The sequence below is a fragment of the Niveispirillum fermenti genome (assembly GCF_048066175.1).
GTDB lineage: Bacteria > Pseudomonadota > Alphaproteobacteria > Azospirillales > Azospirillaceae > Niveispirillum > Niveispirillum fermenti.
Map to the genome: position 1 here is coordinate 1 of NZ_JBLTXA010000011.1, position 114703 is coordinate 114703.

Annotated in this window: 100 protein-coding genes, 1 tRNA gene and 1 other RNA gene (1 of these 102 cut by a window edge); 37 read left to right on the top strand and 65 right to left on the bottom strand. The window is 65.6% G+C overall.

Annotated features, from left to right (window positions below; genetic code table 11):
* Positions 1–58 precede the first annotated feature (58 nt).
* Together lepB and ACM9LZ_RS12990 are read right to left on the bottom strand one after the other, a co-directional pair.
* Positions 59–775, bottom strand: coding sequence for a signal peptidase I (gene lepB / locus ACM9LZ_RS12985; protein ID WP_416620030.1), 717 nt, complete (start codon positions 773–775; stop codon positions 59–61).
* Between the two features lie 102 nt (positions 776–877).
* The gene (locus ACM9LZ_RS12990) at positions 878–2245 is read right to left on the bottom strand and encodes an RsmB/NOP family class I SAM-dependent RNA methyltransferase (RefSeq protein ID WP_416619900.1); all 1368 of its coding nucleotides are present in this window, start codon (positions 2243–2245) and stop codon (positions 878–880) included.
* A gap of 214 nt (positions 2246–2459) precedes the next feature.
* Here ACM9LZ_RS12990 and ACM9LZ_RS12995 point away from each other — a divergent pair, with 214 nt between their 5' ends.
* Positions 2460–3242 carry a rhamnogalacturonan acetylesterase gene (locus tag ACM9LZ_RS12995; RefSeq protein WP_416619901.1) on the top strand — a complete coding sequence of 261 codons (783 nt, stop codon included), beginning with the start codon at positions 2460–2462 and terminating at the stop codon, positions 3240–3242.
* Positions 3243–3285: 43 nt separating this feature from the next.
* Here ACM9LZ_RS12995 and ACM9LZ_RS13000 read toward each other — a convergent pair whose 3' ends face one another.
* Positions 3286–5526 (bottom strand): xanthine dehydrogenase family protein molybdopterin-binding subunit, encoded by a 2241-nt coding sequence (locus ACM9LZ_RS13000; RefSeq protein WP_416619902.1) that lies wholly within the window; start codon positions 5524–5526, stop codon positions 3286–3288.
* Between the two features lie 3 nt (positions 5527–5529).
* A complete protein-coding gene (locus ACM9LZ_RS13005; protein ID WP_416619903.1) occupies positions 5530–5988 on the bottom strand; it encodes a (2Fe-2S)-binding protein in 459 nt (152 codons plus the stop codon).
* Positions 5989–6311: 323 nt separating this feature from the next.
* Between ACM9LZ_RS13005 and ACM9LZ_RS13010 the strand changes: the two genes are divergently transcribed.
* Positions 6312–7841, top strand: coding sequence for a YifB family Mg chelatase-like AAA ATPase (locus ACM9LZ_RS13010; RefSeq protein ID WP_416619904.1), 1530 nt, complete (start codon positions 6312–6314; stop codon positions 7839–7841).
* Positions 7842–7866: 25 nt separating this feature from the next.
* Here the strand turns inward: ACM9LZ_RS13010 and ACM9LZ_RS13015 are convergent, their stop codons facing one another.
* Positions 7867–10359 carry an ATP-binding protein gene (locus ACM9LZ_RS13015; RefSeq protein ID WP_416619905.1) on the bottom strand — a complete coding sequence of 831 codons (2493 nt, stop codon included), beginning with the start codon at positions 10357–10359 and terminating at the stop codon, positions 7867–7869.
* A 210-nt stretch (positions 10360–10569) separates the two neighbouring features.
* Between ACM9LZ_RS13015 and ACM9LZ_RS13020 the strand changes: the two genes are divergently transcribed.
* From ACM9LZ_RS13020 to ACM9LZ_RS13030, 3 genes are read left to right on the top strand one after another with little or no spacing between them, the layout of a single operon-like run.
* Positions 10570–11397, top strand: a complete 828-nt coding sequence (locus ACM9LZ_RS13020) for an alpha/beta fold hydrolase (RefSeq protein WP_416619906.1) — start codon at positions 10570–10572, stop codon at positions 11395–11397.
* Between the two features lie 58 nt (positions 11398–11455).
* Positions 11456–12796, top strand: a complete 1341-nt coding sequence (locus ACM9LZ_RS13025; RefSeq protein ID WP_416619907.1) for a winged helix-turn-helix domain-containing protein — start codon at positions 11456–11458, stop codon at positions 12794–12796.
* Positions 12793–14397: a peptide ABC transporter substrate-binding protein gene (locus ACM9LZ_RS13030; RefSeq protein ID WP_416619908.1), complete on the top strand. Its 1605-nt coding sequence runs from the start codon at positions 12793–12795 to the stop codon at positions 14395–14397. The genes ACM9LZ_RS13025 and ACM9LZ_RS13030 overlap by 4 nt, the downstream gene beginning before the upstream one ends.
* On the opposite strand, the gene ACM9LZ_RS13035 is transcribed toward ACM9LZ_RS13030, so the two are convergent.
* The 7 genes from ACM9LZ_RS13035 to ACM9LZ_RS13065 all read right to left on the bottom strand — a co-directional run bounded on the left by ACM9LZ_RS13035 (position 14360) and on the right by ACM9LZ_RS13065 (position 21635).
* Positions 14360–15604 (bottom strand): alginate export family protein, encoded by a 1245-nt coding sequence (locus tag ACM9LZ_RS13035; RefSeq protein WP_416619909.1) that lies wholly within the window; start codon positions 15602–15604, stop codon positions 14360–14362. The genes ACM9LZ_RS13030 and ACM9LZ_RS13035 overlap by 38 nt on opposite strands.
* A complete protein-coding gene (locus tag ACM9LZ_RS13040) occupies positions 15601–17181 on the bottom strand; it encodes an MFS transporter (RefSeq protein WP_416619910.1) in 1581 nt (526 codons plus the stop codon). Before ACM9LZ_RS13040 ends, ACM9LZ_RS13035 begins: the two co-directional genes overlap by 4 nt.
* Positions 17178–17597 (bottom strand): DoxX family protein, encoded by a 420-nt coding sequence (locus ACM9LZ_RS13045; RefSeq protein ID WP_416619911.1) that lies wholly within the window; start codon positions 17595–17597, stop codon positions 17178–17180. Before ACM9LZ_RS13045 ends, ACM9LZ_RS13040 begins: the two co-directional genes overlap by 4 nt.
* A 4-nt stretch (positions 17598–17601) precedes the next feature.
* Entirely contained in the window at positions 17602–19554 is a 1953-nt protein-coding gene (locus ACM9LZ_RS13050; protein ID WP_416619912.1) for an amidohydrolase, read from the bottom strand.
* Entirely contained in the window at positions 19551–19799 is a 249-nt protein-coding gene (locus ACM9LZ_RS13055) for a DUF1427 family protein (RefSeq protein WP_416619913.1), read from the bottom strand. Before ACM9LZ_RS13055 ends, ACM9LZ_RS13050 begins: the two co-directional genes overlap by 4 nt.
* 88 nt (positions 19800–19887) lie before the next feature.
* Positions 19888–20547, bottom strand: coding sequence for a hydrolase (locus tag ACM9LZ_RS13060; protein WP_416619914.1), 660 nt, complete (start codon positions 20545–20547; stop codon positions 19888–19890).
* A 206-nt stretch (positions 20548–20753) separates the two neighbouring features.
* On the bottom strand, positions 20754–21635 hold the full coding sequence (locus ACM9LZ_RS13065; protein ID WP_416619915.1) for a LysR family transcriptional regulator: 882 nt from the start codon (positions 21633–21635) through the stop codon (positions 20754–20756).
* Positions 21636–21737: 102 nt separating this feature from the next.
* Between ACM9LZ_RS13065 and ACM9LZ_RS13070 the strand changes: the two genes are divergently transcribed.
* Both ACM9LZ_RS13070 and ACM9LZ_RS13075 read left to right on the top strand, forming a co-directional pair.
* On the top strand, positions 21738–22970 hold the full coding sequence (locus tag ACM9LZ_RS13070) for an MFS transporter (protein WP_416619916.1): 1233 nt from the start codon (positions 21738–21740) through the stop codon (positions 22968–22970).
* 147 nt (positions 22971–23117) lie between these two features.
* Positions 23118–24809, top strand: coding sequence for a M61 metallopeptidase family protein (locus tag ACM9LZ_RS13075; RefSeq protein ID WP_416619917.1), 1692 nt, complete (start codon positions 23118–23120; stop codon positions 24807–24809).
* Between the two features lie 73 nt (positions 24810–24882).
* On the opposite strand, the gene ACM9LZ_RS13080 is transcribed toward ACM9LZ_RS13075, so the two are convergent.
* The 4 genes from ACM9LZ_RS13080 to ACM9LZ_RS13095 form a co-directional block, all read right to left on the bottom strand.
* Positions 24883–26676, bottom strand: coding sequence for an acyl-CoA dehydrogenase C-terminal domain-containing protein (locus ACM9LZ_RS13080; protein ID WP_416619918.1), 1794 nt, complete (start codon positions 26674–26676; stop codon positions 24883–24885).
* 391 nt (positions 26677–27067) lie between these two features.
* On the bottom strand, positions 27068–29410 hold the full coding sequence (locus ACM9LZ_RS13085; protein WP_416619919.1) for a 3-hydroxyacyl-CoA dehydrogenase/enoyl-CoA hydratase family protein: 2343 nt from the start codon (positions 29408–29410) through the stop codon (positions 27068–27070).
* A gap of 25 nt (positions 29411–29435) precedes the next feature.
* Positions 29436–30578 (bottom strand): thiolase family protein, encoded by a 1143-nt coding sequence (locus tag ACM9LZ_RS13090; protein ID WP_416619920.1) that lies wholly within the window; start codon positions 30576–30578, stop codon positions 29436–29438.
* Positions 30579–30733: 155 nt separating this feature from the next.
* Positions 30734–31168 (bottom strand): MerR family transcriptional regulator, encoded by a 435-nt coding sequence (locus ACM9LZ_RS13095; protein ID WP_416619921.1) that lies wholly within the window; start codon positions 31166–31168, stop codon positions 30734–30736.
* Between the two features lie 193 nt (positions 31169–31361).
* On the opposite strand from ACM9LZ_RS13095, the gene purU reads away from it, so the two are divergent.
* A complete protein-coding gene (purU, locus tag ACM9LZ_RS13100; protein ID WP_416619922.1) occupies positions 31362–32234 on the top strand; it encodes a formyltetrahydrofolate deformylase in 873 nt (290 codons plus the stop codon).
* A gap of 23 nt (positions 32235–32257) precedes the next feature.
* Here the strand turns inward: purU and ACM9LZ_RS13105 are convergent, their stop codons facing one another.
* The 3 genes from ACM9LZ_RS13105 to ACM9LZ_RS13115 all read right to left on the bottom strand — a co-directional run bounded on the left by ACM9LZ_RS13105 (position 32258) and on the right by ACM9LZ_RS13115 (position 35842).
* Positions 32258–32689, bottom strand: coding sequence for an OsmC family protein (locus tag ACM9LZ_RS13105; RefSeq protein WP_416619923.1), 432 nt, complete (start codon positions 32687–32689; stop codon positions 32258–32260).
* A 172-nt stretch (positions 32690–32861) separates the two neighbouring features.
* Entirely contained in the window at positions 32862–35117 is a 2256-nt protein-coding gene (uvrB, locus tag ACM9LZ_RS13110; RefSeq protein WP_416619924.1) for an excinuclease ABC subunit UvrB, read from the bottom strand.
* 86 nt (positions 35118–35203) lie between these two features.
* Complete coding sequence (locus tag ACM9LZ_RS13115) at positions 35204–35842, bottom strand: hypothetical protein (RefSeq protein ID WP_416619925.1); 639 nt, start codon at positions 35840–35842, stop codon at positions 35204–35206.
* 240 nt (positions 35843–36082) lie between these two features.
* Here ACM9LZ_RS13115 and ACM9LZ_RS13120 point away from each other — a divergent pair, with 240 nt between their 5' ends.
* Positions 36083–37285: a pyridoxal phosphate-dependent aminotransferase gene (locus ACM9LZ_RS13120; protein ID WP_416619926.1), complete on the top strand. Its 1203-nt coding sequence runs from the start codon at positions 36083–36085 to the stop codon at positions 37283–37285.
* 60 nt (positions 37286–37345) lie between these two features.
* Here ACM9LZ_RS13120 and ACM9LZ_RS13125 read toward each other — a convergent pair whose 3' ends face one another.
* Positions 37346–37591 (bottom strand): hypothetical protein, encoded by a 246-nt coding sequence (locus ACM9LZ_RS13125; RefSeq protein WP_416619927.1) that lies wholly within the window; start codon positions 37589–37591, stop codon positions 37346–37348.
* A gap of 39 nt (positions 37592–37630) precedes the next feature.
* On the opposite strand from ACM9LZ_RS13125, the gene ACM9LZ_RS13130 reads away from it, so the two are divergent.
* From ACM9LZ_RS13130 to rlmH, 4 genes are read left to right on the top strand one after another with little or no spacing between them, the layout of a single operon-like run.
* Positions 37631–38965, top strand: coding sequence for a glutamate-5-semialdehyde dehydrogenase (locus ACM9LZ_RS13130; protein WP_416620031.1), 1335 nt, complete (start codon positions 37631–37633; stop codon positions 38963–38965).
* On the top strand, positions 38946–39635 hold the full coding sequence (locus tag ACM9LZ_RS13135) for a nicotinate-nucleotide adenylyltransferase (RefSeq protein WP_416619928.1): 690 nt from the start codon (positions 38946–38948) through the stop codon (positions 39633–39635). Before ACM9LZ_RS13130 ends, ACM9LZ_RS13135 begins: the two co-directional genes overlap by 20 nt.
* Positions 39636–39647: 12 nt before the next feature.
* Positions 39648–40088 carry a ribosome silencing factor gene (gene rsfS, locus ACM9LZ_RS13140; RefSeq protein WP_416619929.1) on the top strand — a complete coding sequence of 147 codons (441 nt, stop codon included), beginning with the start codon at positions 39648–39650 and terminating at the stop codon, positions 40086–40088.
* The gene (gene rlmH / locus ACM9LZ_RS13145; protein ID WP_416619930.1) at positions 40088–40546 is read left to right on the top strand and encodes a 23S rRNA (pseudouridine(1915)-N(3))-methyltransferase RlmH; all 459 of its coding nucleotides are present in this window, start codon (positions 40088–40090) and stop codon (positions 40544–40546) included. Before rsfS ends, rlmH begins: the two co-directional genes overlap by 1 nt.
* Positions 40547–40666: 120 nt before the next feature.
* Here rlmH and ACM9LZ_RS13150 read toward each other — a convergent pair whose 3' ends face one another.
* Positions 40667–41743 carry a PA0069 family radical SAM protein gene (locus ACM9LZ_RS13150; protein WP_416619931.1) on the bottom strand — a complete coding sequence of 359 codons (1077 nt, stop codon included), beginning with the start codon at positions 41741–41743 and terminating at the stop codon, positions 40667–40669.
* 353 nt (positions 41744–42096) lie between these two features.
* Entirely contained in the window at positions 42097–42990 is an 894-nt protein-coding gene (locus tag ACM9LZ_RS13155; RefSeq protein WP_416619932.1) for a LysR family transcriptional regulator, read from the bottom strand.
* 105 nt (positions 42991–43095) lie between these two features.
* Here ACM9LZ_RS13155 and ACM9LZ_RS13160 point away from each other — a divergent pair, with 105 nt between their 5' ends.
* The gene (locus tag ACM9LZ_RS13160) at positions 43096–43932 is read left to right on the top strand and encodes an SDR family oxidoreductase (protein ID WP_416619933.1); all 837 of its coding nucleotides are present in this window, start codon (positions 43096–43098) and stop codon (positions 43930–43932) included.
* A gap of 189 nt (positions 43933–44121) precedes the next feature.
* On the opposite strand, the gene ACM9LZ_RS13165 is transcribed toward ACM9LZ_RS13160, so the two are convergent.
* Positions 44122–44211, bottom strand: a tRNA-Ser gene (locus tag ACM9LZ_RS13165).
* A 211-nt stretch (positions 44212–44422) separates the two neighbouring features.
* Between ACM9LZ_RS13165 and ACM9LZ_RS13170 the strand changes: the two genes are divergently transcribed.
* The 3 genes from ACM9LZ_RS13170 (at position 44423) to ACM9LZ_RS13180 (ending at position 47849) form a co-directional block, all read left to right on the top strand.
* On the top strand, positions 44423–46855 hold the full coding sequence (locus ACM9LZ_RS13170) for a response regulator (protein ID WP_416619934.1): 2433 nt from the start codon (positions 44423–44425) through the stop codon (positions 46853–46855).
* 131 nt (positions 46856–46986) lie between these two features.
* A complete protein-coding gene (locus ACM9LZ_RS13175; protein ID WP_416619935.1) occupies positions 46987–47388 on the top strand; it encodes a response regulator in 402 nt (133 codons plus the stop codon).
* On the top strand, positions 47385–47849 hold the full coding sequence (locus ACM9LZ_RS13180) for a GNAT family N-acetyltransferase (protein ID WP_416619936.1): 465 nt from the start codon (positions 47385–47387) through the stop codon (positions 47847–47849). Before ACM9LZ_RS13175 ends, ACM9LZ_RS13180 begins: the two co-directional genes overlap by 4 nt.
* A 162-nt stretch (positions 47850–48011) precedes the next feature.
* On the opposite strand, the gene ACM9LZ_RS13185 is transcribed toward ACM9LZ_RS13180, so the two are convergent.
* The 3 genes from ACM9LZ_RS13185 to ACM9LZ_RS13195 all read right to left on the bottom strand — a co-directional run bounded on the left by ACM9LZ_RS13185 (position 48012) and on the right by ACM9LZ_RS13195 (position 50244).
* Complete coding sequence (locus tag ACM9LZ_RS13185) at positions 48012–48980, bottom strand: LysM peptidoglycan-binding domain-containing protein (protein WP_416619937.1); 969 nt, start codon at positions 48978–48980, stop codon at positions 48012–48014.
* A gap of 63 nt (positions 48981–49043) precedes the next feature.
* Positions 49044–49697, bottom strand: a complete 654-nt coding sequence (locus ACM9LZ_RS13190; protein ID WP_416619938.1) for a cytochrome b/b6 domain-containing protein — start codon at positions 49695–49697, stop codon at positions 49044–49046.
* Positions 49698–49779: 82 nt separating this feature from the next.
* Complete coding sequence (locus ACM9LZ_RS13195; protein ID WP_416619939.1) at positions 49780–50244, bottom strand: c-type cytochrome; 465 nt, start codon at positions 50242–50244, stop codon at positions 49780–49782.
* Positions 50245–50503: 259 nt separating this feature from the next.
* On the opposite strand from ACM9LZ_RS13195, the gene ACM9LZ_RS13200 reads away from it, so the two are divergent.
* Entirely contained in the window at positions 50504–51103 is a 600-nt protein-coding gene (locus tag ACM9LZ_RS13200; RefSeq protein ID WP_416619940.1) for an LOG family protein, read from the top strand.
* 162 nt (positions 51104–51265) lie between these two features.
* Positions 51266–52483 carry an NADP-dependent isocitrate dehydrogenase gene (locus ACM9LZ_RS13205; RefSeq protein ID WP_416619941.1) on the top strand — a complete coding sequence of 406 codons (1218 nt, stop codon included), beginning with the start codon at positions 51266–51268 and terminating at the stop codon, positions 52481–52483.
* A gap of 269 nt (positions 52484–52752) precedes the next feature.
* On the opposite strand, the gene ACM9LZ_RS13210 is transcribed toward ACM9LZ_RS13205, so the two are convergent.
* Entirely contained in the window at positions 52753–53208 is a 456-nt protein-coding gene (locus ACM9LZ_RS13210) for an RrF2 family transcriptional regulator (protein WP_416619942.1), read from the bottom strand.
* A gap of 175 nt (positions 53209–53383) precedes the next feature.
* Between ACM9LZ_RS13210 and hmpA the strand changes: the two genes are divergently transcribed.
* A complete protein-coding gene (gene hmpA, locus ACM9LZ_RS13215; RefSeq protein ID WP_416619943.1) occupies positions 53384–54595 on the top strand; it encodes an NO-inducible flavohemoprotein in 1212 nt (403 codons plus the stop codon).
* Between the two features lie 76 nt (positions 54596–54671).
* Here hmpA and ACM9LZ_RS13220 read toward each other — a convergent pair whose 3' ends face one another.
* The 3 genes from ACM9LZ_RS13220 to ACM9LZ_RS13230 all read right to left on the bottom strand — a co-directional run bounded on the left by ACM9LZ_RS13220 (position 54672) and on the right by ACM9LZ_RS13230 (position 58953).
* Positions 54672–56540, bottom strand: a complete 1869-nt coding sequence (locus ACM9LZ_RS13220; RefSeq protein ID WP_416619944.1) for a methyl-accepting chemotaxis protein — start codon at positions 56538–56540, stop codon at positions 54672–54674.
* Positions 56541–56860: 320 nt separating this feature from the next.
* Complete coding sequence (locus ACM9LZ_RS13225) at positions 56861–57235, bottom strand: GcrA family cell cycle regulator (RefSeq protein WP_416619945.1); 375 nt, start codon at positions 57233–57235, stop codon at positions 56861–56863.
* A gap of 266 nt (positions 57236–57501) precedes the next feature.
* The gene (locus tag ACM9LZ_RS13230; RefSeq protein WP_416619946.1) at positions 57502–58953 is read right to left on the bottom strand and encodes an NADP-dependent isocitrate dehydrogenase; all 1452 of its coding nucleotides are present in this window, start codon (positions 58951–58953) and stop codon (positions 57502–57504) included.
* 392 nt (positions 58954–59345) lie between these two features.
* Between ACM9LZ_RS13230 and ACM9LZ_RS13235 the strand changes: the two genes are divergently transcribed.
* A complete protein-coding gene (locus ACM9LZ_RS13235; RefSeq protein WP_416619947.1) occupies positions 59346–61016 on the top strand; it encodes a methyl-accepting chemotaxis protein in 1671 nt (556 codons plus the stop codon).
* 59 nt (positions 61017–61075) lie between these two features.
* On the opposite strand, the gene ACM9LZ_RS13240 is transcribed toward ACM9LZ_RS13235, so the two are convergent.
* The 4 genes from ACM9LZ_RS13240 to yajC all read right to left on the bottom strand — a co-directional run bounded on the left by ACM9LZ_RS13240 (position 61076) and on the right by yajC (position 64861).
* The gene (locus ACM9LZ_RS13240) at positions 61076–62266 is read right to left on the bottom strand and encodes a vWA domain-containing protein (RefSeq protein WP_416619948.1); all 1191 of its coding nucleotides are present in this window, start codon (positions 62264–62266) and stop codon (positions 61076–61078) included.
* A gap of 75 nt (positions 62267–62341) precedes the next feature.
* Complete coding sequence (locus tag ACM9LZ_RS13245; RefSeq protein WP_416619949.1) at positions 62342–63718, bottom strand: adenylate/guanylate cyclase domain-containing protein; 1377 nt, start codon at positions 63716–63718, stop codon at positions 62342–62344.
* A 158-nt stretch (positions 63719–63876) separates the two neighbouring features.
* Positions 63877–64251: an Mth938-like domain-containing protein gene (locus tag ACM9LZ_RS13250; protein ID WP_416619950.1), complete on the bottom strand. Its 375-nt coding sequence runs from the start codon at positions 64249–64251 to the stop codon at positions 63877–63879.
* Between the two features lie 262 nt (positions 64252–64513).
* The gene (gene yajC, locus ACM9LZ_RS13255; RefSeq protein WP_416619951.1) at positions 64514–64861 is read right to left on the bottom strand and encodes a preprotein translocase subunit YajC; all 348 of its coding nucleotides are present in this window, start codon (positions 64859–64861) and stop codon (positions 64514–64516) included.
* A 214-nt stretch (positions 64862–65075) separates the two neighbouring features.
* Here yajC and ACM9LZ_RS13260 point away from each other — a divergent pair, with 214 nt between their 5' ends.
* On the top strand, positions 65076–65945 hold the full coding sequence (locus ACM9LZ_RS13260) for an ATP-binding protein (protein WP_416619952.1): 870 nt from the start codon (positions 65076–65078) through the stop codon (positions 65943–65945).
* 111 nt (positions 65946–66056) lie between these two features.
* Here ACM9LZ_RS13260 and ACM9LZ_RS13265 read toward each other — a convergent pair whose 3' ends face one another.
* Both ACM9LZ_RS13265 and cimA read right to left on the bottom strand, forming a co-directional pair.
* Complete coding sequence (locus tag ACM9LZ_RS13265) at positions 66057–66860, bottom strand: RNA methyltransferase (RefSeq protein ID WP_416619953.1); 804 nt, start codon at positions 66858–66860, stop codon at positions 66057–66059.
* A gap of 49 nt (positions 66861–66909) precedes the next feature.
* On the bottom strand, positions 66910–68535 hold the full coding sequence (gene cimA / locus ACM9LZ_RS13270) for a citramalate synthase (protein ID WP_416619954.1): 1626 nt from the start codon (positions 68533–68535) through the stop codon (positions 66910–66912).
* Positions 68536–68707: 172 nt separating this feature from the next.
* Between cimA and lipB the strand changes: the two genes are divergently transcribed.
* The 3 genes from lipB (at position 68708) to ACM9LZ_RS13285 (ending at position 71006) form a co-directional block, all read left to right on the top strand.
* Positions 68708–69388, top strand: coding sequence for a lipoyl(octanoyl) transferase LipB (lipB, locus tag ACM9LZ_RS13275; RefSeq protein ID WP_416619955.1), 681 nt, complete (start codon positions 68708–68710; stop codon positions 69386–69388).
* A gap of 1 nt (position 69389) precedes the next feature.
* Entirely contained in the window at positions 69390–69599 is a 210-nt protein-coding gene (locus ACM9LZ_RS13280) for a hypothetical protein (protein ID WP_416619956.1), read from the top strand.
* Positions 69600–69686: 87 nt separating this feature from the next.
* Positions 69687–71006 carry an NAD(P)/FAD-dependent oxidoreductase gene (locus ACM9LZ_RS13285; RefSeq protein ID WP_416619957.1) on the top strand — a complete coding sequence of 440 codons (1320 nt, stop codon included), beginning with the start codon at positions 69687–69689 and terminating at the stop codon, positions 71004–71006.
* Between the two features lie 54 nt (positions 71007–71060).
* Here ACM9LZ_RS13285 and ACM9LZ_RS13290 read toward each other — a convergent pair whose 3' ends face one another.
* Both ACM9LZ_RS13290 and lipA read right to left on the bottom strand, forming a co-directional pair.
* Complete coding sequence (locus ACM9LZ_RS13290) at positions 71061–71501, bottom strand: type II toxin-antitoxin system RatA family toxin (RefSeq protein ID WP_416619958.1); 441 nt, start codon at positions 71499–71501, stop codon at positions 71061–71063.
* Between the two features lie 18 nt (positions 71502–71519).
* Complete coding sequence (gene lipA / locus ACM9LZ_RS13295; protein WP_416619959.1) at positions 71520–72479, bottom strand: lipoyl synthase; 960 nt, start codon at positions 72477–72479, stop codon at positions 71520–71522.
* Between the two features lie 257 nt (positions 72480–72736).
* Here lipA and ACM9LZ_RS13300 point away from each other — a divergent pair, with 257 nt between their 5' ends.
* Both ACM9LZ_RS13300 and ACM9LZ_RS13305 read left to right on the top strand, forming a co-directional pair.
* Positions 72737–74563 (top strand): alpha-amylase family glycosyl hydrolase, encoded by a 1827-nt coding sequence (locus ACM9LZ_RS13300; RefSeq protein WP_416619960.1) that lies wholly within the window; start codon positions 72737–72739, stop codon positions 74561–74563.
* 74 nt (positions 74564–74637) lie between these two features.
* A complete protein-coding gene (locus tag ACM9LZ_RS13305) occupies positions 74638–74820 on the top strand; it encodes a hypothetical protein (RefSeq protein WP_416619961.1) in 183 nt (60 codons plus the stop codon).
* A gap of 56 nt (positions 74821–74876) precedes the next feature.
* Here the strand turns inward: ACM9LZ_RS13305 and ACM9LZ_RS13310 are convergent, their stop codons facing one another.
* From ACM9LZ_RS13310 to tpiA, 13 genes are all read right to left on the bottom strand, one after another.
* On the bottom strand, positions 74877–75833 hold the full coding sequence (locus tag ACM9LZ_RS13310) for an endonuclease/exonuclease/phosphatase family protein (protein WP_416619962.1): 957 nt from the start codon (positions 75831–75833) through the stop codon (positions 74877–74879).
* 165 nt (positions 75834–75998) lie between these two features.
* A complete protein-coding gene (gene lpdA, locus ACM9LZ_RS13315) occupies positions 75999–77399 on the bottom strand; it encodes a dihydrolipoyl dehydrogenase (protein WP_416619963.1) in 1401 nt (466 codons plus the stop codon).
* A gap of 22 nt (positions 77400–77421) precedes the next feature.
* Positions 77422–77922 carry a GNAT family N-acetyltransferase gene (locus ACM9LZ_RS13320; RefSeq protein WP_416619964.1) on the bottom strand — a complete coding sequence of 167 codons (501 nt, stop codon included), beginning with the start codon at positions 77920–77922 and terminating at the stop codon, positions 77422–77424.
* Positions 77923–77987: 65 nt separating this feature from the next.
* Positions 77988–79355, bottom strand: a complete 1368-nt coding sequence (locus ACM9LZ_RS13325; protein ID WP_416619965.1) for a pyruvate dehydrogenase complex dihydrolipoamide acetyltransferase — start codon at positions 79353–79355, stop codon at positions 77988–77990.
* A gap of 20 nt (positions 79356–79375) precedes the next feature.
* A complete protein-coding gene (locus tag ACM9LZ_RS13330) occupies positions 79376–80767 on the bottom strand; it encodes a pyruvate dehydrogenase complex E1 component subunit beta (protein WP_416619966.1) in 1392 nt (463 codons plus the stop codon).
* A gap of 22 nt (positions 80768–80789) precedes the next feature.
* Complete coding sequence (pdhA, locus tag ACM9LZ_RS13335; protein WP_416619967.1) at positions 80790–81806, bottom strand: pyruvate dehydrogenase (acetyl-transferring) E1 component subunit alpha; 1017 nt, start codon at positions 81804–81806, stop codon at positions 80790–80792.
* Between the two features lie 198 nt (positions 81807–82004).
* The gene (locus ACM9LZ_RS13340; protein ID WP_416619968.1) at positions 82005–82346 is read right to left on the bottom strand and encodes an FtsB family cell division protein; all 342 of its coding nucleotides are present in this window, start codon (positions 82344–82346) and stop codon (positions 82005–82007) included.
* 223 nt (positions 82347–82569) lie between these two features.
* Entirely contained in the window at positions 82570–83850 is a 1281-nt protein-coding gene (gene eno / locus ACM9LZ_RS13345) for a phosphopyruvate hydratase (protein WP_416619969.1), read from the bottom strand.
* 105 nt (positions 83851–83955) lie between these two features.
* The gene (locus tag ACM9LZ_RS13350) at positions 83956–84600 is read right to left on the bottom strand and encodes a lysophospholipid acyltransferase family protein (RefSeq protein ID WP_416619970.1); all 645 of its coding nucleotides are present in this window, start codon (positions 84598–84600) and stop codon (positions 83956–83958) included.
* A 110-nt stretch (positions 84601–84710) separates the two neighbouring features.
* On the bottom strand, positions 84711–85547 hold the full coding sequence (gene kdsA, locus ACM9LZ_RS13355; RefSeq protein WP_416619971.1) for a 3-deoxy-8-phosphooctulonate synthase: 837 nt from the start codon (positions 85545–85547) through the stop codon (positions 84711–84713).
* Between the two features lie 194 nt (positions 85548–85741).
* Positions 85742–87370 carry a CTP synthase gene (locus ACM9LZ_RS13360; protein WP_416619972.1) on the bottom strand — a complete coding sequence of 543 codons (1629 nt, stop codon included), beginning with the start codon at positions 87368–87370 and terminating at the stop codon, positions 85742–85744.
* A gap of 172 nt (positions 87371–87542) precedes the next feature.
* A complete protein-coding gene (gene secG, locus ACM9LZ_RS13365) occupies positions 87543–87869 on the bottom strand; it encodes a preprotein translocase subunit SecG (RefSeq protein WP_416619973.1) in 327 nt (108 codons plus the stop codon).
* Between the two features lie 195 nt (positions 87870–88064).
* The gene (gene tpiA / locus ACM9LZ_RS13370; protein ID WP_416619974.1) at positions 88065–88820 is read right to left on the bottom strand and encodes a triose-phosphate isomerase; all 756 of its coding nucleotides are present in this window, start codon (positions 88818–88820) and stop codon (positions 88065–88067) included.
* 290 nt (positions 88821–89110) lie between these two features.
* Here tpiA and ACM9LZ_RS13375 point away from each other — a divergent pair, with 290 nt between their 5' ends.
* The 3 genes from ACM9LZ_RS13375 to ACM9LZ_RS13385 are packed head-to-tail and all read left to right on the top strand — an operon-like array spanning position 89111 to position 93520.
* Positions 89111–91003 (top strand): peptidylprolyl isomerase, encoded by a 1893-nt coding sequence (locus ACM9LZ_RS13375; RefSeq protein ID WP_416619975.1) that lies wholly within the window; start codon positions 89111–89113, stop codon positions 91001–91003.
* A gap of 5 nt (positions 91004–91008) precedes the next feature.
* Positions 91009–92523, top strand: a complete 1515-nt coding sequence (gene trpE, locus ACM9LZ_RS13380; protein WP_416619976.1) for an anthranilate synthase component I — start codon at positions 91009–91011, stop codon at positions 92521–92523.
* Positions 92524–92527: 4 nt separating this feature from the next.
* Entirely contained in the window at positions 92528–93520 is a 993-nt protein-coding gene (locus ACM9LZ_RS13385; RefSeq protein ID WP_416619977.1) for a formyltransferase family protein, read from the top strand.
* Positions 93521–93589: 69 nt separating this feature from the next.
* Here the strand turns inward: ACM9LZ_RS13385 and ACM9LZ_RS13390 are convergent, their stop codons facing one another.
* From ACM9LZ_RS13390 to ACM9LZ_RS13410, 5 genes are all read right to left on the bottom strand, one after another.
* Entirely contained in the window at positions 93590–94432 is an 843-nt protein-coding gene (locus ACM9LZ_RS13390) for a TIGR00282 family metallophosphoesterase (protein WP_416619978.1), read from the bottom strand.
* Positions 94433–94495: 63 nt separating this feature from the next.
* Positions 94496–95116 carry a 5-formyltetrahydrofolate cyclo-ligase gene (locus tag ACM9LZ_RS13395; RefSeq protein WP_416619979.1) on the bottom strand — a complete coding sequence of 207 codons (621 nt, stop codon included), beginning with the start codon at positions 95114–95116 and terminating at the stop codon, positions 94496–94498.
* Between the two features lie 38 nt (positions 95117–95154).
* A non-coding RNA gene (gene ssrS / locus ACM9LZ_RS13400) (6S RNA) lies at positions 95155–95312 on the bottom strand.
* A 13-nt stretch (positions 95313–95325) separates the two neighbouring features.
* Positions 95326–95664 carry a cell division protein ZapA gene (locus ACM9LZ_RS13405; RefSeq protein WP_416619980.1) on the bottom strand — a complete coding sequence of 113 codons (339 nt, stop codon included), beginning with the start codon at positions 95662–95664 and terminating at the stop codon, positions 95326–95328.
* Positions 95665–95667: 3 nt separating this feature from the next.
* Positions 95668–95922, bottom strand: coding sequence for a DUF4164 family protein (locus ACM9LZ_RS13410; RefSeq protein ID WP_416619981.1), 255 nt, complete (start codon positions 95920–95922; stop codon positions 95668–95670).
* A gap of 345 nt (positions 95923–96267) precedes the next feature.
* Here ACM9LZ_RS13410 and tkt point away from each other — a divergent pair, with 345 nt between their 5' ends.
* Complete coding sequence (gene tkt, locus ACM9LZ_RS13415; RefSeq protein ID WP_416619982.1) at positions 96268–98256, top strand: transketolase; 1989 nt, start codon at positions 96268–96270, stop codon at positions 98254–98256.
* Positions 98257–98696: 440 nt separating this feature from the next.
* Here the strand turns inward: tkt and cysS are convergent, their stop codons facing one another.
* The 6 genes from cysS to ACM9LZ_RS13445 form a co-directional block, all read right to left on the bottom strand.
* Positions 98697–100073, bottom strand: a complete 1377-nt coding sequence (gene cysS / locus ACM9LZ_RS13420; protein WP_416619983.1) for a cysteine--tRNA ligase — start codon at positions 100071–100073, stop codon at positions 98697–98699.
* Between the two features lie 150 nt (positions 100074–100223).
* The gene (locus tag ACM9LZ_RS13425) at positions 100224–101582 is read right to left on the bottom strand and encodes a glutamate--tRNA ligase (protein WP_416619984.1); all 1359 of its coding nucleotides are present in this window, start codon (positions 101580–101582) and stop codon (positions 100224–100226) included.
* Between the two features lie 55 nt (positions 101583–101637).
* Positions 101638–102804: an adenylate/guanylate cyclase domain-containing protein gene (locus ACM9LZ_RS13430; RefSeq protein WP_416619985.1), complete on the bottom strand. Its 1167-nt coding sequence runs from the start codon at positions 102802–102804 to the stop codon at positions 101638–101640.
* 114 nt (positions 102805–102918) lie between these two features.
* Positions 102919–103368: a DNA polymerase III subunit chi gene (locus ACM9LZ_RS13435; RefSeq protein ID WP_416619986.1), complete on the bottom strand. Its 450-nt coding sequence runs from the start codon at positions 103366–103368 to the stop codon at positions 102919–102921.
* A 21-nt stretch (positions 103369–103389) separates the two neighbouring features.
* The gene (locus ACM9LZ_RS13440) at positions 103390–103899 is read right to left on the bottom strand and encodes a hypothetical protein (protein ID WP_416619987.1); all 510 of its coding nucleotides are present in this window, start codon (positions 103897–103899) and stop codon (positions 103390–103392) included.
* A gap of 86 nt (positions 103900–103985) precedes the next feature.
* Positions 103986–105479: a leucyl aminopeptidase gene (locus ACM9LZ_RS13445; protein ID WP_416619988.1), complete on the bottom strand. Its 1494-nt coding sequence runs from the start codon at positions 105477–105479 to the stop codon at positions 103986–103988.
* Positions 105480–105704: 225 nt separating this feature from the next.
* Between ACM9LZ_RS13445 and lptF the strand changes: the two genes are divergently transcribed.
* Genes lptF through rsmA form a run of 5 tightly spaced genes read left to right on the top strand, consistent with a single transcriptional unit; the run spans position 105705 to position 111186 of the window.
* Entirely contained in the window at positions 105705–106835 is a 1131-nt protein-coding gene (lptF, locus tag ACM9LZ_RS13450; RefSeq protein WP_416619989.1) for an LPS export ABC transporter permease LptF, read from the top strand.
* Between the two features lie 4 nt (positions 106836–106839).
* Positions 106840–107934 (top strand): LPS export ABC transporter permease LptG, encoded by a 1095-nt coding sequence (gene lptG / locus ACM9LZ_RS13455; protein ID WP_416619990.1) that lies wholly within the window; start codon positions 106840–106842, stop codon positions 107932–107934.
* Between the two features lie 53 nt (positions 107935–107987).
* Positions 107988–109304, top strand: a complete 1317-nt coding sequence (locus ACM9LZ_RS13460) for a peptidylprolyl isomerase (RefSeq protein WP_416619991.1) — start codon at positions 107988–107990, stop codon at positions 109302–109304.
* A gap of 17 nt (positions 109305–109321) precedes the next feature.
* Positions 109322–110341 carry a 4-hydroxythreonine-4-phosphate dehydrogenase PdxA gene (gene pdxA, locus ACM9LZ_RS13465; protein ID WP_416620032.1) on the top strand — a complete coding sequence of 340 codons (1020 nt, stop codon included), beginning with the start codon at positions 109322–109324 and terminating at the stop codon, positions 110339–110341.
* The gene (gene rsmA, locus ACM9LZ_RS13470; RefSeq protein ID WP_416619992.1) at positions 110338–111186 is read left to right on the top strand and encodes a 16S rRNA (adenine(1518)-N(6)/adenine(1519)-N(6))-dimethyltransferase RsmA; all 849 of its coding nucleotides are present in this window, start codon (positions 110338–110340) and stop codon (positions 111184–111186) included. Before pdxA ends, rsmA begins: the two co-directional genes overlap by 4 nt.
* A gap of 31 nt (positions 111187–111217) precedes the next feature.
* Here the strand turns inward: rsmA and ACM9LZ_RS13475 are convergent, their stop codons facing one another.
* Positions 111218–111445 carry a 2TM domain-containing protein gene (locus ACM9LZ_RS13475; RefSeq protein WP_416619993.1) on the bottom strand — a complete coding sequence of 76 codons (228 nt, stop codon included), beginning with the start codon at positions 111443–111445 and terminating at the stop codon, positions 111218–111220.
* 138 nt (positions 111446–111583) lie between these two features.
* Between ACM9LZ_RS13475 and ACM9LZ_RS13480 the strand changes: the two genes are divergently transcribed.
* Positions 111584–112906 carry a tetratricopeptide repeat protein gene (locus ACM9LZ_RS13480; RefSeq protein WP_416619994.1) on the top strand — a complete coding sequence of 441 codons (1323 nt, stop codon included), beginning with the start codon at positions 111584–111586 and terminating at the stop codon, positions 112904–112906.
* Positions 112907–113271: 365 nt separating this feature from the next.
* Here the strand turns inward: ACM9LZ_RS13480 and ACM9LZ_RS13485 are convergent, their stop codons facing one another.
* Together ACM9LZ_RS13485 and ACM9LZ_RS13490 are read right to left on the bottom strand one after the other, a co-directional pair.
* Positions 113272–113934, bottom strand: coding sequence for a helix-turn-helix domain-containing protein (locus tag ACM9LZ_RS13485; RefSeq protein ID WP_416619995.1), 663 nt, complete (start codon positions 113932–113934; stop codon positions 113272–113274).
* A 553-nt stretch (positions 113935–114487) separates the two neighbouring features.
* Positions 114488–114703, bottom strand: partial view of a hypothetical protein gene (locus ACM9LZ_RS13490; protein WP_416619996.1) — the 3' portion only. Its footprint extends 9 nt past the window's final position; only the last 216 of its 225 coding nucleotides appear in the window; its start codon lies beyond the right edge, outside the window — the gene reads right to left on this strand; the stop codon is at positions 114488–114490.

Here is a 114703-nt window from a genome sequence, read left to right on the forward strand (position 1 = left end):
ACCGGCGCTTGAGGTGCCGAAAACCTTGACCATCGGTCAAGATTTTCGGCCGCTGGTGTCAGTCCACCCAGCGGAACAGGCGATCCCACCAGCTTCCGCCGGGGCAGATCAGGCCCGGTTCCTCCTGGCAGGACTTGCGGGCGAAGGCGACCATGGAGACACGGCCCAGCACCCGCTCGACCGGGATATAGCCGACCTGACGCAGATAGCGGCTGTCCTGCGAATTGTCGCGATTGTCGCCCATCATGAAAAGGTGGCCTTCCGGCACATTGTATTCCGGCGTGTTGTCGGCGAAACCGTCGTCACGCTGTTCCATGATCAGGTGCTGGCGCCCGCCCGGCAGGGTTTCCAGATATTCGGTCACCTGCACCACGGAACCGCCATTGTCGCGATAGGCATAATCACGGGTCTTTTCCCGCTGCACCATCTGGCCGTTGATGTAGAGCCGTCCATCGACCACCTGGATACGATCACCGGGCAGGCCGATCACGCGCTTCACATAATCCTCCTCCGTCGTGGGCAGACGGAAGACCACGATATCGCCCCTCTCAGGCGTGATGTCGGGGAAGCGGCCGCTGCCGAAGGGCAGCGGAACGAAGCTGGTGGAGAAGCGGCTGTAGCCATAGGCGTATTTGGCCGCATAGAACTGGTCCCCCACCTTCAAGGTGGGCAGCATGCTTTCCGATGGTACGTGAAATCCCGCGAACAGCAATGTGTTGATGGTGACATAGAAGGCGGCCACGAAGCCGACCAGGCCCGCCCATTCACGGATCACTGCACGCAAGACGCATACTCCCTGCTCGAACAATCGCCGCCACCATGCCCGGTGGGCAGGCCGGGGTCAATTGCCGCCTGCACACCGCCGGGTGAGGCCATTTCACGCGCCGGCAGCTTCGTCCACCTGTTCCGCTGCATCGGCTTCGGCAACATCGGCTTCCGCAACATCGGCCCGGCGTTCCAGCACGGCGGCGAAGAACCCGTCCGTGTCATGGCGCAGCGGGGTCAGGCGCAGCATGTCGGTCGATACCGGCGGCGACCCCCATGCGGCCGGCCAGGCATCGGCCACGGGCAGCAGGGTGAAGTCGGCGTGGGCGGCCAGGAAGGCTTCAACCTGCCCCTCATTCTCTTCCCGCAGCAGGGAACAGGTGGCATAGACCAAACGCCCACCCGGCCGCACCAGACGCGCGGCGCTGTCCAGGATGCTGGCCTGCAATGGCACCAGATCGCCAAGGCCGGGGCCCATCGGCCGCCAGCGGCTGTCGGGATTACGCCGCCATGTGCCCGTGCCCGAACAGGGCGCGTCGACCACAACGCGGTCGAACTTCCCCTTGTGCCGCTTGACCCAGGGGTCGCGCTCGGTCTTGATGGCGCGGGTTTCAATATTGTGCAGGCCGGCGCGGCGGAACCGTTCCTTGGCCCGGATCAGCCGGCCCTCCAGCACGTCGGTGGCCACGACGCGGCCCTTGTTATCCATCATTGCGGCAATGGCCAGCGTCTTGCCGCCCGCCCCGGCGCAGAAATCCACAACCTGCATGCCGGGTCTGGCATCAGCCATGAAGGCGACCAGTTGCGAGCCCTCGTCCTGGATCTCGATCATGCCGGACTTATAGGCATCCAGCGCCATGATGGGTGCGCGTCCGGCCAGGCGCAGGCCCACGGGCGACAGGCTGGTCGGTGTCGCCTTGATGCCGGCATCGGCCAGGGCCTTCAGCGCTTCGTCGCGCGTGGCCTTCACAGGGTTGACACGCAGGTCCAGCGGCGCCTCGCCCAGCATGGCCGACGCCTCTGCCAGGAAACGGTCGCCAAAGGTGGCGCGCATGGCGGGTTCTGCCCAATCCGGCACTTCCGCCCGCACGACCTCATCCTGTGACGGATGGTCGAGGGTATGGGTGTCCAGCGCCCGGATCAGCTTGCGCTCGCGGTCGGAGAGCGGGGCCGGCGCGAACTTGGCGCCGTTGAACAGGCCCGCCACGGAATCGGCCGTGCGTCCGCCCGACAGGATACAGTCGGCGATCACCAGGGCGCGGGGGTCAGGCATGTGGTTCACCCGCTCCAGCCACCAGTGCAGCCGTGCCCAATGGCGCATGACACCATAGACCAGCGCCGCGATCTCCCCCCGATCCTTGGCCCCGATGAACCGGCGGGCGCGGAAGAAGGCGCTGGTCACGGCATCGGCCGGGCGGGGGGTGTCCATCACCTCGGCAAGCAGGTCGATGGCGGTGGCCAGACGGGCGGCGGGCGTCATTCTGATGTCTTCCGGCAGGGGCACTGATAAAGCGCGGGAATATAGGGCCGGGACCCGCCGGGGGGAAGTGCCGGCCTGCCATGGCTGCCCCCTGCCCCATGGGCGTCCGGTCTTGCGCCAAACGGTCCGCCACGCCATCATCGGCCCGATGACACCGGTTACCGGGCAAGTCCAACGAGAAACAAGTGCAGGGAGAAACAGGATGCGGCGTCCGATGACACTGATCACGTCATGGTTGACGCTGGCCTTCCTGGTGGCCGTGCCGGCCCCGGCACAGGCGCCGCGCATCTTCATCGCCGGTGACAGCACGGCGGCGCAGTATGGTCCCGACCGTTATCCGCAGATGGGCTGGGGCATGGTGCTGGCCTGCAATCTGGAAGGCGGGATAGCGGTGGAGAACCGGGCCGCCGGCGGGCGCAGCACGAAAAGCTTCATCGCCGAGGGACGATTCGATGCCATCGCCCGCGATCTCGCCCCCGGCGACACGCTGCTGATCCAGTTCGGGCATAATGACGAGACCATCGCCAAGCCCGAACGCTATACGCCGGTGCCCGATTTCCGTATCAACCTGTTGCGCTTCATCGCCATGGCCAGGGACAAGGGCGCGCAGCCCGTGCTGCTGACGCCCGTGGCCATCCGACGGTTCGACCAGGGTGTCATGCTGGAAAGCCTGGCCGATTATGCAAATGCCACGCGCGCCGTGGCGCGGGAAACGGCGACGCCGCTGATCGACCTGAATGCCGACAGCCGTGCCTATTTCCAGATGCTGGGAGAGGGCCCGTCGAAAGGGTATTTCCTGCATTACGGCAAGGAATACGGGCACCCGCGCTGGCCGGACGGCATTCAGGACGACGTGCACTTCAACGAGACGGGTGCGCGCGCCGTCGCGTCCCTGGTCGCATGGCGGCTGAAGGGGCTGAACCTGCCCGTTTCCGCCCATGTCCGCCCCCTGCCGCCGGGCAACCCCGCGACGCGGGGAGGGCCCGCCTGCTCTTGAGATTGCAGGCGGGCCCTCCCCTATCCTTTCCGCACGGCCTGGATCACACCACGCCGGCGTTGGAGAAGGGCAGATCGCGCAATTGCTGACCCGTCGCCCTGAACACGGCATTGGCGACAGCCGGAGCCGCCGTCGGCACGCCGGGTTCCCCCACACCCGTGGGGCGCGCCTGGGAAGGCATGATATGCACTTCGATGTCAGGCATGTCGGACAGGCGCATGGGCTCGAACCCGTCGAAATTGTTCTGGTCGACAATCCCGTCGGTCAGGGTGATCTGGTTGCGCAGGGCATGACCGATGCCAAAACCGGTGCCGCCTTCGATCTGTGCCTTGATGACGTTGGGATTGACGGCGATGCCGCAATCCACCGCCACCACGACGCGATCCACCTTTATCTTGCCGCCCGCATCGACCGTCACCTCGGCGACATGGGCGACGAAGCTGCTGAAGCTTTCATGCACGGCCAGACCGCGCGCCCGCTTCGTGCCGGCCGGCCCGGCGGCCAGGGGCTTGTCCCAGCCGGCCTTCTCCGCCGCCAGCTTCAACACGCCCGACAGACGCGGGTGGGCATCACCCAGCAGTTCCAGGCGGAAGGCGAGAGAGTCCTTGCCAGCCGCCGCCGCCAATTCCTCGACGAACGCCTCCTTGGCATAGCCCGTGTGTGTGTGACCGACCGACCGCCACCAGAGCGTGGTGACCGGCGACCGCATCAGGTGGAAATCCACGGCCAGATTCGGCACGTCATAGGCCATGTCGGAAGCGCCCTCCACCGCGGCGGCGTCGACCCCGTCCTTGATCATCATGCCTTCAAACGCCGTGCCGACCATGAAGGACTGGCTGACGATAGCCTGTTCCCAGGCTGTCAGCTTGCCGGACTTGTCCAGCGCGGCCTTCAGCCGGTGAACGACCAGGGGCCGGTACATGCCGCCCTGAATGTCATCCTCCCGCGTCCAGACCAGATGCACGGGTGCCTTCGTGCCCTTGGCCGCCAGTGCCTGGGCCACCATGGCCACTTCCGCCATGTAATCGGCACCGGGCGTGGCGCGGCGGCCAAAGCTGCCGCCGGCCCAAAGGGTATTGATCTTGACCTTTTCCGGGGTGGTGTTCAGCACCTTGGCGACGACCGCCTGCTCGATGCCCTGGAACTGCGCGCCGGCCCAGATTTCCGCCCCGCCGTCGGCGGTCAGTTCCAGCGTGGCGTTCAGCGGCTCCATCGGCGCATGCGCCAGATAGGGGAAGCTGTATTCCGCCTCCACCACCTTGGCCGCACCCTTGAAAGCCGCGGCGACATCGCCCTTGCGGGCGGCCTTGGCGCCGGGCTTGCGCGCCTGTTCCCGGAAATCGGCCAGGATCTGCGCGGTGCCGCGCTTCTCCGCCTTGGCGTCGTCCCACTGGATGGCCAGTGCCTCCCGCCCCTTCATCGCCGACCAGGTATTCCGGGCCACCACAGCCACGCCCACGGGCAGGGTCAGCACCTCCAGCACGCCGGGAACGGCGCGGGCCGCCTTGTCATCGACGGATTTCAAGGTGCCACCGAAACGCGGGCTGCGGGCGATGACCGCCGTGACCTGGCCGGGACGGCGGATATCCATGGAGAAGATGGCCGTGCCGTTGGTCTTGGACTGGTGGTCCAGACGGTGCAGCGTCTCATTCCCGATCAGGGTATAATCGCCCCTGTCCTTCAGGGCCACCTGGGCCGGGACGGGCTGCTTCGATGCGGCTTCGGCCAGTTGCCCGAAGGTGGCCGACCGGCCCGATGCCTTGTGAGCGACCACGCCCTTGGCGACCGTAACCTGCGCGGCCGGCACCTTCCATTGCTGGGCGGCGGCGGCCACCAGCATGGCACGCGCAGCCGCACCGGCCATGCGCAATTCATCCCAGCTATTGGCAACGGCCGTCGATCCGCCCGTGCCCTGGATGCCGAAGAAATGATTGGCGTAGAGCTTGCTGTCGGCCGGTGCATGCTCCCCGCGCATCTGCGCCCAGTCGGCGTCCAGTTCCTCCGCCACGATGGTGGTCAGGCCGGTCATGATGCCCTGGCCCTTGTCCAGGTGCTTGACCAGCACGGTCACCGTATTGTCGGGCGCCACGCGCACGAAGATGTTGGGCCGCGGATCGGCCGGTCCGACCAGCCCGGGGGCCGCGGGTTCCGCCGCAAAGCCCCCCAGCGGCACCACGGCACCGATGACCAGGGCACCGCCGGCACCCTTCAGGAAGGAACGGCGGCTGGGGGCGGGAACGGCCACATTGCCGGCGGCCTGACGCAGCATTTGACGCATCATCATGGTTCAGGTCCTCGCCAGCTTGGCAGCCTGCTTCACAGCCGCCTTGATCCGTACATAGGTGGCGCAGCGGCAGACATTGCCGTCCATCGCCGCTTCGATGTCGGCATCGCTGGGATCGGCGTTCTCCGCGATCAGGGCAGCCGCCGCCATCACCTGGCCCGACTGGCAGTAGCCGCATTGCACCACGTCCAGATCGGCCCAGGCCTTCTGCACCGCGGCCGCAGCCTTGCCGGACAACCCCTCGATGGTTGTGATCTTCATGCCTTCGGCGGCAGAGGCCGGCAATTGGCAGGAACGGGTCGGCTGGCCGTCCACATGCACCGTACAGGCACCGCACTGCGCGATGCCGCAACCGAACTTGGTTCCCGTCATATTCAGTTCGTCACGAAGGACCCAGAGAAGCGGCATGTCCTCCGGCACGTCCACTTCACGGACCTGCCCATTGATATCCAGGCGAATCATCGCTCACCCCAATCATGAAATGAATAGCGCCGGTCCCCGCCAGGGCCGGCATCCGTTGCAGAATGACCCCATCCCGACATGGAAGTCTTCCAGATTTCGATCATTTCACAGGCCGACATTTCGACGCTGCGGCGGCTTGCGACTATTTTGATCCTTTCGCCCGCCAACGTGATATTCTTATAAATATAACGGCTGGATAGTGCCGGCCGGCACCGCTGTGCGGGAAGATGCAAGCTGCAAAGCCCGCACAGCGTTCGACGCCTTTCGCCTGCAAGTCTCATCCCCTATACTCGTTCCAGCGAGCATGGCGGGTGGGGGAATGCGTGGCGGCGCGTGTTGGGACGGTGGCATTTCAAGGTATTGATGTGCTGGATATCGATGTGCAGGTCCAGATGACCGGCGGCCCCCTGGCCTTTACGGTCGTGGGCCTGCCCGACAAGGCCGTGGGGGAAAGCCGGGAGCGGGTGCGCGGCGCGTTGCACGCGCTGGGCATCGCCCTGCCCCCGCAGCGGCTCACGGTCAATCTGGCCCCGGCGGACGTGCTGAAGGAAGGCAGCCATTTCGACCTGCCCATCGCGCTGGCGCTGCTGGTGATGATGGGCATCCTGCCCGGTGATGCCATGGCCGGATACCAGTCGCTGGGCGAACTGGGGCTGGACGGTTCCATCGCCCCCGTGGCCGGCGTGCTGCCGGCGGCCATCAACGCCCTGGCCGGCGGCAAGGGGCTGATCTGCCCGGCCGCCACCGGGGGAGAGGCAGCCTGGGCCGGCGACGGCCTGGATATCCTGGCACCACCGACGCTGCTTTCCCTGATCAACCATTTCAAGGGTATGCAGGTCCTGACCCGCCCGACGCCCCGGCTGGAAAGCCAGGCACTGGCCATCGCACGCGACCTGCGCGACGTGAAGGGCCAGGAAACCGCCAAGCGGGTCCTGGAGGTGGCGGCAAGCGGCGGGCACAACATGCTGATGCTGGGCCCGCCCGGATCGGGAAAATCCATGCTGGCGGCCCGCCTGCCCGGTCTTCTGCCGCCGCTGGACCCGGCCGAGGCGCTGGAAGTGTCCATGGTGCATTCCATCGCGGGCGGGCTGGAAGGCGGGCGGCTGATCCGCACGCGGCCCTTCCGCGAGGTGCATCATTCCGCCACCCTGGCCGCCATGGTCGGCGGCGGCACACGTGCCCGGCCGGGGGAGATCAGCCTGGCCCACCAGGGCGTGCTGTTCCTGGACGAATTGCCGGAATTCTCCCGCGGGACGCTGGAAGCATTGCGCCAGCCGCTGGAGACGGGCCGCGCCACGGTCAGCCGTGCCAACCATCATGTCACCTATCCCGCGCGTTTCCAGCTTGTGGCCGCCATGAACCCCTGTCGCTGCGGCCATCTGGACGATCCGTCGCTGGCCTGCGGCCGGGCGCCCAAATGCGCGGCCGACTATCAAAGCAAGATCAGCGGTCCCTTGTTCGACCGTATTGACCTGCATGTCGATGTGCCCGCCGTCAGCGCCGCGGACCTGTCCCTGCCACCCCCGCGTGAGGGGTCGACGGAAGTGGCGGCGCGCGTGGCCACCGCGCGGCAATGCCAGCGGGAACGCTATGCCACGCCCGCCACCGGCCAGCAGCCCGTGCGCACCAATGCGGAGGCCGATGGGGAAATACTGGAAAGGGTGGCCGGACCCGACGCGCCGGGCCGGCAGTTGCTGACCGACGCGGCAGAGCGGCTTAAACTGTCGGCCCGTGGCTATCATCGCGTCCTGCGCGTGGCCCGCACACTGGCCGACATGGACGGTGCCGACGGGGTGCGCCGCCTGCATGTGGCGGAGGCGCTGTCCTATCGCCGCGTGGCACCGGGGCGATAGGGCGGACGCGCCACCGGCGTCCCCGTCAGTGCCGGACAGCGCCTCTCCCCTCCCCGTCCGGCCAGCCATCATCACCCAGCGCAAAACCATCATAGAAAGCGGCCAGTACGGCCAGCATCTCCTCCGCCCTTGGCAGGTCGGGACCGGAAGAACCGACATCGCCCAGTTCCGTGACCAGAAGGCGGCGGATTTCCCGTTCCGGCCCCTTGCGCGTCACACCGGCGGAACGCAGCAGGCCATCGCCGATCACGGCCAGGGACAGCGCCAGATCGCGCCGCCCCAGCCGCAACGCTGTCAGTGCGCCCCGTTCCAGCGACCAGGGATAGGCAAAGGCGTAGCTGTGCTGCCGTGTCAGGCGCAGCGCCTCGCGCGCATTGGACAGCGCCGCGGGCAGATGCCCGTCAATGAGCAGATAAGAGGAAAGATTGGCATGAAGCGTCTGCCGCAGGGCCGGCGACATCCTTTCCCCCGACGCCAGCGCCTGATGGGTCAGTTCGATGGCGCGGCCGGTATCCCCGCCATTGAACTCCACATCGGCCAGGCGCAGCAGGATCAGGCTGGCGACATAGGCATGCCGTTCAGCCAGGTCCAGCGCGTGCAGCAGATCGCGCCGCGCGCCCGGCATGTCCGCATGATTGGACAGAAGCCAGCCGCGGTGCGACAGCAGGCTGATCTTGTCCAGGACCCGGCCGTGATCATCGGCCAGGGCCAGCGTCTGTGCCCACAAATCCAGGCAGGCCGCGGTGTTGCCCACCACCTCGTAGAGATAGCCGGCAAGATAGAGCCCCTCGATCCTCCAGCGTAACGGCACATCGGGCGAGTGGAAGACCTGTACTGCCGGCCCCAGTTCCTCGCGCACGTAACGGGGCCGGTCGATTTGATAGGACAGGCGGATGGGCAGCCCCTCCCCATGCAACAACAGGCCCAGAAGGGCCCGGATCTCGGGCGGGGTGGTGTCGTCGCACCGTTCCCACGCCCGCGTCAGGCAGGCGACGGAATCCGTGTAAAGGCCGAGCCTGTTCCAGGTGCGGTAGGCATCGATCACCAGCCGCTGCCCCAGCAGGACGTCGCCGTCCGGACCGAACGCCCAATCCAGCACGGCGCGGACATCGGCCATTTCAACCTCGCCCCCATCCGGCACCGCGTCGCGGCGGGCCAGCGTCTCCATGCGCTGGTACATCGCGTCACCCAGCCAGGTGGACAGCCGTGCGCGCAGCCCTTCCCGGTCCACCAGACCGGGATCGCGGGACACGACATATTGCCGGATTGTCTCCAACAGGCGCAGTCCCTGTTCCTGCGTCTGCACGGGCCCCACCACCAGGGAACGCCCGACCAGCCCGGCCACAAGACCGGGTATGGCCGCCGGGTCCAGAGGCGGGGCGCCGCATACGGCCACGGCCGCACCAACCGGCCAGGTGCCGGCAAACAATGTCAGGCGGCCCAGCAGCAACCTTTCCTCCGCCGACAGGGGGTCTATGCTCCAATCCAGCATGCGCGACAGGCTCGCATGGCGGTATCCGGCATCGTCCGGCAGGGGAAGGTCCTGAAGGCGCCCTTCCAGCGACCGGGCCACGGCCGCCACCGTGCAGTCACGCAGGCGGGCGGCCAGCAGGGTCAAGGCCAGGGGCAACCCGTCGAGATGCCGGCACAGGCGAGCCAGTGCCGGCATCTGCGCATCATCCAGCGGTGGCCAGCCAGCCGCTTCATGGTTGCGCAGCACAAGTTGCACGGCAGGCCAGGTCCGGATGGCGGCCGCGTCCATTTCCGTCTGTGGCGGCACGGGCAGCGGGCAGAGATGCAGCAGCCTTTCCCCGCTGATCCCCAGCGGCTCCCGGCTGGTCAGCAGCAGGCGTACACCCGGACAGCCGCCCAGCAGGCTATCGGCAAACTCCGCCACCTCGTCCAGCAGATGTTCGGCATTGTCCAGCAACAGCAGGGCCGGCGCCTCCCCCAGGGCCTCGCGGATGGCGCCCATCACATCCGGCCCCGGCAGCCGGACAGCCAGGGCCGATGCCGCGACGACGGGCACCAGCCCCGCCTGGCGCACCGGCGCCAGTTCAACATGGACGACACGCATCCCCCCGCATCGGGCCGCCGCGACCAGGGCCAGACAGGTCTTGCCCACACCGCCCGGTCCGACGACGCTGACCAGCCGGGACTGTTCCAGCAGACCCAGCAACCGGGCCAGTTCAGCGTCCCGGCCCACCAATGGCGGGCGCCCCGTTACGACCGGCTGCACGGCGGCCTCAGCGGCGATCAGCGGCATGGCAAGCCGATATCCCGCCCCCGGCACGCTTTCAACGGCATCATCACCCAATATCCGGCGCAGGGTACGGACCTGCACACGCAGATTGCCGGCGCTGACCGTGACACCAGGCCAGACCCGGGCCATCAGCGGCCCGGCCGCGACAGGCGCGCCATCGGCGGCGGCCAGGGCCACGAGCAGGTCGAAGGCGCGGTCGCCCAGGGTCAGCGGAATGCCGTTGCGCAGCACCCGGCGGTGTACGCTATCCAGCAACAAACGGTCATCGCGGCCAGAAATCATGGGCTCTACGGGGATCGGGTCGGCGTTTCGAGATGAATAGCCCCGTATGGAACGGCCAGGGCGGGATTTTATGTCTTTTAACATGCCAGATCCCGGCTTCTGCCCGAATAGTTCATGTGCCGATCATGCCGAAGGGCCTTGCGGGTCCTCGGCCACCGGCCGGCGCCAAACCGGAGACATCCCATGGGCACCATCATCACCGATGACGGCACGCAGATTTACTACAAGGACTGGGGCAGCGGGCAACCCGTGGTGTTCAGCCATGGCTGGCCGCTGAACGCCGACAGTTGGGAAAGCCAGATGCTGCACATGGCTGACAACGGCCTGCGCGCCATCGCCCATGACCGCCGTGGCCATGGGCGGTCCAGCCAGCCCTGGCACGGGCACGACATGGACACATATGCCGACGATCTGGCGCAACTGCTGGAGAGCCTGGACCTGCGCGACGTGGTGCTGGTCGGCTTCTCCACCGGCGGGGGCGAAGTCACACGCTACATCGCCCGGCATGGCAAGGCGCGTGTGGCCAAGGTGGCACTGATCGGCGCCGTTCCGCCCCTGATGCTGAAGACACCGGCCAATCCCGGCGGCCTGCCGATGGAGGTGTTCGACGGCATTCGTGCCGCCAGCCTGGCCAACCGTGCCCAGCTCTACAAGGACATCGCGGGCGGTCCCTTCTTCGGGTTCAACCGGCCGGGGGCGACGCCGTCGCAAGGCCTGATCGACACGTTCTGGATGCAGGGCATGATGGCCGGTCACAAGGCCACCTACGACTGCATCAAGGCCTTCTCGGAAACCGACTTCACCCAGGACCTGGCGGCGTTCGAGGGGCTGCCCACGCTGATCGTGCATGGTGACGACGATCAGGTGGTGCCCATCGACGCCGCCGGGCGCGCCACGGCCCGGCTGGTGCCGCATGCCACGCTGAAGGTCTATGAAGGCGGGCCGCATGGGGTGACAGACACGCATAAGGACAGGCTGAACGCCGACCTTCTGGCGTTCGTGAAAGGTTGACGCTAACATCCAGGGGGTCGCCGATCCGGGCGTTCCCCCCCTGACGGGAGGCGTTTGCATGCAGCCCGATGCTGGACATCTCGCACAGGAAACGGCGGCGGAACTGGCGGTCGGCGCCTATCGTTTCCATCGCGACAGCGGTCGCCTGACCTGCCGCAACGGCGCAGCCGTGCCGCTGGGACGGCGCGCCACGGCGATGCTGTCCATCCTGGCCGAACATGCCGGGCGGGACGTGTCGGCCGGCCAGTTGCTGGACCGTGTATGGCCAGGCCAGATCGTCGACCCCGCCAATGTCGCCGTCCAGATATCCGGCCTGCGGGCCGCCATCGGTGACAGCGACGGATCGGTGATCCTGACCGTTCATGGGCGGGGCTATCGTCTGGCGACCCCAACCGTGGCCGCCCCCGTCCGCAGCATCGGCAACATACCCCTGACACTGGCGCCCCTGGCGGGCCGCACCGTGGAACTGGCCAATACCGCCAGGCTGATGCGGCGGGACCGGCTGCTGGTCATCACGGGACTGTCGGGCACCGGCAAGACGCTGCTGGCCTGCGCCGCCGCCCGCGCCCTGGCCGCGGACCATCCGGACGGGCAATGGCTGGTACCGGTCAGCGGTGCCGTCATCGCCGATGCGGAAACCCTGGCCGCCCGTATCCTGATGGTGGTGGACCCGGCCTTCGCGGGCGAGCCGGTGGCTTCCCTTCTGGGTCTGTTGAAGGGGCGGGCCTGCCTGCTGCTGCTGGATGGGGCGGAATTGCTGGGCGACGGGGCCGTCAGCCTGGTGTACAGGCTGCTGGAGCGCTGTCCGCAGGTGGGGCTGCTGCTGACCTCGCATGTGGCGCACCGGCGCCTGTGGCGATATTGCGTGCGCCTGTCCCCCCTGTCGTTGCCCGGCGGCGATGCGCTGGCACCGGCCGCACCCGGCCTGTTCATGCAGGCCGCGGCGGCGGCCGGACTCGATATCGGCATTGATGGCCAGACCGCCGACGCCGTGGCCGGCATCTGCCGCAATCTGGGCGGGGTGCCATTGGGGGTGGAAATCGCGGCGCGGGCCGCCAGCCTGCTGGGCCTGCGGGCCACGGCGGATGCCTGCCGCGACCCGGTGCGCAGTCTTCCCGGCATCCGGCGCGCCGGTCCGGCGCGGCACCGGTCCGTTGCCGCCGCCATGGGCTGGGCACTGGACCTGCTGACCGGCGATGAACGGCAGGCCCTGCTGGCATTATCCCGGCTGCCAGGGGATTTCACCGCCGATGAGGCGGATCGCGCATTGGCCGGCGGCGGGGCTCGTCAATGGCTGGGCGGGCTTTTGGAAAAATCGATGCTGGATCGCCATGGCGACCGGTTCTCCCTGAACCCGCTGGTACGCGCCGGGGCCCGCAACACCGTGGCGGGATCGTGAGAGGGCGGTGCCGGCTGCTGCTGGCCGGACTGCTGCTGGCCGGACTGCTGCCGACCAGACTGCTGCTGGGCGTGACGGTGTCGTCAGCGGCCGAACCGCTGCGCATTGCCATGGGGCCGGAGCCGGAAACGCTGGACCCTCACCGGGGCCAGGGGCTGGGCACGGCCCGGCTGCTTCTGGACCTGTGCGAGGGGCTGTTGACCCGCAACGCCGCCGGCCAGCCCATACCGGGGGTGGCCGACCGCCTGTACCGGTCCCCCGACGGGCTGACCTGGACCTTCCATCTGCGCGGCGACGCCCGCTGGTGGAATGGCGACAGGGTAACGGCACAGGATTTCGTGACGGGCTGGCGCCGTGCCGTGGATCCCGCCACGGGGTCCGGTATCGCCGACCTGCTGGACGGGGTGAAGAATGCTGCGGCGATCCGCACCGGCCAGCTCCCGCCCGAACGGCTCGCCATCCAGTCCCTGGGAGAGACCACGCTAGTCGTGCAACTGGCCCGGCCTGTAGCGGACATGGAGATGCTGCTGTCCCACCGCATCACCCTGCCGGTTCACGGCCCCACCCTGGCCGCGCATGGCGCCGGCTTCGCCACGCCGCGCAGCCTGATGTGCAACGGCGCCTATCGGCTGACCGAACACAGGTTGCAGCAACATTACCGCCTGGAACGCAGCCCGTTCTTTCATGACCGTGCCGGGGTGGCGATCGACCGGATCGACCTGCTGGTCACCGACAGCGCCGAAAGGGAGATGAACCTTTTCCGCGCCGGACAGGTGGATGTCACCAGCACCGTGCCGCTGCCGCTGGTGCCCTGGGCGCGGCGGGAACGGCCTGATGCGCTGCATGTCCACCCCTGGACAAACCTGTCCTATCTGCACGCCCGGCCCGACGCTCCGGCCTGGCGGGACAACCCCGCCTTCCTGGAAGCGCTGGAACTGGCACTTGACCGGGAGCAATTGACCAGCGACCAGCACGGTATGTTCATCCCGGCCCGGCACCTGATCCCACCCGGCCTTTTACCCGAAGCGGAGCCGGCCGAGCCCACCGGACCGGACGATGCCGCGGCGGCGGCCAGCCCCGCCCGGCAGGCGGCCGCACGCGCGGCACTGGCCCGCGCCGGCTTCGGACCGGGCCGGCCGCCGCCGCGTGTGGAGATTCTGCATGCGGCGGTGGACGGTGTGCGCCACCGCGTCGTGTCGATCGCCGCCCAATGGAAGCAGGTGCTGGGGGTGGAAACCGATCTGGTGGGCGTGGAGCCGCGGCTGGTCGTCAGCCGGGCGGCGCTGGGCGCCCATGACGGTTTCGTGTTCAGTACCTGGATATCCTATTCCCCGTTCTATGCCCTGTCGCCGTTCCTGCCGCCTGGCCGGACGCCGGAAACACTGGACGGGCCGGGATATGCGGCCGCGCTGCGCGGGCTGGAACGGATGGTGCTGGACAGCCGGCTGGTCATCCCGCTGATGTTCGGCAGTTCGCGGCACATGGTGGCGCCGGCGGTCCACGGCTGGCAGGACAATGTCCATGACATCCACCCGCTGCGCACCCTGTCGCTGGCACCGCCCGTCACAGCGACCAGCCCAGTTCCAGACCCACCAGGGTGATGGTCCGCGCCGGCCCCGTCCCCCGCACGAATCGGCCCGGCCGGAACAGGGAGAAGGAGGCGGCAGCGGTCAGCCCGCGTCCTTCCCAGCCCAGTACCAGTTCACCCTGCCGGCCGACGAAGCGGCCGGCGTCAGGCTCAGCCGGCCGGAGGACCTGTCCGGACAGGCCATAGAGCCCGTCGGCCCGCCGCTGCCGCCAATAGAACACCCCGGCCGCCGACAGTTGGAACCCCGCCCCCAGATCCAGTTCCAGGCCCGGATGCAGGTTCACCATGTTGCGGGGACCGATGGGGGTCAACTCACCGAAATATTTGGCACGCGGATAAAGCGGGTTGAAGGTTCCCAGCCGCCCATCGGCCGGGCTGGCGTCGCCACTGGCGATGTTGGCGCGCAGCAGCAGGCGGGGTGACAAACCCGGACCGGGCAGGCGATATCCGACCTCGCTGGCCAGGGACCAGGCCCGTATCTCCGTACCGGCAAACCGGCCCCATTGCCACATCCCTTCCCCGTTCCAGGTCCAGTTTCCATCGGACCCGGCCAGGCGAAGACCGGCCGTGCGGCGGCTTTCCCGGCCGGCACCCTGTGCATAACGCGCTGTATCCTGCCCCGTGGCCAGCAGATAGGCGTCCAGTGTCCCCTGCCCTGCATCGATGGTGGCATAGGCACCGCGCAGGAAACGGCCCTGACCGGGTGCGTCATCCAGATCACCGGAACCGGCGATGACGGGTCGCAGGGCCAGCAGGTCCACCTGCCAGCCGCCACCGGCAACCCGCATCCGGGCACCATCGAAGGGCTGTGGCACGTTGGCGCCATAGCGCCGGCCGACCAGCCGTTCCGACCCCAGGCCCAGCAATGCCCTGCCAACCGTCAGCATCAGGTCGATATCGCCGCCCTGTGCCAGATCGATGCCGACAGCGGCTTCCAGCAGGTCCAGTCCCGTGCGGTCGGGCGGGCCGGGCCTGTCGCGCATGCCCTCCACGCCGGCAGCGATACCGCGCAGCCGCACATGCAGCGGCTGCGCCGACACGTCCAGCCATGGCATGGCCCGATGAAGGAGCCGGGCATCGCCGCCATCGGCCCAGTCGCCATGATCCAGGCTTTCCCAACGCAAACGGAGGTCCAGACCCGCCGTCACGGCATCGTCCGCCGCCATGGATGGCACAGCCAGCAACAGCGCGGTCAGCAGGCCGGCGGCACGGCGCCTCATGGCGCGATCAGGTGTCGGACCAGAGGCGGTTCAGGACCGAGATGGAAGGCCCTGACGGTTTCCTGGTCCTCGCGGTCGGCATGGGTCACCCGCTCATGCTGGCGCAGATGTTCCAGCCAGCTTTCCAGCACGAAGCTCTCCACCATGCGGCCGGGGTCGGCTGCATCCTCGTAAAGCCCCCAGTTGATGGCCCCATCGCGATGGCGGATACGGCGAAGGCTGGCCATGGCGGCCGTGAAATCCTTCACCCGGGCGGGATCGACCCGATATTCCACCGTGATCATCACGGGGCCGCGATCGGTGGGACTGTCCACAGCCACGACGGGAGCAGGCCAGTGGGAGGATGGGGAGACATTGCCGGCCATGTCTCCCCCGATCCGCCACCGCAAGGCGAGCCCCAGGGCCAGCACCAGTCCCGCCGCAGACAGCAGCAGGGTAGGCTGGATGCCGATCCGGCCTGCCACCCAGCCCCAGCCGGCACTGCCCGCCGCCATGGAACCCTGGAAGACCAGCAGGTTGATGGCCAGCGCCCGCGCCTTCACCCAGGACGGTGCCGCCATCTGTGCCGCCACGTTGAAGCTGGACAGCATGGCGATCCAGGCCATGCCGGCCAGGGCCATGGCAGCGGCGGCCTGTGCGAAACTCTGCGCGAACGCCAGGCCAACGGCGACAACGGCGAACAGAAGGCTGGCCGCGATGGTCTGGCCATTGGCGGACAGGTGCCGCCGCAGGTGGGGCAGCAGCACCGCTCCGACGATGGCGCCCATCCCCATGCTGCCCAGCATCGCGCCATAGCCGGCCGCGCTCAACCCCAGTTCCCGGCGCGCGATGATGGGGATGAAGGCCCACAGCGCGCTGGCGAACAGGAAGAAGCCCATCGACCGGATCAGCACCGTGCGCAAGGCGGGCGAATGGCGGACATAGCGGGCACCGGCCCGCAGCGCAGCCGTGAAATGCTCGGCCGGCAGGGTGGTCGGCGACACCTGCCGCTTCCAGCGCAAAAGCACCAGCCAGACACCCAGCACGGACAAGGCATTCAGGGCGAAAACGGCGGCGGGGCCGGCGGCGGCAATGATGAACCCGCCCAGCGCCGGCCCGATGGCGCGGGAGATGTTGATCCCCAGGCTGTTCAGCGCCACAGCCTCCGCCAGGCTGGGCCGGGGCACCAGTTCGGGCACGATGGCCTGGAAGGCCGGGGCGGACAGGGCAGCCCCGGTGGCCAGCGCGAAGGTCAGGGCCAGCAGCAGGCCGGGGCCCGTGATGCCCTGGAACGTCGCCATTGCCAGCAGCCCGGCACAGATAAGCGCCCAGAACTGCGCCAGGATCAGCAGGCGGCGCCGGTCAACGATATCGGCCAGCGCCCCGCCGGGCAGCGCGAAAAGAAACATGGGCAGGGTGGTCGCCGCCTGGACCAGCGCCACCATGATGGGCGCGTCCGACAATCCCGTCATCAACCAGCCGGCCCCGGCATCATGCATCCAGGTGCCGACATTGGACACGATGGTGGCGATCCACAGGGCGCGGAACAGGGGCAGGCGCAACGGATGTGGCGGCGGGCCGGCGGCCGTGTCGGTCATGGGTGGCGCCCCCTGCGGTGGGCCAGGATGGCGGCCAGGATCAGCCCGCCCACCAGCCCGACATGTTCAAGGAAGATGTTGCGTTCATGGAACCGGGCCATCGGGTCGGCAATGGTCCAGAACGGATGCGCGATCAGCGTCGCCAGCACCGTGAAGACACCCAGCGCCCCGGCCCCCAACCAGGTAAGGCGGCCGGCGATCACGGCCGCCGACCCACCCAGTTGCACGGCCAGCGTGGCGATGACCGTGGCCCAGGCAGGCTGCAGCCCGAAATGCGCCGCCTCCGCCAGCGCCCCATCCAGGTCCAGCAGCTTGGCGATGCCGCTGGTCCAGAATGGCAGGGTCAGAAGGATGCGCGCCGCCAGATGGACGGCGGGCGTTTCAAGGATCGTGGCGATGGGAGAAGGCGCGGTCATGGGATCATACCGCCCAGCATCCGCACCCGAACGCCCCCCAGAATCCGGCTTCGTCCGCCGCGGGGGCCGGGCTGGCATAGGCCGCGGCATGATCATGCCCATGCACCGCGCAGGACGAGGCACAGCCGCACAGCGCCCCCATTTTCAACAGCTTGCCGTCCTTGTCGCGGGCCGGCTGCCAATAGCCGCCGAAACGGCGCACCGGCGACCAGTCCGGCATGGGCGGAGGCAGGTCGGGCGCCAACCCGGCATAGTCGCCCGACCCATGCACCACCCGGCCGCCCAGCAGCGTCAGCACCGATGTGATATGCGGGATGTCGCTTTCCGCCACGCTGAAATAATCGTCGGACAGCACGATCAGGTCGGCCAGTTGTCCAACCTTCACCTGTCCCTTTTTTCCCTGCTCGTTGGAAAACCAGGTATTGGCCTCCGTCCACAGGCGGAGCGCCGTTTCCCGGTCCAGCCGGTTGGCAGGGGGATAGATCGTGGTGCCGCCGACCGTCCGGCCGGTGACCATCCAGGACAGCGAGACCCAGGGGTTGTAGCTGGCGACGCGCGTGGCATCGGTGCCCGCCCCCACCGGCACGCCCGATGCCAGCATCCGCGCGATGGGCGGCGTGGCCTCCGCCGCCTTGGCACCATAGCGCTCCACGAAATATTCACCCTGATAGGTCATGCGGTGCTGTACGGCGATGCCGCCGCCCAGTGCCGCGATCCGGTCGATATTGCGCTGGTCGATGGTCTCCGCATGGTCGAAGAACCAGTGCAGCCCGTTGAAGGGGGTGTCGCGGTTCACCTTCTCGAACACGTCCAGCGCGCGGGTGATGGTCTCGTTGTAGGTCGCATGCAGGCGCCAGGGCCACCGGTTCTCCACCAGCAGGCGCACGACCGGTTCCAGGTCGGTTTCCATATTGGGGGGCATCTCCGGCCGCTCCACCCGGAAATCCTCGAAATCGGCGGCGGAATAGACCAGCATCTCCCCGGCGCCATTATGGCGATAGGTGTCGTCGCCCTGGCCGGGGGAGACCTGGGCGGCCCAGCCGGCAAAATCGGCCAGTTCCTGCTTCGGCTTCTGCGTGAACAGGTTGTAGGAGATGCGCAGCGTCAGTTCACCGTCGGCGTGCAGCTTCTCGATGATCTGATAATCCTCTGGATAGTTCTGAAAGCCGCCACCGGCATCAATGACCCCCGTGACGCCCAGCCTGTTCATCTCCCGCATGAAATGGCGGGTGGAATTGATCTGGTATTCGGGCGGCAGCTTCGGTCCCCGGCCCAGTGTGGAATAAAGGATGGTGGCATTGGGCCTTGCCAGCAGCAGGCCCGTCGGATCGCCGTTCCCGTCACGCTGGATCTCGCCCCCCGGCGGGTCCGGCGTGTCGCGGGTATAGCCCACGGCGCGCAGGGCGGCCCGGTTCAGCAGCGCCCGGTCATAGAGATGCAGGATGAAAACGGGCGTGTCGGGCGCCGCGGCGTTCAATTCATCCAGGGTCGGCAGACGCTTTTCCGCGAACTGGTGTTCGATGAAGCCGCCCACCACGCGCACCCATTGCGGCGGCGGGGTGATGTCGGCCTGCCGCTTCAGCATGGCCATTGCGTCGGCCAGCGACGGCACGCCGTCCCAGCGCAATTCCATGTTGTAGTTCAGGCCGCCGCGGATGATGTGCATGTGGCTGTCGATCAGGCCGGGCAGGATGCGGCGGCCCCGGGCATCAATGATCACCGCATCAGGGGCCGCCGCCTTGCGCACGTCCCCCTCGGCACCCACGGCCAGGATGCGGCCATCACGGATGGCCACGGCCTGCGCCTGCGGGTTGGCACGGTCCAGCGTGGTGACCTTGGCGTTGATCAGGATAAGATCGGTGCCGGGCATGGCGGCTCTCCCAGAAGGGGCAAGAAACGGGATGGTCAGCAGGGATGCCGCCCCCTGCAGGGTGCTGCGGCGCGACGGGCGGCTCATGCCTTGGGGCTTTCATCGCCGGGCAGGCGACCCATGACATGCCGGGCGCAATCCTCGCGCAGATAGGCGGTGACAGGCTCTCCGGCGTAAAGACGCTTGGCCAGCGGCACGATCTGTTCCCCCAGCAGGATGCCCAGCAGACCGACCAGCGCGATGGTGGGCGGCGCGGGGGAGCGGACGTTCAGAAGGCTGTAGATGACACCGACCAGCAGGCCGGCGGCGAGGGACAGCAGATAGGGCTTCATGCAAACGAACTCCCCGGCCATCAAGGAAAAGGGGACCGCCAGGGGATGGGACAACACCCCCCGGCGGCCGGCATTGCACAGGTGGAGGTCAGTGGCCGCCTTCGGATGCGCCGAACATGGTCTTGGCATAGGTGATGCCCAGGCCATAGGCGCCACCGAACTTCCGGGCGATACCGGTGGTCAGGTCGTAGGTCTCGCCGCGCGCCCAGTCACGCTGCAGCTCCAGAATGTACTGGAGCGCGGTCATGGGGCGCACGCCGGCCTGCACCATGCGCTGCACCGCCCGCTCGTGCGCCTCGTCGGTGACATCGCCGCAGGCGTCGGTGATGACATAGACCTCATACCCCTGGGCCAGCGCCGAAAGGGTGGGGCCGACGATGCAGACCGACGTCCACAGGCCCGCGAAGACCAGCCGGTCCTTGCCGATGCGGTTCACCTCCTCGATCACGCCCGCATCCTCCCATGTGTTCATGGAGGTGCGGTCCAGAAGTTTCTGACCGGGAAACGGATCGGTGATCTCAGAGAACATCGGGCCGGAGAAGCTCTTCTCCGCCACCGTCGTCAGGATGGTGGAAACACCGAAGCCTGCGGCGGCATGGGATACCAGGGCCGCGTTGTTGCGAAGCTGAACCGCGTCGATCGACTTGGTCGCAAATGCCATCTGCGACTGGAAATCGATCAGGATCAGCGTGTGGTCCTGCGGCGACACCAGCAGGGGGCCGGGGGTCGGGGTGGCAACGATGGGCATGGGTCTTTTTCCTTCTGTCGGCGCAAGGGAACTGACAGCGCAGGCGCGCCGCATCATCAGGGCCGCGCCGGCATGATCCGTGGAGTTGGGAAGCGGAAGATATGGATGCGAAAGTGCCTTATGGTTTGGCTTTCAAGCCCGATCCTAGACACCGCCGGCACAGCTTTGCATGCATGGATTGCCGGCTTTTAGAACTTTTAACCTGGTTAACGGTCGGTCAGCACCGCCTGCAGCGCCATGATGAAAAGGCGGACCTTTGGCGGGACGAAGCGGGCCGTGGGGGTGACCGCCCAGATGCCATAAGGCTCAACGTCCGCATCCTCCAGCGCCAATGGCACCAGCGCGCCGGCCGCCACCGCCCCGGCTGCGTTCCAATCCGCCATGCAGGCGATGCCGATGCCGCTGACGCAGGTGGCATAAAGCGTTTCCATGGCGTTTGTGGCTACACGACCGGCAACGTGGTGGCGCAATGGCCGGCCACCGACCAGGAAATCCCAATAGGGATTATCCGACAGGACAAGGCAGTCATGGCCGGCCAGATCGGCCAGCCGCCGGGGATTCCCCCGCGCCGCCAGATAGGCGGGCGCTGCATAAAGCTGGCGGGGACTGTCCGCAAGCCGCCGGGCCACCAGGCTGTTTTCCAGCGGATGGCCGATGCGGATGGCCAGATCCACCCCATCGGCCGCGATATCGATACGGTGGTCGGAAATCAGCAGGTCCAGCTTCAACGCCGGGTTCGCCGCAAGGAAGGCAGGCAGCATGGGTGCCACCACCTTGCGCGCGAAGGCGCTGGAGGTGGTCAGGCGCAACAGGCCCGTTGCCCCTTGCCCCTGCGGGCGGAGGGCCGCCCGGGCCCCCGCCTCCCCTTCCAGCAGGGCGCGGGCATGGGGCAGAAACGCCTCTCCCGCCGTGGTCGGGGACAGAGACCGGGTCGTGCGATGGACCAGACGGACACCCAGTTCCGCTTCAAGCGCCGCCAGCCGGCGGGACGCGACCATCGGCGCGATACCCAACCGGCGGGCGGCGGCAGCCAGACTGCCCGCTGTCACCGCCTCGACCAGCACTTCGACATCACCCAGATCTATCATATCGATTTCCGATATACTGACATATCGATCCGGCAGACTACCGCCCGATGGCGATCCAATCCAGATTGTCATCAGTCATATCCCACGGCAGAGTACGCAGAGATGGAACCAAGGTCGACCGCAGCCCCCACCCCCACGGCATCCATGCCGTCCGACAGCCCGGCGGAAAACCAGGGTGAAACCCAGGGTCCGAAACGCGGGCTGATCTTCGCCCTGGCCGCTGCGGCCGGGCTGGCCGTGGCCAACATCTATTACAACCAGCCCATGCTGGGCCTGATGGCGGCGGAACTGGGAACCGGGATCACCAGCCTGATCCCCACGGCCACACAGCTTGGCTATGCGGCGGGCCTTTTCCTGCTGGTACCCATTGCCGACATGGTCGAACGCCGGTCGCTGATCGTGGCCAGCTTCGCGGCACTTGCGCTGGCCCTGGCCGCTGCCGGGCTGGCGCCGGGGGCCGGCGCGCTGCTAGCGGCATCGCTGCTGGTCGGGCTGTTCAGTACCGTGGCGCAGCAGGTCGTGCCGCTTGCGGCCCATCTGGCCCCGCCGGCCCGCCGGGGTGCGGTGGTGGGCACGGTGATGTCGGGCCTGCTGTGCGGCATCCTGTTGAGCCGGACGGTCGCCGGCTTTGTGGCCAGCCATGGCGGCTGGCGGCTGATGTTCCTGGCGGCCATGCCCGTGGCACTGGCCATGGCGGGTTGGATGGCCCTGCGCCTGCCGCACAGCCGGCCGGAAGGTGGCCTGCGGTACGGTGCGGCCCTGGCGTCGCTGGTTCATCTGTGGCGGGAATTTCCGGCCCTGCGCCGGGCGGCAGCCACACAGGCGCTGCTTTTCGCCGCCTTCAGCGCCTTCTGGACCGTTCTGGCGCTGCGGCTTCAAGAACCAGACTTCGCGCTGGGGCCGGATGCTGCGGGGCTGTTCGGCGTCCTGGGCGTGGTGGGCATCTTGGCCGCCCCCCTGTCCGGCCGCATCGCCGATGGCCGGGGTCCCGGCATCGTGGTTCTGGCCGGCGCGGTGCTGACCCTTGCGGCCTGGATCATCTTCGGCCTGTTGCCAGGGTTGACCGGGCTGGTGATCGGTGTGCTGGTGCTGGACATGGCCGTGCAGGCGGCCCTGGTCGCCAACCAGCACATCGTCTATGCCCTGCGTCCCCAGGCACGGGCGCGGCTGAACACGCTTTTCATGGGATCCATGTTCCTGGGCGGTGCCTTCGGGTCCGCCACCGCCATGCAGGCCTGGCACCTTGGCGGCTGGGCAGCTGTCTGCCTGCTGGCCAGTGGCCTGTCGGTTCTGGCCGTGTTGTCACAGGCCCCATACCGGCGCCACGGCATCTGAAAGGGGCACCGGCATTTTTATGCCAAAGCAGCCCCGAACCAGAATGGATATTCCACAGAATGCCGTTAAGCGCCATTGCCGCGTTCCAGGCGCCAGGCCGATCATGGAACAGTCCAGATCGTGAACCGGAATAGGGTATCCATCCAGATGCGTGCCTTGCTGCGCCAGACGCTCCTGATCTCCACCATCCTGGCCGCTCCGGTGGCGGGGGCGGCCGATCCTTCCACCCTGTCGCTGGTGCTGAAACCCGGCATGGCGGACACAGCGGGTCATGTCCCGCATGTGGATGTGGAACTGGTCCTGCAGGGTTCACAGGCGAAAGAAGGCGCCGCCCTGTTCCGCCTGCCCACCGTGGCCAGCAATGTCGTCACCGTGGCCGACGATATCCAGGACCTGACGGTCAATGACAGCCGGGGCCCGCTGCCCGTCAGCAGCCGGGACGAGCCGGAACAGGGCCTGACGGCCTATCGCATCTGGCACGCGGCGCGTGATGTGCAGGGACCGGTCACCGTGCGATACCGCGCACCCGTCACCAACGCGCCGCTGGTCCGCGGCGCCGCCCCGCCCTTCAACCTGCGCAGCGAGACGGGCGGCTTTTCGGCGGCGGGCAACGCCTTCCTGATCCTGCCGGCCGATGACGGGCAGCATTACGACCTGTCGCTGCGCTGGGACCTGTCGGCACAGCCGGCCGGGGCCGTGGGCCTGTCCAGCCTTGGCATCGGTGACGCGACCCTTTCCGATCAGCCGGCCGAACGGTTGAGCGACGCCTATTACATGGCCGGCACGGTCGGAACCTATGGCCGCTCCGACGGGTATTTCGGCGGCTGGCAGGGAACGCCGCCATTCGATGCCGGGGGGCTGCTGGCCTGGGGCGACAAGCTCCATGGTTTCTATTCCCGGTTCTTCGGCGACAGCACGCCCGGCGCCTATGGCGTGTTCATGCGCCCCAATCCGGTCAATCCCGGCGGCGGGGTGGAGATGACCAACTCCTTCGCCCTGACCTTCGACGACAAGACGGACCTGGACGACCTGAAGCTGACCCTGGCGCATGAGATGCTGCACACCTGGGTCAACTCGCTGGACGAGCCCAAGGGGCTGCTATCCTCCTGGTTCGGGGAGGGGCTGGCTGTCTTCTACCAGCGCGCCCTGCCCTATCGTGCCGGCATGATCGATGCCGACCAGTTCCTGGCCGACCTGAACTACCATGCCGGCCGCTATTACACGAATGCCCTGGCCGGCACGCCCAATGACGACATCCCCCGGCAGTTCTGGGCCGATACGCGGGTGCGCGTGCTGCCCTATGATCGGGGCTCCATGTATTTCGCCAGCGTCGATCATGAAGTCCGCAGCCGGTCGGGCGGAGAACGGTCCCTGGACGACCTGGTGCAGGAGATGCTGACCCGGCGCAAGGCCGGCCACCCGCTGACACGCGGCGACTGGGAAGCGCTGGTCCGCCGCGAACTGGGTGAAAAGGGTGTGGCCGCTTTCACCGCCATGCTGGGCGGGGCCTTGGTGCTGCCGGCATCCGACGCCTTTGGAGCGGAATTCCGGCGGACAACGCGCAAGCTGCGGCGATACGAACTGGGCTTCGCGCCGACCGCCCTGACCAGCAGCCCGCGCATCGTTTCCGGACTGATCCCCGGCTCGGCCGCCGACAAGGCGGGCCTGCGCGACGGGGACGAGATCATGAAGCCCGTGGGCCAGGACGGGCTGCAGGGCCGCCAGGATGGCTGGCTGGTGCTGGACGTCAGGCGCGGCGGAGAACGGATGGAAATCCGCTATCAGCCACGCGGCGAAACGGTGGATGCCTGGCAGTGGGAACGGGTGCCCGGCCGCTGATGATGCCGGAACGGAAGAAGGCCGCCGGGCGATGCCGGCGGCCTTCGGTCTGTTGGGCCCGTGCGGCAGCCGGTCAGAACTGCTCCACGTCCATTTCCATCATGGACTTGCCGCCGGCCATCAGGCTCTTGAAGCGGAAATCCACCTCCGGCAGCATCTTCTCCACGAAGAAGCGGGCCGTCTTGATCTTGGCGTCGAAGAAGGCTTCCTTGCCGTCGGCGCCATTGGCCAGCTTGTCCTGCGCGACCTTCACCATCTTCAGCCACATCCAGCCCAGGGCGACCAGGCCGAACATACGCAGATAGTCGGCCGAGGCAGCCCCCGCCTCGTCGGGACGCGCCATGCCCTTCTGGGCGACGATGGCCGTGGCCTGCTGCAACTTGCCGAAGGCCTTGGCGACGGGGATCACGAATTCCAGCAGGGCCGGGTTCTCTTGGGATTGCTCCAGTTCCGCCTGCATGGGGTGGAAGAAGCGGCGCAGCAGACGGCCCAGGTTCTGCGGCAGCTTGCGGCCGACCAGGTCCAGGGCCTGGATGCCGTTCGCTCCTTCATAGATCATGGCGATACGGGCATCGCGCACGAACTGTTCCATGCCCCATTCGCGGATATAGCCGTGACCGCCATACATCTGCTGGCTGTTGGTAGCGACCTCATACCCCATGTCGGTGAAGTAGGCCTTCACCACAGGGGTCAGCAGGGCCACGAAATCGTCAGCCTCCTGCCGAACCACCGGGTCCGGGTGCTTTTCCACCAGGTCGATCATCATGCCGACCCAGTAGCCCAGCGCACGGGCGCCTTCCGTGAAGGCCTTGGCCTGCATCAGGTTCTTGCGCACGTCGGGATGGACGATGATCGGGTCCGCCGCTTTGTCCGGCGCCTTGACGCCCGACAGCGAACGGCCCTGGATACGGTCCTTGGCATAGGCGACGGCGTTCTGATAGGCGACGGCGCCCACGCCCAGCCCCTGCATGCCCACACCCAGGCGGGCGCTGTTCATCATGGTGAACATGGCGCGCATGCCCTTGTGCGGCTCGCCCACCAGCCAGCCCTTGGCGTCGTCGAAATTCATGACACAGGTGGCATTGGCCATGATGCCCATCTTGTGTTCGATGGACCCGCACATGACGCCGTTGCGCTGGCCGGGCTCGTTATCCTCGGTCGGCAGGAATTTCGGCACCAGGAACAGGCTGATGCCCTTGATGCCCGGCGGGGCGTCGGGCAGCTTGGCCAGCACCAGATGGATGATGTTGCTGGTCAGGTCATGCTCGCCGGCGGAGATGAAAATCTTCGTGCCGGTGATGTTGTAGCTGCCATCATCGTTGGGGACGGCCTTGGTCTTCATCAGACCCAGATCGGTGCCGCAATGCGGCTCGGTCAGGCACATGGTGCCGGACCATTCCGACGAGACCATCTTGGGCAGGTACCGGGCCTTCAATTCGTCGGTGGCATGGGCGCGGATGGCGTTCATGGCGCCATGGGTCAGGCCGGGATACATGGCAAACGCCATGTTGGCGGAACACATCAGTTCCTCCAGCACGAAGCCGACCGTGTGCGGCAGCCCCTGCCCGCCATAATCGGGATCGAAGGCCAGACCCTGCCAGCCGCCTTCGCGATAGGTCTCGTAGGCTTCCTTGAAGCCCTTGGGCGTGCGGACCACGCCGTTCTCGTAGTGGCAGCCTTCCTCATGACCGGAACGGTTCAGCGGCTGCAACACGTTCTCGCAGAGCTTGGCCGCTTCTTCCAGGACGGACGCGATCAGGTCGGGCGTCGCATCCTCGAAGCCCGGCAGCCGGGAAAGCTGCTCGGCATTCAGGACGTCGTTGAGGACGAAATTGATGTCTTCAAGCGGGGCTTTGTAGACGGGCATGGGAACTCTCCGTGTGGACCGCTACCGCGGCAGACCTTCATCCCCCCATAAGCCCGGCACCGGTTCAGGATTCGGGACATATCGGCAGACGGGGCACCTCGGGGCGTCGATAGGGTGGACGGAAGGGGAATAACGGCACTTTCCCTGCGAAAACTCTCAGGCACCAGACGCTCAACTGCCTCAACCGTCATCCCCGCGAAAGCGGGGATCCAGCATACGCGGCGCATGCCGCGACATGGGCCATATCGGCGCTGACCGCGCCTTGCGCTGGATTCCCGCATGCGCGGGAATGACGATAAAGAAGCGATAAAGAGGGTATCAAAGAGTTTCACGAGAAAGACAGGTAAGAGAAATTGGGAGCGGAGAGCCTGAGCCCACCGCCCCCTCAACCTCAGTTCCGCAGCGGCTTGCCGGTTTCCAGCATATGCTCGATGCGGTTGATGGTGCCGCTGGTCTTGGTCAGGGCCAGGAACCCCTCCCGCTCCAGCGTCAGCAGATCGTCTTCCGTCATCACCTGGGTGATGTCGGTGTTGCCGCCGGACAGGACGAAGCCCACGGCGTTGGAGACGACCACATCATGCTTGGTGGCCTTGCCCTGACCGGCGAAGCCTTCGACCGCCATGGAGAAGGCGGTGGCGGCGGCCGGACCCGGCAGGCGGATTTCCGGTTCCTGCGGCGGGGTGTAGTTCGCCGCCAGTTCCAGGGCCTTGGCCTTGGCATCGGCCAGCAGGCGATCCTTGTTGAAGGTGATGCCGTCGGTGGGACGCAGGATCAGCATGTCCTGCGCCTCGAACGCCGACTTGGCGACCTTGGCCGTGCTGATGGCCTCGAAGGCCGCCGACAGGGCCGGCATGGGGCCGCCCGGACGGCGCTTGTTGGCCAGATGGCGGATGACCATCTCCTTCGACCCACCCCAGCCCGGCAGGACACCGACGCCAACCTCCACCAGACCGGTGTAGGTCTCGGCATGGGCCTGCACGGCGGACGAATGGAGCAGCATCTCGCAGCCGCCGCCCAGCGCCATGCCCGTCGGGGCCGACACGGTGGGGAACGGTGCGTATTTCAAGGCCTTGTAGGTCTGCTGACCATCGGCGATCGAGGCTTCGATCTGCGGCCAGAGACCGATATTGATGGCAAACAGGGCCAGACCCAGATTGGCACCGACAGAGAAGTTCGCCGCCTCGTTATGGACGACCAGCGCCTTGTAGGAGCCCGACTTGCCATCGCCGATGATGCCCATGGCCTTGCGGATCATGGCCATGATGTCGGCGTCCAGCGCGTTCATCTTGGAGGTGAATTCCAGGCACAGCACGCCGTCGCCGATATCCCACAGGCTGGCCGAGCCATTCCTGGCGACCGGCTTGGACCCGCGCTTGATGTCGGTGAGCAGCAATACGCCCTCGGCCCGGCGAACCTCAGCATACTCGCCATCGGTGCCCAGGAACAGCAGCTTGGCGCCTTCCACCTTGTAGAAGGGACGGCCGGCCGCCACCTCCACCATGTGCGGGACCTGTTTGCCCTCGGCCTTCAGCTTCTCTGCGAACCAGCCGGTACCCAACTGGTCGATCAGCTCGAACGGGCCGGCCTTCCAGTTATAGCCCAGGCGCATGGCCTCATCGACGGCGGTGATCTGCTCGGCGATCTGCGGCACCAGGTCGGCAGCATAGGACAAGGCCTGCGACAGCACGCGCCAGGCGTACTCGCCGCCCTTGTCGTTGGTCTCCACCAGCGCCTTCAGCCCCTTGGCGGAGGCCGATGCCAGGCTGGCCTTTTCCGACGCGCGGTAGGCGCCGGTGGACAGGTCCAGGGCTTCCTTGATGCGGCGGCCATCCGCCGTCTTGGTCTGGCGGTAGAAGCCGCCCTTGCCCTTGCGGCCCGTATAACCGTCGGCAATCATCTTCGCGATCACCGGGCTTTCGCGGTGGATGCGGCGATAATCATCGTCGGCCGGCAGGGTCGACAGCAGCGACTTGGAGATCAGCGGCATCAGGTCCAGACCGACCAGATCGATCAGGCCGAAGGTGCCGGTCTTGGGAATGCCCATGGGACGGCTGGTGATGGCATCCGCCTCTTCCACCGTCAGGCCGCCATCCATCGCCTCGTTCACGGCGACGGCCATGAAATAGGTGCCGATGCGGTTGGCGATGAAGCCCGGCGTGTCCTTGCATTCCACCACGCCCTTGCCCAGCACCTTGTCGCAGAAGGCACTGACGGTTTCAAAGGCATCCGACCGGGTCTTCGGGCCCTTCACAACTTCCAGCAGGCGCATATAGCGCGGCGGATTGAAGAAGTGGGTGATGCAGAAGTCCGACGCGAACCGTTCGGACTGTCCATCCAGCAGGATGGACAGCGGAATGGTGGACGTGTTGGACGAGACGATGGAGCCGTCTTTGCGCACCTTGTCCAGCTTCTGGTACAGGTCGTGCTTGATTTTCGGGTTTTCCAGCACGGCCTCGACGATCCAGTCGACGTCGGCCAGCTTCTCCAGATCGTCCTCGATATTGCCGGGGGTGACCAGACGGGCCGCCTTCTTGTGCATGAAGGGGGCCGGATCGGTCTTCAGCATCTTCTCGATGGCCGTCTTGGCGACGACCGACCGGTCGCCCCCATTGTCCTTCACGGCCTGCGGAACGATGTCCAGCAGATAGACCGGGATACCCGCATTGGCGATATGGGCGGCGATGCCGCTGCCCATAACGCCGGCGCCGATGACGGCGGCTTTCTTGATGGTCATGGGGTTGTTCCTCCCGCCTTGCCGATCAGACCGCTTCCAGGATGGTGGCAATGCCCTGGCCGCCGCCGATGCACTGGGTGGCCAGCGCCAGGGACTTGCCCTCCCGCACCAGCAGGCTGGCGGCCTTGCCGGTGATGCGGGCACCGGTGGCGCCCAGCGGGTGGCCCAGCGCCAGGGCGCCGCCATCCAGGTTAACCTTGGCCGGGTCGAAGCCCAGTTCCTTGGCAACCGTCATGGACTGCACGGCGAACGCCTCGTTGCTTTCCACGATGTCGATATCGGCGATGGTCAGGCCGGCGCGGGCCAGCGCCTTGCGGGTGGACGGAACGGGGCCATAGCCCATGATGGTGGCATCACAGCCGGAAACCGCGATGGAACGGATCTTGGCCAGAACCTTCAGGCCATGGGCCTTGGCGAAATCCTCCGAACAGACCAGCGTGGCCGATGCCCCGTCGGTCAGGGGGGAAGAGGTGCCGGCGGTAACGGTACCGTTCTCCGCATCGAAGGCCAGCTTCAGGGTGGACAGGGTTTCCGCCGTGGTGCCGGGGCGGATGCAGCCATCCTGGCTCACCACCTTGCCGCCGGGCGTGGTGATGGAGACGATTTCGGCTTCCAGCCGGCCCTCGGCCTGGGCCTTGGCGGCCTTGGCATGGGACTGGACGGCATAGGCCTCCTGCTCGGCGCGGGAGAAGCCGAACTTCTTGGCCAGATTTTCGGCCGTGATGCCCATGGCCATGTAGGCACCGGGGTTGGCGGCATGCAGGGCCGCGTTGGGCATCGGGTTGTAGCCGCCCATCGGCACGCGGGACATGCTTTCCACGCCGGCGGCGATGAAGCAGTCACCCGCACCCATCGCAATGGCGCCGGCGGCCTGATGGATCGACTGCATGGACGATCCGCAGAAACGGTTCACGGTCGTGCCGGCCACCGACTGCGGCAGGCCCGCGATCATGGCGATCAGCTTGGCGACGTTGAAGCCCTGCTCCCCTTCCGGGAAGGCGCAGCCGACGATCAGGTCTTCCACCGCCGCGCCGTCAACGCCGGTGCGGGCCAGCAATTCCTTGACGACGGCGGCCGCCAGGTCATCCGGACGGACCTTCGTCAGCTCGCCCTTGTGGGCCACATGGAAAGGGGACCGGGCATAACCGGCAATGACGACGTTCTTCATGTCAGGGGCACTCCTCGCCTTCTAAGGTGGCTGTGGCCCGTCTTCGTCGGACGGTGCCGTCACGTTTATGGAAAATAAGGTAACCCAGGATCGATGATGGTGATGTGATCGTTCCGCCTCGGAAACCGTTCCGGGCGGCCTGTTCCCTGCCCGGCCTATTCGGTCTGCACCGGCACGCCCTTGGCGTGAAGATGCGTCACGATCATGCCGTCGATCTCATGCAATTCCTTCAGCGTCTGTTGCACATCGCGCAACTGCTGCTCCAGATGCACGATACGGTCGCGCGCCCGGCGCAGCAGATAGGTCATCTGCTCCACCTGCGCCTCGTCCGTGTCGTACAGGTCCAGGAAATCCTTGATCTCGCCGATGGAGAAGCCCAGCCGCTTGCCGCGGCAGATCAGCTTCAGCCGGGCGCGGTCGCGGTGGTCGTAAACGCGGGTCTGGCCGACACGCGCCGGGGAGATCAGCCCCTCATCCTCATAAAAACGCAGCGACCGCAGCGTCAGACCGAATTCCTCCGCCAACTGGCCGATCGTGAAGGTCTGCGCCCCGGCGTCGGCCGGCTTGGCCTGTTCGATGGTGTTCAGCATGCAACGGCCCTTGTCACTGACAGGAAGCTTACGTTTACGTAAAAGGTAAGTCACCCTTCCCAATACGTCAAGCGGTTTTTGCATGGCGGCCATCTGTGCGGCCCTGATGCTACATCTGGGGGTGGACAAGTGCCACTGCCAACCGCAACTCTCCCCGCCCCTGGCTTTTTTTCGATTTCGATGGGTTCGCGCGATGTCTGTGACGGGTGAAAAAGGTCCTTATGTGCTGGTGGTCCGGTGTCCGGACCGCAAGGGCATCGTGGCGGCGGTGTCGACCTATCTGGCGCGGCACGATGCTTCCATCACGGAATCGAACCATTTCAACGATGCCATCAACGACCTGTTCTTCATGCGCACGGTGTTCCGCGCCGACGGCCCGGAATTTCCCGATCTGGCAGCGCTGAAGGAAGGGTTCGCCCCCATCGCGGCTGCCCATGACATGCGCTGGGAACTGCATGACATGGGCGTGAAGCCCAAGGTCGTGATTGCCGTGTCGAAATTCGGCCATTGCCTTTACGATCTGCTGCACCGGCAGCGGTCCGGCATCCTGCGCATGGATATCCCGGCCGTGGTATCGAACCATGATGACATGCGCAGCTTTGTCGAATGGTCGGGCATCCCATACCACCACCTGCCCGTCGGCCGGGACAACAAGGCCGAGCAGGAGGCCCGCTTCACGCAGATCATCAAGGATAGCGGCGCCGATCTTGTCGTGCTGGCGCGCTACATGCAAATCCTGTCGCCGGAATTCTGCGACGTGCTGGAAGGGCGTTGCATCAACATCCATCACAGCTTCCTGCCCAGTTTCAAGGGTGCCAAGCCCTATCATCAGGCGCATGACCGCGGCGTCAAGATCATCGGTGCCACGGCCCATTTCGTGACCAGGGCGCTGGATGAAGGCCCCATCATCGAACAGGACATCCAGCGTGTGGACCATAGCCACACGCCGGATGACCTGGTGAACATGGGGCGCGACGTGGAATGTGCCGTGCTGGCCCGCGCCGTGAAGTGGCAGCTTGAACATCGCATCATCATGGACGGCAAGCGGACCGTGATCTTCCGCTGACCGGCGGCGGATCAGGCCGGGGTTCAGGCCAGCGTCGCGTTCAACCGCACCTCGGCGTTCAGCACCTTGGACACGGGGCACATGGCCTTGGCCTGCCCCGCCACCTCCTGGAACCTGTCGGCCGCGATGCCCGGCACCCTGGCCGACAGGGTCAGTTCCACCGCCGCGATCTTCCAGCCGCCGCCTTCGCTTTCCATGATCAGCACGGCCCCGGTCTTCAACTCGTCGGGCGGAAAGCCGGCCGCGGTCAGAAGAAAGGAAAGCTGCATCGAAAAGCAGCCGGCATGGGCCGCGGCGATCAGTTCTTCCGGATTGGTGCCCTTGCCGTCGCCAAAGCGTGCGACGAAGCTGTAGGGCACATTGGACAATGTGGCACTCTGCGTCGACAAGGTGCTGCTGCCATCCTTGCCCGTGCCATGCCAGACGGCATTGGCGGTGCGCTTGATCTGGGCCATACCCGCGTCTCCCCGCGATAAGGTTGTGTGGGATGAGGGTAGCACCAGTTCGTGACAGGGGGCAGCGGCCGAAAGCGGTTTTTATCGCAATCGGACGTATTTTATCTTTGGCTGGAAGGACATTGGGGTCGCGCAGGCGCCGCCGGAGCCGTTTCCGGGCAACCGAAAACAGCTAACGCCGCTTCTTCGTGTTCTTGCCGCCGAACTCGATCCCGCCCACATTCAGGCCGCCATCCTTGGTCTTGGCCGCCCCTTTCGTGCGGCCGCCCGGTTTCCTTTCCGGCTTCGCCGGGCCGCGGGGACGTTCCCCCTGGGCCGACGCGCGGATGGGGCTGGAACCGGGGGCAAGGCCCAGATCGATGGCTTCCAGCCGGCGGATCTCGTCGCGGATGCGGCCCGCCTCCTCGAACTCCAGATCGGCCGCGGCCGCACGCATCTTCTTTTCCAGTTCGGCGATGATGGTCTTGATATCCTTGCCGGCCAGGCCGATACCTTCGGCGGCACCGGTATCGACCTCCACCCGGTCGCCACGCTCATAGACGCTGCCCAGGATGTCGGCGATGTTCTTCTTCACCGATTCCGGCGTGATGCCATGTTCGGCGTTGTAGGCCAACTGCCTGGCCCGGCGGCGCGCCGTTTCCTCCAGCGCCGCCTTCATGCTGTTGGTTTCCCGGTCGGCATAAAGGATGGCCCTGCCTTCCACGTTGCGCGCGGCCCGGCCGATGGTCTGGATCAGGCTGGTCCGGCTGCGCAGATACCCTTCCTTGTCGGCATCCAGGATGGCGACAAGGCCGCATTCGGGAATGTCCAGCCCCTCGCGCAGCAGGTTGATGCCGATCAGCACATCGAACACCCCCAGCCGCAAATCGCGGATGATCTCGATCCGCTCCAGCGTTTCCACGTCGGAATGGATGTAGCGGACCTTGATCCCCGCCTCCATCATATATTCGGTCAGCGCCTCGGCCATCTTCTTGGTCAGCGTCGTGACCAGCACGCGCAAGCCCCGGGCCGTGACCTCCCGCACCTCCGCCATCACGTCATCGACCTGGGTATCGGTGGGCCGGATGATGACCTCCGGATCGACCAACCCCGTGGGACGCACCACCTGTTCGGTGAAGACCCCGCCGGTCCGTTCCATCTCCCAATCGCCCGGGGTGGCGGAAACAAAGACCGTCTGGGGCCGCATGGCGTCCCATTCCTCGAACTTCAGCGGCCGGTTGTCGGCGCAGGAAGGCAGGCGGAAACCATATTCCGACAGGGTCGACTTGCGCATGAAGTCGCCCCTGTACATGCCGCCGACCTGCGGCACCATCACGTGGCTTTCATCCACGATCAGCAGGGCTTCGGGCGGCAGATACTCAAACAGGGTCGGCGGCGGCTCACCGGGATTGCGGCCCGACAGGTAGCGGGAATAATTCTCGATCCCCGCGCAGGAGCCGGTGGCCACCATCATCTCGATATCGAAGGTGGTGCGCTGTTCCAGGCGCTGGGCTTCCAGCAGCTTGCCCTGCGGCACCAACTCGTCCAGCCGCAGCTTAAGGTCGCGCTTGATCTGTTCAACGGCCTGGAACAGGGTGGGCTTCGGCGTGACATAATGGCTGTTGGCATAGATGCGGACCTCCTTCATGGCGGCGAGCTTCTCGCCCGTCAGGGGGTCGATCTCGTGGATGGCCTCCAACTCGTCCCCGAACAGCGACAGGCGCCAGGCGCGGTCCTCCAGGTGGGCGGGGAAAAGCTCGACCGTATCGCCGCGCACCCGGAACGACCCACGCCCGAATCCCAGATCGGTGCGCCGGTACTGCAACTCCACCAGCCTTTGCAGGAAGGCCTGCCGGTTCAAATCCTGTCCCGTCTTCAGCGGGATGGTCATTTCCGAATAGGTTTCCACCGACCCGATGCCATAGATGCAGGAAACCGACGCCACGATGATGCAGTCCCGCCGTTCCAGCAGTGCGCGGGTGGCGGCGTGGCGCATGCGGTCGATCTGCTCGTTGATCGAGCTTTCCTTCTCGATATAGGTGTCGGTCCGGGGCACATAGGCTTCCGGCTGGTAGTAATCGTAATAGCTGACAAAATATTCCACGGCATTGTTGGGGAAGAAGCTTTTCATCTCCCCGTAAAGCTGGGCAGCCAATGTCTTGTTGGGGGCCAGGATCAGGGTCGGCCGCTGCACCCGCTGGATGACATGGGCCATGGTGAAGGTCTTGCCCGATCCCGTGACGCCCAGCAGGACCTGATCCTTCTCCCCCGCCAAAAGCCCCGCGGTCAGTTCCCCGATCGCCTGCGGCTGGTCGCCGGCCGGCGTATATTCCGACACCACGGTCAGCGGTTCCAGGAACGGCCGTTCCTCCACCGTGATGCGCCAGGGCAGCGCGGCATCGGGGGCGGCGGCGGACGGGGCGGCGGCGGGGGTGGCTTTCTGGCTCATGCCCCGTAATCTATGCCGCCCCGTGCCCCGGTGGAAGGGGGTATGATCCGTTTTTGTTCCCCATCACCATCCATCCGGTGACGGGATCATCCCGCCCGCCGGCCCTTGGGTGCGGGCGTGGCGGCGGCGGCCGAGCTTTGCTTCAGCGCCAGTGACAGGCTTTCCCAGGCGGCGTCCATCCCCTGGTTCTGGGCCCCGTCCTCCGCCACCATCTCCCGCACGAGACGGATCAGATCGTCGGGTACGCAGGCCGTCTTGACATTGGCGCTGACGAATTCCGCCGCCCGCGGAAAGACGCACATCACCCGGACCCGCACCAGCGGAAACCGGCCGCGGATGGCGGAGATCAGGGGATGAAGCTGCAGAACGGGATTGATGAAGGCACCGACCGTATGGTCCGGGCGCACATATTTCCAATGGCCGGCGTTCTGGGGACACCGCACCTGCCCCGCCACATCGGCCGGGGCGGAGGTGATCATCAGGATGCTGGCCGGCAGGCGAAGCACATGATCGACGCGGATCAGCCCCGCCTTGCCGCCATTCACCTTGATGTCGTTCAGCATGGGGTAGGAGAGTTCCTCCAACTCCATACGGCGCTTGAACAGCTCGGCATTGTACTGGCGGGCGGAAACCGGCTTCACCCGCTTGGGCTTGACCGAAAGCGCGAAGGTGACCACCAGGGTGATCACCACGAGGGCGATCGCCGAAAAGGTGATCAGGTCCACGACCGGGACCCCCAGGAATGTCGATATCTCCGTCAGCATAAAGGGGGGATACCGCAATATCGCCGTTTTGTCACGGGTGGGAGGCCGGCAATCCACCCGGAAAGGGTGCCGCCCACCCCTGTTCAAAACGCGCGCGTCCTATAACAATCCTGTGCTTGGCGACAATGATCGACCGCTTTAAGGTCCCTGCCCGGTCACAATATGTCCCGATCAGGGGCTGTCCCAACCAGGGGAAAATGAATGCCGTTCCTTGCCGACCGCCTGTCCCGCATCAAGCCCTCGCCCACCATCGCGGTGACGAGCAAGGCCCGCGCGCTGAAAGCCGCAGGCCGCGATGTGATCGGTCTGGGCGCTGGTGAACCCGATTTCGACACGCCGGAAAACATCCGCGCCGCCGGCATCCGCGCCATCGAGCAGGGCCAGACCCGTTACACCGACGTGGACGGCACGCCGGAACTGAAGAAGGCCATCTGCGCCAAGTTCGCGCGCGAGAACGGCCTGACCTATGCCCCGGATCAGGTGACGGTGGGCGTGGGCGGCAAGCAGGTGCTGTACAATGCCCTGATGGCCACCCTGAATGCCGGCGACGAGGTGATCATCCCCGCGCCCTACTGGGTGTCCTACCCCGACATGGTGCTGCTGGCCGAGGGAACGCCCGTATCCGTGGCCTGCCCGGCCGAGAACGGCTTCAAGCTGCTGCCCGCCGACCTGGAAGCGGCCATCACGCCGAAAACCAAGTGGCTGATCCTGAACAGCCCCTCCAACCCGACCGGCGCCGCCTATACCGGTGACGAGCTGAAGGCGCTGGGGGCCGTGCTGCTGAAGCACCCGCATGTGTACGTCATGACCGACGACATGTACGAACATCTCGTCTATGACGATTTCACCTTCACGACCATTGCCCAGGTGGTGCCGGAACTCTATGACCGCACGCTGACGGTCAACGGCGTGTCCAAATCCTATTCCATGACGGGCTGGCGCATCGGGTATGCTGCTGGCCCGAAGGCCCTGATCAAGGCCATGGGCGTGATCCAGAGCCAGTCGACCAGCAACCCGACCAGCATTTCCCAGGCCGCTGCCGTGGAAGCGCTGAACGGTCCGCAGGACTTCATCAAGGAACGGGCCGGTGTGTTCCAGAAGCGCCGCGATCTGGTCGTCTCCATGCTGAACCAGGCCGCCGGCCTGTCCTGCCCCAACCCGGAAGGCGCGTTCTACGTCTATCCGTCCTGCGCCGGCACCATCGGCAAGACGGCCCCGACGGGCAAGGTGATTGAAACGGACGAGGATTTCGCATCCGAATTGCTGGAAGCGGAAGGCGTCGCGGTCGTGCATGGCGCGGCTTTCGGCCTGTCGCCCTTCTTCCGCATCTCCTACGCCACCAGCACCGAAGTGCTGGAGGAAGCCTGCACACGCATCCAGCGCTTCTGCGCCAGCTTGACGTAAAAGCCGCCGCCGTTCCCCCGCAGAACCGGGGGAACGGCGCGCCGGTCACAGGAAAAGCGGTCAGGCCAGGATGTCCAGCAGCCGCTGGAAATTCTGCTGATCGGTCTTCATGATGGCCACACTGGCGCCGGCCGCCACTTCCGCCTGTTTCACGTCCAGGATGACGGCCGGGTCCAGATTGCCGGCGGCCACCTGGGCCGCCGCGGCCTGCATATCGGCCTGTGCGCCCGTGAAGCCTTGCAGTCCGGCACGGGTCAGGTCGGAAGGTGCGCTGGTGATGCTGCTGGTGATGCTGCTGATCGACATGGGCGACAGCATAGCATGGCCGGCATCACCGCGTCAGGGATGAAAGCAACCCGCCGACAGGGTAGGGTCAGTCGCACAACCGTAACGGAAACCACCGCCATGGACAGCATCGACCGCCAGGATATCGCCGCCGCCATGGATGCGCTGGGCCGCCGCGCCCGGGCCGCGTCCGCCATCGTGGCCGCCGCCCCGGCCGCGACGCGGGACCACGCGCTGCGCACTGCGGCCGCCCGGCTGCGTGAAACGCAGGCCGACATCCTGGCCGCCAATGCCATGGACATGGACGCCGCGGCCGAAAAGGGCCTGTCCGCCGCCATGCTGGACCGGCTGATGCTGAACCCCGCCCGGGTGGATGCCATCGCCCGCGGACTGGAGGAAATCGCCGACCGGCCCGATCCGCTGGGCACCGTCCTGGAACGCTGGGAGCGCCCCAATGGACTGCGGTTCGAAAAGGTGCGCGTGCCGCTGGGCGTGATCGGCATCATCTTCGAAAGCCGGCCCAACGTGACGGCCGATGCCGGGGGCCTCTGCCTGAAATCCGGCAATGCCGCCATCCTGCGCGGCGGGTCGGAGAGCTTTCACACCGCGCGCGCCATCCTGGCGGCACTGCATGCCGGGCTGGATGCGGCCGGGCTGCCCCGTGACGCCATCCAGATGCCGTCCACCACCGACCGTGCCGCCGTGGGTGCGATGCTGACCATGACCCGCTGGATCGATGTCGTCATCCCGCGCGGTGGCAAGTCGCTGACGGGGCGGGTCGCTGCCGAGTCGCGCGTGCCGGTGATCTACCACCTGGATGGCATCTGCCATGTCTACCTCGACCGGGCGGCCGATGCCGATAAGGCGCGGCGCGTCACGCTGAACGCCAAGATGCGCCGCACGGGCATCTGTGGTGCGGCAGAAACGCTTCTGGTTCACAAGGATGTGGTGGCCACCCTGCTGCCCGCCGTGCTGGCGGACCTGTTCCAGGCCGGCTGCGAGATCCGCGGCGATGCGGCCGTCCAGGCGCTGGACGCGCGCGTCCAGCCGGCGACCGATACGGATTGGGACACCGAATATCTGGATGCCATCCTGTCGGTGAAGGTCGTGGACGATGTGGACGCGGCCATCGAGCATATCGCCCGGCATGGCAGCCACCATACGGACAGCATCGTGACCGAGGACGATACCGCTGCCGCCCGCTTCCTGTCGCGGGTGGACAGTGGCATCGTGCTGCATAATGCCTCCACCCAGTTCGCCGATGGCGGGGAGTTCGGCTTCGGGGCGGAAATCGGCATTTCCACGGGCAAGCTGCATGCCCGCGGCCCCGTGGGGGCGGAGCAGTTGACCAGCTACAAGTATGTGGTGCGGGGCGATGGGCATACGCGGCCCTGACCGCCCTGCCCCGCCCGCCACGCATGGCGGCACCGGCCGCACCCCGCCCAGACCGCTGGCCAACGGCCTTTGGCGGGGCTTGAGGATCGGCCTGCTGGGGGGGTCATTCAACCCCGCCCATGAAGGCCACCGGCACATGTCGCTGATGGCGCTGAAGCGGCTGGGGCTGGATCAGGTCTGGTGGCTGGTCAGCCCGCAGAATCCGCTCAAGCCCCTGGACGGGATGGGGAAATTGCAGGACCGCATCACCCGCGCGCGCGCCGTGGCCGCCCATCCGCGCATTATTGTCAGCGACATCGAAACGCGGCTGGGCACCCGCTTCACGGTGGACACGCTGGCCGCGCTGAAGACCCGTTTTCCGGCCACCCGCTTCGTCTGGCTGATGGGGGCCGACAATCTGGTCCAGGTGCCGCGCTGGCGGTCCTGGACCCGGATATTCACCACGGTGCCGGTTGCAGTCTTCCCCAGACATCCCTATTCTACGCAGGCGCTGGGCGGCAAGGCTTCCCGGCGATTTGCCGCTATGCGTGTCGATGCGCGGCGGGCGCCCGGTCTGGCCGACCTGCCGCCGCCCGCCTGGGTCTTCCTGGAAGCCCCGCTGCATCCCGCATCGGCAACGGCCATCCGGCAACAACGGGCGGCCGGGACCCAGGCAGTTGAGACCCGCTAAGGATTGATGTAGGTGACCCAGATCGTGAGTGCAGAAAATACCCCGCAGCCGGTGGCCGGCGCCGTTGCCGCCCAAGACATGCCGGAGCGCACCCTTGAACTGATCCTGTCCGTACTGGACGAGGACAAGGCCGAGGACACGATCACCATCGACCTGCGCGGCAAGACCAGCATGGCCGACTATCTGGTCGTCACGACGGGCCGGTCGGCCCGCCAGGTGGGCGCCATGGCCGACCATCTGGTGCGCCGCCTGCGCGACCTGGGCATCCATGCCGGCAATCCGGAAGGCTATCCTCAGTGCGACTGGGTGCTGGTCGATGGCGGCGACGTGATCGTGCATCTGTTCCGGCCGGAAGTGCGCGCCTTCTATTGCATCGAAAAGATGTGGGGCGTGGAGCCGCCGGCCTCGCTGAAGGCGCTGACGGCCGGGTTCGACGGCGGGCCGGCGCAGTAATGCGCCTCTGGCTGGCCGCCGTCGGCAAGGCAAGACCTGGCCCTGCCCGCGACCTGTTCGAGGAATACAAGGCCCGGATCGCGTGGCCCTTCACCCTGCGCGAGGTGGAAAGCCGCAAGCGGCTGGAAGGGGACGAGTTGAAGCGGGCAGAGGCCGAGCTTCTGCTGGCCGCCCTTCCCGCCGGCGCCACGCTGGTGGCGCTGGACGAGCGCGGGCGCATGATGGGATCGGAGGATTTCGCCGCCCGCATGGGCCAGTGGCGCGATGCCGCCGTAGGGGATCTGGCTTTCGTGATCGGGGGGGCGGACGGGCTGGATGCCGGCATCCGGCAAAGGGCCGCCCTGGTGCTGGCCTTCAGCCCCATGACATGGCCGCACATGATGGTGCGCGGCATGCTGGCCGAACAGCTCTACCGCGCCCAGCAGATCCTGGCCGGTCATCCCTACCACCGCGCCTGATACGCGCGCATGGGCGCTCAACACGCCAATCAGGTGGCGGATGAGGAGTTCCACCTGCCGCCGTTGGCATGACAGTCCGCCTGCCACTCTTCCCGTCCAGGCACAAGGGCGCCGGGCCATTCAGAAAAGCTGAAGCTGGTCACCCACCGCCGGTGGCACACGGAAGCGGGAACAGTCCATGTCCCAGCGGCGGGCATTCAGACCCAACCGCCTCGCCGCCAGCCTGAACCGCTGACGCAACAGTTCGGCATAGGGGCCCGTCCCCTTCATGCGGGTTCCGAATGCGGACCGGTAGAGCGCGCCGTCACGGGACTGCCGGATCAGGGACAGTACCCGTTCTGCCCGGTCCGGATAATGCGCCCGCAGCCATTCCTCGAACAGTCCGGCAATTTCCAATGGCAGGCGCAGCAGGATGTAGCTGGCGCCACCGGCCCCCGCCCCGGCTGCCGCTTCCATGATGTCTTCCAACTCATGATCATTCAGGGCCGGGATCATCGGACTGGCCAGGACGGTCACGGGGATGCCGGCCGCCGCCAGGGTGCGCATGGTCTCCAGCCGCCGCCCCGGCGTGCTGGCCCGCGGCTCCATGCGACGCGCCAGATCACGGTCCAGCGTCGTCACGGAAAGGGCGACGCGCGCCAGCCCCATGGCCGCCATAGGGGCCAGGATGTCGATATCACGGGTGACCAGCGCCGATTTCGTGATGATGCCGACGGGCTGGTTGAAATCGCGGCAAACCTCCAGGATCTGGCGGGTGATGCCTTCTTCCCGCTCGATCGGCTGATAAGGATCGGTGTTGGCCCCCAAAGCCAGCGGCTGACAGCGGTAGGAGCGGGACCGCAGTTCCCGCGCCAGCAAGGCCGCCCCGTCGCGCTTTGCGAACAGCCGCGTTTCAAAATCCAGGCCCGGTGACAGGCCCAGATAGGCATGCGTCGGCCGCGCAAAGCAATAGACGCAGCCATGCTCGCAACCGCGATAGGGGTTCAGGGAGAAATCGAACGGGACATCGGGGGATTCATTGCTGTTGATCACGCGGCGCGCATCGTCGGGCAGGACGGTCGTGCGCAGCGGCGGCTCCGGCTCATGCGCGCGCGACCAGCCATCATCCACCAGCACCCGCTTTTCCCGCTCGAACCGGGAGCTTTCGTTGCTGACCGCAGCGCGCCCCTTGACCGGCGTGCCCTGCAACTCATCCATCCGGCACCCCCATTTAAGAACATAAAGTGAACATATCAGATAGCCGGCGGGAGCGCCAGGGGCCCCGTGGCGAGCGGCCCGCCTCCACAGCAGGGCGACAGCACCACCGGCCCGCTGCCGCCAGGTCTTGATGATATTGCGGAGAAATCGCCAGCCGGACCCTCCAAGATGGAGACACGGGCGAATGGCCGGCATAGTGAACCCGGTTGGCAGTTCCCGCGATGAAAACGGTCGCGGACTGTCATCTGCACGGCGTCGTTATCCGCACCGAAACGATCGGTGTTGGCTGAAGAAGGCTGCTGCCGTCCCGCAAGGGATCAGGTTCGGGTGTCAAGCGATATTGGGCCAAGCCCTCACACGGCCCTGCGAGCCCGAAGCGTCTGCTTGAACAATTCGAAGGCCGTCGTACCCCGCCGAGCGGGGTAATAGAGATGGTAGCCGGCGAACGGCTCGCACCAGGGTTCCAGCAGGCGGATGAGACGACCATCGGCCATCGGCGCGGCAACCAGATCCTCCAGAACGTAGAGGATGCCGAAACCCTCCAGGGCGGCAGCCACCAGCAGGTCAGCGTCGTTGAACACCGGCCCGCGCCCCGGGCTGATCTTCATCGCATGACCGTTGCGTTCGAACGACCAGCAAGACAGCTCGCCATACGCATCGCGGTAGGCGATACAGCGATGCGCCACCAGATCGGCCGGCTCCTTCGGCGCCGGATGGTCGTTGAGATAGCCGGGGGCGGCCACAACCGCAACGCGAAGCGGCGGGCCGACGGCCATCGCGATCATGTCCTTCTCCAGCCGCTCACCAAGCCGGATACCCGCATCGTAGCGGCCCGCGACGACATCGGTCATCCCGCTCTCCACGCACACCTCCACCTCGATGCCGGGGTGGAGGCGCATGAAGGCGGGCAGCATCGGCCACAGCACTGTATCGGCTGCATGTTTGCCTGTCGTGATCCGGACGGTGCCGATCGCGGCGCCTCGTGCCTGTGACAGCGCCTCGATCTCCTCGTCCAGCCCGGCCAGTGCCGGCGACAGGGTGGCAAGCAGGCGCTCGCCGGCAGCGGTCGGGGCGACGCTTCGCGTCGTGCGGGAAAGCAGACGAAACCCGAGTTGGCTCTCCAGCCGCTTCATGGTCTGGCTCAATGCCGACTGCGTGACGCCGAGACGCCGCGCGGCACGTGTGAAGCTGCGGTCGGAGGCGATTGCCGCGAAAACGGCGAGGTCGCCGAGCTGATCCGGACGCATTGATAAATCCTGCTACTTGGGCCCATTACTTATTAGCCAATTATCTTGATCAATTAGCATAGCTACATGACCCTCGACAGTGGAAGAAGGAGCGAGGAGCAGGCCATGGGCAAGATCTGGCTGGTGACGGGCGCAAGCCGGGGGCTTGGACGCGAGATTGTGCGGGCGGCACTCGATGCAGGCGACACGGTCGTGGCAACGGCGCGCTCCGCCGATGCAATGCGCGATGCCTTCGGGGGCAAACCCGATCGCCTCCACCCCCTCGCGCTCGATATAACCGATGCCGACGCGGCGAACGCGGTCGCCATAGAGACCACAGAGCGCTTCGGTGCTATCGACGTGCTGGTCAACAATGCCGGCTATGCCGAACTGGGGTTCTTTGAGACCTTCACCGATGAGGCGGTGCGGCGCCAGTTCGAGGTCAATCTGTTCGGCACGATGAACGTCGCGCGCGCCGTGGTTCCTCAGATGCGCGCACAGCGCTCAGGGCTAATCGTCACCATCTCGTCGGTCAGCGGGCTGGTTTCCAACGGCGGTGGGGCGGTCTACTCAGCATCGAAGTTCGCGGTCGAGGGATGGATGGAGGGCTTTGCGCAGGAATTGGCACCGTTGGGTGTCCGCTCGCTTCTGGTCGAGCCTGGCATGCTGCGCACCGACTTCATGGACCAGAAATCGGCGCGCTTCGGCAGCATCGACATTCCAGACTATGCCGAGGCGATCGCGCAGTATCGCGCGTTCGTGGACGGGCCCACGGCAACCAACCGGGCGATCCAAAGCTGCTCGCCGCGCGGATTGTGGCGCTTGCTTCGCAGAGCGAGGCACCGTCGCGGTTCGTGTTCGGCGAGGACGCCCGGCAGTGGGTCGGCGCGAAACTCGACCAGTTGCAGAAGGAGATCGCGCAGTCCGCCGATCGCAACTGATATCGCCGGCATGAATGACTGACCTTTGGCCACTCGTTCATGCCCTTCAGTTTCATGCCCAATCGCCAGCCCCCCATGCGTGGGCTCTGGCCTTCAGGATTTAGCGGGCTGTCGCGTAGAGCCAGCGGTTCTGCATGCCAATTGGGGAGGTGCGGCGATCGGCGGCACTATCGCACCCACTATCGCGCCATAGAGGGGAAAGTGGCGGTGATGGCGGAAGAGGTGGGATTCGAACCCACGGACGGCTCGCACCGTCGCTGGTTTTCAAGACCAGTGCCTTAAACCACTCGGCCACTCTTCCGCAATTATCCGGACGGGGCCGGATGTGGTGCACAGGGCTAGCCGAACTTGCGGGCCAGGGCAAGCCCCAGTTTCATCTCCGGGCGACATCCGGCATGGCGGGTGGGAGAGCGCCCCGGCGGGGTCGCTGGTCGCCCTTGCCTTAGGGTTAATATACTGTTTACGCTATTGCGGCGCGGTAGGGCGCGGCTGCACGAAGGGGTTATGCACCCATGCATGGTGACGACGCGGATGACCTCTTCGCACCAGAGGATGAGGTTGCCGGCCCGGCCGCCGGGGCCGGGGGGGAGCAGCCCTGGCCCGTGCTTGTCGTCGATGATGACGAGGAAGTGCATATCATGACCCGGCTGGTGCTGGGCCGGCTGACCTACAAGGGGCGGCCGCTGGAACTGCTGTCGGCCCGGTCAGGTGTGGAAGCGGATGCCATATTCCGTCGGCGCGACGATATCGCCGTGGCACTGCTGGATATCGTCATGGAGACCGATGATGCCGGCCTGCGCCTTGCCCGGCGCATCCGGGACGATTTCGCCAACAGCGACGTGCGTCTGATCCTGCGCACGGGCCAGCCGGGCCAGGCGCCCGTGCGCGACGTGATCGTCAATTACGACATCAACGATTACAAGTCGAAGACCGAGCTGACGGCCGAGAAGCTGTTCATCACCATCATCACGGGCCTGCGCTCTTTCGACAATATCCGCAGCGCGCGCATGGCGGAAAGCGCCAGCCGGCTGAAATCCAGCTTCCTGGCCGCCATGAGCCATGAAATCCGCACGCCCATGAACGGGGTCCTGGGCATGCTGGAACTGCTGTCGCTGACGGGGCTGGACAGCGACCAACTGGAAATGCTGTCCACGGCCCAGGTATCGGCCGGCGCCCTGCTGCGCATCATCGACGATATCCTGGATTTCTCGAAGATCGAGGCAGGCCGTATGGATATCGACCACCAGCCCGTCGACATCCCCGCCATCGTGGAGGGGGTGGCCGACATGCTGGCCCTGCAGGCCCGCAAGAAGGGACTGGTCCTGGATATCCATGTCGATCCGGCGATCCCGCCTTGCCTGCTGGGCGATCCCGTGCGGCTGCGCCAGATCCTGTTCAACCTGGCCGGCAATGCCGTGAAGTTCACCGACCATGGCAGCTTGCATATCCGGGCGGACCGTACACCGGACCCGGCGCCCGGCCGGGTTCGACTGCGTTTCACGGTGCGCGACACAGGCATCGGCATCAGCACCGAACACCAGGCCCGGCTGTTCCAACCCTTTGTGCAGGCGGAAACCTCCATTGGCCGGCGCTTCGGCGGTACGGGCCTGGGCCTGTCGATCAGCCAGCGGCTGGTCCACCTGATGCACGGTGCCATCGGGCTGGACAGCGTGCCCGGCCGCGGCTCCACCTTCTGGTTCACGCTGGAGCTGGATGCGGCCGAGGGGGTGCAGGCGGGGACGGCTGCGCTTGCCGCCCCGCCACTGGCCGGGCTGGGCGTGGGGCTGGACATAACCGACCCGGACTTGGCGGAAACGCTGGCCGCCTATCTGGTGCGGGACGGGGCCGTGCTGCTGGATACCCACCGGCCGGATGTGCAGGTGCGGATCGCCATGGCCGGCACAGGCCCCCTGCCATCCTCGACCAGTGCCCTCGCGCTGTCCGAAACAATTCCCGCACCTTCCGGCGGCGGCCCCGCACTCGTCCTGATCGCCGATGGGGAGGCGCGATGGCCCTGCGAGGGGCTGGTGGCGGATGGCCGGCTTCTGCTGTCCCGCCCCATTCGCCGCGCAGCCCTGCTGCGGGCTGTCGCCGTGGCGGCAGGGCAACCGGTGGCGGAACCGGCCGCCCTCCGGACCGGCCCTGTCAACCGTCCGCCGGTTCCCGGCCCGGCGGAGGCCGCGGCCAGCGGCCGCCTGATCCTGGTGGCGGAGGACCAGAAGGTCAACCAGATGGTCATCCGCCGGCAGTTGGAACAGCTTGGCCATGCCTGCGAAATCCATGGCGATGGCGTTGCCGCCCTGGCCGCTTGGAAGCCGGGCGCCCATGGCTTGCTGCTGACCGACTGCAACATGCCGGACATGGACGGGTATGAACTGACGGCGGCCATCCGCGCGCGGGAAGCGGCCGGCACCCTGCCCCGCATGCCCGTCATCGCGCTGACCGCCAACGCCATGGCAGGAGAGGACCAGCGCTGCCTGAATGCCGGCATGGATGATTTCCTGGCAAAGCCGGTGGATCTGGCTCAGCTTCAGCGCTGTCTGGAACGCTGGATGGGTCCCGTCCCCGAGCCGTCGGACACAGCGCGGGCCACCGGCCCCGACAGCCCACCGGCACCGGCCATCTTCGACCCCGCCATCACCATCGACCTGTTTGGCGGGCTGGACGGGGAGGCCGCGGCCTTCCTGGAAGAATTCCGCCGATCCTTGCGCGACCTGTCCACCGCAGCCCTGCGCGCGCTGCAGGACGGGGACAGGGAAAAGGCGCGCGGTCGCGTCCATGCCCTGGCCGGTGTGGCCAAGAATGGCGGCGCCCCGGCGCTGGGGGTGCTGGCCGACCGGGTCGAAGCCGCCCTGAAGGAAGGAAGGACGACCGAGGCGGGTATCGATGCCATAAAGATACCCGGTATGATTGATGAGGTTGTTGCCGCGATCGGCACGCTGTAGTCAACTAGGCGAGCGGGTTGCAGGAGTGCAGCGCGGCACAAGCATGGCGTGGGTCGGCGGGCATGGCACGCGCTGTCCCGTGCGGGAAGTGCGCGCCATGCTGAAAGTACAGACACCATTTGGGAGGGCTCATGTCGGTCTATGTCACCTTCAGCCGGATGAACGCCCTGATCGTGGAGGACCAGGCCTTCATCCGGACGGTCGTGTCCCGCATTCTGAAGCAGTTGGAATTCAATCAGATATGGGAAGCGGATGAAGGGACGACCGGGCTCGGCCTGGCACTGGAGCGCAAGCCCGACATCATCATCTGCGATATCGAGATGGCGCCCATGGATGGGCTCACCTTCCTGCAGAATCTGCGGCAGCAGGAGGAACTGGGCCGCCGCACCCCTGTCATCTTCCTGACCAACCACGCGCAGAAGGACATGGTGCTGAAGGCCCGCGACCTGGGCGTGAACGCTTTCATCGCCAAGCCCGTGACCGTGATCGGCCTGCGGGAGAAACTGGCCGTGCTGCTGGGCTCGCGGCGATGACGCAACCGGTGGTGCGGTTCCACTGGCAGGGGTTCGACGGCTTCGATGCCCTGTCCTTGTACGACATGCTACGATTCCGGCAGGACATCTTCATCGTGGAACAGAATTCCGCCTATCCGGACCTGGACGGGCTGGACCCGGCCTGCGATCACCTGCTGGCCTGGGACACCGATGGCCGCATTGCCGGTTATCTGCGCGCCTGCGGACCCCATGCCGGGCAGCCGGCTTTCCTCGGCCGCATCGCCATCGCCCCTGCCCATCGTGGGGGCGGGCTGGGACGGCGTCTGGTGACGGAGGGTATGCGCCACATGGCCGGGCAGCATCCCGGCCAGCCGATCCGCATCGGCGCGCAGCAGCATCTGGCCCGATTTTATGAAAGCTTCGGTTTCCGCACGATGGGCGCACCTTATGACGATGGGGGCATCGCCCACGTCACAATGTGGCACGGATTAAAGGGATAGGCCGCACCTTGTTCGGCGGCGACTGCCGCCACCCGGACGTGCCGCGTCGCCCAAGCTGCCAGACGGCAGCGCCGGCAAAGGAGGGCGGTGATCGAACACGATCAGCGAGATTTGGTGTCAGGCTTTACCCGAAGGCCCCCTGCCCTCTACGCCACCATTCCATCATCCACCAGATGGCAGCAGGAATATCTGACCGGGATAGATTAGGTCGGGGTCGCGGATCTGGGCCTGATTGGCATCGAAGATGACGGTATATTGCAGTCCTTCGCCATAGGTGCGGCGGGCAATGGCCCAGAGATTGTTACCCGGCACAACGACCACGGCCCGACCCGCCAATGCCTGTTCGGGGATCGGCTTCTTGTCAAAATTCACCTCGGCCCGGCTGACCACCTTGCTGTCGGGACCGACCTGATCGACACGCAGGCTGTATTGTCCATCCTCCAGCCCGCGTTCCGGCGTGAGGGCCCAGCGGCTGTCTTCGCCCACCGTCGTCCGGCCGATCAGCGTGTTCTGGAGATAGAGCATCACCTCCGTCCCCGGCTTGGCCTTGCCACCCACCGTCACCTTGCCGCCGCGATCATAATCGATCGTATCGATTGTCACTTCGCCCGCAGGCCGCGGGGCACCATCCTGCTCGCCCGAGCGCGGGGCCTGCAGCACGCGGCTACCACCGCCGTCGGACAACACGGCAAGGGCCCCACCCTCTGCACGCCGACCGGCCAGATCACGGTCACGGTCCGGCACGGCCAGGACGACCGTGGCCTCACCCCTGGTCAGGGTGCCATCCGTGGCCACCTGCTCCAGCCGCAATTCCCGTGCGCCGGGTTCCAGCGGGTCGGACGGCAGGAAAACCCATTCCCCCCTGCCATCGGCCACGACGCCGCCCAACAGCGTATCGCCATCCAGGATGCGCACCGTGGCCCCGGGCAGGGCCCGGCCGGCGATCACGGCCGATCCGTTCACCTCCACCCGGACCACATCGAAGGCAGGCAGGCTGACGGATCGGGCAGCCGGCGCCTGCGCAGCCGGTGTGCCTGCGGGACCATCCGCCGCCGGTCGCATCTGCCATGCCACGGCACCGATGGCAACAACAGCAAGAGCGGCCAGGGGGATAAGAATCTTGCGGTCCACGGGCATGGTCACCTTGATCTTGCCGGGCGGGGGTGAAGGAAGGGGGAAGAGAGGCCCCGAGGGTCAGGCGAAGCTGACCAGTCCCCATATGGCGGTAATGGATATTGCCGCGACAAGCGCGGCCCGTACAAGCGAAACGATCCGGGGAGCCGGAATGTTCCCGGGCAGGTTCATGCGTCCCGTCACCATGGGCCGAACCAGATCCAGCCGCTTCCACAGCGCATAGAGCAGAATGGCCGCGACATGCAGGCCGACAATGATCAGCAGGATATCGAAATTGGTCATGTGGATGGTGCGCATCAGCGACGACACCGACCCGGTGACATAGGGAACCAGCGGGCCATCGGTCAGGATGCCATCGCTGGTGAACAGGCCCGACCCGGCCTGCACCGCCACCACGGCCAGCAGCGCCAGCACCGACAGCGCACCCAGCGGATTATGGCCGGCATGGGGTGGCAGGCGACCGGGCGCCCGCAACTCCCGCAGGTGCCCCATGATGGCCGACGGACCGCGCACGAAGCTGGCGAACCGCGCCGTCTGGGACCCGACCAGCCCCCAGATCAGGCGGAACAGGACCAGCGCCAGGACGGCATAGCCAAAGCGCATGTGCCAGTCGAACGCCCCTTCCTCCCCCGTGATCCAGGCGCCGGCGATGCAAAGCACCAGCAACCAGTGGAACAGGCGGGTCGGCAGATCCCAAACCAGCGTCTTGCGCATCCTGCGGCCTCCTTGACACATGCCTTCATGCTACCGCGGGCGGCCCCCTACCGGATTGCGGAGGACCGCCCGCGCCGGCACATTACTCGCGATAGGCGTCGTGGCAGGCCTTGCAGCTTCCCCCCAGCTTGCCGACCTGGTCCCCGATGGCCGCCTTGTCGCCGCCGGCCGCCGCCACGACGAAGGCTGCCGCCTCAGTCTGGAACGCCGTGGTCTTGGCCTTGAAATCGTCCGGGTTGGTCCAGATGCCGGGCTTCGCCTCGCTCTTGCCCAGACCGGCGGCCGTGCCCTCGGGCCACCAGCCGGGGAATGCCTTCGCCACGGCATCGATGGTGGCGGCGGCGGCCTGCACATCGGCCGCCGTGCCGCGCCCGTCGCGCACAAAGCCGGCCGCGGCCTTCATGGCGTCGCCGGCCTTCTTCAATTCGGTCTTGCGGGCCTCCACCACGGCCAGCGGGTCCTGCTGGGCCTGCGCGCCGGCCACGAAACCGGCCAGGCTGGCCGCTGCGACAATGCCGGCCACCATGGTGCCGAAACGATGCTTCATCACTCAACTCCTCCGTCATGCGGTGCCGCGGACGCCCTGTGGGTCGGCCCGGCCGGGGGTAACGGCGGCCCGATCCGCCTCGGGAACACCATCGGGTGAGATGGGGTGCGCTTGTGTCCCGTCAACAGATGGTGTAGGGCCGAAGGGATCGATGGCGCATCCTGATCGCAACCGCGAGCAGAGTGCCCGCTGTCGGGGTCAATTTGCAAGCCGCTGCCAAGGGGTCGCGGCATTGTCTGTAGAGGAAAGCAGCACCACCATGTCGTCCATCCGTAGCGTCTGTGTTTATTGCGGTTCCTCCGACTTCGTTGCCGACAGTTTCAAGGAGGCCGCGCGCCAGACCGGTACGCTGCTGGCCCGCAGCGGATTCGACCTTGTCTATGGCGGTGGCCGGGTCGGCCTGATGGGGATCGTCGCCGATGCCGGCCTGTCGGCCGGTGCCAAGGTCACCGGCATCATCCCCGATCACATCAAGCGCTACGAGGTCGATCACCTGGGCCTGACCGAACTGATCGTCGTGGAGAGCATGCACACCCGCAAGCGGATGATGGTGGAGCGGTCCGACGCCTTCGTCATCCTGCCGGGCGGCATCGGCACACTGGATGAGATGTTCGAGATCATCACCTGGCGACAGCTCCGTCTGCATGGCAAGCCGGTGATCATCGTCAATATCGACGGGTTCTGGGACCCGCTGCTGGCCCTGCTGGACCACATGACGCTGACGGGTTTCATGCGCAAGCCCAACCTGCCGGGCGCGGAGGATCGCCTCTACCACGTGGTCGACAGCGTGGAAGAGGTGCCGCCCCTGCTTGCCCGCCTGACGGAGGCGGCGCATAAAGTCAAAAGTGAAAAGATGTAAGGGGCCGGGCATTGCCAATGCCGCAGCCCAGCCACGCGGATCGATACGAAAATTACCAGGGCCGGTCCGGTTGCGACCGGCTTGCGAATAGGCTTTATTGACAACCGCCGGACCGGCCGCTGGATCGCCGCCGGCACCCCTCACCCATGGGAGAGCGCCTCCATGACGAAGATCAAAGTCGTCAATCCGATCGTGGAACTCGACGGCGACGAAATGACCCGCGTGATCTGGCAGTTCATCAAGGACCGCCTGATCCTTCCGTACCTGGACGTGGATCTGAAATACTACGACTTGGGCGTCGAATATCGTGACGCCACCGACGACAAGGTCACCGTCGAAGCCGCCGAGGCCATCAAGCACTACGGCGTTGGCGTCAAGTGCGCCACCATCACCCCCGACGAAGCGCGGGTGACGGAATTCAACCTGAAGCAGATGTGGCGCTCGCCGAACGGCACCATCCGCAACATCCTGGGCGGCACGGTGTTCCGTGAACCCATCATCTGCAAGAACGTGCCGCGCCTGGTGCCGGGCTGGACGCAGCCGATCGTCATCGGCCGCCATGCCTTCGGCGACCAGTACAAGGCCACGGACTTCATCATTCCCGGTGCCGGCCGCCTGTCCATCACCTTCACCAGCAAGGACGGCACCAGCAACATCCGCCACACGGTCTTCGATTTCGACGGGCCGGGCGTGGCGATGGGCATGTACAACGTGGACGAATCGATCCGCGGTTTCGCCCGGGCCTGCATGAATTACGGCCTGCTGCGCGGCTATCCGGTCTATCTGTCCACCAAGAACACGATCCTGAAGGCCTATGATGGCCGCTTCAAGGACCTGTTCCAGGAAGTGTTCGAGACGGAATTCGCCGACAAGTTCACGCAAGCCGGCATCACCTACGAACACCGCCTGATCGATGACATGGTCGCCTCGGCGCTCAAGTGGTCTGGCAACTTCCTGTGGGCCGCCAAGAACTATGACGGCGACGTGCAGTCCGATCTGGTGGCGCAGGGCTTCGGCAGCCTCGGCCTGATGACCTCCGTCCTGATGACCCCCGACGGCAAGACGGTGGAGGCGGAAGCCGCCCATGGCACCGTGACCCGCCATTACCGGGAACATCAGAAGGGCAAGCCCACCTCAACCAACCCCATCGCCAGCATCTTCGCCTGGACGCAGGGCCTGACCTATCGCGGCAAGTTCGACGATACGCCGGACGTGGTGGATTTCGCCAAGACGCTGGAGCGCGTCTGCGTGGACACGGTTGAAGCCGGCTACATGACCAAGGACCTAGCCACCCTGATCGGCCCGGACCAGAAGTGGCTGACCACGCAGGACTTCCTGGCCAAGCTGGACGAGAACCTGCAGGCCGCGCGCGCCAAGTGATAACAACGGTCGAAATATTTGACTGTTGGTATCGGCGACCGCCGCCGCGCCGCTCGTGCGGCGTAGCCAAGCCAACGAATGTTGGTGCCGGCATTTGCGGGCGGTGACCAGAACCAATTGGTTCTGGTCACCGCAAAATAGGATAAGATCCCGCGACAGGGACGTCAGAAAAGAAGTTCAGGAGCCCCGGCCGTGGATGACACGCGCCGGGGTTTTCTTTTGCGCATCAGGTCCGGCCAATCCGGAGCGGAGCAGGTACTGCCCGCAGGTCAAGGAACCGGTGGCGCCGGTTCCAGCCCCAGCACCTGCATCATGCCGGCCGGTCGCGCCAGCAGGTCGGCCAGCGTCACCCCGTCCAGCACCGCCAGGAAGGCGGCCAACGCCTGGCCCAGTACCTTTTGCAGGCGACAATCGCTGGTGATGGGACAGGTGTTGCCCGTCTCGAAGCATTCCACCAGCGACATGTCGGATTCCAACTGCCGGACCAGTGTGCCCAGGTTGATGTCCGCCGGCTCCCGTCCCAGGGCCAGACCGCCATTGCGTCCGCGAACCGTGCGGATATGACCCAACCGGCCCAGTTCATGGACGATCTTGGTCAGGTGATTCTCCGATATGCCGTATCGTGCCGCGATTTCCGGCACGGTGGCCAGCCCCTCGCGCTTCATGCCCAGGTAAAGCAGTACACGCAGGCCGTAATCGGTATAGCGGGTCAGCCGCATCGTCATTCCTTCCACACCCCCTTCCCCATGCCATCCACGCCTCGGCAGGGCAAGGCCCATGGGCCGACGCCTGCCATGCGACAATCCGGCCGACCAAAAGATGCATTATATATATTGCTTTAAATTCATCGAGCCAAGATAAGGTGTATTTCATAAACATCTTTATAACGGAGCGTTCCCGATGTTGAGCCAGGAAACCATTGCCATCGTAAAGGCCACCGCCCCCGTCATGCACCGGCATGGCGAGACCATTACGCGGCACATGTATGACAAGCTGCTGCGCGCACCAGCCATCCGCGCCCTGTTCGATCCCACGCACCAGCGCAATGGCACCCAGGCCCGGGCCCTGGCGGCAGCTGTAGCCGCCTATGCCGACAACATCGACAATCTGCCTGCATTGGGACCGGCGGTGGAGCGTATCGCGGAACGGCATGTGGCCCTTGGCGTACAGCCGCACCATTACGATATCGTGGGCACCAACCTGCTGGAATCGGTGCAGGACATTCTGGGCGAGACCGCCACGCCCGCGATCATGGGGGCCTGGGCGGAAGCCTGGGTTGCCTTGCGCGATATCTTCGTGCAGGTCGAACAGGCCAGGTACCGCGATAATGCGGGCGCGCCGGGCGGGTGGTATGGCTGGCGGCCGTTCCGCGTGGCCCGAATCGTGGAAGAGGGGGGCCCGGTCCGCAGCCTGTATCTGGAACCGCAGGATGGGGGCGCCGTCCTGTCCTTCCGTCCCGGACAATATCTGACTGTGCGCCTGCCCGTGGACGGCCATGGACCGCTGTTGCGGCATTACAGCCTGTCGGATGCGCCGCGTGCCGGCGGCTACCGCATTTCCGTGAAACGCGAAGATGCGCCCGGTGCCGGCCTTCCCCACGGGCTTGGGTCAGGGTACATCCATCGCCATCTGGCAGAGGGCGACATCGTGGAGGTGGCACCCCCCGCCGGCAATTTCCTGGCCCCGGATGATGGCCGGCCGCTGATCCTGCTGGCGGGAGGTATCGGGATCACCCCGTTCCTGTCCATTCTGGAAGACGCGGCAGAACGGGGCGACCGCCGGCAGATGCGGGTGATGCACGCCGTTCGCGACCGTGCCCACCATGCATTCGGGCCGCGCCTGCGGACGCTGGCAGCCACGCATGCCAACATCACGGCCGGAATTTTCTATGAAACGGTGAGCGAGCGTGACGTGCAGGGCCATGATTATGACCATGCCGGTCGCATCGATCCTGCCGCCCTTGTCTCCCGGTCGCCCGACACCCATTACATGGTCTGCGGTCCCAAGGGCTTCATGGCCAGCATGATCCGCGGATTGCGGGCCGGCGGCGTCGCCGCCGACCGGATCAGCTATGAATTCTTCGGCTCCCATGAGCAGGATCTGATCGGCTGAGATTTCACAAAAAGGCGGGGCCGTATCCATGGCGGATACGGCCCCGGAAAACTCTCCGGCACAGCACATTGTCCCGTCAGGCCGCCCGCGCTTCCTGCAGGAAATTGTCGACCTGCACCGCCAGCCGTCCGGCCCCCTGGCTCAGTTCGGCGGCAGACCCGCGAACCTGCTGGGCGGCCGATCCTGTCTCACCCGTGGCCTGGGTGACACCCGTGATGTGTTCCGTCACGTCACGGGTGCCGATGGCGGCCTGGGTGATGTTGCCGGCAATCTCCCGCGTGGCGGCCTGCTGCTGTTCCACGGCTGCGGAGATGGCGGCAGCGGTCTCGTGGATTTCGCGGATGACTTGGGTGATCCCCCGCAGCGCGGTACCGGCGCTGTTGGACGCCCCCTGGATTTCCTCCACCTTGGACCGGATACGGTCGGTGGCCTGGGCGGTCTGGTTCGCCAGCCCCTTCACCTCCGATGCCACCACGGCAAAGCCCTTGCCGGCTTCCCCCGCACGGGCGGCCTCGATGGTGGCGTTCAGGGCCAGCAGGTTGGTCTGGCTGGCAATGGCGGTGATCAGGTCCACCACCTCGCCCACCTCCCGCGCGGCCTCCACCAGGCGGTTCATCAACTGGTCGGCCTTGGCGGCATCGGTCACCGCCTGGCTGGTGCGGTTGTTCGAAACCTCTGCCTGGCGGCCGATCTCCTGGATGGACGCTGACAGTTCCTCCGTGGCGCTGGCCACGGCCGCGACGTTGGTGCTGGCCTCTTCCGCGGCGGCGGCCACGGCGGTGGACTGGCCGTTGGCATCGGTCGCCGTGCGGCTCAACGCATCGGCGGCCTGCGCCATCTCCTCCGCCGCCTGGCTGACCAGATCGACGACGCTTTTGACGTTGCGCTCGAAATCGTCTGTCAACTGGACCTGCCTTGTGATCAGCGACCAGGTGAGCATCGGGGCCACATAGCGTCCCTGATCGTCGCGGATAGCGGTGACGCGCAAATCCATCACCTCATTGCCCAGCTTGATCTTGGCCCGATGCGGCAGGGCATTGGGGTTGGACAGGATGCGGCGCTGATGCTCGGGGTGGCGGTGCAGGATGTCGATGGACTTGCCGGCCAGCTCGTCGGCCTTGCAGGGCAGCAGATGCTCGACGGTCCTCAGGACCTCCAGGCTCCGCTTGTTCATGTAATCGATCTTGAAATCGTTGGACGGGTCGCAGGTCATGACCCCCAGCGGCAGGTCAGCAATCATCTGTGCCTGGGCAAAGGCGCGGGAAACCGTCTCGCGCAACTGGTCGAAGGCTGCCGCCATGCGGCCCAGCTCGTCCTTGCGGTCCAGTCGCATCGGTCCCGTCGCCCGGCCTTCGGACAGCTCGGCCATGGCCAGACTGATGCGGTTCAGGGGCGTGACAATGATCCTGGCCAGCAGCAGCGCGCAAAGGAGGGCAGCCAGCGCGGCGACACCGACGCCCGTCCACAACACGGCATTGATCCCGTGCAAGCCTTCATCGGCAATGGCGGAGCGCTGCTCCAGGCGGCCGCGCTCGCGCGTTTCGATGGTGTTCAGTTCACGGTGCAGACGCTCGATGATCGGCGCGCTTGCCCGGTTGGCCACCATCTGGCGTGCCGCCTCCAGCCCATCCGGCTGCGAGGCCAGGGCAATCTCCCTATCCGCAACCTCTCGCTTCCAGTCAGCGGCGGCTTCCTCCACGACCTGGAAAGAAACCTGATCCTGCGGCACCCCGCCCTCGCGGCTATATTGCCGGGCCCTCGACATGGCGGCGGCGAAACGGCTCTGACCTTCCGTCACCGTATCCAGGAAGGACTTGTCACCGGTGATCAGGAAAGCGCGAAGAGCCGATTCCTGCTGCTGTATGGCCTGCTGGAGGTTTCCAACCTCGTCCAGAACCTGATAACTGTTCGTATTCAGATCCACGGCCTGGTGCGTATTCTGCATGAACATGCTCATGCCGATACCGGCACCGGTGACAACAGTCACCAGAAGACCAAAGGCAAGTCCCATCTTGCCAATAACGGGTATATCTGAAAACCGGGCAATCATGACGTGCTCCCCCTCACCCTGACACTCGTTCACTGGAAGCAGGATGCATTCGACAAGATTACCTATAATTTAATATGGTTAAGCCTTGCAGTTGATTTGTTGGAAACTATCCGTTTGCACTGGTATCGGATGGAAGGCCTTCAATAGCGCGCCAAGAAAAAAACCCCGGCACCGCGAAGGCACCGGGGTTCTCGAAATCCGCCAGGGGCGTAAGATCAGGCGACGCCCAACTTGCGCTCATCCTCCCGCTTGCGGGCGGGTTGGTAGGCGATAGCGGCGTGTTCGGCACAATAAGGCAGGCCATTAAGCGAGGGCTTGCCACAGAAATGGAAATCCGGCGACTTCGGATCGCCGACCGGCCACTTGCACATCCGTTCGGTCAGGGACAGGATGGTGGCGCCCTTGGTCGGCTTTTTCTTGATGGGAGATGGCCGGCCCGACAGCCCCAGCCGGTGCGCCTTGCCGATAACGGCGTTGCGGGTGACATTGCCCAGCAGCTCGGCGATTTCGCTGGCACTCATGCCTTGACCCCAAAGCTGGCGCAGCTTTTCAACGCGCTCTTCGCTCCAGGTGCTTTCCGTCGCTTCCACGCTCCATATCCCCTTATTGGTATGGCAATAACCGGCTTGGATTAACGTTAACCCTTCAGAAGGCAACAAGTTGCAATCTGCCTGCGAATTAACGTCTTATCCATTGTATGGCCACTAAATATGGTGGCCGCTTGATTCCAAACCTACCAAATTTGATTCGCGTTGGGTAGGGGGGCGGCCACGGATTCCTGTGGGTAACTTCCTTACCTATACGAGAGTGAGGGGCGGACTATGCCGCCCCTCACCCGTTTGGCCGATCCCCGCCCTTACTGCCCGGCCGCGAGGGAGAAGCCGTTGCTCCCATCAAAGCTGTAGAGGCTGGCCGTCTGCACCACATCCAGCCCAGCCTGGGTGAAGCGGCCCAGGGTGGCGACGATGGCCGCCGGATCGACGGGGCTCTTGCCATCGCCCATCATCCGCAGACGCCAATGGTCGGTGCAGAAGGTCTCCGGCGCGCCGTCCGGCCAGACCTTCTGCCCCCGGTTGGAAATCATGGTCAGTTTCAGGTCATCCCCGATCAGCGCAGCCACGCGGGCTGCCATGTCGTCGCCGGTGCCGCCCTTGTGATCCAGAAACAGGTCAACGCCGATCAGCTTCTTTTCCTGCCGGACGGTATCCTTCAGCGCGATGCCCGCGAAGCTGGCCTTCTCGCCCACCTGATATGAAGCAGGCGTGAGCTGGACGGGGCGCTCACCCAGCCGGTCGATCAGGTTCGCGGCGAAGTCGCGGGTGCCGACACGGGCCTTTGACACACCACGCTTGAAGATATCGACGGTATGGATGCCGTCCTCGATCATCTTCAGCCAGGCATTGTGGATCTTCTCCGCCGCTTCCGCCTGGCCGATATGGACCAGCATCATGACCGAAGCCAGGATCAGGCCCGACGGGTTGGCGATGCCCTTGCCGGCGATGGTGGGGGCTGAACCGTGGATGGCCTCGAACATGGCGCACTGGTCGCCGATATTGGACGAACCGGCCAGACCGACCGAGCCCGTGATCTGGGCCGCGATGTCCGAGATGATGTCGCCATAGAGGTTCAGCGTGACGATGACGTCGAACTGCTCGGGCGTGTCGGCCAGACGGGCCGCGCCGATATCGACGATCATGGTTTCATGCTCGATATCGGGATATTCGGCCGCGATCTCATCGAAGGTGCGATGGAACAGGCCATCGCTGATCTTCATGATATTGTCCTTCACGAAGGCCGTCACCTTGCGGCGATGGTTCGCGCGGGCATATTCAAAGGCGTAGCGGATGATCTTTTCCGAACCGGGACGGGTGATCAGCTTGACGGCCTGCGTCACTTCCTGCGTCTGGCGGTATTCGATGCCGGCATAAAGGTCTTCCTCGTTCTCGCGCACGATGACCACGTCCATGGTGGGGTGCTTGGTCGAGACATAGGGGTGATAGGAGACGCAAGGCCGGATATTGGCGTAAAGGCCCAGCGCACCACGGATGGTGACGTTCAGCGATTTGTACCCGCCCCCCTGCGGCGTCGTGATGGGGGCCTTCAGGAACACCTTGGTGCGGCGCAGGCTTTCCCAGGCGCTGGGCTCCATGCCGTTCATGATGCCGCGCTTGTAGACGCTTTCGCCGATCTGGATTTCCTCGACCGCGAGATTGGCTCCGGAAGCCTGCAGCACTTCCAGGGTGGCATCCATGATTTCGGGGCCGATACCATCGCCGCGGGCGATGGTGATGGGGGTGGGTTCAGTCATGTCTGGGTCCTTGTCATCAACGCCCGTCCCCTTCAGCGGGGTTGGCCGGGCATGTGGCGGCAACCTAATCCCGCTGCCCCTTGCGCGCAATCGCACCAATGGTCGGGGCCGGTCTGCCAGTGCGAGGCAAGTGCCGGACAATAAAACACTTTTGTGTCTGCCCGATGACGGGGCCGGCATGATCCGGCAAGCAGACAGGCGCCCGCGGATCAAAATCTTGCCCAAGGAATACCAGGGCATGTTGCCCGCCGATCGATTTTGCTCCAGAATTGATGCACCGCACAATCAGCATGAATTTTCCATCGATCATATGGGCGCAGAGTTCCACCGCCAGCGACGCTCATGCCGGCAACCATACGTCGCGCGGATATGCTCATAACAAAGGAACGACAATGGCACTTGGCATTGATGAACAGGACGCCCACGCCCGCCGTCTCGCGGTCTTCAAGATCACGCAGCGTGATCTGGCGCTGGCGGGGGAACTGGCAGATTTCGCGCAGGCCCGGCTGCCCGGCCTGCTGCGTCAGTGGCATTCCCGTTTTGCGGCATGGCCGGAAATACAATCAGCCCTGGCCAGCGACGATGTCCATGCGGTTCGCGTGGCCCATTGGACCCGGGCCGTATCCGGCCGGCTGGACGCGGAGTTCCTGTCATCGGCCAAACGGCTTGCCCAGGCATTTTACGACAATAATGTCCCAGGCTATGCCGTAGCCATCTGCCACAATACCGTGATGAACGGGATTGTGGAGGCGCTGGACCTGACCGATGACGGCCGCTCCGACGGCCTGTTCGGCCGCGGTGCATCGGCCCGCCGGCGCGCCATGCGGGACGCACTGACCCGCATCGTCTGGCTGGACCTGGAATTGTTGCTGGAAACCTACGCGGAGGCCGAAAAGGCCACCCGGTCACACGCGCTGGTCCATATGGCCGAGACGGTGGAGCGGGAAGCCAGCGCCGCCGTGGAACAGGTGGCCACCCGGACCGGCGGCATGGCCCGCGAGGCGGAAGGCATGGCCGGATCAGCCGGGCGGGTCGGTGCCAACGCCCAGGACGTGGCCGACTCCGCCCGTGAAGCCCTGACCACGGCCCAGACCGTCGCCAGCGCCACAGAGCAGCTTGTCGGCTCCATCCGCGAGATTTCCACCCAGGTGGTTCATTCCAGCACGGTAACCCGCCGCGCGGTGGAAACGGGCGACAAGGCGGCCGCCACCATCCGCACCTTGTCCGATGCGGTTGGCAGGATCGGCGAAGTGGCGCAAATGATCTCCGACATTGCCGGCCAGACCAACCTGCTGGCGCTCAATGCAACGATCGAGGCCGCACGGGCCGGGGAGTCCGGCAAGGGGTTCGCGGTTGTGGCGGGAGAGGTGAAGAACCTCGCCACCCAGACCGCCCGCTCCACGGAGGAGATCGGCCGGCAGATCACCGAAATCCAGAATGTGACGGGTCAGGCGGTGGCTGCCATGTCGGAGATCGGATCAACCATCGACGAGATCGACCATGTCTCCGCCGCCATCGCCGCCGCCATCGAGGAGCAATCCGCCGCGACGCAGGAAATCGGCCGCAATGTTGCCGCCACCTCCGCCGCCGTCAGCCACGTGGCCAACAATATCGCCGCCGTGTCCGATGAAGCTCAACGCACGGGCGAGCAGGCCTCCCGGGTGAAGGCCGGCTCCGCGGAGGTCGCCGGCAGCATCGAGGAGCTTCGCCGGGTATTGGTGCGCGTCGTCCGAACCAGCACGGAAGAGGCGGACCGTCGGCGCAAGCCGCGCTATATGGTCGATGAAGGCGGCCTGATCGAACAGCCGGGCGGGTCCGCCAAGGCGCGGCTGGTCAATATCTCGGAGGGCGGCGCCATGCTGCGGATGGATGGCCCGGCCCCCGCGGTCGGCAGCACAGGCACCCTGTCCCTGCCCCGCCTGCCCGGCCTGACGATGCGCTTCCGCGTCCTGGGACAGGAACGTGACCTGGTCCATGTTAAATTCGAGGCTGCGGATACCGCGACACCAAGCTTCCGGAAAGCGTTCGACGCACTGACCCACGGCCTGAAGCAGGTGGCATGACCCTCCCCCCTTTTTGACCGGGTGTCCGTTTGCGGTGGAGCCCGGTCAAAGGGGGGGCTTCAGCGGTTCAGTTCGCGCATCGCCCCATCCAGGCCGGCCAGGGTCAGGGGATACATGCGGTCTTCCATGATCTTGCGGATCAGGCCGATGGACTGCGTATATTGCCAGTATCGCTCCTCGGTCGGGTTCAGCCAGACCGCATGCGGGAACTTGTCGAGCAGGCGCCGCATCCAGACGATGCCCGCCTCCTCGTTGAAATGTTCAACACTGCCGCCGGGCTGGGTGATCTCATAGGGGCTCATCGCGGCATCCCCTACGAAAACCAGCTTGTAATCGGAACCATACGTATTCATGACGTCGAAACTGGATAATTTCTCCACGTGCCGGCGCCGATTATCCTTCCACACGCCTTCATAGACGCAATTATGGAAGTAATAATATTCAAGATGCTTGAATTCCGTGCGCGCAGCACTGAACAATTCTTCGCAAAGGCGGATATGGTCATCCATCGATCCGCCGATATCCAGGAACAACAGGACCTTCACGGCATTGTGCCGTTCCGGCACCATCTTGATATCGAGATATCCGGCGTTGCGGGCGGTGGAACTGATGGTATCGGGCAGGTCCAGCACGTCGGCGGCCCCTGCGCGCGCGAATTTCCGCAACCGGCGTAATGCCACCTTGATGTTGCGCGTCCCCAGTTCGACACTGTCGTCCAGGTTCTTGAAGTCGCGTTTGTCCCACACCTTGACCGCGCGGCGGTTCCTGCTGCCCTCCTGGCCGATGCGCACCCCTTCGGGATTGTAGCCATAGGCGCCGAACGGGCTGGTGCCGGCCGTTCCGATCCATTTGGAGCCGCCCTGGTGGCGTTCTTTCTGTTCGGCCAGACGCTTGGCCAGCGTCTCCATCAGCTTGTCCCAGCCGCCCAGCGCCTCTATCTGCGCCTTTTCCTCCTCCGTCAGGAATTTCTCGGCCAGCTTGCGCAGCCATTCCTCGGGGATTTGCGCCGTCAGTTCCTCCGCTCCGACGCTGCCGGCACCTTCCAGCCCCTTGAACGCCGTGGAAAAGATGCGGTCGAATTTGTCCAGGTTACGTTCATCCTTCACCAGGATGGCGCGGGAAAGATAATAGAAATCATCGACCGCATAGCCGGCGACACCGGCCTGCATCGCCTCCATCAGGGCCAGGTACTCCTTCAGGCTGACGGGCACGCCGGCCTTGCGCAGATCATAGAAAAAACCGGTGAACATGGGGCCTTCCGTCGGTTTCGTCCGGCACTGGAACGGGCCGGAATATTCCGGCCATGGGTGTTATAGCACGGTCCGCTATTCGGCCGCGCATGCTTCATTGGCGGCCAGGGGGCGATACCAGAGCGCGATGGTTCCGTCCCGGCCGCGCAGCGGCATGTTCTCCACCCGCTGATAGCCGGCCAGCGCCTGCTCGCCGTCCGTCAGCAGGGCCGCCCCCGCCACCTCGTCGGAAATGACGATGCCCGCCTCCAGCGTGCGGGTCAGATGCATCAGGCGGCTGGCCACATTGACCGTGTCACCGATCACGGTGAATTCCAGCCGCTGGTCGGACCCGATATCGCCCGCCACGACGGCACCGTAATGGACGCCGATGCCCAGCCCCACGGCGGGCAGGCCCCGATTGGCCCGCTGAAGGTTCCAGTCGCCGATGGCGGCCTGCATGTCATGGGCACAGGCCAGTGCGGCGGCGGGGTCGCGGCCGCTGGGCGACAGCAGGCCGAAGGTCGCCATGACACAGTCGCCGATATATTTGTCGACCGTGCCGCCATGGGTGAACACGGCCCGTTCCATGCGGATGCGGAACTGGCGCAGCAGGTCGATGATCTCTCCGGCAGGCGCATTCTCGCACAGGCGGGTAAAGCCCGTCAGATCGGCGAACAGCACGGAGACGACGCGCGTGTTGGGGCGCGACAGCGGACTGTCGCTGGCCGCCAGCCGTTCCACCATGTCGGGCGAGAAATAACGGGCCAGGTTGGCGCGCTCGCTCTCCGTCGCTGCCTGACTGGCCAGCAGCATCTTGGACCGCCTGACAGCCGCCGCCAGTGTCAGGGCGACCAGCAGCAGCAGCAGAACCTGGGTTATCCAGTTGGTCAGGTCGACATAGCGGGGGTTCTGCATGACACGGACGATGTCGTCAGCACTGACGCCTTCCCACATCCAGGTCATGGGCATGGTGAAGGTGCCCGGCTGGCGCAGCACATGGATCACCACCGCGGACCAGGATGCGGCGGCCATCAGACCGCTCCACACCACCAGGCCAGGCCGCTGCACCAGCACCGCCCCGGCGATAACAAGGAAATAGACGTCGAACCAGACCGTGCGCGTGTTCATGGCCGGGGACAGGTTTTCCCCGGCCAGGGTAATGGGTGTCACCATCACGCAGGCGATGGCAATATGGTCGAAGGCGACGGAAGCGAACATGTGCCAGGGCCGGAACCAGCGCGTCCGGTTCAGCGCCCACAGCGACAGACCGTTGCAGGCCAGCAGGACGATGCCGAGATAGCCCGACACGTTCTCCCCGGTCTGGTCCAGCATGGACAGCCAGGCGAGGATGGCACCCAGTGCAATCAGCCGCGCCCAGGTCGCCACCTCGATCCCGCGCGTCTGCTCACGCGCGAACACGGCCTTCAGCCGTGCCGCCATCGCCTGATTGCGATCCGCCAGATGATCCATGCGCACCTTCCCCGCCGCGCAGCCCTGCCACGGACGAAACCCCAATGACAGCTATAGCGCAATCCGGGATGGATTTTCAGACTATATGCCCGTCAGGGTGGCGGGCACGATGCCCCAGGATTGTGAAAGCGACATGGCGGCGGCGGGAAAACGCGGTGTCAGACCGGCAGCAGTGCTGCGGCGACCCGGCGGCCTTCCGCCAGCAGGATATTGTATGTGCGGCAGGCGGCGGGGCTGTCCATGACATCGACCACAACGCCCTGTTCCTTCAGTGCGCGGCGCAGGGCGGAGGGCAACAGGCCCATACGGGCACCCGTGCCCAGCAACAGGATCTCGGGCCGGGGATCGGCCGTGGCGACCGGCGCGAAATGATCGGCCGTCAGGCCGGCGAGCCCGGGGACATCCCAGATGACGGTCTGATCGGGAAAGACGATGACCGCGCTCTCGTAAAGGGTATTGGCCACGCGAAACCGGCCGGGGCCATAGGTATCGATGACCTGACGGTCAGCCGGGATGATCGGCGTGATGTCCATGGATCGGCCTTCCGCTGTCGGTCAACGGGGTTTCAAGGGGGAACGGTCGCAGGATGAACGCATCCATCCTGCGACCGTTCCCGGGGCGTGCAGCCCCGATCCCGCCTTATACCCACTTGCGATGAGTGGAACTCATCGCAAGTGGGTCCGGCGGCGACCGCCACAGCACCGCTCGTGCGGCGTAGCCAAGCCAACGAATGTTGGCGCCGGCGATTGAGGGCGGTGATCAGAACCAATAGGTTCTGATCACCGCAAAATAGTATTACTTGTCGTCGCCCTTGGCCGGCTCCGTCCTGGCCAGGACGGAGGTGATGGTGGAACGCAGGACGCGCACGCGCACGCCCTCGGCGATTTCCACGGTCACCTCGTCATCGGTACCGACCTTGACGATGGACCCGACGATGCCGCCACCCGTGACGACCCTGTCACCCCGGCGCAGCGCTTCCAGCATGGAGCGGTGTTCCTTCAGCTTCTTCTGCTGCGGACGGATCAGCAGGAAGTAGAAGACCACGAAAATGAGCACCAGCGGGGCCAGCGACATCAGGGTTTCCATCCCGCCACCACCCGGCGCACCGGCAGCGGCCTGGGCATAGGCCGTGGAAATGAACATCAACAGCTCCTAACTTTGATTGCTCCCGGCGACGTGCCGGACGCGGGGACTATACAAGCCGGCGGCCCCGTTGCAACCGAAACCGGGCGCTGCCATGCGGCAAGCGGGCTTCGGGCCGGCAACGGGCCCATGCTAGCGTATCCGGGCTCTCATCTGGCCCCGCCCCTGCCATTGCGCAAGGGGTGCGCCCCTCCCAAAAGCGACAGACACAACCATGGCCGATACCATTGTTTCCCATCCGCTGCTGCCCGTACTGTCCCGCATTGCCGATGCCCTGGACAGGCTGGCGCCGCCGGCCCGGCCCACGGGCGATCTTTCCGCCGCCGATGCCTTCGTCTGGCATGCCGACACGCTGTCGCTGGCGCCGGTGGCGCGGGTATCGCATGTCGATTACGACCTGTTGAAGGGCATCGACCGGCAGAAGGCGCAGTTGCTGGAGAACACGGAACGGTTTGCCCGCGGCCTGCCGGCCAACAACGCCCTGCTGTGGGGTGCGCGCGGCATGGGCAAAAGCTCCATCGTGAAGGCGGTGCATGCGCGTGTGAACCGGGACCGGCCGGGGTCGCTGGCGCTGGTGGAAATCCACCGCGACGACATCCCCACGCTGGGCCGCCTGCTGGAGGTGCTGCGCGGCAGCGACCGGCGCTGCGTGCTGTTCTGCGACGACCTGTCCTTCAGCCATGATGACGGCAACTACAAATCGTTAAAGGCCTTGCTGGAAGGCGGGATCGAAGGGCGGCCCGGCAATGTCGTCCTCTACGCCACGTCCAACCGCCGCCACCTGATGCCGCGCGACATGATCGACAATGAACGGTCGACGGCCATCAACCCGTCCGAAGCGGTGGAGGAGAAGATCAGCCTGTCCGACCGGTTCGGTCTGTGGCTGGGCTTCCACTCCTGCGACCAGGACAATTTCTTCGCCATGGTGGAGGCCTATGCCACCGCCTATGGCATCGCGATGTCCGTGGAACAGTTGCGTGCCATCGCCGTGGAATGGTCGGTCACCCGCGGCAACCGTTCCGGCCGCGTAGCCTGGCAACTGATCCAGGACCTGGCCGGGCGGACAGGCGTGAAACTGGACTGATACCGGATCCCGGTGAGTGTAATTCACCGGGACATGGTATGACGGGCGGGCCGACGGGGAGCGGCCGGTTCTTCACAGGGGCACGGGGCGGCTCCCCATCCTCCTGCCGGCCTATTCCCCGCCGTGGTCGGGCTTGCGCCGTTTCTTGCGCCCCGCCAGCGCGGTGATGATGCCGTGGAAGGTCCGCGCCTCCTGCTCCGTCAGGGCCGTGCGCTGAAGCATGTTGCGGATGTTGCGGACCATGGACGGGCGCTTGTCCTCGCTGCTGAAGAAACCGGCCTCCTCCAACTCCCCTTCCAGATGGTCGAACAGGTTATGCAGGTCGCCCTTGCTGGCTGGCTGGCCGGCGGAAGCGTGGAAATACCGGTCCTCCACATCCTGTCCGGAAATCCACCATTCATAGGCGATCAGCAAGACGGCCTGCGCCAGATTGAGCGAGGAGAAGCCCGGGTTCAACGGGACCGAGATCAGCGTATCGGTCAGCGCGATATCCTCGTTGACCAGACCCGTGCGCTCCGGCCCGAACATCAGTCCGACCTTGCGCCCCGCGGACCAGTGCCCCCGCATCTCGTTCGCGGCTTCCCGTGGGGTGACCACGGGTTTCACCATCCCGCGCACGATGGCCGCGGTGGAAAAGACGCGATGCAGGTCGGTGATGGCGTCGCGGGTATTGTCGAAGACGCGCGCCTGATCCAGCACCAGCGTCGCCCCGGCCGACGCCGATACCGCCTTCTCGTTGGGCCAACCGTCACGCGGGTTGACGATGCGCAGGTCCGTCAGGCCGCAATTCAGCATGGCCCGCGCCACCGCCCCGATATTCTCGCCCATCTGCGGTTCGATCAGGATGACGGCGGGACCATCCCCATCCCCCTCCGCGAAGCTCTTGGACAATTGACGCTTGTTGGTGCCGCTCATGGAGACCTTGTGACCTGAAACCGGAACGCCTGGCAGGCACGGCCCTGGATCAGGCCGCGACGGGCTTGTCGATAACGGCACCTGACCGGTAGAGGCAATAGGTAATGCTGTCCGACAGGGCATTGAAGCTGGCATCGATGACGTTGGCCGACACGCCGACGGTCGCCCAGCGGTTTCCGTGGCGGTCGGCCGTCTCGATCATCACGCGCGTCACGGCCTTGGTACCATCCTGGGCATTCAGGATGCGGACCTTGTAATCCACCAGCCGCATACCCTCCAGGGCGGGATAGACCGGGATCAGGGCCTTGCGGAGCGCCTGATCCAGCGCGTTCACGGGGCCATTGCCCTCCGCCACCGTCATCACCGATTCCGCGCCGGCCGTGCCCGGCACCTCCACCTTCGTGGTGGCTTCCGACAGGGTCACAAGCTCGCCCCTGGCGTTCCAGCGGCGTTCATCCAGCACGCGGAAGGCGGCCAGACGGAAATAATCCGGCACCTCGCCCAGCGCGCGGCGGGCCAGAAGCTCGAAGCTTGCCTCCGCCCCGTCGAAGGCGTACCCCTCGAACTCCTTCTGCTTCACGATATCGACAAGCTGTCCGACGCGGGCATCCCTGGGATCGACATCCACCCCCACCTCACGCAGGCGGGCCAGGATGTTGGACCGCCCGGCCTGATCGGACACCAGCACATGGCGCCGGTTGCCCACCAGCGACGGGTCGACATGCTCATAAGAACTGGGGTCCTTCTCCACGGCGGAGACATGCAGCCCACCCTTATGGGCGAAGGCGCTTTCACCGACATAGGCGGCATGGCGATTGGGCGTGCGGTTCAGCCGCTCGTCCAGCATGCGGCTGATATGAACCAGCCGGGACAGACCTTCCGGCTTGATCCCGACATCGAAGCCCATCTTCACCGACAGGGTCGGGATCAGCGACAGCAGATTGGCATTGCCACAACGCTCCCCCAGGCCGTTCAGGGTGCCCTGGACCAGCCGCACACCGGCCCGCACGGCCGCGATGGAGTTGGAGACGGCATTTTCCGTGTCATTATGGGTATGGATGCCCAACCGGTCGCCGGGGATGCGGCGGGCCACCTCGGCCACGATGGCTTCCACCTCGTGCGGCAGGGTACCGCCGTTCGTGTCGCACAGCACGACCCAGCGGGCTCCCGCCTCATAGGCGGCCTGGACACAGGAAAGGGCGTATTCCGGATTGGCCTTGTACCCGTCGAAGAAATGTTCGGCATCGAACAGAGGTTCCCGCCCGCGCGCCCTGATCTCCCGGATGCTGTCGGCGATCAGGGACACATTCTCATCCCGCGGGATGGCAAGGGCCACATCGACATGGAAATCCCAGGTCTTGCCGACGATGCAGACGGCGTCGGCCGGGCTGTCCAGCAGGGCGGACAGACCCGGATCGTTGGACGCACTGCGGCCGGGACGCCGCGTCATGCCGAACGCCGTGAAGATGGCGCGACCCAGCTTCGGCGGATCGGCGAAAAAGGCGTCGTCGGTGGGATTGGCGCCCGGCCAGCCGCCTTCAACATAATCGATGCCCAGCGCGTCCAGTTCCTGCGCGATGGCGATCTTGTCGGCCACCGTGAAATCAACGCCAGAGGTCTGCGCACCGTCGCGCAGGGTGGTATCATAGAGATAGACGCGGTTCATTTCGTTCATAATCAGGGGCCAGATAGCAATGACGTTGCCGAATGTGGCGCATCACGCCCTGCGGATCAATGGTCATGCGCGCATGGGGCGGCTGCCATTGCCGGGATTGCCCATTGGTGATGGCGGGAAATTCGCCTAAATAGGCAGCGAGCCTGCCCCCAGCTTCGGAAATTGCCAGATCATGATCGAGTGGCGGATCAGCGACCGGAATGTCGAATATCCCGATGCCCTGTCCTTCATGGAAGCCCGCGTGGCCGATATCCGGGCCGGCATCGCGCCGGAGACGGTCTGGCTGCTGGAACATCCCCCCCTTTACACGGCCGGCACCTCGGCCAGGGCAGGCGACCTGCTGACGCCCATGCGCTTTCCCGTGTTCCAGGCGGGACGCGGCGGGCAATATACCTATCATGGCCCCGGCCAGCGCATCGGCTATGTTATGCTGGACGTGCAGGCCCGCGGCGGCGACCTGCATGATTTCGTCTGGCGGCTGGAGGAATGGCTGATCCGCACCCTGGCCCAGTTCGCCGTGAAGGGTGAACGGCGGTGCGGCCGGGTCGGCGTCTGGGTCGACATGGCCCCCTATGGACAGCCCGGCGTCGAGAACAAGATCGCCGCCATCGGCGTGCGCGTGCGGCGGGGCGTCAGCTTCCATGGTGTATCGCTGAATGTGGAGCCCGACCTGACGCATTTCGGTGGTATCGTGCCCTGCGGCATCCGCGAACATGGCGTCACATCCCTTGCCGCCCTGGGGCATATGGTGAGCATGGTCGAAGTGGATATGGCCATGAGGGCGGCGTTCGAGGAGGTTTTCGCCGCCGATGCGGCGCCGCGAGCGCCCGCCGCCTGCGCGATGGAGGGCTGAGATGGAGCAACGCCGTTCCATCACCGCCCTGGTCCTTTACTTCTTCGGCGCAGCGGCACTGATCGTTTCGCTGTTCATGCTGATCGCGCCGACGCCGGAAACCTACGGACCGGCGCTGGTCGGCCTGCTGCTGGGGGTGCTGCTGCTGGGCGTGGGCCGGGCCTGCCAGCATCTGGCCCGCATCCGCGATTTGATGGAAGGGCGCGGATAACGGCACCATCGGGAAAGGCGCGGGCGGAACCGCCCATGGCCGACGGTGTTTCCTTCAGGCCTGATCCTGCCTGAACGGAGTAAAGCCATGACGCGACGCCCGAAGCACCACGTCATCATCGTCGGCGGCGGCATCGCCGGATTGCTGCTGGCAACCCGGCTGGGCCGGGCCGAACTGGCCGATGTGACCTTGGTGGACAAGGCGCCGTCCCATGTCTGGAAGCCGATGTTGCATACCTTCGCGGCGGGCACGGCCAACGCGCAGCAACGGCGCATCCCCTTCGTGACCCATGGCGCACAAACGGGCTTTCGCTTTCTGCCCGGTGCGCTGGGCGAGATCGATACGGACGCGCAGTCCGTGACGGTACAGCCCTTGCTGAACCCCGCCGGGCAGGTGCTGCTGAGTGAGCGGCAGCACCATTACGACACACTGGTCCTGGCCGCCGGCAGCAAGGCCAATGATTTCGACACGCCCGGCGTCGCCCGCCACTGTCTGTTCATCGATGACCTGACTCAGGCGGAAACATTCAATCAGCGGCTTTACGAGGAACTGCTGCGCATGCTGGACCAAGGCCGCCCGCTGCGCGTCGCCATCGTCGGCGGTGGGGCCACAGGTGTGGAACTGGCGGCGGAAATCGCCCGTCTGCTGGAAGTCGCCCGTTCCTATGGCATCGGTGATCTGCGCCCGCAACTGGACCTGATGCTGCTGGAAAGCGGCCCCCGCATCCTGGCCGCCTTCCCCGAGGAGGTCGCACAGGCCGCAACCCGCCAGTTGCGCCGCATCGGTGTGGAGGTGCGGGAGAATGTCCGTGTGGCCGAGGCGGATGCCGACGGCTTTGCGCTGGAGGACGGATCACGGATCGACGCCACGCTGCGGGTATGGGCCGCCGGCGTGAAGGCGTCGGAAGCCGTGCAGACGGGGAATATGTTCGAGCACAGCCCGACCGGCCAGATCATCGTGCGGCCCACCCTCCAGACCACGGTGCGCGACGATGTGTTCGCGCTGGGCGACTGCGCCAGCCTGACCCCGGCCGGCGCTGAACGCCCCCTGCCGCCTACCGCGCAGGTGGCCAGGCAGCAGGCGCTGCATCTGGCCCGGCAGTTTCCCGCCTTCCTTGACGGCCGGCCCCCGGAACCGTTTCAATTCCAGGATCAGGGCAAGCTGGTGTCGCTGGGCCATTACAATACATTCGGCACCCTGGGCCGCGACGGCCTGTTCAAGGGGGGATTCATCGAAGGCCGGCTGGCACAGTTGGGCCATGCCCTTCTCTATCGGCTGCACCAGATGGAGCTGCATGGTCCCTGGCGGGCCGCCTCGCTCTGGCTGTCCGATGCATTCGCGGCACCCGTGCGTCCGCGCATCCGGGTGGAGCAGGAAGCCGACACGATCATGCCCAGCCGGCATTGAGCGGAGGGTGAGCCGGACCAGACCGGACGCAAGCGTCGATGCCGGCCGCCGCTTTCAGTCCCTGGCGCCGTAAAGCTGCTTGGCCCGGGTCTCAAACGCGGCCACCATGCGCTTCACGGCTTCGTTGAACAGGGCGCCGATGATGGTCTGCAGCACCTTGTTCCTGAATTCGAAATCCACATAGAAATCAACGACGCAGCCGTCCGGATGCGGTTCGAAGACCCAATGGTTGTTCAGGTAGTGGAACGGCCCCTCGGCATATTCCACATCGATGCGCAGGAGATCGGGGTTCAGCGTCACCTTGGAGGTGAAGCGCTCACGAACCATCTTGAACCCGATCACAAGATCGGCCCAGATGACATTGTCCTGCCGTTTGCGCACGCGGCAGGCCACGGCCCAGGGCAGGAATTCGGGATAGCGCTCCACATCGGCGACAAGCGCGTAGAGCTGCTCCGGCGTGTGCGGCAGGATGCGCCGCTCGGCATGCGTCGGCATCGGTGGGTCAGGACCGCGTCATTCGGCGGCCGGACGGGCACCGGCCAGCTTGGCCTCCCGCGCAGCGCGCAATTTACGGAAATCGTCCCCGGCATGATAGGAACTGCGGGTCAGCGGGCTGCTGGACACCATCAGGAAGCCCTTGCCGCGCGCCATGGTGGCATAGCTGGCGAACTCGTCAGGTGTCACGAACCGGTCCACCGGGGCATGCTTGGGCGTGGGCGCCAGATACTGGCCGATGGTCAGGAAATCCACGTCAGCGGCGCGCAGATCATCCATCACCTGCCCCACCTCGTCCTTCGTTTCGCCCAGGCCGACCATGATGCCGGACTTTGTGAAGATGGTCGGGTCCACCTCCTTCACCCTTTGCAGCAAGGCCAGCGAGGTGAAATAACGCGCACCGGGGCGGATGGTCGGATAAAGGCGCGGCACGGTTTCCAGATTGTGGTTGAACACATCCGGCCGCGCCTGCGCCACCAGTTCAATGGCGCCGGGCTTGCGCATGAAATCGGGCGTCAGAATCTCGATCGTGGTGCGCGGGGCCGTCTGGCGGATGGCGCGGATGGTGCGGGCGAAATGCTCCGCACCGCCATCGGGCAGGTCGTCGCGATCGACCGAAGTGATGACGACATGCTCCAGGTCAAGCCCGCCCACGGCATCGGCCACCTTCTCCGGCTCGTGCGGGTCCAGCGACAGCGGCTTGCCCGTGGCCACGTTGCAGAAGGCACAGGCACGGGTGCAGATGGCGCCCAGGATCATGAAGGTGGCGTGCTTCTTCTTCCAGCATTCGCCGATATTGGGGCAGGCCGCCTCCTCGCACACGGTATGCAGCTTCAGCCCGCGCATCAGGTCGCGCGTTTCGGCATATTCGCGGCTGGTCGGTGCCTTGACGCGCAGCCATTCAGGCTTGCGCAGGATCGGATTGTCCGGGCGCTTGGCCTTTTCCGGATGGCGGACGCGGGTGTCTTCGATCGTCATGGGCCTGACCTTGGGATTGCCTGCCCCCCGAACATAAGACGCCCTTGGCCCTGAACCAAGCGCGGCGTGTCGCCACCCTCCCCCGCTTGGCCTGCAAGGCGGACGATTGTAACGAAATTACCGATTTGCACCGCGACACATACGAATTCAGTCCAAGCCGGGGCGATGCCGGCTTGACGGGCGGTGTCCCCGACACCAACCATGGGGGCGGCAGGACCGGCCCGATAAGGCCGGCGAGAAACTGGGAGAGAAACCGCATGACATACGGAACCCGCCGTTCCGCCGCGATTGCCGCGGCGGCCCTGATGCTGCACGCCCTGCCCATGCCGGGCCTGGCCGATCCGGCCCCGCCGGCCCAGCGCGTACCGGAAGATGAAATCATCTATCTGATCATGCCGGACCGGTTCGAGAATGGCGACCCGTCCAATGATCGCGGCGGGCTGACCGGCGGCCCCGACGTGACGGGCTATGACCCGACCCATAAGGGTTTCTACCATGGCGGCGACCTGCAGGGGGTCATCCAGCGGCTGGATTATATCCGTGATCTGGGCGTGACGGCGATCTGGCTGACGCCCGTATTCAAGAACAAGCCCGTGCAGGGGCTGGGCGATGCGCAATCGGCCGGTTATCACGGCTATTGGGCGCTGGATTTCCTGGATATCGATCCGCATCTGGGCACCAAGGCCGATTACAAGGCATTCGTCGATGCCGCCCGCGCCAAGGGTTTCAAGATCTATCTGGACATCGTCGTCAACCATACCGCCGACGTCATCAGCTATCGTGAATGTCCGGACACCGGCTGCGCCTACCGCGACCATGCGGAATTCCCCTACAGCCGGCGGGGCGGGCTGGCGGGCGCGCCGATCAATGACGGGTTCACGGGTGTGGGGGCCGGTGGCCAGTCGGCAGCGAATTTCGCCCGTCTGACACGCATGGACTACGCCTACACCCCCTTCGTGCCGGAGGCGGAGAAGAATGCCAAGAACCCGGCCTGGCTCAACGATATCGCCTATTACCACAATCGCGGCGAAAGCACTTTCAAGGGTGAGAGTTCGCTGTTCGGCGATTTCGCGGGCCTGGATGATGTGATGACCGAACATCCCCGCGTCGTACAGGGTTTCATCGACATCTATGGCCAGTGGATCGACGAGTTCGCCATCGATGGTTTCCGGATCGACACGGCCCGCCATGTGAACCCGGAATTCTGGCAGGCCTTCATCCCCGCCATGCAGGCGCGGGCCGCGGCACGCGGCATAAAGGATTTCCACATTTTCGGCGAGGTGATGGAATTCGACCCCGGTGAACTGGCGCGCTTCACCCATGTGGATGGGCTGCCGTCCGTGAATGACTTCGCCTTGCAGAAGGCCATTGCCGACGTTGTGGCCAAGGGCGCGCCGACGGAGCAACTGGCGCAGGTGTTCCGGGGCGACGCGCTTTACAAGGAAGGCGAGGCGACAGCCCGGCAGTTGGTGACACTGATCGGCAACCATGACGTGCTGCGTCTTGGCCGCACGCTGCGCAGCGCCAACCCCGATGCATCGGAAGCCGAACTGCTGAACCGGACCATCCTGGCCAATGCCATGCTGCTGCATAGCCGCGGCGTGCCTGCCCTTTACTACGGTGACGAACAGGGCTTCACCGGGGAGGGCGAGGGTGACCAGCCCTCGCGGGAGGACATGTTCCCCAGCCGGGTGGACAGCTACAACGACAACCGGCTGATCGGATCGACCGGCAGCACGGCCGTATCGAATTTCGACAGACAGCACCCGCTGTACCAAGCCATCGCCGCGATGGCGCGCACCAGGCATGCCGATCCCGCCCTGCGCCGGGGCGATCAGGTCACCCGCATTGCAACGGAAAAGGGGCCGGGCCTGTTCGGCTTCTCCCGCCTGCTGGAAGGGTCCGGGGAAACGCTGGTCGTGTTCAACAGCGCCAAGGAACCGCTGTCGGCCACCTTGCAGGTGGAAACGGCGTCGATGGACTGGAAGGCGCTTCATGGAGAATGCGCGCCTCGCAGTGCGGCCCCCGGAAGCTATCGCGTCACCGTACCGGCACTGGGTTATCTGGTCTGCAAGGCCCGATGAGCCCGGCGCGATTGGGGTTTGCCACAGCCGGGCAACCGCGATAGATCAGCGGGGAACATTTCTGGCGGGGCGGCATGATGCGGCGGACACGGTGGCGGTTTCTGTTTCTGTCCTGCATGGCTGCCGGCCTGCTGGGCGGATGCTCCGTCGTGACGACGACGGCATCGGCTGTGGGGACGGTCGCGGGGGCCACTGTCGACGTGGCAGCGACGGCCGTATCCACCACCGCGGACATCGTCACCGCCCCCCTGCCCTGAACCCCCTGCCTGATCCCCCTGCCCTGGCCAGGGCAGGGGTGGGGTGAAGCCGGCTGTCAATCGCTGCGGGTGCCCGCATCGGCGGCCGGCAGCGTGAACCGGACCAGCACCGGGCGGTGATCGGACCCGACATCGCGCAGGACCAGCACCTGCCCGCCCGCCCCGATCCCCGATCCGCCCAGAACATGGTCGATCGGGATACCGAACGGCAGGAGCCAGCCGCTGGGCCAGGTCGGCCCCGTGACTGACAGCCGGACCAAACCCGCGTCGCGCATGATGCGGCGCATCAGCGGGGACCAGGGGGCCGCGTTGAAATCACCCGCCAGCAGGACGGGCGGCGGCATCTCCCGCAACCGGTCCAGCAGCCAATCCACCTGCGCCTCCTGCACCGGCCGGTCAAAGGGGCGGGAAAGGTGGGCCGTGACCAGGGTGAACGGCCCTTCCGGCCGTTCCACCCTGACGGCCAGGAAGCTGGGCCGTGTCGGCGCATCGTGCCAGGGGCTGGTGGTCACGCCGATCTGTCGCAGGGGCCAGCGGGACAGAACATTGTTGCCGCAGTCGGATATGCCGCAATCCGCGTGGTAGGGCAGGATTTCGGCAAGCTGGACCGCCCAGGCATAGGCCTGATGGTGGTAATGGCGCTCCAGCACGACAGCCAGATCCGGCCGCCGTTCGCGCACCAGCGCCGCCCAGGCGTCCATCGACGGGTTCTGGTTCCAGACATTGGTGTGCAGCAACGTGACGGATGCTCCCTGCCCGGCCGCCGGTGAAAGCCATGTCGGGAACACCAGGGCAGCATTGACCAGCACCGACAAACCCAGCGGGACCAGCAACAGCCAGCGGCGCGCCGTCATCGTCACGACCAGAAGCGGCAGGGCAAGCCATAACAGGCCGATCCGCAGATGATCCGGCACGCCCCAGCCACCGGGCACCCAGCGCAAAAGGCTGCATGCCAGCAGCAGCAAGATGCTGGCCCGGAGCAGCAGCAGGCAAGCGCGGGTGAACCCGGTCATGCGTGCGGCCGCCCGGCGGCCGGCACCGATATCCAAGCAGGCATCACGGAACCGCACGCCCTCTTCCGCCATCTGAAAAGCAACAGGGGCGGTCCTGCGACCGCCCCTGTCAATAAAACCATCCAGCACCGCAAAGCTCAACGCCGCTTGCGAGCTGGCGAGCCATCAATAATGGATGGCGCGGCCATAGGCGGCCAGTACCGATTCATGCATCATTTCCGACAGAGTCGGGTGCGGGAAGACGGTATGCATGAATTCCGCTTCCGTCAGTTCCGCCGTCTTGCCGATCGTGTAGCCCTGGATCAGTTCGGTCACTTCCGCGCCGATCATGTGTGCGCCCAGCAATTCGCCGGTCTTGGCATCGAACACGGTCTTGACCAGGCCCTCCGGCTCACCCAGCGCGATGGCCTTGCCATTGCCGATGAAGGGGAAGCGGCCCACCTTCACCTCATGCCCGGCGGCCTTGGCCCTGGCCTCCGTCAGGCCGACCGAGGCCACCTGCGGGAAGGAATAGGTGCAGCCGGGGATGTTGGTCTTGTCCATCGGATGGACATCCTCCAGGCCGGCGATCTTCTCCACGCAGATGATACCCTCGTGGCTGGCCTTGTGCGCCAGCCAGGGGGCACCGGCCACGTCGCCGATGGCATAGACGCCCGGCTCGTCGGTACGACCATAACCGTCATTGACGATGTGGCCGCGATCCAGCTTGACCTTGGTATTCTCCAGGCCCAACCCCTCGGTATTGGCGACGATGCCGACGGCGGAGATGATGCGGTCGACCGTGACCGTCTCCACCTTGCCCGCAACCTCGATATGGGCCGTGACGCTGTCGGCCTTGCGGTCCAGCTTCACGACCTTGGCGCCGGTCTTGATCTTGATGCCCTGCTTGGTGAAGGCCTTGGCGGCGAAGGCGCTGATTTCCTCGTCTTCCACCGGCAGGATGCGGTCCACCACCTCCACCAGGGTCACGTCAACGCCCATGGAATTGTAGAAGCAGGCGAACTCCACGCCGATGGCGCCGGTGCCGATGACCAGCATGCTCTTCGGCGTGGCCGCCGGCACCATGGCCTCCTTGTAGGTCCAGACCAGCTTGCCGTCCGGTTCCAGCCCCGGCAGCACGCGGGCACGGGCACCGGTGGCGATGATGATGTGCTTGGCGGCAGCGTCGGTCACCTTGCCATCCTTGGCGGTGACGGCGACCTTGCCCTTGCCCAGCAGCTTGGCCGAACCGTCCAGCACGGTGACCTTGTTCTTCTTCAGCAGGCCTTTCACGCCGGCCGAAAGCTGGTTGGCAACACCGCGTGACCGCTTGACGATGGCTTCCACGTCCAGCGTCACCTTGCCCTCGACCTTGATGCCATAGGCCTGTGAATGCTGGATGTAATGCGCGATCTCGGCGGAGCGCAGCAGTGCCTTGGTCGGGATGCAGCCCCAGTTGAGGCAGATGCCGCCCAGATGCTCACGCTCCACCACCGCGGTCTTCAGGCCCAACTGGGCAGCGCGGATGGCGGCGACATAACCGCCGGGGCCGGCGCCGATGACGATGAGGTCGAAATTCTCGGCCATGATCTGTCGCTTTCCTTCGTTGTCAGGGTGCCTGGCCGGCCAGACGAAGCAACGCCTCGCCCGTCACCCGCTGCACCGTCCATTCATCCATCGGCACGGCCCCGATCCCCTGATAGAAATCGATGGCCGGCTCGTTCCAATCCAGCACCCACCATTCAAGGCGGCCCAGCCCCTCGTCCACGACGCGCCGCGCCAGATGGCGGAACACCATGCCGCCCAGGCCCCTGCCCCGGAATTGCGGGGCCACATAGACATCCTCGATCCAGATGCCGTGCCGTCCCAGGAAGGTGGAGAAATTGTAAAACCACAGGGCAAAGCCCGCCGGGATGCCACCCACTTCGATGATCAGCGCGAAGGCACGGGGATTGTCACCGAACAACGCCGCACCGAAATCCGCCTCCGTCGCCACGACCTGGTCTGCCAGCTTCTCATAGTCGGCCAGGTCGCGGACGAAGCGGAAGATGGTGGCCAGGTCTGCGGGGGTGGCGTCACGCAGACAGGGCCTTTCGTGTTCTTCAACCACATTGCCCCCTGAAAAGCCGGACGAGGGCAGCGTTGTCAAAACCCTGCCCTCGTCCGGACGTCACGTCACAGCATCAGCGTGATCGGGTCCTCGATCAGGCCCTTCAGCAGCTTCAGGAACTCCGCCCCCACGGCACCATCGACCGAACGGTGGTCAACAGTCAGGGTCAGGGACATGACGGTGGCAACCGCCAGGGCGTCACCCTTGACCACGGGGCGCTTCTCACCCGCACCGACCGACAGGATGCAGCTCTGCGGCGGGTTGATGATGGAGGTGAAGCTCTTGATGCCGAACATGCCCAGGTTGGACACGCTGAACGTGCCACCCTGGAACTCTTCCGGCTTCAGCTTGCCTTCCTTGGCCTTCCTGGCCAGTTCCTTGACCTCGGCAGAGATGGTTGCCAGACCCTTGCGGTCGGCATTCTTCACGATGGGCGTAATCAGGCCGCCATCGGTGGAAACGGCGACGGAAACGTCGACATTCTCGTACTGAAGGATGCCATCCTCGTGCCACGACACGTTCGCCGCCGGGAAGCGGGCCAGCGCGATGGCCACTGCCTTCACCACGAAATCATTGACGGAGATTTTCTCCCCCGACTTCTGGTTCAGTTCGGCGCGCAGTTTCAGCAGATTGTCGATCTCGCAATCGACGGCCAGACCGAAATGCGGGATGGTCTGCCAAGCTTCGGTCAGGCGCTTGGCGATGGTCTTGCGCATGCCGCTGTTGGGCAGGACCTTGTACTTCATGCCCAGCTTGTCGGCGAGCGCCTTGGCGTCCACACCCTTGGGCGCGCCAGCCGGAGAGGCGGCGGCCGGCGCGGTGGCCGGGGCCGGAGAGGCGGCAGCCGGCGCGGCATCCGCCTTCTTCGGGGCCGTCCCCTTGGACAGGGCCGCCTCGATATCGCTTTTCACGATGCGGCCATGCGGGCCGGAACCGGCCACGCCCGACAGGTCCAGCCCGGCCTGGGCCGCCATGCGGCGGGCCAGCGGGCTGGCGAACACGCGGTCGTCGGACCCCGTGGATGCGGCCTCGTCCTTGCGGACCTGCGGGGCGGCTGCCTCCTGCTGGGCGGGCGCTGCCGCCTTACCGGCATCGTCCTTGGCCGCCCCTTGCTTGGAAGCCTCTTCCTTGGGCGCCTCCCCCCTGGCGGTCGCGGCCTTGGGTGCCGCGTCCAGCGCGGCTGCGTCCTCGCCTTCCTCCAGGATGACGGCGATGCGGGTATTCACCGCCACACCCTCGGTCCCTTCAGCCACCAGGATCTTGCCCAGCGTGCCCTCGTCCACGGCCTCCACCTCCATGGTGGCCTTGTCGGTCTCGATCTCGGCCAGCACATCGCCGGCCTTGACCTGATCACCTTCCTTCTTCACCCACTTGGCCAGCTTGCCTTCCGTCATGGTCGGCGACAGGGCCGGCATCAGGATATCAACGGGCATCTCTCTAGCCTCCCTCTGCCTTATTTGCGGTAGGTGACGGATTTGGCGGCGGCCACGATGTCGTGGGGCTGCGGCAGCGCCAGCTTTTCAAGGTTGGCCGCATAGGGCAGCGGCACATCCTTGGCGCAGACGCGGACCACCGGCGCATCCAGATAATCAAACGCATGTTCCATCATCACCGCCGCGATCTCCGAACCGATGCCGGCAAACGGCCAGCTCTCCTCCACGGAGACCAGGCGGTTCGTCTTCTTGACGCTTTCGACGATGGTGTCGACATCCAGCGGACGGATGGTGCGCAGGTTGATGACCTCCGCCTCGATCCCGTCCTCGGCCAGCTTTTCGGCTGCGGCCAGCGCATGGCCGACGCAGATCGAATAGGCGACGATGGTCACGTCGGCACCGGCGCGCTCCACCTTCGCCTTGCCGATGGGCAGGATGAAGTCGGGGTCGGTCGGCACTTCGAAGCTCTGCCCGTACATGATCTCGTTCTCAAGGAACACGACCGGGTTCGGGTCACGGATGGCGGCGCGCAGCAATCCCTTGGCGTCGGCGGCGCTGTAAGGGGCCAGCACCTTCAGGCCGGGAACATGCGCATACCACGAGGCATAGCACTGGCTGTGCTGGGCACCGACGCGGGCGGCGGCACCGTTGGGACCGCGGAACACGATGGGGCAGCCCATCTGGCCGCCGGACATGTACAGCGTCTTGGCAGCCGAATTGATGATATGGTCGATGGCCTGCATCGAGAAGTTCATGGTCATGAACTCCACGATGGGCCGCAGGCCGCCGAACGCGGCACCCACGCCCAGACCGGCGAAGCCATGTTCGGTGATCGGCGTGTCGATGACGCGCTTGGCGCCGAATTCCTGCAGCAACCCCTGGCTGATCTTGTAGGCGCCCTGGTATTCGCCTACTTCCTCACCCATCAGGAAAACCGTCTCGTCACCGCGCATTTCCTCGGCCATGGCGTCGCGCAGGGCTTCGCGCACCGTCATGGTCTGCGTGGACTTGAACCATTTATCTTCATCCGACGCGGCCGGTGCCGGGCTTTCCTTCTTCTTCGGCGCGGCGTCCACCGCGGCGGGGGCGGAAGCGGCCGGCGCCTCCTCCTTCACCGCTGCCGGCGGCGGCGGCGGGGAGGCCGGGGATGCAGCGGCCGATGCATCCTCCCCCTCTTCCGCGATGGTCGCGATGGGGGTGTTCACGGCGACATTTTCCGTGCCCTCCTCCACCAGCAGCGCCGTGATGGTGCCTTCATCGACCGCCTCGACCTCCATGGTCGCCTTGTCGGTCTCGATCTCGGCAAGCACGTCACCGCTTTTCACGGCGTCGCCCACCTTCTTCAGCCACTTGGCCAGCTTGCCTTCCGTCATGGTCGGCGACAGGGCCGGCATCAGGACCTGTACGGGCATGTCATTATCCTCCGCTGCTGGCTCAGGCTTCCACGAGTACGTCCGTCCACAGCTCGGACGGATCGGGCTCGGGGCTGGTGGTGGCGAAATCGGCCGCCTCGGTGACAATATCCTTCACCTCGCGGTCGATGACCTTCAGGGCGTCCTCGTCGGTGATGCCCTTGTCCAGCAGCAGCTTCTTCAGATTGTCGATCGGGTCACTTTCCGACCGCATCTTGTTGACCTCTTCCTTGGTGCGGTACTTGGCGGGGTCCGACATGGAATGGCCGCGATAGCGGTAGGTCTTCATCTCCAGGATGACGGGGCCGTTGCCTTCGCGGATATGGGCGATGGCCTTGTCGGCCGCCTCCTTCACCTCCAGCACGTCCATGCCGTTCACCTGATAGCCGGGGATGCCATAAGCGCTGCCGCGCTCATACAGCTCACCGGCCGAAGCGCGGGCCTGGGCCGTACCCATGGCGTACTTGTTGTTCTCGATCACGAACAGGGTCGGCAGCTTCCAGAGTGCTGCCATGTTGAAGGTCTCGTAAACCTGACCCTGGTTGATCGCGCCGTCACCCATATAGCAGGCATTCAGGCCGCCATCGTTCAGATACTTGTGGGCAAAGCCCAGGCCGGCCCCGATCGGCACCTGCGCCGCGACGATGCCATGGCCGCCATAGAACTTCTTCTCGCGGCTGAACATGTGCATGGAGCCGCCCTTGCCCTTGGAATATCCGCCGGCCCGGCCCGTCAATTCGGCCATCACGCCCTTGGCATCCATGCCGCAGGCCAGCATGTGGCCATGGTCACGATAGCTGGTGATGACACTGTCGGTTTCCCGCATCGCGGCCTGGATGCCGACCACGACGGCTTCCTGCCCGATATAAAGGTGGCAGAAGCCACCGATCAGGCCCATGCCGTACATCTGCCCGGCCTTCTCCTCGAAGCGGCGGATCAGCAGCATGTCGCGGTAATAGCGGATAAGCTCGTCCTTGCCCGGCAGCGCCGGGGCCTTCGGGGCCGTGCTACGGGTGGTGCGGCGCTTGGTGACTGCCACTGGCTCCTCCCAAGGAAATGGGGATGCGATAGGTCCATCGCTGTGCGATGCGATAAAGAGGTATCGCCCCACGCCGACCTTGGCAAGCGGTGTGCAGTGCAAAAGATTGTTTTACTTGAGAAAATCAGCCTTAACTCATTTTAGGCTAATCGTCGCCATTTCAGGCACTTACCGACCTTGGTCGGGGCTGACCTGCGTTCACTGCGGGGCAGCACGTCGCGGGAGGAGGATGATCAGGTCGTCCGGGTGCGATTGGTTCAGCACGGCACGGGCGCGCTCATCCAGCAGGTCCGGGTCCAGGCTGTCGGGGCGCAGCAGGCGGGTCCGGCGCTCCAGCTCCTCCCGTTCCGCGCGCACCTGATCCAGTGTGGATTGGGCGCGGGCCACTTCACTTTGCAGATGCGTCAATGCCACCAGGCCACGATCGCCATGCACGGTGTGATAGGCGAAGTAGGCCACGACGGAGACGCCGATCACCGGACCGACAATCTGTCGGACAGCACGTCCCAGCGCAGAGCGAAGTGTATAGAGCATCATCATGATGAAGGGATGGAATCACAGCGCGAGTCGCGCGGTCAACGGGAAAAGGAGCGCCAGCCGCGAAAACCCCTTAAAATCAGGCAAATATGACCGAAAGGAGGAGACGGCACCAACCCATTGGGCTGGGCCGGGATAGACCACCCGGCAGGCTGTTCTCCGATCGTCGGAAAAAAAGGGGCGGCCCCGACGGGACCGCCCCTTCACATCGGCTGTAATGGCAGGATCAGCCGCGCTTCAACGCATCGCGGCCGGGATAGACGGCGGCACCGCCCAGGCCTTCCTCGATACGGATCAACTGGTTGTACTTGGCGATCCGGTCGGAGCGGGACAGCGAGCCGGTCTTGATCTGTCCGCAATTGGTGGCCACCGCCAGATCAGCGATGGTGCTGTCCTCGGTCTCGCCCGAACGGTGCGACAGGACGGCCGTATAGCCGGCATTCTGTGCGATGCGGACGGCTTCCAGGGTTTCCGTCAGGGTACCGATCTGGTTGACCTTCACCAGGATGGAATTACCCACGCCCTGCTTGATCCCATCGGTCAGACGGGCCGGGTTGGTAACGAAAAGATCGTCGCCAACCAACTGCACCTTGGACCCGATCGTATCGGTCAGCAGCTTCCAGCCATCCCAATCATCCTCGGCCATGCCGTCCTCGATGGAGACGATCGGATATTTGGCAACCAGATCAGCCCAATAGGCGACCATCTCGGCCGGGGTCAGGCTCTTGCCCTCGCCTTCCAGCTCATACTTGCCGCCCTTGAAGAACTCGGTGGAGGCGGCGTCCAGCGCCAGCAGCACATTCTCGCCTGCCTTGTAGCCGGCATCGTCGATGGCGGCCACGATGAAGTCCAGCGCCTCGGTGGCCGATGACAGGTTGGGGGCGAAGCCGCCCTCGTCGCCCACGGCAGTATTGTGCCCGGCAGCCTTCAGCTTCTTCTTCAGGGCGTGGAAAATCTCGGCCCCGACGCGAATGGCATCGGTCGCCGTCTCCGCCCCCACGGGCATGATCATGAATTCCTGGATGTCGATCGGATTATCGGCATGCGCACCGCCATTGATGATGTTCATCATCGGCACCGGCAGGATCCGGGCATTGGCACCGCCGATATAGCGGTAGAGCGGCAGGTCCAATTCGTCGGCGGAGGCCTTGGCAACGGCCATCGATACGCCCAGGATGGCATTGGCCCCCAGACGCGCCTTGTTCGGCGTGCCGTCCAGGTCGATCATGGCCTGATCGATGGCGACCTGGTCGGTCGATTCCAGACCCGACAGCGTGTCGAAGATTTCGCCGTTCACCGCTTCCACGGCCTTCAGCACGCCCTTGCCCAAATAGCGGCTCTTGTCGCCATCGCGCAGTTCGACCGCCTCATGCGCACCCGTGGACGCACCCGAGGGAACAGCAGCACGACCGAGGGCGCCGGATTCCAGGCGAACCTCCACCTCAACGGTCGGGTTGCCACGGCTGTCCAGAATTTCGCGTGCGTGGATGTCGATGATGGCGGACATGGGCCTTAATCTCCTCGGCAAGGATCGCGTTAACCCTTTTCAGGGGCATGAGCACGGGATGAAGGGGATAACGCCGACCGTCACCGGCGACAAGGGACAGTTCCGCTACCCCGCCGTGCCGGACGGGCCGGCATTGCCCGGCTGGCGCGGGACGATGGCATCAGGCAGACGGCGCTTTGCCCCCTGCACACCTGCATAGAAGGCGGAAAGCAAGGCGAAATCGGCCGCCATGTCATCGCTGGGCCACCATGGCGCGCCGATCCGGATCGTGCGCGACGCATAATCCAGCGCGACAGGTATGATCGGGACGCCGGCCTGTCGCGCAATATGCCAAAAGCCTGTCTTCCAGCCGGCATCCGGCGCCGGGTTGCGTGTACCCTCCGGCGCGATGCCGATGACGGTCTGCGCATTGTCGCGGATGGCCGCCACGCAGTCGCCCACCACACCGTTCGGGGACCGCCTGTCCACCGGCAGCACATCGCACCAGCGCATGATGGGACCCAGGGGTCCCTTGAACAGCGTGTGCTTGCCCAGGATGCGGATACGCACATCCAACGCCAGGACGGCCGCCATGGCGATGATGAAATCATAATTGGAACTGTGCGGGGCACCGATGGTCACGAAACGCGGCAGATCGGGATATTCCCCCTCGATCCGCCAGCCCATCAGCCGCAGCCCCACCCGTCCCACGGCGCGGGAGATTGGCCCGCCCCGCCGCGGCACACGGGCGCCGGGCACCGGAATGGACATGGATGCTTCCTTCACTTTTTCGGGGATTACCCCGTTGGTTATAATCCGATGGTGCGGGAAGCAGGAAGCCTTGTCAAACCGGGGCCGCCGGCGAGGGCCGGCCGATGCAGCTAGACGCGAACGGGATCGGCTTTGGCGATGCGGTCCAGCGCCAGCATCGTGGTCAGAACACCTTCCATTTGATCCAGCGGCACCATGTTGGGCCCGTCGCTGGGTGCGCAGTCCGGATTCTCGTGTGTCTCCATGAAGACGGCGGCGACACCGATGGCAACAGCCGCGCGCGCCAGTACGGGCACGAACTCCCGCTGTCCGCCGCTGCTCGTCCCCTGCCCGCCCGGCTGCTGCACCGAATGGGTGGCGTCATAGACCACGGGATATCCCGTCTGCGCCATGATCGGCAGGGACCGCATGTCGCTGACCAGGGTATTATAGCCGAAGCTGGCGCCCCGCTCGCACAACAGGATGTTGTGGTTGCCGGTCGATGCGATCTTGGCCGCCACGTTCTTCATGTCCCAGGGCGCCAGGAACTGGCCCTTCTTGACATTGATGGCCTTGCCCGTCTCTCCCGCAGCCAGCAGCAGGTCGGTCTGGCGGCACAGGAAAGCGGGGATCTGCAGCACGTCCACCACCTCTGCCACGGGCCCGCACTGTTCGGCCGCATGGATGTCGGTCAGCACAGGACAGCCGAAAGTCTCCCGGATATCGGCCAGGATCGGCAAAGACTTGTCCATGCCCAGGCCGCGCTGCGCCGACACCGAAGTGCGGTTGGCCTTGTCGAAGCTGGTCTTATAGATCAGGCCAATACCCAGCCTGCGCGTCAGTTCCGACAGCGCCCCCGCCATGGTGAAAGCATGGTCGCGGCTTTCCAACTGGCACGGGCCCGCAATCAGGACGAAGGGCTTGTCATTGGCGATCGCCAGGGAGCCGACGGTAACGGTGCGGGTCACTTTTCCTGATCTTTCCTGTTGCTCTCTAAACGACCGAAATAGAAACCCAGAACAAGCGTTACAAGGGGGAGAATCTCCACCTTCACGAAATCGATCATTTCCCGGACAAGGCTGGTGTTATCGATGGAACAGCGGATTGCTGTCCCCCGAGCCAACTTGCGATGAGTTCACTCATCGCAAGTTGGTATCAGACTTCAAACCAGCCGGCTCTGCGCGATGGCAGCACCGATGAAGCTGGTGAACAGCGGATGCGGGTCGAAGGGCTTGGACTTCAGTTCCGGATGGAACTGCACACCCACGAACCAGGGATGCTCGGGCAGTTCCACGATCTCGGGCAGGATACCGTCGGGCGACAGGCCGGAGAATTTCAGGCCGACCTGCTCGAGCTTGTCCTTGAAATTGATGTTCACCTCGTAACGGTGGCGGTGACGCTCGACGATCTGCTCATCGCCATAGATGTCGGCAACGCGCGAGCCCGCCACCAGGTGGCAATTGTACGAGCCCAGACGCATCGTGCCGCCCAGATCGCCGCCCTCCTGGCGCTGGACCAATTCGTTGCCCTGCAACCATTCCGTCATCAGGCCGACAACGGCCGGATCAGGCTTGCCGAACTCCGTCGAACCGGCATGGTCCAGCCCGGCCAGATGCCGGGCGCTTTCGATCACGGCCATCTGCATGCCGAAGCAGATGCCGAAATAGGGGATCTTGTGCTCCCGCGCGAACTGCACGGCGCGGATCTTCCCCTCCGTTCCGCGTTCGCCGAAACCGCCCGGCACCAGGATACCGTGAACCCCTTCCAGACGCTCCAGGGCTTCGCCGGTCTCGAAAATCTCCGCATCGATCCAGTCCAGCCTGACCTTCACGTTGTTGGCGATGCCGCCATGGGTCAAGGCCTCGCCCAACGACTTGTAGGCGTCCAGCAGGCTCGTATATTTGCCGACTACGGCGATGGTGACCGCCCCTTCGGGGTTGCGCACGCGGCGCACGATCTCTTCCCAGCGGGACAGGTCGGGCGCCTTCTCGGTCGGCAGCCCGAAATATTTCAGCACCTCGGTGTCGAACCCCTGCTCATGGTAGGAGATCGGCACCTGATAGATCGTGTCCACATCCAGGGCGGCGATCACACGCTCCTTCTGGATGTTGCAGAACAGGGCGATCTTGCGCCGCTCATTGTCGGGAATGTCGCGGTCGGCGCGGCACAGCAGCATCTGCGGCTGGATGCCGACGGACAGCAGTTCCTTGACCGAATGCTGGGTCGGCTTGGTCTTCAACTCGCCGGCCGCCGGGATGTAGGGCACCAGGGTGACATGGCAGAACAGGACATTGTTCGTGCCACGCTCGTTGCCAAACTGGCGGATGGCCTCCAGGAAGGGGAGCGATTCGATGTCGCCGACCGTGCCGCCGACCTCGCACAGCACGAAATCCTCGCCGTCCAGGTCGGCCGCGATGAACTCCTTGATGGCGTCGGTGATGTGCGGAATGACCTGTACCGTGGCGCCCAGATAGTCGCCGCGGCGTTCCTTGGCCAGGACATTGGAATAGATGCGGCCGGTAGTGATGTTGTCCGACTTGGTGGCGTGGACGCCGGTGAAACGCTCGTAATGGCCGAGATCCAGGTCGGTTTCCGCTCCGTCATCGGTGACGAACACTTCCCCGTGCTGATAGGGGCTCATCGTGCCGGGATCGACATTCAGGTAGGGGTCCAGCTTGCGCAGGCGGACCTTGTAGCCACGCGCCTGCAGCAGCGCGCCCAGGGCAGCGGAAGCCAACCCCTTGCCCAGGGACGAAACCACACCACCGGTGATGAAGATGAAGCGCGTCATGGAACCCTAACCTTCGCCAAACATGCCAACGGGTTGGGCCCTTCCGGCCCAATCCTGCTATCGGATTTCACATCGGGGCACGGATGCCCATTCCACCATATTCATGCCCGAACGGAAAGAGGCGGCATGTCTGCCGCCTCTCGCCATATCAACCGGGCCTGACGCCAAGGCATTACTCGCCGACGGGGACCGTCGGTTCGGCCGGGGCGGCAGGGGTCGCGGGGGCCTCGCTGCCGGGGGCCGGCAGGTTGTCGAACAGGCTCTTGCCGCCGCCACCACCGCCGGCCAGGATGGCCAGGATCAGGCTGGTGCAGAAGAACAGGGCGGCCAGGATGGCCGTCGTGCGGGTCAGAAGATTGGCACTGCCACGGGCGGACATGAAGCCGCCCATCGTGCCGCCGCCGATGCCCAGGCCACCGCCCTCGGACTTCTGCACCAGCACCACACCGATCAGCGCAAGCGTGATCAGCAGATGCACGACCAGGACTATCTCTTGCATCCCAACAATCCCTGCAAACCGCGTCGAAAACGGCAACGGGAACCCGCACCGCCGAAAACCAACAAGCAGATGGCGCATCAAGCGCCCAAACGCAAGGCCGCCCGCTTCCCCTTATGCAGGGAAGGCGGCGGCGCCCGCGTCATCAATCTGTCGCGCTTCTTAACCGGTCCCGCCCCAGTTCGCCAGAGCGAAGTGTCAGGGGCAGGCCTGCGCGATGCCCCAAAAATCATCAGCCTTGAGGCTGGCACCACCGACCAGCGCGCCATCCACGTCCGCCACGGCCAGTATTTCGGCGGCATTGCCCGGCTTCACCGAACCGCCATAGAGGATGCGCACGGCGTCGGGCTGTTCCACCAAGCCCGAAAGACGGCCGCGGATCATGGCATGCATGGCAGCAATGTCGGCCAGCGTCGGGGTGCGTCCCGTGCCGATGGCCCATACGGGTTCATAGGCCACGACACAATTGCCGGCGGTCGCACCGGCGGGAATCGAGGTGGCAAGCTGCTCCGCCACTACAGTCTCCGCCCGGCCGGCGTCACGCTCGCCCTCCGTCTCGCCCACGCAGACAATGGCCGTCAACCCGGCCCGCAGGGCGGCGGCAGCCTTGGCCTGCACCTGGGCGCTGGTTTCCCCGTGATTGGTCCGGCGTTCCGAATGGCCGACGATGACATGGCTTGCCCCGACATCGGCCAGCATCTCCGCCGCCACATCGCCTGTATGGGCACCCTGGATTTCGGCATGGCAATCCTGACCGCCGACCGCGACAGCCGACCCGGCCACGCCATGGGCCACCGCAGCCACGATCGTGGCCGGGGGGCACAACACCAGATCGAATCGCGGGTCGGCCTTTGCGCCCACCCGGGTCGCCAGGTCGATGGCCAGGGCGGTGCCGTCGGCGCGCCGGCAATGCATCTTCCAGTTACCGGCGATCAGATAGCGGCGTGCGGTCATTTCGTTCCTCATCATCTTCTTGTCACATTCTTGTCGAAAGGCGCCGTTCCCGGCCGGGTTGCCCCCGGTCAGCCGGCCCTGATCGTTGCCGGCGCATTATGCGGGGATGCCACCGCTGTTCCAAACGCCAAGCGGCGCGCGGGCGCGCATGGCCGCGACATGGGCCTGTTCGGCCACCCGGGCTTGCCCCGGTCGGATCGGTTCCCTATGATGCCGCGCTTTCCGGGCATCTCCGGACGGCCCGCGCGCCCGTGCGCGGCCGATTATACGATGGAACACAAGCGTCCCCCATGCTCCAGATCATCCGCAGCACCGTCGGCTCCTGGGTCGTCAAGATCCTGTTCGTCCTCCTGATCATCAGCTTCGCCGTCTGGGGCATCGGCGATATCACGCAGGGCGTGCGGTCCGGCGTCGCCCAGGTCGGGGAACGCAACATCACCCCGCAGGAACTGGACAGCGCCTACCGCGCCGAACTCAGCCGCATGCGCCAGATGCTGGGGCCGGAGTTCACGGAGGAACAGGCCCGGCAGTTCGGCCTGCGCGAACGCGCGCTGGAACAGCTCATCCAGCGCGAATTGCTGGCACAGGCCGCGGATGACCTGGGTTTGCGCATCGCCGACGGTACGGTGATGGAAGAGGTATTGAAGGTTCCGGCCTTCAAGGACGCCTTTGGAAACTTCGATGTCGGCCTGATGCGCGCCCTGCTGTTGCAGAACGGCATGACCGAGCAGGGGTTCGTGGAGGATGTCCGGGGCGATCTGGCGCGCAGTGACCTGATCGGCGCCATCACCGGCGGCGCCACGGCGCCGCGCTCCCTGGCGGAAGCGCTGTTCCGTTACCGTTTCGAGGCCCGTACCTTCGAAGCGGTGACCATATCGAACACCGCCATGCCCGACGCCCCGGCCCCCGACCAGGCCACGCTGGAGGCGTTCCACAAGGACAAGGCGGTCCGCTACACCGCCCCCGAATACCGCACGGTGCAGGTGGCCCTGCTGGAAGCCGCGGCGCTGGCCGGCGAGGTGGAGGTCAGCGACGAGGATCTGGCCGAATATTACGACGCCCATGCCGGCGAATATGTGACGCCCGAGCGGCGCAGCCTGACCCAGGCCGTGTTCACCGACAAGGCCGCCGCCGACAAGGCTCTGGCGGACATCGCCGCCGGCCGCCCGATCGCGGATGTCGCCAGGGATGCCGGTACGGAAGCCGTCGCCCTGCCCGACATGCTGAAGACCGACCTGCCGGCCGAACTGGCCGATACGGCCTTCACGGCGGAACCCAACAAGCCGGCCGGCCCCGTGCAGAGTGACTTCGGCTTTCATGTGCTGGTCGTCACCAATATCCAGGCGGGCGGCGAACGCAGCCTGGATAGCGTGAAGGACGAAATCGCCGCCCATGTGCGCCAGGATCGCGCCATCGACAAGCTGTTCGAGGTATCGACCAGGCTGGAGGACCAGTTGGCCGGCGGCACCCCGCTGGAAGAGGCCGCGCAGGCCGTCGGCGCCCGTCTGGTGACGCTGGGCGGGATCGACAGCCGCGGCACCGACGCGGACGGCACCGAGCAGGGGGCTGCCCTGCCTGAACGGGAGAAGATCCTGGCATCCGCCTTCTCCCTGTCCGCCGGTCAGACCGGCAGCGTTGAAGAGGCGGGCACCGAGGCCTTCTTCGCCGTCCATGTGCAGTCCGTGACGCCGGCGGCGCTGCGACCGCTGGAAGAGGTGAAGTCCGTGGTGCTGGGTGACTGGCAGGCCGAGCAGAAGCAGGCCGCCGCACGCCAGAAGGCCGAGGAGGTGGCGGAAAAGATCAGGGCCGGCGCATCCGCGAAGGATGCCGCCGCCGGGATCACGGGGGCGATCGTCCAGAATGTCGACCCGCTGATGCGGGCAGGTGCGGCCAGCGCCATCGTTCCGGCGGCCGCCTTGGAGACCCTGTTCAAGGCCCCGATCGGCACGGTCACCACGGCCGAGCGTCCCGCAGCCCAGGTCGTTGCCAAGCTGACCGGCATCACGCCGGCCGACCCCGCCACGGTGCAGGCCGCGGCACAGATCGCGCAGCTTTCCAACATCACCCAGCAGTCGATGCAGGAGGAGCTGGCCCTGCAGTACCTGTCGGCATTGCGTACCCGCTATGGCGTCACGATCAACCAGACGCTGATCAACCAGCTTTACGGCAGCAGCCAGGAGTAACGGCCGTGCGCACCTTTCCGGATGAAAGCGCCTTTGCCCGCACCTATCAGTCGGGGGCGGCGCAGGTGCTGTGGACCCGGCTGGTCAGTGACCTGGACACACCCGTTTCCGCCATGATGAAGCTGGTGCGTGACCGTCCCAACGCCTTCCTGCTGGAATCGGTGACGGGCGGGTCGATACGCGGCCGCTATTCCATGATCGGGCTGAAGCCGGACCTGATCTGGCGCTGCCGCGGCACCGGGTCGGAGATCAACCGCCAGGCTGCCGTCGATCCGGCCCGCTTCACCCCGTGCGAAGGCAATCCGCTGAAGGTGCTGGCAGCGTTGCTGGAGGAGTCGCGCATCGACCTGCCGGCCGAACTGCCGCCCATGTCGGCGGGGCTGTTCGGCTATCTGGGCTATGACATGGTCCGGCTGATGGAGAAGCTGCCGGACAGCAACAACAACGATCTGGGCCTTGATGACAGCATCATGGTCCGTCCGACCGTGATGGCCATTTTCGACGGGATCGACAATGTCGTGACCGTGGTGACCCCCGTGCGCCCGCAGGAAGGCGTATCGGCGGAGGCGGCCCTGGCGGCAGCGAAGGCCCGGTTGGCGGAATCAGTGGCCGACCTGGAAGGCCCCGTACCGGCGGTACATGAGACGACATTGGATATCGCCGCCCTGCCCCCGCCCGCATCCAACATGGCCCGGCAGGAATATCATGGGGTGGTGGAGAAGGCGAAGGAGTATGTCCGGGCCGGCGACATCTTCCAGGTGGTGCCCAGCCAGCGTTTCTCCGTGCCCTTCAAACTGCCGCCGTTCGCCCTTTACCGGGCGTTGCGCCGGCTGAATCCCTCGCCTTTCCTGTTCTTCCTGGATTTCGGCGATCTGGCCGTCGTGGGCTCCAGCCCGGAAATCCTGGTGCGGCTGCGCGACGATACCGTGACCATCCGCCCCATCGCCGGCACCCGCAAGCGGGGCAAGACCGCGGCGGAGGATCAGGAACTGGCCGCCGACCTTCTGTCCGATCCCAAGGAACTGGCCGAGCATCTGATGCTGCTGGACCTGGGGCGCAACGATGTGGGCCGGGTGTCGCAGACGGGAACCGTTACGGTAACGGAAAAGTTCACTATCGAGTATTACTCCCACGTCATGCACATCGTTTCGAACGTGGAAGGAAAGCTGGACCCGAAGTTCACACCGATCGAGGCCCTGGTTGCCGGTTTTCCCGCCGGCACCGTATCGGGTGCGCCCAAGGTGCGGGCCATGGAGATCATCGACGAGTTGGAGAAGACCCGACGCGGCATCTATGGCGGCTGCATCGGCTATTTCGCGGCCAACGGCACCATGGATACCTGCATCGCCCTGCGCACGGCCGTGCTGAAGGATGGGGTGATGCATGTGCAGTCCGGCGGGGGGGTCGTGGCCGACAGCGAGCCGGAAGCCGAGTATCAGGAGACCGTGAACAAGGCGATGGCCCTGTTCAAGGCGGCAGAGGAAGCTGTGCGCTATGCGCAGGAGCGGGGAGGAGCCTGACCCCGTGGCCCCTCCCCTTGCGGCGGCCGATATTCTGTCGATCCGGCCCGACCGGCTGGTTCTGGCCACCTCGGCTGTCCTGGCGCCGGTTCTGGCCCCGCTCTTACCGGCGGCGGAGATCGCCACCAGCCCCAGCGGGGTCGACCATCTGCTGACCGCGGACAAGACCGTCTCCGTGCGCCTGGTCTGCATTGGTTTCGGGCATGTCCTGTCCTTATCGACGCTGGGCCGTTGCGGGGCCGGGGCCATCAATCTGCATCCGGCCCCGCCCGACTATCCCGGATCAGCCGTCAACCACCTCGCCCTCTATGAGGGGGCGACCCGCTTCGGCGTGACCGCCCATCTGATGGAGCCGGCCGTCGATTCCGGCCCCATCCTGGCGGTGGACCGTTTCGACATTCCGCCCGGCATCGGCCATCGCGGATTGGACGAGTTGACCTGGCCCGCACTGCTGCGACTGCTGCACCGGCTGTCCCCCTGCCTGCGCGGGCTCGCCCCCTGGCCGGACAGGCCGTCGGGGGAACATTGGCGAGGACCGGCCAGCCGGCGGGCCCGGGTGATGGATCTGACGCGGATCGGCCAGGACCTGACCCCGGCGGAGGCGGCGCGCCGGCACCGTGCGTTCCGCGACGGCCCCGACAGCGCCTTACTTTTCGAGCGCAACGGCACCTGGCAGCCCTATCAGCCCAGCGGGCGTATCAAAGGCTGGGTCGATGGCATTATCGGGGATACGGTGCGCGGCTGGGCATATGATCCGACGGAACCTGCCCACCGCACCCGCATCCGGGTGGAAGCCGACGGATACCCCGTGGCCGACCTGATCGCGGACGGGCAGCGGCGGGACGTGGCGGATGCGGGCCATGGCGATGGGAATTGCGGCTTCATCCTGCCCCTTGCGCAACTGTCCGCAACGGCACGGCAGCTGGAAATCCTGTTGCCCGACGACGAATGGCGCCGCCTGCCCGGCGGCCCCCTGCTGCTGCCGAATACCGGTTAATGAGAGGCATGGAGAATGCCCCTTCGTATCCGCGCCAACGGGTGCGGCGGCGCGCGCCTCCGCGAAGGGTCAGGCCTCCGGCAGGCTCTGCCCCAGCCGGCCGCCGATGCGCACCGGTTCGGCTCGTCTGGCCAGACCCGTCCGGTCATCGGTTTCAACGAACAGGCCGCAGACCGTGACCGTGGCATCGTTCTCCCCCGGTGAATAACGCTCACCGGGCACCTTGCGCAGCATCTTGTAGATGGCAGCATCCTTCTTCATGCCGATCACGGTATCGTAATCGCCGCACATGCCCGCATCGGTCTGATAGGCCGTGCCCCCGTTCAGGATCTGCAGGTCGGCCGTGGGCACATGGCAATGGGTGCCCACAACCAGGCTGACACGACCATCCAGCACATGGCCCATGATCATCTTCTCGCTGCTGGCCTCCGCATGCATGTCCATGATGATGGCATCCACGCCCGCCGGCCCCATGCGGGCCCCACCCAGGCGATGGATGTTCAACACCTTTTCGACGGGCGGGAACGGGTCGTCCAGCGGGTCCATGAAGACGCGGCCCATGGCATTGATCACCATCACCTTGTGCCGCCCGTTCTTGGCGGGCAGGATGGTATGGCCGCGGCCCGGCGTGCCGTCGGGATAGTTGATGGGCCGGACAAGCTGGGGAATCCGGTCGATCTGCGACAGCAATTCCTTCTGGTCCCAGGCGTGGTTGCCCAGCGTCACGCAATCCACGCCGGCCGCGAACAGTTCCTGGGCGATCTTTTCGGTGATGCCGAAGCCACCGGCCGCATTCTCCCCGTTCACCGTGATGAAATCGGGTTTCAGCTTCGCCTTCAGTTGCGGCAGATGGCGCAGCACGCCTTCCCGGCCACTGCGGCCGACAATGTCACCCAGAAACAACAAACGCATATGTGATCCCCAAAGCGCGGGCCGGGTTGCCGCCAGGCCCATGAATATCCGGATGACAAGCCGTCAGGCCGGGCGGTTGACGCCCACCTCGGTCACGATCCAGTCCAGCCGCTGATCGTAAGCGTCAACCGGCAGGCTTTCCAGCTTTTGTCCGGCATAGGCGATGCCCACGGCAACCGTCGGCGCCTCGGCCCGCAGCACTTCCAGCGTCCGGTCATAGAAACCGCCGCCATAGCCCAGGCGATAGCCGCGATCGTCAAAAGCCAGCATGGGGACCAGCACGATGTCGGGCTGTGCCACCGGCGCCTCTGACATGGGTTCCATGACGCGGAAGGCGCCGGGCACCAGCGGATGTCCCGGCCGCCACAAACGGAAGATCAACGGCCAGGCACGCCCGGTGACAACGGGCAGGGCCGTGGCATGACCGGCTGCACCCAGGGCCGACAGGGCTGGCCCCACATCCACCTCGTCCCCCTTCGGCCAATAGCCGGCGATGACCAGCGGATGGCCGTGCGGGGCGATGGCGGGCAGCAGGGACAGCAGATGGGTGGTGATGGCAGGCGCCGCCGCGGGGCCGATCCGTTCGTGGCATTGCGCACGCGCCGCACGCGCCGTGATCCGGGCGGCCTGCTTGGCCTGCGCCATGGCGTCGGGCGCCACGGGACCGGCATCCCTGTCGGACATGGGTCGACCCTGCTGCGGTTCAGGGGAAAAGCGGGCGGAAGATGGCCGCCTTGGCCGTTGGTGTTGCTATCCCTCGTGACCTGCACAAGCAGGTGGGAGCCATATACCGGCACCACGGCACCGGCAGGGACAGCCCCCTCGAGGAATGATTATCGGCCCCGGGGATAAAGCGACCTGACGCACCAGGCAGCCAGCTTCCAGACACTTATTTAGGCGCGTTCAAGCCGCGCTGCAATGTCTTCGATGCGCTTTGCCAATGTATCGACAGCCGTCGCCATCTTTGTCTCATCAGCTGCGGCAGGGGCGGCCGGGGCCGGCACATGGCCGCCACGCAGCGCCTTGACCTGGGCGCGCGTCTCCATCAACTCGTCCGCCAGCACGATGCAGGTGGCGATAAGGTTCTGCACCTCGTGGCCCGCGGCCCCGCCCGTCAGTTCCTGCATGCGGGCGTCGACATAGGCGGCCAGTTCCAGCAGGCGCTGTTCCTGGCCTTCCTCGCAGTTCAGCGAATGGCTGCGGCCATTCAGGGTGAAATCCACGCGACGCATCAATCAACCTTCCTCAAGAACGCCCTGAAGGCGCGAAATGGCCGCGTCCAGACGGACCTTCATGACACGGGCCTGTTCCTGTGCCTGACGTTCGCCATGGCGGGCCGCGGCCAGTTCAGCCTCCAGCCGCATCCTTTCCGCCATCCAGTCCTGCCCCCCTGCCGAGGCGTCCAGCTTCTCCAGCCGGCGTGTCAAGGCACGGTCCAACAGGCTGATGGCCGTATCCAGACGCTCCAAGGCGGCGGTCAGACTGTCCAAGGTAAGGGCTCTTCGGTGGGCGGATGAACGGGCCGTCGGCACCGTTGCCGGCACGAGACGACAGACAGTAGGGTCCCCCCTCCCCCGCCGTCAATATTCGCACCGCAAAAACAGCCAGGAATCGGTGCGGGTCCGATGCGCCGCCGCCGGGTGCCCGCCATGCGGGCCTGTCGCTTGACCCCCCCGCCGGATTTGGCCAATTTGCGGCCACCATCACGGGGGGGACCGGCGCCGGACCGGGGCGACCGGCCTTTTCCGCATGGGACCCAAGGTGCAGCGCTTCTACGAGCAATGTCCGGCCGCAAAGCCCAAGGCCGGCGCCCCGCATGAAAGGCCCTTCGCGCAATGTCGTCCGATCTGACCGCTGGCGTCTCCCACGCCGATCTCGCCAACGCCATCCGTGCCTTGTCCATGGACGCGGTGGAAGCCGCCAAGTCCGGGCATCCCGGCATGCCGATGGGCATGGCCGACGTCGCGACCGTGCTGTTCACGCAGTTCCTGAAGTTCGATCCCAAGCGTCCCGACTGGGCCGACCGCGACCGGTTCATCCTGTCGGCCGGCCATGGTTCCATGCTGCAGTACAGCCTGATGTACCTGACCGGATACGAGGACATCACGCTGGACGAGATCAAGCGCTTCCGCCAGATGGGTGCCCGCACCGCCGGCCACCCCGAATATGGCATGGCGCGCGGGATCGAGATGACGACCGGCCCCCTGGGCCAGGGCATCTCCACCGCCGTCGGCTTCGCCATGGCAGAGCGTATCCTGAATGCCCGCTTCGGCGATGATCTGGTCGATCACAATACCTATGTCATCGCCTCCGACGGCGACCTGCAGGAAGGCATCAGCCACGAGGCCTGCTCGCTTGCCGGCCATCTGGGCCTGTCCAAGCTGATCGTGCTGTGGGACGACAACAAGATCAGCATCGACGGATCGACCGACCTGTCCTTCACCGAGGATGTGCAGGCCCGCTTCCGTGCCTATAACTGGGATGTCAGCGCCGTGGACGGGCATGACCCCGTCGCCGTGGCCAAGGCCATCGAGGCCGCAAGGACAACCGACAAGCCGTCGCTGATCGCCTGCCGCACCACGATCGGCTATGGCGCCCCCACCAAGGCCAACACCGCCGGCAGCCATGGCAGCCCCCTGGGCGCCGCCGAGATCGAGGGCACGCGCAAGGCGCTCAACTGGCCCTATCCCGCCTTCGAGGTGCCGGACGCCATCCTGAATGCCTGGCGCGCCTATGGCGACCGCGGCCATCCCACGGTCGATGCCTGGGTGAAGCGTCTGGCCCGATCCGAGAACCGACTGGCCTTCAAGGCCGCCATCGCCGGTGACCTCTCGGCCGAGGCGCGCGCCGCCCTGCATGCCCACAAGAAGGCCGTATCGGAGACCAGGCCGAAGATCGCAACCCGCCAGTCGTCGGGCAATACGCTGGATGTCATCGTCCCGCTGGTACCAGAAATGATGGGCGGCTCCGCCGACCTGACCGGGTCCAACAATACCCGCGTCAAGGTCGTGGCCAAGGCCGTGCAGAAGAATGACTGGGCCGGCCGCTATGTCCATTACGGCGTGCGCGAGCATGGCATGGCCGCCATCATGAACGGCATGGCCCTGCATGGCGGCGTCATCCCCTATTCGGGCACCTTCCTGGCCTTTTCCGACTATAACCGCCCGGCCATCCGCCTGGGGGCGCTGATGAAGCAGCGGGTCATCCATGTCATGACCCATGACAGCATCGGCCTGGGCGAGGATGGTCCGACCCACCAGCCCGTGGAACATGTCCCGGCGCTGCGCTGCATCCCCAACCTGCTGGTTCTGCGCCCGGCCGACGCCGTGGAAGCGGCAGAGGCCTGGGAAATCGCACTGGATGCCAAGACGCGGCCCAGCGTCCTGGCGCTGACCCGCCAGAACCTGGCCACCCTGCGCATCGACCATACGGACGAGAACCTGTCCGCCAGGGGCGCCTATGTCCTGCGCGAGGCGTCCGGCCCCCGCAAGGTGACGCTGCTGGCCACCGGTTCGGAAGTGGAGATCGCCAACGAGGCGCGGGAGAAGCTGGAAGCCGACGGCATTCCGACGGCGCTGGTTTCCATGCCGTCCTGGGAACTGTTCGCCGAACAGCCCGAGGCCTATCAGAAGGCCGTGCTGGGCGACGGCTTGCGCATCGGAGTGGAAGCCATGGTCCGCTTCGGCTGGGACCGCTGGCTGGGCGAAAAGGGCGTATTCATCGGCATGCCTGGCTTCGGCGAAAGCGCGCCCTATCAGGAACTGTACAAGCATTTCGGCATCACGGCCGAGGCCATCGTGAAGGCGGCGAAGGAACGAGTGTAATATCAGGGGTCATGCGCCATGACCCTTGAAGGCCAGTGACGGCCGGCGCGCGGGTACGTGCCCGCGTGAGCCAAAACCGCCGGATGGCGGCGCCCGGCGCGTGAGAGACCAGGCACATACGATGGGTCATGGCGCATGACCCATCGTATCAGCTCTGCTCTTCCATCTGGAACGAATGTAACGCGGACGGCGCCAGGGTATACCCTGGCGCCGTTTTTCCCCTGGCGCCGTTTTTCGTTGTGCGCCCAGCATGGCGCGTTCTTGCGGGTGAAGGTCGCACCGTTAGACCAGCTTGCGATGAGTAGAACTCATCGCAAGCTGGGATAAGCGCTCCCTTCGGGCACTATGGGCAACTGGATTCCTATTGTGCATCAATGGGGCGCCATGTCCTGTACGAAACGATATGGCGACCTTCCTGGCGTAATGAACGCCCCCGCCCGTCACCCCCGCTTCCAGGTCGTGCCCTTCGGCCCGTCTTCCAGGATCACCCCCTGGGCGGCCAGGTCGTTGCGGATGCGGTCGGCTTCGGTGAAGTTCCTGGCCTTGCGAGCGGCCAGTCGGTCGGCGATGGCCTGTTCGATGGCGGCGGCGTCCAGCCCCCCGGCGGCACCGGCGGGTTGCCAGCGGAACCAGGCCTCGGGCTGCTGCTGCAGGAAGCCCATCAGGCCGGCGGCGGCCTTCAGGGACGCGGCGGCGGCGGTGCGGGCGGCATCATCAGCGGCCTTGTGATAGGCGTTGGCCAGTTCATGCAGGACGCTGATGGCCAGTGGCGTGTTCAAATCGTCGGTCAGGGCCGCCAGCAGGTCGGCCGGCACCCGCACCGCCGGCACGGCCCCGGCCGCGCGCAGCACGCCATACCAGCGGTCCAGCGTGGCACGGGCCTGCGCCACCTTGTCCTTGCTGAAATCCAGCGGCTGGCGGTAATGGGCCGACAGGATGGCCAGACGCAGCGCCTCGCCCGGCGCTTCGTCCAGCAGCTCGCGCACCGTGTAGAAATTCCCCAGCGATTTCGACATCTTGTCGCCGGCGATGGTCAGGAAGCCGGAATGCATCCAGACATTTGCCATCACGGCCGTGCCATGGGCGCAGCGGCTCTGCGCGATCTCGTTCTCATGGTGCGGGAAGATCAGGTCCAGGCCGCCGCCATGGATGTCGAACACCTGCCCCAGATGCGCCGCCGTCATGGCAGAGCATTCGATATGCCAGCCGGGGCGGCCCGTGCCCCAGGGGCTATCCCAGCCGGGCTCGCCGGGCTTGGCCGGCTTCCACAGCACGAAATCAGCGGGCGACTGCTTGTAGGGGGCAACCTCCACCCGCGCGCCGGCAATCAGTTCATCCTGGCTGCGGCGGGACAACTGGCCGTAATCCGCCATGGCCGGCACATTGAACAGCACATGCCCCTGTGCGGCATAGGCATAGCCCTTGTCGATCAGCGTGCCGATCATCGCCACCATGTCGCCGATATGGCGCGTGGCCCGCGGTTCGATATCGGGGCGCAGCAGGCCCAGATCATCCATGTCCGCATGGAACTGCGCCGTGGTACGGGAGGTGACGCTGTCGATCGGCTCCCCGGACTGGTGCGACCGCTCGATGATCTTGTCATCCACATCGGTGATGTTGCGGGCATAGGTGACGCGCGGATACAGATGCTTCAGCAGGCGGGCCAGCAGGTCGAAGGCGCTGAAGGTACGGGCATTGCCGATATGGGCATAATCATAGACCGTGGGCCCGCAGACATAGAGCTTCACATGATCCGGGTCGATCGGCGCAAAGGGTTCCTTGGCGCGCAGAAGCGTATTGTAGAACGACAGGGTCATGGAAGCAGGCTTTCCGGGTGCTTTGATGCGTCAGACGACGATAATATCAGGCGCGGCGGGGAAGAACGACGGCTTGCTGGCGACATCGCCCATCCAGACGACCCCGCCAGACACGGATGACATCCCCGTGGAGCGGGGGCCGCCCCCGCATCACGCCACCTCGCCCGCAAGCCGGGCCAGGACGCGGTCGCGGCCGATCAGGGGCAGCAGGGTCTTCAATTCCGGCCCATGGTCGCGGGCGGTCAGCGCACGGCGCAGCGGCAGGAACAGGGCCTTGCCCTTCGCCCCCGTGGCCGCCGAGACGGCCTTGGTCCACACGCCCCAGGTCGTCTCGTCCCACGGCGTGGCGGGCAACAACGCCGCGGCCCCAGCCAGGAAGGCGGCATCATCGACCAGCGGCGTGACGGGTTCGCGCGTCACCGCCCACCATTCGCGGGCGTCGGACAGGCGTGACAGGTTGGGACGGACGGCCAGCCAGAACGCCTCCTCCACCCCCGCCATTCCCATGGCGGCCAGGCGATCGGCCACGGCATCGAAGGGGGCGGCGTGCAGCACCTGGGCGTTGAGGCGCATCAGTTCGTCGGCATCGAATTTCGGTGTGCCGCGCCCGAATTTCCCGAAATCGAACCCTGCCGCCAGTTCCCCCAGGGATGCGGCGGCGGCAATGGGATCGGCCGTGCCCAGCCGCGCCAGATAGGCGTTGAGCGCCATGGCCTCCACCCCCTCTTCCTCCCGCAGGGAACGGACGGAAAGCGAGCCCAGCCGTTTGGAAAGCCCCTCCCCCTCCGATCCGGCGATCAGGGGCAGATGGGCAAAGGCGGGCACCGCACCCTGCCCCTCGATCCCCATCAGGGCCTGGAAAAGCTGCACCTGCACGGCCGTGTTGGTGACATGGTCCTCCCCCCGCACGACATGGGTGATGGCGAAATCCAGATCATCGACAACCGAGGTCAGCGTATAGAGCGGCCGCCCATCCTCGCGGATCAGCACGGGGTCGGACAGGTCCGCGCCGCGGAAATGCTTGGGCCCCTGCACCAGATCGTCCCAGGCGATATCGGCGTGCGCCAGCTTGAAGCGCCAATGCGGGCGGCGGCCCGCCGCCTCCAGCCGGGCACGGTCCGCATCACCCAGTGCCAATGCGGCCCGGTCATAGATGGGTGGCCGGTGCCGGGCCAGCAGCGCCTTGCGCTTCAGGGCCAGTTCCTCCGGCGTCTCGTAGCAGGGATAGAGCCGGCCGGCCGCCTTCAACGCCGCCGCCGCCGCCGCATAGCGCGCATAACGGTCGGACTCCCGGGCCTGGCGGTCCCAGGTAAGGCCCAGCCAGACCAGATCCTCCGCGATGGCGTCCGCGAAGGCCTGGGTGGACCGCTCCTCGTCCGTGTCATCCAGACGGAACATGAAGCTGCCACCATGCCGGGCCGCGAACAGCCAGTTCACGATGGCCGTGCGGATATTGCCGATATGGAGGTGCCCCGTAGGGCTGGGCGCGAAACGGACGGCGATGGTCATGGGCGGGATCGGACGCAACGGTATGAAAGGCGGGCCAGCGATAGCATGACGGAAGTCAACAGGGCACGAAAATCTCTTCCGGCTGATCCAGGCCGCGGACAGGATGCACCCCCAGCGAGCGCATGGGCCGGCCCGAACAGCCCGCGAACGCCGTGGACACTACGAAATGGCTGTCCAGGGCCTTGGCCACGTCCAGCAGGCGGCTGGCCAGGTTGACCGCGGGACCCACGACCGTGAAGTCCAGCCGGCGCCGGCCGCCGATATTGCCGAAGGCCACATGGCCCAGATGCAGCGACAACCCGTAATCGATGGGAAGCTGCCCCGGCGGGCAGCGCATGTTCCAGTCAGACACGGCAAGATGCAGGGTGGCCGCGGCCGCCAGCGCATGGCCGCACGCCTCCCGCGGGTTCAGCATGTCGGCCGGGAAGATGGCCAGCATGCCATCCCCCATGAATTTCAACACTTCACCGCCATGCGCCTCCACCGCGTCTACGGCCAGGTCGAACCAGTGGTTCAGCCGTTCCACCACCGCCGAGGACAGGTTGTCGGCCGTGAAGCGCGTGAAATTGCGCAGGTCGCAGAACAGGATCGCCGCGAAGATGCTGTCGGCATCGCCGCGGGAAATCTGACCGGCATAGACCCGGTCGCCCGCCCCCTGCCCCAGATAGGTGGCCAGCAGGTCGCGGGCCAGATTGCGGATCACACGTGCTTCCAGGATGGGGGAGACGAGTGCCACGACATGCCCCAGGTCGCGGATATCCTCTTCGTTGAACGGCCGCAGGCGCGCCGCGAACGACATGGCGGCGGAACGGTGCCGGTCCTGCACCTGGATGGGGACGATGTAATAATCGAGGTAACCTTCACGCCGCAGCCGTGCCAGAAGCGGCATGTCCGCATCCTGCCGCAGCAGATCGACGCGGAACGGCTGGCCCGTGTCATCGACCCGGCGCACAGGGCTTTGCAGATATTCCCCCATGTCGGTGTCCACCCGGTTCAACCGGTGGAAACCCGTCGTCTGGCCATGCAGCCAGACCCGCCCTTCCCCCACCACTTCCGGATGCAGCAATTCCAGGTTCAGGGAAACACGGCCGATCGGGATGCCGGCCCGCTCCACCCGGTCCACCAACTGCGTGAACAGCAGGTCGATATCGTAAAGCGTGTTGCCTTCCAGCAGCAGCCAGTCGGCAATCGAACGGACGCGGTCTGACAGGACGGACGGCAAGGGGCGGACACTCCGGCAACGGACAGGCTTTAGAGTGGGGTGCGGCGGGACGACGCGCAAGAGCCTGATTTGCCGGGGAGGGTATCGATATCGTCAAGCGGTGGCGCCGTGCGTTCACGCCTTCTTTTCCCAGCCTCCGCGCTCCGACTGCTGCCAGTATGTCAGGTCGTGCCCATCGGCCTTGGCCTGGCGCCAGCGGTCCCGCGCCGCGGCGACCGCATCGGGATCGTTGCCGTCGAACAGGTCGCAGACCAGGTCATATTCCTGCTTGGCCATGCTGTCCGCGCCATCGGTCAGGAACAGCACATTCGCCCCGTTGGGCCGGCTGTCGACGGCCTGGACCAATATGGGCTGATGTTCGGGATGGCCATCGGCCGGGGTGCCATGCGGCAGGAAACTGTCCGGCCGAAAGGTCCAGAGATGCTGGCTCAGCGCCTGCGCGCGCTCGTCGCTGTCCGTGCGGACAAGCACGCGCCAGCCCCGCTCCAGCGACTTTTCCAGAAGACCGGGCAGCACCTGCTCCAACGTGCGCCGGGTCAGGTGGTAGAAGCGCAGTTCAGTCATCCTCACCCCCGGCGCCGCAAATCAGCGCAGCGGGAAGGGAGAGAAATTCAGTTCCTGCGCCAGTTCCAGCAGATGGTCGACCGTGCCGGTGCGCGTCGTCAGCATGATGATGCCATCGGCCCCCACGGGGATCTGAATCTGGTAAAGGGGAACCTTGGCCTCCGGAAAGCGCGTGATGATGGCCCTGTAGCCGTTCACCACCTCCACCGTGCCATTGGGCGGCAGGGTGGCCGGCACCTTGATGGACCCGGACACAGCCTTGAACAGGGTCGGGCTGCGCGCCGCACCCACCACGACCTCCACGGGTCCACGCTTGTAGCTGGCCTCCGCGGTCGCGGCCGAATACATGGGCAATGCGCCCTTGGCCGGCCTGATCTCGCTCATCTGCCAGCCGTCGGGCTCGTCGGGCAGAACATTGCTCATGGAACTGTTGGGCGCCCGCGTCTGCGCATGGGCCGCCGGCGAAGCGGCCATACCCAGCACCGGGGCTGTCAGCAGGGCCAGGACGAGGGCGATCGACAAACGACGCATGGGGGCCGACTCCGTATCATTCTTCATGCATGAAATAGGGCGGCCGGGGATGTTTGTCATCCCCGGCCGCCCCTAATCGGGGGATTTTACCCCTCGTAATGGGTGGCGACCAGCTTATCCAGCAGGCGCACGCCGAAGGCCGTGGCCCCCTTCGGCACCATCCCCTTGTCGGCGCGGGACCAGGCCGTGCCGGCAATGTCCAGATGCGCCCAGGGGACCTTGTTCACGAAGCGCTGCAGGAACTGCGCCCCGATGATGGAACCGGCATTCATGGGGCGGCCGATATTCTTCATATCGGCCACATCGCTGTCGATATCCTTGTCATAGGCGGGCGACAGGGGCAGACGCCACAGCTTCTCACCCGTGGCCAGACCAGCTTCCACCAGCTTGGCCGACAGCGCGTCATCGTTGGAGAACAGGCCCGCATGCTCGTTGCCCAGGCTGACGATGACGGCACCGGTCAGGGTGGCCAGATCGACCATGAACTGGGGCTTGAACTGGTCTTGCGTGTACCAGAGGGCATCGGCCAGCACCAGCCGGCCCTCGGCGTCGGTGTTCAACACCTCGATCGTCTGGCCCGACATGGTGGAAACGACATCGCCGGGGCGCTGGGCATTGCCATCCGGCATGTTCTCGGCCAGGGCCACGACGCCCACGGCGTTGACCTTGGCCTTGCGGCCGGCCAGCACGGCCATCAGGCCGATGACGGTGCCGGAACCGCCCATATCCCACTTCATGTCATCCATATTGGCAGCGGGCTTGATGGAGATGCCGCCCGTGTCGAAGGTGATGCCCTTGCCCACGAAGGCGACGGGCGCGGCATCCTTGGCCCCGCCATTCCATGTCATCACCACCAGTCGCGGCGGCTTGACCGAGCCCTGGCCCACGCCCAGAAGCGCGCCCATGCCCAGCTTTTTCATCTTCTTCTCGTCCAGGACCTCGACCTCAAGGCCCAGCTTGGACAATTCCACGCAGCGGTCGGCCAGCGTCTCCGGATAGATGGTGTTGGGCGGCTCGGACACGACGTCGCGCGTCACGAAGATACCCTCGGCCACCTTCTCCAGCTTTTCCCACACCTTCTTGGCGGCCTTGGCCGCGCCGGTCTGCACGGTCAGCTTCTTGACCGACGGCTTCTTGTCGTCGGTCAGCGTCGTGCGGTACTTGTCGAAGCGGTAGGAACGCAGGACAGCACCGAAGGCCAGTTCGGCCGCCATCTCGCCGGCATCGCCGGCCAGACCATCATGGCTGTCCAGCACCACGGCCAGATCGGCCTCCCCGGCATTCTGCACGGCGGCATAGGATGCAGCACCGGCGCCGTTGGCGGTATTGGCGCCGAACTCGCCCGCGGCACCGATTCCCACCAGCAGCAGGCGCGCCACATCCAGACCCGGCGGGGCTACCAGATTCAGCACCTCCTCCGCCTTGCCGCTGAAGCGGCCCTGCGCCATGGCGCGGGTCAGGAAGCCACCGGACTTCTGGTCAATCTCCCCGCCCAGGGCACCCAGGGCGCGGTCGGCGGCAACGGTGACAGCCAGGATGCCCGATTTGGGCAGGCCGGGCGAGGCGAAGGCGATCTTCATTCCGGGTCTCTCTTTTTGTGCATCCGGCACCCGGTGGGCGCCGGCGGTTGTGTGCATGGCAGGGAGTCGATAAAGAACAGCCTCGGACCCATGTCAAGGTTGGGCTGGGCCAAAAACCGTCGGCCCGCCACGATCAGGACGCAATCACCCGTTACGGGCTATTTTACCCGTCATCGGGTATGCTCCGGCTTGGGACCGGCCCTGTGACCGGTCTTTTTGGATAAGATGAACCAGATCAACCGATACCTTTTCCGCAATCTGGTCGTCGCCACGCTGGTGGTGACGGTGGCGCTGTCGGCCGCCATCTGGCTGACCCAATCGCTGCGCCTGGTCGAACTGGTCGTCGATGGCGGGGCGGGTTTCGGTGTCTTCCTGCATCTGGCGGTCCTGTCGCTGCCCACCTTCCTGTCGCTCGTCCTGCCCTTCGGCGTGCTGGCCGCCGTGCTGTTCACCTATAACAAGCTGACGCAGGAGAGCGAGCTGGTGGTGATGCGTGCCGCCGGCCTGGGCCCGGTGGCCCTGGCGCGGCCCGTGCTGCTGCTGGCGGCCATCGTTTCCCTGCTCTGCTACCTGCTGTCCATGTATCTGGGCCCGGCGGCCCAGCGCGAGCTTATATCCCTGCGCCAGTCGGTGCGGTCCGACATGTCGGTCGCCCTGCTGCGCGAGGGCACGTTCAACGAGATGGGCGACGACCTGACCATCTATGTCCGCGACCGGCTGCCGGACGGCACCTTGCAGGACATCCTGATCCATGATCAGCGGCAGGAAGGGGTGACCACGACGGTGGTCGCCGCCAGCGGCACGCTGACCGACAGCGACGGCGTGCCCCGGGTCCTGGTCAATGACGGCACGCAGAGCAAATATACCGCCGCCACGGGCAAGACCGAGTGGCTGGAGTTCGAGCGTTATGCCATCGACCTGCTGACCCTGCGCCGCGAATTGCCGGCCCGGTGGACGGAGCCGCGCGAGCGGACCATGGCGGAACTGTGGACCCCGCGCAACGATGCGACCGACCAGCGGTTCAGCGGCCGCATCCGGGCGGAGTTGCACAACCGTCTGGCCTCGCCTTTGCTGGCCCTGTCCTTCGCCGTGATTGCGCTGGCGGCGCTGTTGCCGGGCGAATTCTCTCGCCGCGGCCAGACCCGTCGCATCACGATCGCCGCCGTGGGAGGACTGGTGCTTCAGGCCGCCGTGCTGGGAATCGTCAACCTGATCGGCAAGGTGCCGGCGCTGACGGCACTGTTGTATCTGGCGGTGCTGGCCCCGCTTCCCATCGGTCTCTGGCTGCTGCTACGCCCGGGCCAGGGAAGGCCAAGAGCCACGGCACACACACCCGCCCCCTCGCCGGGAGGATGAGAATTTGCGCCTGACCTCCACGCTTTCCGGCTATATCGGCCGGCAGTTCCTGCTCTGGTTCGGGGCCGGCCTGGCGTCGCTGCTGGCGCTCGTCTATCTTCTGGATACGGTGGAACTGCTGCGCCGCGCCGCCAACCGGCCGGAAGCGGGCTTCGACGTGATCGTGACCATGGGGCTGCTGAAACTGCCGGAGATCGGGCAGGAGGTCTTCCCCTTCGTCGTGCTGTTCGGTGCCATGTACACGTTCTGGCGGCTGACGCGGACGCAGGAACTCGTCGTGGCGCGGGCCAGCGGCATCAGCGTCTGGCAGTTCACCTTCCCTGTGCTGGCCTGGGCCATCATCATCGGCCTGGTGCTGATCATGGTGCTCAACCCCATCTTTGCTGCCATGCTGACCCGGTTCGAACGCATGGAGAACCGGTATCTTCGGGGTCAGACATCCTCCTTCGTGGTCGGACGGTCGGGTCTGTGGCTGACCCAACTGACCGAAGAGGGGGCCTATCGCATCCATGCCAATTCGGTGGTGCCCGGCACGGTTGAGATGCGGCAGGTGACGGTTCTGCTCTCCACGCCGGCCAACCGGCTGTCGGCGCGGATGGATGCGGCCTCGGCCGTGCTGACACCCGGTCACTGGGACCTGACCGAGGTCTGGTACAACAAGCCCGGCGAACCGGCCAGGTTCCTGGCCCGCTACCGCCTGCCCACCGAACTGACCGAACAGCGCATCCAGGACAGTTTCGCCCCGCCCGACACCTTGTCCTTCTGGGCCCTGCCCGGCTTCATCGACACGCTGGAGAAGACGGGCCTGTCCAGCGTGCGCCACCGGCTTTATTGGCACACGCTGCTGGCGCAACCCGCCTTCTATGCCGCCATGGTGCTGCTGGCCGCCGCCTTTTCGCTGCGGCAGATGCGCGGCGGCGGTACGCTGACCCTGGTCACCGGCGGCATCATCAGCGCGCTGGTGCTGTTCATCCTGAAGGATGTCATCGTGGCGCTGGGACTTTCGGGTGCCGTGCCCGTGCTGCTGGCCGCCTGGGGGCCGGCGGGCGTGACGGCGCTGCTGTCCATGGCGGCACTGCTGCATACGGAGGATGGTTGAAACACCGGTAGATTTTGCCTTTGCCCGTGCAAGCCTCTATAAGACCCCCTGCAATGACCGAGACAGTGATCCGATCGACCATGAAAAGCATAGCGCGTCCGGCCCTGCTGATGGCCACCGCCCTCACCTTCGCTGTTCTGGCTGGCCCCTCTGCCGCCTGGGCGCAGGCCGCGCAGGGGGCGCAGGTCCCGTTGAGCCGTATCGCCGCCGTGGTCAATGAGGAGCCGATCACCGTCGCCGACGTCGAGGGGCGCCTGCAGCTCGCCATCGTCTCGTCCGGATTGCCGGACAATCCGGAGACCCGCCAGCGCCTGCTGCCGCAGGTTCTGCGCCTGCTGACGGACGAGGCGCTGCAGATCCAGGAAGCGCGGGAGCGCAACCTGACCGTCACCGAGGATGAGTTGACGGACGACCTCGAAGCGGCGGCCAACCGCAACCGGATGGATCTGGAGCAGTTGCGCAGCGCCCTGGAACAGGCAGGCGTGCCCTGGACCACCATGCGACAGCAGATGCTGGCGCAGATCGCCTGGGGCAAGGTGGTGCAGCGCGTCGTGCGCCAGCAGGTCAACGTGCCCGACAGCGAGGTCAATGCCTTTATCGAGCGTATCCGCGCCAATGCCGGCAAGCCGGAATACCATGTCGCGGAAATCTTCCTGGCCGTCGACACCAATACGAACGAGGCCGAGGTTCAGCGCCTTGGCGAGCGGCTGGTCGAACAGATCGGCCGTGGCGCCAATTTCTCCGCCGTGGCGGCCCAGTTCTCCCAGTCGGCCGGCGCCGCACAGGGCGGCGACCTGGGCTGGATCCAGCAGGGACAGTTGGAAGAGAACCTGGACCGCGCGCTGCAGCAGATGACGCCCGGCCAGTTCTCACGGCCCATCCGCGGGGCCGCCGGCTATCATATCCTGTGGCTGCGTGAACAGCGCATCGTCGCGGCCGGCGATCCGAAGAACATCCAGGTGGCCATCAGCCAGTTCGTCGTCCCCTTCGCCGATGAAAGCCAGCAGAACGCCGCGTTCGAAGCCGCCAAGCAGGTGAGCGAGCAGGCCCGCGGCTGCGAGGCGCTGGAACAGGCCACGCAGGCCGTGCCGGGCGCCCAGGTCTTCAGCCAGCCCTTGAGCCGGCTTGGTGACGTTCCCGAGCAGATCGCGGCATTGGTCGGTTCGCTGGGTGTGGGCCAGGCGACGGCGCCATTGATGACCGATCGCGGCGCCATGCTGCTGATGGTCTGCGACCGTGTCGTGCCCGAGGGCAGCCTGCCCCCGGCCGATCAGGTGCGCTCCGCCCTGTTCCAGGAGCGCATGGACCTGCAGCAGCGTCGTTATCTGCGCGACCTGCGCCGTCAGGCCACGATCGAAACCCGCATGTGATCCGGGGGGCGGCCATGATGGCGGCACCGCTGGGTCTGACGATGGGGGAGCCGGCGGGCATCGGCGGCGACATTGCCCTGAAGGCCTGGACTCAGCGGGAAACGGCGCAGGTTCCGCCCTTCGTGCTGCTGGATGATCCGGCCCGGATCGCGGTCCTTGCGGCGCGACTGGGCCTGGACGTGCCGCTTCGCATCGTCACGGAAGGTGATCTCGACACGGCTAACGGCCTTTTCGCGCACAGCCTTCCGCTGCTGCCCGTGGAACTGACCGCCCCCGTCACGCAGGGCCGGCCGGACCCGGCCAACGGCCCCGCGGTGATCCAGTCCATCGACCATGCTGTCGCCCTGGCCCGCCGCGGCGCGCTGGCGGGTGTGGTGACCAACCCCATCCAGAAAAGCGCGCTTTACGCCTGCGGCTTCCGCTGGCCGGGCCACACCGAATATCTGGCGCATCTGGCGGGTCTGCCTGACGATGGCACGGTGATGCTGCTGGAAGGCGGCGGCCTGCGCGTCGTGCTGGCCACCATCCATGTCGCCGTGAAGGATGTGCCGGCCTGCCTGACGGCGGATGCCATCCTGCATGTCGCCCGCGTCACGGCCGCCGCCCTGACGGATGATTTCGGCATCACCCGGCCACGACTGGCCGTGGCGGCGCTCAACCCCCATGCCGGCGAGGATGGCGCCATGGGGCGGGAGGAAATCGAGATCATCGCCCCGGCCGTTGCCGCCCTGCAGGCCGCGGGCATCGACGCCACCGGTCCCTTCCCCGCCGATACGCTGTTCCATGCCGGCGCGCGGGCACGGTACGATGCGGTGGTCTGCATGTATCACGACCAGGGATTGATCCCGTTGAAGACGCTGGATTTCGACACGGGCGTCAATATAACCCTGGGCCTTCCCTTCGTGCGCACCTCTCCCGACCATGGCACGGCGCTGTCGCTGGCCGGAACGGGACAGGCCAGCGCCTCCAGCCTGATCGCCGCCCTGCATGCGGCCAGCCGCATTGCCGCCCGCCGGCGCGAAAATGGATCGACATGACCGACGGACGCGACCTGTCCCATCTGCCCCCCCTGCGCGAGGTGATCGCCACCCATGATCTGGCCGCCAAGAAGGCGTTCGGCCAGCATTTTCTGCTGGACCTGAACGTCACCCGGCGCATCGTGCGCGAGGCGGGTGATTTCACGGGCGTGCATGTGGTGGAGGTGGGGCCCGGACCCGGCGGGCTGACCCGCGCCCTGGTCGAAAGCTCCGCTGCCAGCGTCACGGCGGTGGAACGCGATCCGCGCTTCGCCGCTGCCCTGGCCGATGTCGTTGCCGCCTCTGCCGGCCGGCTGCGGCTGGTGGAAGCCGACGCGCTGACCGTGGACCCTGTGGATCTGGTCCCGGGGCCGCGCGCCGTGGTGTCCAACCTGCCCTACAATGTCGGCACGCCACTGCTGATCGGCTGGCTTCGGCGGATCGGGGAATACCGGTCGCTGACCCTGATGTTCCAGAAGGAGGTCGCGGACCGCATCGTGGCCGGCGTGCGCACCGACGCCTATGGCCGGCTGTCCGTCATGGCCCAGTGGCTGGCGGAATGCCGCACGCTGTACGATCTGCCGGCCCGCGCCTTCACGCCGCCGCCCAAGGTCGACAGCGCCGTGGTCCACCTGACCCCGCGCGAACGCCCGGCCGATGATCCCGACTTCGCCAGCATGGAAGCGCTGGTGGGTGCCGCCTTCGGCCAGCGGCGCAAGATGCTGCGTGCCAGCCTGAAATCGGTGATCCGGGAGCCGGAACCGCTGCTGCTGTCCGTCGGTATCGCCCCGACGGCCAGGGCGGAGGAAATCAGCGTGGCCGGCTTCGTCGCCCTGGCCAGGGCCTGGCTGGCGGCGCGCGCCTGACAACCGGTCCCATCCGCCAGTCAAACCCGGTTCAGGCGCCGGACGGCCGGTCGAACAGCCCCATGGCATAGGCCGTGTGCAGCGCTAGCGGAGCCATCCAGGCCACCAGCGGATAGAAGAACCAGACCCGGTCCGGCGTCAGCATGAAGTTGAGCGGCACAAGCACCACCGCGGCCAGGAGATAGGCCAGCAGGTGGTTCAGCAACTGGCTGCGCCGCCGCTTCACGGTGGGGTGACTATCGGGCAACGGGTCTGCCATGTTCCTGTCCTTGCTGTTTGCCGTTCGGGCGCCAGCCCCTACCATAACGGGAACGGCGACAGGGCCAAGCGCGAACTTGATTGATGGCGGCCAGGCAGGCAAAGATGGCGAAAGCCCTTATGGATCAAAGCCAAGACCATGGACATCAATCGCCTGTTTGCCGATGCCGTCGCCCATCAGAATGAAGGCCGGTGGGCCGAGGCTGCGGCCCTTTACCGCAAGATCGACAAGGCGCGGCCGGGGCTGGGGCCTGTGAACTGGAACCTGGGCATTGTGCTGAAGGCACAGGAACAGTGGGATGACGCCCTGCGTGCCTTTGAGAAGGCGGACAAGGCCGGTGGCGATTTCCGTGGCCTGCTGTTCAATATCGGGCTTTGCTGGCAGAAGCTGGGCCGGATGGAGGCTGCCGCCAAGGCGTTCGAGAAGGCCGTGGCGGCGGAGCCCGACGACCATGTCGGTCTTTTCAACTTGGCTGCCGCCTATCGCGAGCTGGACCAGTTGGAGAAGGCAGTAGCCGCCGTGGACAGGTCGCTGGCGCTGAACCCCGATTTTGTCGAAGCGCAATTGCTGCAATCAAAGCTGCGGACCCGCATGCTGCCCATCTGGCACGTGCCCATGGTGAATGATGCCCCCCGCAATGATGCCTACGAAGCCGCCATCAAGGCACAGGTCCGGCCGGGCGATCTGGTGCTGGAGATCGGCACCGGTTCCGGCCTGCTGGCCATGATGGCAGCCCGGGCCGGCGCCACCGTCGTAACCTGCGAGGCTGTGCCCTGGATCGCGGAAACGGCCCGTGCCGTCATTGCCGCCAACGGCCTGTCCGACCGGGTCACGGTGGTCAACACCCTGTCGACAGCCCTGCAGGTGGGTGACGTGTTGCCGCGCCGGGCCGACATATTGCTGTCAGAGATCGTGGCCAGCGATTTCCTGTCCGAGCGGATCATCCCGGCCGTGGCGGACGCTCGCGCCCGCCTGCTCCGGCCGGATGCCCGCATCCTGCCGGAACGCGGCGGCGTGCGGTGTGCCCTGGCTGGCGGTGATATTCTGGAACGGCATCTGTTCACCGGGCCGACCAACGGTTTCGACCTGACCCCCTTCAACCGGCTTTACCCGCGTACCGTGCGCTATGATGCGCGCACCGTACAGCCCGTGGCCCTGTCTTCCGCCATCGATCCGTTCAGCTTTGATTTCACGGCCGGACCGGTGCCGCTTTGCGAGCAGGTCCGCTTCAGCCTGACAGCGAACGCCATCGGCCACTGCGTGGCCTTGGCCCAATGGGTCTGGCTGGATTTCGGCAAAGGTATCCTTTTCGAAAACAGCCCCTTCGTGGACAGCCCGGCCAGCGGCTGGCAGCCGGGTTTCTTCCTGCCGCCCGCCCCCTTCCCGGTCTCTCCCGGAAAGGTTGTCGACATCGACGGTTACCATGACAGCTACAATGTTTGGCTGTCCTTTCGTCCTTAGCGCCTGTCAGGAAATTTTCATTTTACTTCGATGCTTTATACTATTCTGACACTTATCCGTATCTGCATTGATCAGACCCTATGGCCCTGATCAATGCATCCCTCATGCGCCGGGCGCCGCCATCCGGCGGCTGGGCTTGCGCGCGCGTGGACGCGCGGGCGCTCAACGCGCCGCTCGTGCGGCGTCGCCCGCGCCAACGAATGGTGGCGCCGGCAATTGAGGGCGGTGACCAGAACCAATAGGTTCTGGTCACCGCAAAATAGGATAAGGTATGAGGGGGCTCATCACCTTGTTTCCTAGGTGATAAAAAAAGCCCCGGCGATGACATCATCGCCGGGGCCGGGAAACAGCAGGACGGAAAAGGATCAATCCTTTTCGCCTTCATTGTAGTCGCGGATATCGGCAGGGTCCCAAACGGCACCACGGCGACGGCGATTGGCATTGCTGGCCGCGCTTGGGGCGGCAGCGGCCTTCGGCTGCCGTTTCGTCCCCGGAACCGGCCCGCGCCGGCGCGGCGCTTCCATCGCCATCGGCGTGGCAGGACTTTCCTCCGGGGTGGCCGTATATTGACGGTTTGCGGCGGCGGCGGCCCCCCCCTCCTCGTCATAGCCGGCATTGGGAGAAACGGCCCGCAGCAGGGATCCGACAGCGTCCGCCACCTCTTCCGGTGCGGATTTCCAGGCGCGCAACAGGTCCAGTTCGCGACGGGACAGGATGGGGGACGATCCCTCAGCCGTGGCCGCGAAGCTTTCCGGCGGCCGGCGCATGTCGGGCACGTCCAGGCCATCGAAGAAGAAAGTCAGCGGAACGTCGAGAATATCCGCCAAACGGTACAGCTTTCCAACGGAAACCCTATTGGAACCCCGTTCGTATTTCTGGACTTGCTGGAAAGTAATACCCAGCGCCTTTGCCAGATCAGACTGACTCATCCCTAAAAGGCCGCGACGAAGCCTGATACGGCCAGCCACGTGATTCTCGATCACTGTCTCCAGCGCAGCAACGGCTGCGTTTTTGCTTCGTCTCGGCATAGAACCCTATTGCCCCCTCTGCGCATTCTTACGCCCATGCTCTTTCAAGCCATCAGCCCGAAAACAGGGCAAATCCCTAACATTCCTATGCAGAACAATCGGACATTTCCGCTTGCTGGTCAAATCAACGGTCAGCCTGCACTGCGTCCCGCCGACTGTCACAACCTCAACCACGCACTGCTTCATGCCATCGTATGGCAATATTAGCAGTTTCATTGAGACTGTCCATAACTTGTATGCCATATCCCAAAAAGCGAAACAGGCTTAGCTAAAGATTAACGCAAAATAAGATAAAATTTGGTGCGTTTCTGGCCACCCCCAAAGAGAAATAAGGGGTTGCGCGACAATTATTACTACTGGGAGTTTAAAAACGCTTTTTTGCGTTTCCTTTTTTGGCTCCGGTCGCCCGAACCATCGCGCCCTGGGGATTTCTCCATCCTTATTGCCGTAAGGGCCCAGGATGTCAACGACGCCGAATCGCTCAACGCCCCGCCTTTCGGCAAGGAATCGAGCTACCCCGAAAATGTCACAGGTATGCCGGGAACAAACCGCCCTAAGCCGCGTTTCCGATCTGGTCGGGAAGCATGATGGCGGCGATTTCACCGTAGGTCTGTCGTTCCGCCCGCAAAACCATCAGCCATTCCCGTAAACTTTCATGGACGAAGCAATGATGGGGCTGGGATAATTCCGCTTCCGTATCGTTGATCAGCCTGTCCAATAAACGGGCATGGACAAACGCGGCCTGACGAATATGGGCATCGACAGTGAA

Excerpts from the sequence above, each read along its gene's own strand:
- ACM9LZ_RS13395 (WP_416619979.1), bottom strand. The coding sequence starts at position 95,116 with ATGTCCGACAGGGATGCCGGTCCCGTGGCGCCCGACGCCATGGCGCAG.
- ACM9LZ_RS13340 (WP_416619968.1), bottom strand. The coding sequence starts at position 82,346 with ATGATGATGCTCTATACACTTCGCTCTGCGCTGGGACGTGCTGTCCGA.
- ACM9LZ_RS13155 (WP_416619932.1), bottom strand. The coding sequence starts at position 42,990 with ATGCGTCCGGATCAGCTCGGCGACCTCGCCGTTTTCGCGGCAATCGCC.
- ACM9LZ_RS13210 (WP_416619942.1), bottom strand. The coding sequence starts at position 53,208 with ATGACGATGCGGCTGACCCGCTATACCGATTACGGCCTGCGTGTACTG.
- ACM9LZ_RS13135 (WP_416619928.1), top strand. The coding sequence starts at position 38,946 with ATGGGCATACGCGGCCCTGACCGCCCTGCCCCGCCCGCCACGCATGGC.
- ACM9LZ_RS13360 (WP_416619972.1), bottom strand. The coding sequence starts at position 87,370 with ATGACGCGCTTCATCTTCATCACCGGTGGTGTGGTTTCGTCCCTGGGC.
- lpdA (WP_416619963.1), bottom strand. The coding sequence starts at position 77,399 with ATGGCCGAGAATTTCGACCTCATCGTCATCGGCGCCGGCCCCGGCGGT.
- ACM9LZ_RS13060 (WP_416619914.1), bottom strand. The coding sequence starts at position 20,547 with ATGCCCATCGTTGCCACCCCGACCCCCGGCCCCCTGCTGGTGTCGCCG.
- ACM9LZ_RS13095 (WP_416619921.1), bottom strand. The coding sequence starts at position 31,168 with ATGCTGAACACCATCGAACAGGCCAAGCCGGCCGACGCCGGGGCGCAG.
- ACM9LZ_RS13375 (WP_416619975.1), top strand. The coding sequence starts at position 89,111 with ATGCTCCAGATCATCCGCAGCACCGTCGGCTCCTGGGTCGTCAAGATC.
- ACM9LZ_RS13200 (WP_416619940.1), top strand. The coding sequence starts at position 50,504 with ATGTCGTCCATCCGTAGCGTCTGTGTTTATTGCGGTTCCTCCGACTTC.
- ACM9LZ_RS13150 (WP_416619931.1), bottom strand. The coding sequence starts at position 41,743 with ATGGATGAGTTGCAGGGCACGCCGGTCAAGGGGCGCGCTGCGGTCAGC.
- ACM9LZ_RS13025 (WP_416619907.1), top strand. The coding sequence starts at position 11,456 with ATGCAGCCCGATGCTGGACATCTCGCACAGGAAACGGCGGCGGAACTG.
- rsmA (WP_416619992.1), top strand. The coding sequence starts at position 110,338 with ATGACCGACGGACGCGACCTGTCCCATCTGCCCCCCCTGCGCGAGGTG.
- ACM9LZ_RS12990 (WP_416619900.1), bottom strand. The coding sequence starts at position 2,245 with ATGACGCCCGCCGCCCGTCTGGCCACCGCCATCGACCTGCTTGCCGAG.
- yajC (WP_416619951.1), bottom strand. The coding sequence starts at position 64,861 with ATGTTCATTTCCACGGCCTATGCCCAGGCCGCTGCCGGTGCGCCGGGT.
- ACM9LZ_RS13065 (WP_416619915.1), bottom strand. The coding sequence starts at position 21,635 with ATGATAGATCTGGGTGATGTCGAAGTGCTGGTCGAGGCGGTGACAGCG.
- ACM9LZ_RS13080 (WP_416619918.1), bottom strand. The coding sequence starts at position 26,676 with ATGCCCGTCTACAAAGCCCCGCTTGAAGACATCAATTTCGTCCTCAAC.
- ACM9LZ_RS13130 (WP_416620031.1), top strand. The coding sequence starts at position 37,631 with ATGAAAGCAACCCGCCGACAGGGTAGGGTCAGTCGCACAACCGTAACG.
- lipB (WP_416619955.1), top strand. The coding sequence starts at position 68,708 with ATGATCGAGTGGCGGATCAGCGACCGGAATGTCGAATATCCCGATGCC.
- ACM9LZ_RS13170 (WP_416619934.1), top strand. The coding sequence starts at position 44,423 with ATGCATGGTGACGACGCGGATGACCTCTTCGCACCAGAGGATGAGGTT.
- ACM9LZ_RS13260 (WP_416619952.1), top strand. The coding sequence starts at position 65,076 with ATGGCCGATACCATTGTTTCCCATCCGCTGCTGCCCGTACTGTCCCGC.
- ACM9LZ_RS13235 (WP_416619947.1), top strand. The coding sequence starts at position 59,346 with ATGGCACTTGGCATTGATGAACAGGACGCCCACGCCCGCCGTCTCGCG.
- pdxA (WP_416620032.1), top strand. The coding sequence starts at position 109,322 with ATGGCGGCACCGCTGGGTCTGACGATGGGGGAGCCGGCGGGCATCGGC.
- ACM9LZ_RS13350 (WP_416619970.1), bottom strand. The coding sequence starts at position 84,600 with ATGTCCATTCCGGTGCCCGGCGCCCGTGTGCCGCGGCGGGGCGGGCCA.
- ACM9LZ_RS13160 (WP_416619933.1), top strand. The coding sequence starts at position 43,096 with ATGGGCAAGATCTGGCTGGTGACGGGCGCAAGCCGGGGGCTTGGACGC.
- rlmH (WP_416619930.1), top strand. The coding sequence starts at position 40,088 with ATGCGCCTCTGGCTGGCCGCCGTCGGCAAGGCAAGACCTGGCCCTGCC.
- hmpA (WP_416619943.1), top strand. The coding sequence starts at position 53,384 with ATGTTGAGCCAGGAAACCATTGCCATCGTAAAGGCCACCGCCCCCGTC.
- ACM9LZ_RS13280 (WP_416619956.1), top strand. The coding sequence starts at position 69,390 with ATGGAGCAACGCCGTTCCATCACCGCCCTGGTCCTTTACTTCTTCGGC.
- tpiA (WP_416619974.1), bottom strand. The coding sequence starts at position 88,820 with ATGACCGCACGCCGCTATCTGATCGCCGGTAACTGGAAGATGCATTGC.
- ACM9LZ_RS13445 (WP_416619988.1), bottom strand. The coding sequence starts at position 105,479 with ATGAAGATCGCCTTCGCCTCGCCCGGCCTGCCCAAATCGGGCATCCTG.
- ACM9LZ_RS13055 (WP_416619913.1), bottom strand. The coding sequence starts at position 19,799 with ATGAAGCCCTATCTGCTGTCCCTCGCCGCCGGCCTGCTGGTCGGTGTC.
- ACM9LZ_RS13330 (WP_416619966.1), bottom strand. The coding sequence starts at position 80,767 with ATGCCCGTACAGGTCCTGATGCCGGCCCTGTCGCCGACCATGACGGAA.
- uvrB (WP_416619924.1), bottom strand. The coding sequence starts at position 35,117 with ATGAGCCAGAAAGCCACCCCCGCCGCCGCCCCGTCCGCCGCCGCCCCC.
- ACM9LZ_RS12995 (WP_416619901.1), top strand. The coding sequence starts at position 2,460 with ATGACACTGATCACGTCATGGTTGACGCTGGCCTTCCTGGTGGCCGTG.
- ACM9LZ_RS13120 (WP_416619926.1), top strand. The coding sequence starts at position 36,083 with ATGCCGTTCCTTGCCGACCGCCTGTCCCGCATCAAGCCCTCGCCCACC.
- ACM9LZ_RS13070 (WP_416619916.1), top strand. The coding sequence starts at position 21,738 with ATGGAACCAAGGTCGACCGCAGCCCCCACCCCCACGGCATCCATGCCG.
- ACM9LZ_RS13075 (WP_416619917.1), top strand. The coding sequence starts at position 23,118 with ATGCGTGCCTTGCTGCGCCAGACGCTCCTGATCTCCACCATCCTGGCC.
- ACM9LZ_RS13485 (WP_416619995.1), bottom strand. The coding sequence starts at position 113,934 with ATGCCGAGACGAAGCAAAAACGCAGCCGTTGCTGCGCTGGAGACAGTG.
- eno (WP_416619969.1), bottom strand. The coding sequence starts at position 83,850 with ATGTCCGCCATCATCGACATCCACGCACGCGAAATTCTGGACAGCCGT.
- ACM9LZ_RS13205 (WP_416619941.1), top strand. The coding sequence starts at position 51,266 with ATGACGAAGATCAAAGTCGTCAATCCGATCGTGGAACTCGACGGCGAC.
- lptF (WP_416619989.1), top strand. The coding sequence starts at position 105,705 with ATGAACCAGATCAACCGATACCTTTTCCGCAATCTGGTCGTCGCCACG.
- ACM9LZ_RS13245 (WP_416619949.1), bottom strand. The coding sequence starts at position 63,718 with ATGGATCATCTGGCGGATCGCAATCAGGCGATGGCGGCACGGCTGAAG.
- ACM9LZ_RS13090 (WP_416619920.1), bottom strand. The coding sequence starts at position 30,578 with ATGAAGAACGTCGTCATTGCCGGTTATGCCCGGTCCCCTTTCCATGTG.
- ACM9LZ_RS13180 (WP_416619936.1), top strand. The coding sequence starts at position 47,385 with ATGACGCAACCGGTGGTGCGGTTCCACTGGCAGGGGTTCGACGGCTTC.
- ACM9LZ_RS13195 (WP_416619939.1), bottom strand. The coding sequence starts at position 50,244 with ATGAAGCATCGTTTCGGCACCATGGTGGCCGGCATTGTCGCAGCGGCC.
- ACM9LZ_RS13190 (WP_416619938.1), bottom strand. The coding sequence starts at position 49,697 with ATGCGCAAGACGCTGGTTTGGGATCTGCCGACCCGCCTGTTCCACTGG.
- ACM9LZ_RS13480 (WP_416619994.1), top strand. The coding sequence starts at position 111,584 with ATGGACATCAATCGCCTGTTTGCCGATGCCGTCGCCCATCAGAATGAA.
- cysS (WP_416619983.1), bottom strand. The coding sequence starts at position 100,073 with ATGACCCTGTCGTTCTACAATACGCTTCTGCGCGCCAAGGAACCCTTT.
- ACM9LZ_RS13305 (WP_416619961.1), top strand. The coding sequence starts at position 74,638 with ATGATGCGGCGGACACGGTGGCGGTTTCTGTTTCTGTCCTGCATGGCT.
- ACM9LZ_RS13000 (WP_416619902.1), bottom strand. The coding sequence starts at position 5,526 with ATGATGATGCGTCAAATGCTGCGTCAGGCCGCCGGCAATGTGGCCGTT.
- purU (WP_416619922.1), top strand. The coding sequence starts at position 31,362 with ATGTCTGTGACGGGTGAAAAAGGTCCTTATGTGCTGGTGGTCCGGTGT.
- secG (WP_416619973.1), bottom strand. The coding sequence starts at position 87,869 with ATGCAAGAGATAGTCCTGGTCGTGCATCTGCTGATCACGCTTGCGCTG.
- ACM9LZ_RS13435 (WP_416619986.1), bottom strand. The coding sequence starts at position 103,368 with ATGACTGAACTGCGCTTCTACCACCTGACCCGGCGCACGTTGGAGCAG.
- ACM9LZ_RS13440 (WP_416619987.1), bottom strand. The coding sequence starts at position 103,899 with ATGCGTCGTTTGTCGATCGCCCTCGTCCTGGCCCTGCTGACAGCCCCG.
- ACM9LZ_RS13045 (WP_416619911.1), bottom strand. The coding sequence starts at position 17,597 with ATGACCGCGCCTTCTCCCATCGCCACGATCCTTGAAACGCCCGCCGTC.
- ACM9LZ_RS13240 (WP_416619948.1), bottom strand. The coding sequence starts at position 62,266 with ATGTTCACCGGTTTTTTCTATGATCTGCGCAAGGCCGGCGTGCCCGTC.
- ACM9LZ_RS13325 (WP_416619965.1), bottom strand. The coding sequence starts at position 79,355 with ATGCCCGTTGATATCCTGATGCCGGCCCTGTCGCCGACCATGACGGAA.
- ACM9LZ_RS13175 (WP_416619935.1), top strand. The coding sequence starts at position 46,987 with ATGTCGGTCTATGTCACCTTCAGCCGGATGAACGCCCTGATCGTGGAG.
- lipA (WP_416619959.1), bottom strand. The coding sequence starts at position 72,479 with ATGACGATCGAAGACACCCGCGTCCGCCATCCGGAAAAGGCCAAGCGC.
- ACM9LZ_RS13390 (WP_416619978.1), bottom strand. The coding sequence starts at position 94,432 with ATGCGTTTGTTGTTTCTGGGTGACATTGTCGGCCGCAGTGGCCGGGAA.
- ACM9LZ_RS13085 (WP_416619919.1), bottom strand. The coding sequence starts at position 29,410 with ATGACCATCAAGAAAGCCGCCGTCATCGGCGCCGGCGTTATGGGCAGC.
- ACM9LZ_RS13300 (WP_416619960.1), top strand. The coding sequence starts at position 72,737 with ATGACATACGGAACCCGCCGTTCCGCCGCGATTGCCGCGGCGGCCCTG.
- ACM9LZ_RS13230 (WP_416619946.1), bottom strand. The coding sequence starts at position 58,953 with ATGACTGAACCCACCCCCATCACCATCGCCCGCGGCGATGGTATCGGC.
- ACM9LZ_RS13310 (WP_416619962.1), bottom strand. The coding sequence starts at position 75,833 with ATGACCGGGTTCACCCGCGCTTGCCTGCTGCTGCTCCGGGCCAGCATC.
- ACM9LZ_RS13475 (WP_416619993.1), bottom strand. The coding sequence starts at position 111,445 with ATGGCAGACCCGTTGCCCGATAGTCACCCCACCGTGAAGCGGCGGCGC.
- ACM9LZ_RS13005 (WP_416619903.1), bottom strand. The coding sequence starts at position 5,988 with ATGATTCGCCTGGATATCAATGGGCAGGTCCGTGAAGTGGACGTGCCG.
- ACM9LZ_RS13125 (WP_416619927.1), bottom strand. The coding sequence starts at position 37,591 with ATGTCGATCAGCAGCATCACCAGCAGCATCACCAGCGCACCTTCCGAC.
- ACM9LZ_RS13425 (WP_416619984.1), bottom strand. The coding sequence starts at position 101,582 with ATGACCATCGCCGTCCGTTTCGCGCCCAGCCCTACGGGGCACCTCCAT.
- ACM9LZ_RS13050 (WP_416619912.1), bottom strand. The coding sequence starts at position 19,554 with ATGAGCCGCCCGTCGCGCCGCAGCACCCTGCAGGGGGCGGCATCCCTG.
- ACM9LZ_RS13040 (WP_416619910.1), bottom strand. The coding sequence starts at position 17,181 with ATGACCGACACGGCCGCCGGCCCGCCGCCACATCCGTTGCGCCTGCCC.
- tkt (WP_416619982.1), top strand. The coding sequence starts at position 96,268 with ATGTCGTCCGATCTGACCGCTGGCGTCTCCCACGCCGATCTCGCCAAC.
- ACM9LZ_RS13460 (WP_416619991.1), top strand. The coding sequence starts at position 107,988 with ATGACCGAGACAGTGATCCGATCGACCATGAAAAGCATAGCGCGTCCG.
- ACM9LZ_RS13105 (WP_416619923.1), bottom strand. The coding sequence starts at position 32,689 with ATGGCCCAGATCAAGCGCACCGCCAATGCCGTCTGGCATGGCACGGGC.
- ACM9LZ_RS13285 (WP_416619957.1), top strand. The coding sequence starts at position 69,687 with ATGACGCGACGCCCGAAGCACCACGTCATCATCGTCGGCGGCGGCATC.
- ACM9LZ_RS13290 (WP_416619958.1), bottom strand. The coding sequence starts at position 71,501 with ATGCCGACGCATGCCGAGCGGCGCATCCTGCCGCACACGCCGGAGCAG.
- ACM9LZ_RS13035 (WP_416619909.1), bottom strand. The coding sequence starts at position 15,604 with ATGAGGCGCCGTGCCGCCGGCCTGCTGACCGCGCTGTTGCTGGCTGTG.
- ACM9LZ_RS13405 (WP_416619980.1), bottom strand. The coding sequence starts at position 95,664 with ATGCGTCGCGTGGATTTCACCCTGAATGGCCGCAGCCATTCGCTGAAC.
- cimA (WP_416619954.1), bottom strand. The coding sequence starts at position 68,535 with ATGAACGAAATGAACCGCGTCTATCTCTATGATACCACCCTGCGCGAC.
- ACM9LZ_RS13220 (WP_416619944.1), bottom strand. The coding sequence starts at position 56,540 with ATGCAGAATACGCACCAGGCCGTGGATCTGAATACGAACAGTTATCAG.
- ACM9LZ_RS13020 (WP_416619906.1), top strand. The coding sequence starts at position 10,570 with ATGGGCACCATCATCACCGATGACGGCACGCAGATTTACTACAAGGAC.
- ACM9LZ_RS13250 (WP_416619950.1), bottom strand. The coding sequence starts at position 64,251 with ATGGACATCACGCCGATCATCCCGGCTGACCGTCAGGTCATCGATACC.
- ACM9LZ_RS13265 (WP_416619953.1), bottom strand. The coding sequence starts at position 66,860 with ATGAGCGGCACCAACAAGCGTCAATTGTCCAAGAGCTTCGCGGAGGGG.